108 protein-coding genes and 1 pseudogene (1 of these 109 cut by a window edge) are annotated in these 114505 nt (G+C 63.9%); 61 read left to right on the forward strand and 48 right to left on the reverse strand.

Translation table 11 applies throughout. From position 1 onward, the window contains the following. From MKI88_RS01175 to MKI88_RS01195, 5 genes are all read left to right on the forward strand, one after another. On the forward strand, positions 1-443 hold a 443-nt coding region (locus MKI88_RS01175; protein ID WP_241628658.1), incomplete at its 5' end, for a cytochrome P450. 2 nt (positions 444-445) lie between these two features. Then, the gene (locus tag MKI88_RS01180; RefSeq protein WP_241628662.1) at positions 446-850 is read left to right on the forward strand and encodes a Zn-ribbon domain-containing OB-fold protein; all 405 of its coding nucleotides are present in this window, start codon (positions 446-448) and stop codon (positions 848-850) included. Further along, the gene (locus MKI88_RS01185; protein ID WP_348636229.1) at positions 847-2013 is read left to right on the forward strand and encodes a thiolase family protein; all 1167 of its coding nucleotides are present in this window, start codon (positions 847-849) and stop codon (positions 2011-2013) included. Before MKI88_RS01180 ends, MKI88_RS01185 begins: the two co-directional genes overlap by 4 nt. 4 nt (positions 2014-2017) lie before the next feature. Further along, a complete protein-coding gene (locus MKI88_RS01190; RefSeq protein ID WP_241628666.1) occupies positions 2018-2761 on the forward strand; it encodes a DUF2889 domain-containing protein in 744 nt (247 codons plus the stop codon). A gap of 47 nt (positions 2762-2808) precedes the next feature. Beyond that, positions 2809-4125, forward strand: coding sequence for an amidohydrolase family protein (locus MKI88_RS01195; protein WP_241628668.1), 1317 nt, complete (start codon positions 2809-2811; stop codon positions 4123-4125). Positions 4126-4250: 125 nt separating this feature from the next. Here the strand turns inward: MKI88_RS01195 and MKI88_RS01200 are convergent, their stop codons facing one another. The 4 genes from MKI88_RS01200 to MKI88_RS01215 form a co-directional block, all read right to left on the reverse strand. Next, entirely contained in the window at positions 4251-4877 is a 627-nt protein-coding gene (locus tag MKI88_RS01200) for an MSMEG_1061 family FMN-dependent PPOX-type flavoprotein (RefSeq protein WP_241628670.1), read from the reverse strand. Between the two features lie 33 nt (positions 4878-4910). After that, positions 4911-6179: an amidohydrolase family protein gene (locus MKI88_RS01205; RefSeq protein WP_241628672.1), complete on the reverse strand. Its 1269-nt coding sequence runs from the start codon at positions 6177-6179 to the stop codon at positions 4911-4913. Beyond that, positions 6172-7008, reverse strand: a complete 837-nt coding sequence (locus tag MKI88_RS01210) for a helix-turn-helix domain-containing protein (RefSeq protein ID WP_241628677.1) — start codon at positions 7006-7008, stop codon at positions 6172-6174. Before MKI88_RS01210 ends, MKI88_RS01205 begins: the two co-directional genes overlap by 8 nt. A 103-nt stretch (positions 7009-7111) precedes the next feature. Continuing rightward, the gene (locus tag MKI88_RS01215; protein WP_241628679.1) at positions 7112-8596 is read right to left on the reverse strand and encodes a class I adenylate-forming enzyme family protein; all 1485 of its coding nucleotides are present in this window, start codon (positions 8594-8596) and stop codon (positions 7112-7114) included. 129 nt (positions 8597-8725) lie between these two features. Here MKI88_RS01215 and MKI88_RS01220 point away from each other — a divergent pair, with 129 nt between their 5' ends. Beyond that, positions 8726-9670 carry an enoyl-CoA hydratase/isomerase family protein gene (locus MKI88_RS01220; protein ID WP_241628681.1) on the forward strand — a complete coding sequence of 315 codons (945 nt, stop codon included), beginning with the start codon at positions 8726-8728 and terminating at the stop codon, positions 9668-9670. Here the strand turns inward: MKI88_RS01220 and MKI88_RS01225 are convergent. From MKI88_RS01225 to MKI88_RS01245, 5 genes are read right to left on the reverse strand one after another with little or no spacing between them, the layout of a single operon-like run. Further along, positions 9632-11047: an amidohydrolase family protein gene (locus tag MKI88_RS01225; protein ID WP_348636227.1), complete on the reverse strand. Its 1416-nt coding sequence runs from the start codon at positions 11045-11047 to the stop codon at positions 9632-9634. The two genes, MKI88_RS01220 and MKI88_RS01225, sit on opposite strands and share 39 nt — an antisense overlap. Then, entirely contained in the window at positions 11020-12201 is a 1182-nt protein-coding gene (locus MKI88_RS01230) for a CoA transferase (RefSeq protein ID WP_241628683.1), read from the reverse strand. Before MKI88_RS01230 ends, MKI88_RS01225 begins: the two co-directional genes overlap by 28 nt. 1 nt (position 12202) lies before the next feature. Beyond that, positions 12203-13699 carry a class I adenylate-forming enzyme family protein gene (locus MKI88_RS01235; protein ID WP_241628685.1) on the reverse strand — a complete coding sequence of 499 codons (1497 nt, stop codon included), beginning with the start codon at positions 13697-13699 and terminating at the stop codon, positions 12203-12205. Between the two features lie 10 nt (positions 13700-13709). After that, entirely contained in the window at positions 13710-14000 is a 291-nt protein-coding gene (locus MKI88_RS01240) for a hypothetical protein (RefSeq protein ID WP_241628687.1), read from the reverse strand. A gap of 21 nt (positions 14001-14021) precedes the next feature. Then, positions 14022-15248, reverse strand: coding sequence for a CaiB/BaiF CoA-transferase family protein (locus tag MKI88_RS01245; protein ID WP_241628690.1), 1227 nt, complete (start codon positions 15246-15248; stop codon positions 14022-14024). Positions 15249-15482: 234 nt separating this feature from the next. On the opposite strand from MKI88_RS01245, the gene MKI88_RS01250 reads away from it, so the two are divergent. After that, positions 15483-16274: an SDR family oxidoreductase gene (locus tag MKI88_RS01250; RefSeq protein WP_241628692.1), complete on the forward strand. Its 792-nt coding sequence runs from the start codon at positions 15483-15485 to the stop codon at positions 16272-16274. A gap of 200 nt (positions 16275-16474) precedes the next feature. Beyond that, positions 16475-16777: a hypothetical protein gene (locus MKI88_RS01255; RefSeq protein ID WP_241628694.1), complete on the forward strand. Its 303-nt coding sequence runs from the start codon at positions 16475-16477 to the stop codon at positions 16775-16777. A 99-nt stretch (positions 16778-16876) separates the two neighbouring features. Here MKI88_RS01255 and MKI88_RS01260 read toward each other — a convergent pair whose 3' ends face one another. After that, positions 16877-17341, reverse strand: a complete 465-nt coding sequence (locus tag MKI88_RS01260) for a MarR family winged helix-turn-helix transcriptional regulator (RefSeq protein WP_241628696.1) — start codon at positions 17339-17341, stop codon at positions 16877-16879. A 91-nt stretch (positions 17342-17432) separates the two neighbouring features. Continuing rightward, on the reverse strand, positions 17433-18689 hold the full coding sequence (locus MKI88_RS01265; protein WP_241628698.1) for an acetyl-CoA C-acetyltransferase: 1257 nt from the start codon (positions 18687-18689) through the stop codon (positions 17433-17435). Positions 18690-18958: 269 nt separating this feature from the next. Between MKI88_RS01265 and MKI88_RS01270 the strand changes: the two genes are divergently transcribed. From MKI88_RS01270 to MKI88_RS01285, 4 genes are all read left to right on the forward strand, one after another. Continuing rightward, positions 18959-20629, forward strand: coding sequence for an MFS transporter (locus MKI88_RS01270; RefSeq protein ID WP_241628700.1), 1671 nt, complete (start codon positions 18959-18961; stop codon positions 20627-20629). Positions 20630-20786: 157 nt separating this feature from the next. Continuing rightward, on the forward strand, positions 20787-22976 hold the full coding sequence (locus MKI88_RS01275) for a TonB-dependent receptor (protein WP_241628702.1): 2190 nt from the start codon (positions 20787-20789) through the stop codon (positions 22974-22976). A 44-nt stretch (positions 22977-23020) separates the two neighbouring features. After that, positions 23021-24058 carry a dihydrodipicolinate reductase gene (locus tag MKI88_RS01280; RefSeq protein WP_241628704.1) on the forward strand — a complete coding sequence of 346 codons (1038 nt, stop codon included), beginning with the start codon at positions 23021-23023 and terminating at the stop codon, positions 24056-24058. Between the two features lie 40 nt (positions 24059-24098). Then, a complete protein-coding gene (locus MKI88_RS01285) occupies positions 24099-25040 on the forward strand; it encodes an SDR family NAD(P)-dependent oxidoreductase (RefSeq protein ID WP_241628706.1) in 942 nt (313 codons plus the stop codon). On the opposite strand, the gene MKI88_RS01290 is transcribed toward MKI88_RS01285, so the two are convergent. From MKI88_RS01290 to MKI88_RS01300, 3 genes are read right to left on the reverse strand one after another with little or no spacing between them, the layout of a single operon-like run. Continuing rightward, positions 25034-25903: an SDR family NAD(P)-dependent oxidoreductase gene (locus MKI88_RS01290; protein WP_241628708.1), complete on the reverse strand. Its 870-nt coding sequence runs from the start codon at positions 25901-25903 to the stop codon at positions 25034-25036. The genes MKI88_RS01285 and MKI88_RS01290 overlap by 7 nt on opposite strands. Then, on the reverse strand, positions 25900-27120 hold the full coding sequence (locus tag MKI88_RS01295; protein WP_241628711.1) for an MFS transporter: 1221 nt from the start codon (positions 27118-27120) through the stop codon (positions 25900-25902). Before MKI88_RS01295 ends, MKI88_RS01290 begins: the two co-directional genes overlap by 4 nt. Before the next feature lie 21 nt (positions 27121-27141). After that, entirely contained in the window at positions 27142-27801 is a 660-nt protein-coding gene (locus MKI88_RS01300; protein ID WP_241628713.1) for a TetR/AcrR family transcriptional regulator, read from the reverse strand. Positions 27802-27891: 90 nt separating this feature from the next. Between MKI88_RS01300 and MKI88_RS01305 the strand changes: the two genes are divergently transcribed. From MKI88_RS01305 to MKI88_RS01375, 15 genes are all read left to right on the forward strand, one after another. Then, complete coding sequence (locus tag MKI88_RS01305; RefSeq protein ID WP_241628715.1) at positions 27892-29244, forward strand: hypothetical protein; 1353 nt, start codon at positions 27892-27894, stop codon at positions 29242-29244. Next, the gene (locus tag MKI88_RS01310; RefSeq protein WP_241628716.1) at positions 29241-30665 is read left to right on the forward strand and encodes an acyl-CoA reductase; all 1425 of its coding nucleotides are present in this window, start codon (positions 29241-29243) and stop codon (positions 30663-30665) included. Before MKI88_RS01305 ends, MKI88_RS01310 begins: the two co-directional genes overlap by 4 nt. Before the next feature lie 104 nt (positions 30666-30769). Then, entirely contained in the window at positions 30770-31525 is a 756-nt protein-coding gene (locus MKI88_RS01315; RefSeq protein ID WP_241628718.1) for an SDR family oxidoreductase, read from the forward strand. A 67-nt stretch (positions 31526-31592) separates the two neighbouring features. Next, positions 31593-32981 carry an MFS transporter gene (locus tag MKI88_RS01320; protein ID WP_241628720.1) on the forward strand — a complete coding sequence of 463 codons (1389 nt, stop codon included), beginning with the start codon at positions 31593-31595 and terminating at the stop codon, positions 32979-32981. 29 nt (positions 32982-33010) lie between these two features. Beyond that, positions 33011-33301, forward strand: coding sequence for a DUF1330 domain-containing protein (locus tag MKI88_RS01325; RefSeq protein WP_241628722.1), 291 nt, complete (start codon positions 33011-33013; stop codon positions 33299-33301). Positions 33302-33304: 3 nt separating this feature from the next. Further along, positions 33305-34021, forward strand: coding sequence for an alpha/beta hydrolase (locus MKI88_RS01330; protein ID WP_241628724.1), 717 nt, complete (start codon positions 33305-33307; stop codon positions 34019-34021). A 16-nt stretch (positions 34022-34037) separates the two neighbouring features. Beyond that, a complete protein-coding gene (locus tag MKI88_RS01335) occupies positions 34038-34823 on the forward strand; it encodes a phosphatase PAP2 family protein (RefSeq protein WP_241628726.1) in 786 nt (261 codons plus the stop codon). 32 nt (positions 34824-34855) lie between these two features. Next, complete coding sequence (locus tag MKI88_RS01340; RefSeq protein WP_241628728.1) at positions 34856-35509, forward strand: carboxymuconolactone decarboxylase family protein; 654 nt, start codon at positions 34856-34858, stop codon at positions 35507-35509. 326 nt (positions 35510-35835) lie between these two features. Then, positions 35836-36066, forward strand: a complete 231-nt coding sequence (locus MKI88_RS01345) for a biotin/lipoyl-containing protein (RefSeq protein ID WP_241628731.1) — start codon at positions 35836-35838, stop codon at positions 36064-36066. Positions 36067-36077: 11 nt separating this feature from the next. Continuing rightward, positions 36078-37181, forward strand: coding sequence for a Gfo/Idh/MocA family protein (locus tag MKI88_RS01350; RefSeq protein ID WP_241628733.1), 1104 nt, complete (start codon positions 36078-36080; stop codon positions 37179-37181). A 53-nt stretch (positions 37182-37234) separates the two neighbouring features. Then, positions 37235-37702, forward strand: a complete 468-nt coding sequence (locus MKI88_RS01355; protein WP_241628735.1) for a MarR family winged helix-turn-helix transcriptional regulator — start codon at positions 37235-37237, stop codon at positions 37700-37702. Beyond that, positions 37702-38778: a phosphotransferase family protein gene (locus MKI88_RS01360; RefSeq protein WP_241628737.1), complete on the forward strand. Its 1077-nt coding sequence runs from the start codon at positions 37702-37704 to the stop codon at positions 38776-38778. Before MKI88_RS01355 ends, MKI88_RS01360 begins: the two co-directional genes overlap by 1 nt. Continuing rightward, a complete protein-coding gene (locus MKI88_RS01365; RefSeq protein WP_241628739.1) occupies positions 38775-40070 on the forward strand; it encodes an acyl-CoA dehydrogenase family protein in 1296 nt (431 codons plus the stop codon). Before MKI88_RS01360 ends, MKI88_RS01365 begins: the two co-directional genes overlap by 4 nt. Next, positions 40067-40813, forward strand: a complete 747-nt coding sequence (locus MKI88_RS01370; protein WP_241628741.1) for an SDR family NAD(P)-dependent oxidoreductase — start codon at positions 40067-40069, stop codon at positions 40811-40813. Before MKI88_RS01365 ends, MKI88_RS01370 begins: the two co-directional genes overlap by 4 nt. 12 nt (positions 40814-40825) lie before the next feature. Then, positions 40826-41614, forward strand: coding sequence for an SDR family NAD(P)-dependent oxidoreductase (locus tag MKI88_RS01375; RefSeq protein ID WP_241628743.1), 789 nt, complete (start codon positions 40826-40828; stop codon positions 41612-41614). Positions 41615-41670: 56 nt separating this feature from the next. Here the strand turns inward: MKI88_RS01375 and MKI88_RS01380 are convergent, their stop codons facing one another. After that, on the reverse strand, positions 41671-42723 hold the full coding sequence (locus MKI88_RS01380; protein WP_241628745.1) for an AraC family transcriptional regulator: 1053 nt from the start codon (positions 42721-42723) through the stop codon (positions 41671-41673). Between the two features lie 160 nt (positions 42724-42883). On the opposite strand from MKI88_RS01380, the gene MKI88_RS01385 reads away from it, so the two are divergent. From MKI88_RS01385 to MKI88_RS01400, 4 genes and pseudogenes are all read left to right on the forward strand, one after another. Beyond that, positions 42884-43861, forward strand: coding sequence for an enoyl-CoA hydratase/isomerase family protein (locus MKI88_RS01385; RefSeq protein ID WP_241628748.1), 978 nt, complete (start codon positions 42884-42886; stop codon positions 43859-43861). 160 nt (positions 43862-44021) lie between these two features. Continuing rightward, a complete protein-coding gene (locus MKI88_RS01390) occupies positions 44022-45041 on the forward strand; it encodes an AraC family transcriptional regulator (RefSeq protein ID WP_241628750.1) in 1020 nt (339 codons plus the stop codon). 101 nt (positions 45042-45142) lie between these two features. Continuing rightward, positions 45143-48616, forward strand: a pseudogene (locus tag MKI88_RS01395) (indolepyruvate ferredoxin oxidoreductase family protein); the annotation flags it as partial. 11 nt (positions 48617-48627) lie between these two features. Further along, positions 48628-48963 carry a DUF4286 family protein gene (locus MKI88_RS01400; RefSeq protein WP_241628759.1) on the forward strand — a complete coding sequence of 112 codons (336 nt, stop codon included), beginning with the start codon at positions 48628-48630 and terminating at the stop codon, positions 48961-48963. 180 nt (positions 48964-49143) lie between these two features. Here MKI88_RS01400 and MKI88_RS01405 read toward each other — a convergent pair whose 3' ends face one another. Next, positions 49144-49944, reverse strand: coding sequence for an enoyl-CoA hydratase/isomerase family protein (locus MKI88_RS01405; RefSeq protein ID WP_241628761.1), 801 nt, complete (start codon positions 49942-49944; stop codon positions 49144-49146). 126 nt (positions 49945-50070) lie between these two features. On the opposite strand from MKI88_RS01405, the gene MKI88_RS01410 reads away from it, so the two are divergent. Beyond that, positions 50071-51744, forward strand: a complete 1674-nt coding sequence (locus MKI88_RS01410; RefSeq protein ID WP_241628763.1) for an FAD-dependent oxidoreductase — start codon at positions 50071-50073, stop codon at positions 51742-51744. Here the strand turns inward: MKI88_RS01410 and MKI88_RS01415 are convergent. Then, positions 51741-52976, reverse strand: coding sequence for an MFS transporter (locus MKI88_RS01415; RefSeq protein WP_241628765.1), 1236 nt, complete (start codon positions 52974-52976; stop codon positions 51741-51743). The two genes, MKI88_RS01410 and MKI88_RS01415, sit on opposite strands and share 4 nt — an antisense overlap. Before the next feature lie 70 nt (positions 52977-53046). Then, positions 53047-54054: an NAD(P)-dependent alcohol dehydrogenase gene (locus MKI88_RS01420; protein WP_241628767.1), complete on the reverse strand. Its 1008-nt coding sequence runs from the start codon at positions 54052-54054 to the stop codon at positions 53047-53049. A gap of 188 nt (positions 54055-54242) precedes the next feature. On the opposite strand from MKI88_RS01420, the gene MKI88_RS01425 reads away from it, so the two are divergent. The 6 genes from MKI88_RS01425 to MKI88_RS01450 are packed head-to-tail and all read left to right on the forward strand — an operon-like array spanning position 54243 to position 61194. Then, positions 54243-55580 carry an aromatic ring-hydroxylating dioxygenase subunit alpha gene (locus tag MKI88_RS01425; protein WP_241628769.1) on the forward strand — a complete coding sequence of 446 codons (1338 nt, stop codon included), beginning with the start codon at positions 54243-54245 and terminating at the stop codon, positions 55578-55580. A gap of 11 nt (positions 55581-55591) precedes the next feature. Then, on the forward strand, positions 55592-56773 hold the full coding sequence (locus MKI88_RS01430; protein ID WP_241628770.1) for a MaoC family dehydratase N-terminal domain-containing protein: 1182 nt from the start codon (positions 55592-55594) through the stop codon (positions 56771-56773). Further along, a complete protein-coding gene (locus MKI88_RS01435; RefSeq protein ID WP_241628773.1) occupies positions 56770-58431 on the forward strand; it encodes a class I adenylate-forming enzyme family protein in 1662 nt (553 codons plus the stop codon). Before MKI88_RS01430 ends, MKI88_RS01435 begins: the two co-directional genes overlap by 4 nt. Positions 58432-58474: 43 nt before the next feature. Continuing rightward, positions 58475-59470: a thiamine pyrophosphate-dependent dehydrogenase E1 component subunit alpha gene (locus MKI88_RS01440; RefSeq protein ID WP_241628775.1), complete on the forward strand. Its 996-nt coding sequence runs from the start codon at positions 58475-58477 to the stop codon at positions 59468-59470. Then, entirely contained in the window at positions 59467-60453 is a 987-nt protein-coding gene (locus tag MKI88_RS01445; protein WP_241628777.1) for an alpha-ketoacid dehydrogenase subunit beta, read from the forward strand. The genes MKI88_RS01440 and MKI88_RS01445 overlap by 4 nt, the downstream gene beginning before the upstream one ends. Next, positions 60454-61194, forward strand: a complete 741-nt coding sequence (locus tag MKI88_RS01450; RefSeq protein WP_241628779.1) for an alpha/beta fold hydrolase — start codon at positions 60454-60456, stop codon at positions 61192-61194. Positions 61195-61230: 36 nt separating this feature from the next. Here the strand turns inward: MKI88_RS01450 and MKI88_RS01455 are convergent, their stop codons facing one another. The 4 genes from MKI88_RS01455 to MKI88_RS01470 form a co-directional block, all read right to left on the reverse strand. Then, a complete protein-coding gene (locus MKI88_RS01455) occupies positions 61231-63300 on the reverse strand; it encodes a PKD domain-containing protein (RefSeq protein ID WP_241628782.1) in 2070 nt (689 codons plus the stop codon). Between the two features lie 66 nt (positions 63301-63366). Then, positions 63367-64344 carry an acyl-CoA dehydrogenase family protein gene (locus tag MKI88_RS01460; protein ID WP_241628784.1) on the reverse strand — a complete coding sequence of 326 codons (978 nt, stop codon included), beginning with the start codon at positions 64342-64344 and terminating at the stop codon, positions 63367-63369. Continuing rightward, positions 64341-65549, reverse strand: coding sequence for an acyl-CoA dehydrogenase family protein (locus MKI88_RS01465; RefSeq protein ID WP_348636230.1), 1209 nt, complete (start codon positions 65547-65549; stop codon positions 64341-64343). The genes MKI88_RS01460 and MKI88_RS01465 overlap by 4 nt, the downstream gene beginning before the upstream one ends. Before the next feature lie 93 nt (positions 65550-65642). Further along, positions 65643-65957: a non-heme iron oxygenase ferredoxin subunit gene (locus MKI88_RS01470; RefSeq protein ID WP_241628788.1), complete on the reverse strand. Its 315-nt coding sequence runs from the start codon at positions 65955-65957 to the stop codon at positions 65643-65645. Positions 65958-66133: 176 nt separating this feature from the next. Between MKI88_RS01470 and MKI88_RS01475 the strand changes: the two genes are divergently transcribed. The 5 genes from MKI88_RS01475 (at position 66134) to MKI88_RS01495 (ending at position 71299) form a co-directional block, all read left to right on the forward strand. Beyond that, the gene (locus tag MKI88_RS01475) at positions 66134-66598 is read left to right on the forward strand and encodes a VOC family protein (RefSeq protein ID WP_241628791.1); all 465 of its coding nucleotides are present in this window, start codon (positions 66134-66136) and stop codon (positions 66596-66598) included. A gap of 3 nt (positions 66599-66601) precedes the next feature. After that, positions 66602-68341, forward strand: coding sequence for an FAD-dependent oxidoreductase (locus MKI88_RS01480; protein WP_241628793.1), 1740 nt, complete (start codon positions 66602-66604; stop codon positions 68339-68341). Beyond that, on the forward strand, positions 68338-69105 hold the full coding sequence (locus tag MKI88_RS01485; protein WP_241628795.1) for an SDR family NAD(P)-dependent oxidoreductase: 768 nt from the start codon (positions 68338-68340) through the stop codon (positions 69103-69105). The genes MKI88_RS01480 and MKI88_RS01485 overlap by 4 nt, the downstream gene beginning before the upstream one ends. A 134-nt stretch (positions 69106-69239) precedes the next feature. Beyond that, positions 69240-70385: an acyl-CoA dehydrogenase family protein gene (locus MKI88_RS01490; protein ID WP_241628797.1), complete on the forward strand. Its 1146-nt coding sequence runs from the start codon at positions 69240-69242 to the stop codon at positions 70383-70385. Beyond that, a complete protein-coding gene (locus MKI88_RS01495) occupies positions 70385-71299 on the forward strand; it encodes an acyl-CoA dehydrogenase family protein (RefSeq protein WP_241628799.1) in 915 nt (304 codons plus the stop codon). The genes MKI88_RS01490 and MKI88_RS01495 overlap by 1 nt, the downstream gene beginning before the upstream one ends. Positions 71300-71372: 73 nt before the next feature. On the opposite strand, the gene MKI88_RS01500 is transcribed toward MKI88_RS01495, so the two are convergent. From MKI88_RS01500 to MKI88_RS01545, 10 genes are all read right to left on the reverse strand, one after another. Beyond that, on the reverse strand, positions 71373-72122 hold the full coding sequence (locus tag MKI88_RS01500; RefSeq protein ID WP_241628800.1) for an SDR family NAD(P)-dependent oxidoreductase: 750 nt from the start codon (positions 72120-72122) through the stop codon (positions 71373-71375). 23 nt (positions 72123-72145) lie between these two features. Further along, a complete protein-coding gene (locus MKI88_RS01505) occupies positions 72146-73417 on the reverse strand; it encodes a cytochrome P450 (RefSeq protein WP_241628802.1) in 1272 nt (423 codons plus the stop codon). A 65-nt stretch (positions 73418-73482) separates the two neighbouring features. Further along, positions 73483-74403, reverse strand: a complete 921-nt coding sequence (locus MKI88_RS01510) for a TIGR03619 family F420-dependent LLM class oxidoreductase (RefSeq protein WP_241628804.1) — start codon at positions 74401-74403, stop codon at positions 73483-73485. Between the two features lie 70 nt (positions 74404-74473). After that, positions 74474-75685, reverse strand: a complete 1212-nt coding sequence (locus tag MKI88_RS01515; RefSeq protein ID WP_241628806.1) for a CaiB/BaiF CoA-transferase family protein — start codon at positions 75683-75685, stop codon at positions 74474-74476. Further along, a complete protein-coding gene (locus MKI88_RS01520; protein WP_241628808.1) occupies positions 75682-76371 on the reverse strand; it encodes a CoA transferase in 690 nt (229 codons plus the stop codon). Before MKI88_RS01520 ends, MKI88_RS01515 begins: the two co-directional genes overlap by 4 nt. Then, on the reverse strand, positions 76323-76805 hold the full coding sequence (locus tag MKI88_RS01525) for a CoA transferase (protein ID WP_241628810.1): 483 nt from the start codon (positions 76803-76805) through the stop codon (positions 76323-76325). Before MKI88_RS01525 ends, MKI88_RS01520 begins: the two co-directional genes overlap by 49 nt. Positions 76806-76811: 6 nt before the next feature. Next, positions 76812-78233, reverse strand: a complete 1422-nt coding sequence (locus MKI88_RS01530; protein ID WP_241628812.1) for an SRPBCC family protein — start codon at positions 78231-78233, stop codon at positions 76812-76814. Beyond that, entirely contained in the window at positions 78223-79503 is a 1281-nt protein-coding gene (locus tag MKI88_RS01535) for an amidohydrolase family protein (protein ID WP_241628814.1), read from the reverse strand. The genes MKI88_RS01530 and MKI88_RS01535 overlap by 11 nt, the downstream gene beginning before the upstream one ends. 272 nt (positions 79504-79775) lie before the next feature. Further along, positions 79776-80117, reverse strand: coding sequence for an EthD domain-containing protein (locus MKI88_RS01540; protein ID WP_241628816.1), 342 nt, complete (start codon positions 80115-80117; stop codon positions 79776-79778). A gap of 14 nt (positions 80118-80131) precedes the next feature. Next, positions 80132-81532: an SRPBCC family protein gene (locus tag MKI88_RS01545; protein WP_241628818.1), complete on the reverse strand. Its 1401-nt coding sequence runs from the start codon at positions 81530-81532 to the stop codon at positions 80132-80134. A gap of 165 nt (positions 81533-81697) precedes the next feature. On the opposite strand from MKI88_RS01545, the gene MKI88_RS01550 reads away from it, so the two are divergent. The 4 genes from MKI88_RS01550 (at position 81698) to MKI88_RS01565 (ending at position 84798) form a co-directional block, all read left to right on the forward strand. Beyond that, a complete protein-coding gene (locus MKI88_RS01550) occupies positions 81698-82027 on the forward strand; it encodes a 2Fe-2S iron-sulfur cluster-binding protein (protein ID WP_241628820.1) in 330 nt (109 codons plus the stop codon). A 99-nt stretch (positions 82028-82126) separates the two neighbouring features. Then, the gene (locus MKI88_RS01555; protein ID WP_241628822.1) at positions 82127-83404 is read left to right on the forward strand and encodes a cytochrome P450; all 1278 of its coding nucleotides are present in this window, start codon (positions 82127-82129) and stop codon (positions 83402-83404) included. Positions 83405-83443: 39 nt separating this feature from the next. Next, positions 83444-84283, forward strand: a complete 840-nt coding sequence (locus MKI88_RS01560; RefSeq protein ID WP_241628824.1) for an SDR family NAD(P)-dependent oxidoreductase — start codon at positions 83444-83446, stop codon at positions 84281-84283. 191 nt (positions 84284-84474) lie between these two features. Further along, positions 84475-84798 carry a hypothetical protein gene (locus tag MKI88_RS01565; RefSeq protein WP_241628826.1) on the forward strand — a complete coding sequence of 108 codons (324 nt, stop codon included), beginning with the start codon at positions 84475-84477 and terminating at the stop codon, positions 84796-84798. A gap of 145 nt (positions 84799-84943) precedes the next feature. Here MKI88_RS01565 and MKI88_RS01570 read toward each other — a convergent pair whose 3' ends face one another. Beyond that, entirely contained in the window at positions 84944-85417 is a 474-nt protein-coding gene (locus tag MKI88_RS01570; protein WP_241628828.1) for a hypothetical protein, read from the reverse strand. A 129-nt stretch (positions 85418-85546) separates the two neighbouring features. Continuing rightward, positions 85547-86755, reverse strand: a complete 1209-nt coding sequence (locus MKI88_RS01575; protein ID WP_241628831.1) for a CaiB/BaiF CoA-transferase family protein — start codon at positions 86753-86755, stop codon at positions 85547-85549. 161 nt (positions 86756-86916) lie between these two features. Here MKI88_RS01575 and MKI88_RS01580 point away from each other — a divergent pair, with 161 nt between their 5' ends. From MKI88_RS01580 to MKI88_RS01610, 8 genes are all read left to right on the forward strand, one after another. Next, complete coding sequence (locus MKI88_RS01580; RefSeq protein WP_241628833.1) at positions 86917-88083, forward strand: acyl-CoA dehydrogenase family protein; 1167 nt, start codon at positions 86917-86919, stop codon at positions 88081-88083. A gap of 22 nt (positions 88084-88105) precedes the next feature. Continuing rightward, positions 88106-88993, forward strand: coding sequence for a CoA ester lyase (locus MKI88_RS01585; protein ID WP_241628835.1), 888 nt, complete (start codon positions 88106-88108; stop codon positions 88991-88993). Next, the gene (locus MKI88_RS01590) at positions 88993-90264 is read left to right on the forward strand and encodes an acetyl-CoA hydrolase/transferase family protein (protein WP_241628837.1); all 1272 of its coding nucleotides are present in this window, start codon (positions 88993-88995) and stop codon (positions 90262-90264) included. The genes MKI88_RS01585 and MKI88_RS01590 overlap by 1 nt, the downstream gene beginning before the upstream one ends. Beyond that, positions 90265-91032 (forward strand): enoyl-CoA hydratase/isomerase family protein, encoded by a 768-nt coding sequence (locus tag MKI88_RS01595; RefSeq protein WP_241628839.1) that lies wholly within the window; start codon positions 90265-90267, stop codon positions 91030-91032. Between the two features lie 164 nt (positions 91033-91196). Further along, positions 91197-92558 carry an SRPBCC family protein gene (locus MKI88_RS01600; RefSeq protein ID WP_241628843.1) on the forward strand — a complete coding sequence of 454 codons (1362 nt, stop codon included), beginning with the start codon at positions 91197-91199 and terminating at the stop codon, positions 92556-92558. A gap of 96 nt (positions 92559-92654) precedes the next feature. Beyond that, positions 92655-93281, forward strand: a complete 627-nt coding sequence (locus MKI88_RS01605; RefSeq protein WP_348636228.1) for a glutathione S-transferase — start codon at positions 92655-92657, stop codon at positions 93279-93281. 430 nt (positions 93282-93711) lie between these two features. Continuing rightward, positions 93712-93942 (forward strand): GDCCVxC domain-containing (seleno)protein, encoded by a 231-nt coding sequence (locus MKI88_RS21365; RefSeq protein ID WP_281063696.1) that lies wholly within the window; start codon positions 93712-93714, stop codon positions 93940-93942. A gap of 267 nt (positions 93943-94209) precedes the next feature. Then, positions 94210-94752 carry a hypothetical protein gene (locus tag MKI88_RS01610; RefSeq protein WP_241628845.1) on the forward strand — a complete coding sequence of 181 codons (543 nt, stop codon included), beginning with the start codon at positions 94210-94212 and terminating at the stop codon, positions 94750-94752. A gap of 309 nt (positions 94753-95061) precedes the next feature. On the opposite strand, the gene MKI88_RS01615 is transcribed toward MKI88_RS01610, so the two are convergent. The 8 genes from MKI88_RS01615 to MKI88_RS01650 all read right to left on the reverse strand — a co-directional run bounded on the left by MKI88_RS01615 (position 95062) and on the right by MKI88_RS01650 (position 102229). Then, complete coding sequence (locus MKI88_RS01615) at positions 95062-96072, reverse strand: LLM class flavin-dependent oxidoreductase (RefSeq protein ID WP_241628847.1); 1011 nt, start codon at positions 96070-96072, stop codon at positions 95062-95064. 84 nt (positions 96073-96156) lie between these two features. Further along, positions 96157-97002 (reverse strand): TauD/TfdA family dioxygenase, encoded by an 846-nt coding sequence (locus MKI88_RS01620; protein WP_241628849.1) that lies wholly within the window; start codon positions 97000-97002, stop codon positions 96157-96159. Between the two features lie 38 nt (positions 97003-97040). After that, complete coding sequence (locus MKI88_RS01625; protein ID WP_407073285.1) at positions 97041-97718, reverse strand: TetR/AcrR family transcriptional regulator; 678 nt, start codon at positions 97716-97718, stop codon at positions 97041-97043. Positions 97719-97734: 16 nt separating this feature from the next. Next, positions 97735-98700, reverse strand: a complete 966-nt coding sequence (locus MKI88_RS01630; protein WP_241628851.1) for a LysR family transcriptional regulator — start codon at positions 98698-98700, stop codon at positions 97735-97737. Further along, complete coding sequence (locus MKI88_RS01635; protein ID WP_241628853.1) at positions 98697-99497, reverse strand: SDR family NAD(P)-dependent oxidoreductase; 801 nt, start codon at positions 99495-99497, stop codon at positions 98697-98699. The genes MKI88_RS01630 and MKI88_RS01635 overlap by 4 nt, the downstream gene beginning before the upstream one ends. A 23-nt stretch (positions 99498-99520) precedes the next feature. Continuing rightward, on the reverse strand, positions 99521-100273 hold the full coding sequence (locus MKI88_RS01640; RefSeq protein WP_241628855.1) for an SDR family NAD(P)-dependent oxidoreductase: 753 nt from the start codon (positions 100271-100273) through the stop codon (positions 99521-99523). Between the two features lie 212 nt (positions 100274-100485). Continuing rightward, on the reverse strand, positions 100486-100998 hold the full coding sequence (locus MKI88_RS01645; RefSeq protein WP_241628857.1) for a nuclear transport factor 2 family protein: 513 nt from the start codon (positions 100996-100998) through the stop codon (positions 100486-100488). Positions 100999-101032: 34 nt separating this feature from the next. Then, positions 101033-102229 carry a cytochrome P450 gene (locus MKI88_RS01650; protein WP_241628859.1) on the reverse strand — a complete coding sequence of 399 codons (1197 nt, stop codon included), beginning with the start codon at positions 102227-102229 and terminating at the stop codon, positions 101033-101035. 41 nt (positions 102230-102270) lie between these two features. On the opposite strand from MKI88_RS01650, the gene MKI88_RS01655 reads away from it, so the two are divergent. From MKI88_RS01655 to MKI88_RS01670, 4 genes are all read left to right on the forward strand, one after another. Beyond that, positions 102271-102834, forward strand: coding sequence for a TetR/AcrR family transcriptional regulator (locus tag MKI88_RS01655; RefSeq protein ID WP_241628861.1), 564 nt, complete (start codon positions 102271-102273; stop codon positions 102832-102834). Positions 102835-102961: 127 nt separating this feature from the next. Continuing rightward, positions 102962-104104 carry a sulfotransferase gene (locus tag MKI88_RS01660; RefSeq protein WP_241628863.1) on the forward strand — a complete coding sequence of 381 codons (1143 nt, stop codon included), beginning with the start codon at positions 102962-102964 and terminating at the stop codon, positions 104102-104104. Positions 104105-104115: 11 nt separating this feature from the next. Further along, on the forward strand, positions 104116-105126 hold the full coding sequence (locus MKI88_RS01665) for a hypothetical protein (RefSeq protein WP_241628865.1): 1011 nt from the start codon (positions 104116-104118) through the stop codon (positions 105124-105126). 9 nt (positions 105127-105135) lie between these two features. Beyond that, the gene (locus MKI88_RS01670; protein ID WP_241628867.1) at positions 105136-106602 is read left to right on the forward strand and encodes a carboxylesterase/lipase family protein; all 1467 of its coding nucleotides are present in this window, start codon (positions 105136-105138) and stop codon (positions 106600-106602) included. Here the strand turns inward: MKI88_RS01670 and MKI88_RS01675 are convergent. The 6 genes from MKI88_RS01675 to cofE form a co-directional block, all read right to left on the reverse strand. Further along, a complete protein-coding gene (locus MKI88_RS01675; protein WP_241628868.1) occupies positions 106599-107306 on the reverse strand; it encodes a dienelactone hydrolase family protein in 708 nt (235 codons plus the stop codon). The genes MKI88_RS01670 and MKI88_RS01675 overlap by 4 nt on opposite strands. Then, complete coding sequence (locus tag MKI88_RS01680) at positions 107306-108229, reverse strand: LLM class F420-dependent oxidoreductase (RefSeq protein ID WP_241628870.1); 924 nt, start codon at positions 108227-108229, stop codon at positions 107306-107308. The genes MKI88_RS01675 and MKI88_RS01680 overlap by 1 nt, the downstream gene beginning before the upstream one ends. Before the next feature lie 17 nt (positions 108230-108246). Beyond that, positions 108247-109098, reverse strand: a complete 852-nt coding sequence (locus tag MKI88_RS01685) for an SDR family NAD(P)-dependent oxidoreductase (RefSeq protein WP_241628873.1) — start codon at positions 109096-109098, stop codon at positions 108247-108249. A gap of 76 nt (positions 109099-109174) precedes the next feature. Beyond that, the gene (cofC, locus tag MKI88_RS01690; protein ID WP_241628875.1) at positions 109175-109747 is read right to left on the reverse strand and encodes a 2-phospho-L-lactate guanylyltransferase; all 573 of its coding nucleotides are present in this window, start codon (positions 109745-109747) and stop codon (positions 109175-109177) included. Next, positions 109744-110664 carry a 2-phospho-L-lactate transferase gene (gene cofD / locus MKI88_RS01695; RefSeq protein WP_241628877.1) on the reverse strand — a complete coding sequence of 307 codons (921 nt, stop codon included), beginning with the start codon at positions 110662-110664 and terminating at the stop codon, positions 109744-109746. The genes cofC and cofD overlap by 4 nt, the downstream gene beginning before the upstream one ends. Beyond that, positions 110661-111410, reverse strand: coding sequence for a coenzyme F420-0:L-glutamate ligase (gene cofE / locus MKI88_RS01700; protein ID WP_241628880.1), 750 nt, complete (start codon positions 111408-111410; stop codon positions 110661-110663). Before cofE ends, cofD begins: the two co-directional genes overlap by 4 nt. A gap of 81 nt (positions 111411-111491) precedes the next feature. On the opposite strand from cofE, the gene cofH reads away from it, so the two are divergent. Together cofH and npdG are read left to right on the forward strand one after the other, a co-directional pair. After that, positions 111492-113894, forward strand: a complete 2403-nt coding sequence (gene cofH / locus MKI88_RS01705; RefSeq protein WP_407073286.1) for a 5-amino-6-(D-ribitylamino)uracil--L-tyrosine 4-hydroxyphenyl transferase CofH — start codon at positions 111492-111494, stop codon at positions 113892-113894. Further along, a protein-coding gene (gene npdG / locus MKI88_RS01710) for an NADPH-dependent F420 reductase (protein WP_241628882.1) crosses the window boundary here: on the forward strand, positions 113891-114505 show its 5' portion. 63 nt of this gene lie beyond the right edge of the window; the window shows 615 of its 678 coding nt (coding positions 1-615); its start codon is at positions 113891-113893; its stop codon lies beyond the right edge, outside the window. The genes cofH and npdG overlap by 4 nt, the downstream gene beginning before the upstream one ends.

Genomic DNA, 114505 nt, shown 5'->3' on the forward strand with positions numbered 1-114505 from the left:
GTGGCCTTGCCATGGATCCGGAACTGCAGCGCAAGCTGCGCGCCGATCCGAAGCTGATTGCAGAAGCGTCGGAAGAAATGCTGCGCCGCTACACCTTCACGGTGCCGATGCGCATCGTCCGCAAGGAAGTCGATCTCGCGGGCGCGAAGATGATGCCCGGCGAGAGCGTCAAGCTGTTCCTTCCCGCGGCTGACCTCGACGCCAGCGAGTTCCCGCAGCCTGACACATATGATCTCAACCGCGAGAACAACGTGCATATCGCATTCGGTGTCGGCCCGCACCGTTGCCTCGGCTCGCACCTGGCGCGGGTCGAGATACAGGTGCTCTACGAGGAAATGCTGGCACACCTGCCCGAATTCAGGCTCGATCCCGACAACCCGGCGGTCTTCCACGGCGGTCATGTGATCGGCATCGAGCGGCTCAATCTGGTGTGGGACGTCTGATCATGGCCTGGCAACGCTCGCGTCCCCGGCTGGACAATGAAAACCGCGCCTTCTGGACGGGCGGCGCGGAGGGCAAGCTCAATATCGCCAAGTGCAATGACTGCGGCGGTTTCATCCATCCGCCGCGCGAAATCTGTCGGCATTGCCAGTCGGAAAATGTCGCGCCCCATGCGGTCGCAGGCACGGGCGTGGTCGATACCTATACCGTCAACCACCAGGCCTGGGCGAAGGACATGGAAGTGCCCTTCGTCATCGCGCGCGTGAAGCTCGACGACGCGCCGGGCGTCTACCTGACGACCAACATCGTGAACTGCCCGGTGGATGCGGTCGACATCGACGACCGCGTGCGCGTCGTGTTCGAGGAGCAGGACGGAATCTGGTTTCCCCTGTTCGAAAAGGCGGGCTGAGCGTGGCGCAAGAGGCATATATTACGGGCATTGGCATGTCCGAAGTCGGCGTACGCCTGACGCGCTCGGCGCTCGGCCTGACGCTCGATGCGGTCAGGGAAGCCATTGCCGATGCGGGGCTGACGCTCGACCAGATCGACGGCGTCGCGACCTATCCCGGCAAGATGCAGACCTTCATGGGTTTCTCTCCGGTCAGCTCGGACGACCTGATTGAGGTGCTTGGGCTTAAGACGCGCTGGCATATCGGTGCGGCGGAGGCGACGGCGCAGCTTGGCGCCATCGCCGAGGCCGCCAATGCGGTGAAGGCGGGACTGGCGCGCCACGTCATCTGTTTCCGCACGGTCTATGAGGCCGCGGCACTCGCCCGGCCCGAGGAATTTCCTCCGCTCGAACGCCGCAAGGACGTGTCGGGCAACTCGCAATGGGTTTCGCCCTTTGGTGCCTTTTCGGCGGCCAACTGGACCGCGCAGTTCGCGATGCGGCACATGAAGCGCTATGGCCTGACGCGCGAGCAACTGGCGCAGGTCGCGCTTAACGACCACGCCAATGCCGCGCTCAACCCGCGCGCGATCGTCAAGAAGCCGCTTACGATGGACGAATATATGTCCGCGCGGCTGATCAGCACGCCTTTCTGCCTTTATGACTGCGATCGCTTCACCGACGCGTCAACGGTGGTGATCGTCTCGGCGGGCGATGCGCTGGATGAGGTGAAGGCAACCCCGATCCGCATCGCGGCGAGCGCGGGTTCAGTTGAGCGCTATAGCTGGGATCAGGCCGAATGGGCGGGTGCCTATCCGACTGGCCGCGATCTCTGGAAGAATACCGATTACAAGCCCAAGGACGTGGACACCGTCCAGTTCTATGACGGCTTCGCCTTCCAGCCGATCACCTGGCTCGAAGGCCTTGGTTTCTGCGAAGTGGGCGAGGGCGGGCAGTTCCTTGAAGGGGGCAAGCGCATCGCGCGCGATGGCGAGCTTCCGATGAACACGGGCGGCGGCCAGCTCGGCTGGGGCCGTCTGCACGGCTTCGGTTTCGCCTATGAATCGGTGGTCCAGCTGCGCGGCGACGGCGGCGCGCGGCAGATCGCGGGCGATCCGCGGGTTGCCATTGCGACCTCGGGTGGCGGCCCGATGGCGGCGGCGCTGCTGCTGACCAGGGATTAGGCGCATGACTATCGGCGAAATCGAGGCACTGCCCGGCTTTCGCCGGCGCTTCGCGGTCTCGCCTGTCGCCGGCCGCGTGACCGCCGCAGTCGAGGACGACTATCACTGTATGGCCGTCACACTGCATCATGACGGGGAAAAGGTGACCGGGGTGGGTGCCATCATGGACCGTGCACCCTGGACGACGTGCCCCGGCGCGCCTGCGGTACTCGAAGCGACCTTCACGGGAGTTGCGCTTGCGGATGTCGCAGCGCGCGGCGAGAAACAGGCCAATTGCACGCACCTGTACGACCTCGCCGTGCTGGCTGCAGCGCATGCGGGAGACAGCACGCCCACCCGCTTCGACATACTCGTCTGCGATCCGGTCGATGGTTGTGTTGTCGCCGAGATCCGGCGCGACGGGGCGCTTGTCCACAGGATCGGGCATCGCGATGATATCGTGACCGCGCCCTCCGCGATTGCGGGGACGTCGCTGTTCAAGCTGCGGGGCTGGATCGAGACGCTGATGGAGCCCGAACGCGAGGCCGCGCGCCTGCTGCAATGGGGGGCTATCCTTGCCCATGGCCGCATCATACCGATGGAGCGCCAGTCCGACGCCAGCCGGATGCCGCCCAATTGCTATACCTTCCAACCCGATAACAAGGCCGTGGCCAAAAGGATCGGGAAAATCATCGACTTCGGCGCGGGATCGCCCGAGCCGCTGGACCATTTCGACGGAGCAAGTTTCGGATTCCGCACGCTCCGGTAAGCGGGACCGCTGACAATCATATCTGTACCGGAGCAAGGAGAGATGCGATGGACATGAACGATATGGTGTTGATCAGCGTCGACGATCACATCTGCGAGCCACCTACGCTTTTCGACAATCAGCTTTCAGGGGAACTCCTTGAGAGCGCGCCCAAGTTAAACACCGACAAGCACGGCAAGAATTTCTGGTCCTATCAGGGCAGCATCCGGCCTTCGGTCGGGCTCAATGCGGTCGTGGGCCGTCCGTTCGAAGAATATGGCATGGAGCCGACCTCGCTCGATCAGCTCCGTGCAGGCTGTTACGACGTCCATGCGCGCATCGACGACATGGATGTGAACGGCATCGCGGCCTCGATGTGCTTCGGCAACTCGATCGCATTTGACGGCCAGACCTTCCACAAGGCGCCCGACAAGAAGCTCTCATTGAGGCACATGCAGGCCTATAACGACTGGCATTATGACGAATGGTGCATGGCCTATCCCGGCCGCTTCATCCCGATAGGGATCATGCCGACCTGGGACATGGACGCGACGGTTGCCGAAATCCACCGCATCGCCGCCAAGGGCTTCCGTGCGGTGGTGATGAACGAGAACCCGACGGTGCAGGGCCTGCCCAGTATCCACAATGACTACTGGGATCCGATGTTCAAGGCGATCGCGGATACCGACCTGACGATCGCGCTGCATATCGGCACGGGCAATCCGGCACCGCATGCTTCGATGGAGACGCCGATCGAGGCATGGATATCCACCATGCCGCTCTCCGTGTCGCAAGGGCTGGCCGACTGGCTGCAGCTCGAGGAACTTCATCGCTACCCTGAGTTGCGGATCTCCATTGCGGAGGGCGGCCTTGGATGGGTGCCGTATTTCATGGAGCGCGCGGACTTCTCGAACTGGCGGCACAAGGCGTGGACGCATTCGCGCTTTCAGGACATGAAGCCGAGCGAGATGGTCAAGCGGCACTTCCTGCACTGCTTCTTCGACGACAGATACGGCCTGCAGAACCTCGAAGCCGTCGGCGAGGACAATGCCGCCTATGAATGCGACTATCCGCATTCGGACTCGCTTTGGCCCGAGACGCCCGAGCATCTGTGGGACACGGTCAAGCACCTGACCAACGCGCAGATCGACAAGGTGACGCATGGCAACGCCATCCGCTGGTTCCGCTTCGACGACTTCGCGAAGTACAACAAGCGCGAGGACATGACCGTCGGCGCCTGCCGTGCGCGGGCCAAGGCCAAACATGTCGATACCGCCCCCAAGTCCTCGGGCGGCGCGCGTCCAACCGCCGAGACCCGTCCGGTGACGTCGGGCGATGTCATGGAAATGTTCAAAAAGCACGCGGCCGAACGCGCGGCGGCCTGAAACAGGTGGAGCGCAGCTGACACCTGCGCTCCGCAACCCGATCAATTGTCCGGGTCGTGAAATCCTGAACGGCGAAAGCCAATATCGGGTCGATAGCAGATAGCGCTCTTCATCAGGCCCACAGCTCAGTAAAGCTCGTCCTTGTAGGAATGTTCGAGCGCCGCCTCGGTCCTGCGAACACCCTCCTCGTCGGGGACGCGCGGCGAGGCGAACTGGCGTGCGGCGATCGAACGGGTGTCGCCGTTCCAGGCGTCGGGCTGCCAGAGCTTCGACCGGATCAGCGCCTTGCCGCAATGGAAGAAGCATTCCTTCACGTCGACATAGGTGTAGAGCAGCGCGGGCTTGCCGCCGACCTGCATCCGCTCGAGCACTGCCGGGTCGTTGTGGAGCGTCGCTATGCCCTTCACGCGAAGCGTTTCTCGCTGGTTGGGAACGACGAAGATCAGGCCGATCTCGCCATTGTCGAGAATGTTCCTGAAGCCGAAGGTCAGCCTGTTGCCGAGACGCTCGGGAATGAGGAGATTGCCGTCCTCGTCGACCTCGACAAAGCCTTCGGGATCACCCTTTGGCGAGACGTCGACATGCCCGCTGGCGTCTATCGTGGCGACGAAAAGAAGGGGAGAACGCGCGATAAATGCCTTCATCGCGCCGTTCAATTGGGGACCCACCTTCGCCCTGACAAACTCCATCGGTTCCCCGATGACGCCCTCGAGCGAAGGCAGGTCCCTTATCCCGTAGTCATCCCGTGGCATCCGGCGACCCCACTTCGGATAAGACCCGAGCCCTTAGAAGGGCAGGTTGTAGAGCTTTACCGCGTTGTCCTGGAGGACCTTCTTCTGGATAGTCCGGTCATAGCCGCCGAGCACATCCACCAGATGCTCCTGCACGCCCGGATAGAGCGAGGTTGGGTGCGGGAAGTCCGTCTCGAACATCACCTTGTCGACGCCGATGGTCTCCAGCAGCTGCTTGGGCGCGATCTTCTCGAACCAGAAGGTGACCCAGAAATGGTCCGCGAAATATTCGAACGGCCGTTTGTGGAGCAGACCCTTCTTGATGGGCAGCATCTCGTTGAACTGATGCTCCAGCGCTTCGAGCGCGAAGGGCACCCAGCCAGCACCGCTTTCGATGAGGCCGATCTTGAGCTTGGGATGGCGGTCGAGACGACCCGAGACCATCCAGTTGCCCAGGGTTGCGGCATTGCCGATCGAGAACATCGTCGCGACCACCGACAAGGTCTGTTCGAAGCCGAAGCCTTCCCAAGTCAGTGTGTTGGGATCGATTGCGGCGTTCAGGTGGAAATTGAGCGGTGTGCCTGAGGCCTCGCACATCTCGAGGAACGGCGTCCAGTAATCGTGCATGAAACTCGGCACGCCGACGCGCTCGGGCGTGTCGGGAAGGACGAAGCCCCTGAGGCCCATGTCGATGCAGCGCCGCGCTTCCTTTTCGAGCTCCTTCTGGTCCCAGAAAGGAAGATGCGCCATGTTGAAGATGCGCTGGCCGGACACCTGCTGATATTCGGCCGAGGCATCGTTATACATCTGCACGATAGCGACCGCGAGTTCGGGGTCGCCGAGCGACATCAGCGAGCCGGCCTGGGTGACGCCCGAATTCTGGAAGGCGATCTGGGCGTAAACGCCCATGTCATCCATCGCCTGCAGCCGTTCCTTGATCAGGTGGCCGCCCGGATGCGCCTGCTCGAGCTTGGGGAAGGCGAGGCGACCCAGGAGCTTGTTGTTGTCCTTGCGGATGACGTTGCCGCCCATCGAACCGAAATTGCGGTCGCCGACATACCAGCGCTCCACGCCATCGGCGTCGAGCTTCACGTAAGGCACCTTGTCCTTGAACTTTGCTGGTGCGCGCGACGTGAAGAGGTCTGGCGCCTCGGTGATGTGCGTGTCGGTGTCGACGATCTTGATGCCCTCGAACATCGGGTTCAGACCGCCCGATTGCGAGGCATAGTCAACTTCGCGGATCACGCCGCCTTCGGTATAGCCTTCGGCGGACCAGTATTTGCGCGCGCTGCTGGCCATTTCCTTGGTATCATTATCAGCCATGCTTCTTCTCCAGCTGCGGGGTCCAGGCTGCGTTGAAGAGCGGCTGTACGCTGGCGGGCGCGGGGTTCTGTTCGTCAACGCACCGACCCACTGCGTCGGTCAGGCTTCGCAGCAACGTCGATGGGTCGATCTGGTCGGACGGCTCATAAACGAAACCGATCGCGAGCGGCTGGTTCTCAGGAAGACCAGGAAGCAGGACCGCGGTCACATCCGCGATCGACCCGAACCCTGCAACGCCGCTGGCGTATCCGAGTTCCCGGCATTGCTGCACGTGCGCCGCCATGTCGGGGAACGAGAATTTGCGCTCGGGCGCGGCTTCGGCGTTCAGGCGGCGGATCATGCCGTCGCGCCGAGGCTGGGCAACCGTTGAAAGCAGCAGCCAACCGGCCGCGGAATCGGAAAGATGCTCCTGCTGGCCGCCGCTGAAACCGGCTGGACCCGAGGTGCGTACGGGCCGCTTGCCAGGGCGCCAAGTGTAGATCTGGGCCTTGAGGCCAACCATGCCGAACACGGCGATGCCGAGGCCCGTCTGCGCAGAAAGCCGGTCGATCAGGCCGGTGAGGCGGCCGTCGCGCACCATACCCGGCTGCACGGCACAGCCAAGCATCGCGGCACGCGGGGTCGGCGAATAGGAGCGAGAGCACGGATCCTTGTAGAGCAAGCCAAGGTCCACGAGGCTCGACAGAAGTTCGGACGTGCTCGACTGGGGTCGATCGAAGCGGCGAACGATATCCATGACCGTTGCCTGCGGATGCTCATCGTCGAAGAACTCGAGCACCTCAATGACCCGTTTGGCAATCTTTGCCTTGTTGGACTCGACCAGAGCCATGCTTCCTCTCCTTCTTATATGAACAGGGTTGTTCACTAAGGAGAGGGTCGCTGTCAATAAAAAATGAGGCGCTCTCGGTTTTGTGATCGGCGCTGGCGCATAACTAGGGGTCAGCCTCTAAAAGGCGGCGCAATGCCGGGCGGTCCGCCTTGAGCGACGGAGTTCTTGGTATATCGTTGCAAAACAGCCACTTGACTGGAATGTGCGTGGCCAGAACATGCCGTCGCAAATGCGCTTCGAGCTCGTCGGTTCCAGGAGCCGCGGAACCGGGCTTGAGGCGAATCGCGGCCGCCGGGACCTGCCCGAGCCGGTGGTCGGATATGCCCGTCACGGCAGCCTCCGAGATTGCGGGGTGCAGCATCAGCGCGCGCTCCACCGACTCGGGGAGAATTTTGAACCCCCCGCGCATGATCGCGCCGTCGGCACGGCCGCGATGGAACAGGAAGCCGTCCTCGTCGATCATCGCGATGTCGGACGTGCGTATCCAGTCGGGACCGATTCGCGGGGAAATGACTTCGAGCAGTCCCTCGGCGCCGGGCGGGAGAGCCGCTCCCGTTTCCGGATCGACGACTCGCAATTGTGCGCCCGCCATCGCGCGACCAACGGTGCCGAGCTTCGTCCTTCCCCATTCGGCATGGAGGTCGGGTGTCATCGCGGCAACCGGGCCGGCAAACTCGGTCGCGCCGTAAGACAGCAGGATCGGGATGCCGTAGCGGTCCTCGAACGCCGCCTGCACCGTCGGATCGAGTGGCGCGGCCCCCGTGCCGATTGTCTTGATCGAGGAGAGATCTTCCCTCGGGATATCGGCATCGAGCACCAGTTGCACACATGAAGGGGGTAATCCTGAATGCACCGGGCGATAGCGCACGACATGGTCGCGCCAGCCTGCGACGCTGAAGCGTTCGAGCAGCACGACGCGCTGGCCCCGCATCATCATCGGCAGCGTCGAATAGATGCCCGAGATGTTGCCAAGCGGGAAGAAGAGCAGAAAGGGCGGGGACGCTTCGGGATTGTCGCCCTGCGTTTTCGCCAATGGGCTGGCGAGGAAATGCTGTTCGAGCAGGCGATAGGAGATCGCGAACTGCTTGGGCGGTCCCGTGGTGCCGCTGGTCAGGATCTCGATCTGTGGTTCAGCAGGCGCTGTCGGCTGATTGACAAAGCGCGCCCTTTCGAAGCCGGGAAGCGTCCCCGCCGTCATTCCCTCGAGCGCAACCGCCGGGAGACCTTCATGTGTCAGCGTGTCGCATATCTCGGGCGAAAGATCCTCGCGATCGGCAATGACCGCGGCTGGCTGGAGACGCTCAATGTCCCGCGCAATGCCGACGGGCGACTGGAAGGCGTAGATCATCCGGATGCTGCGCCCTTGCGCGATCAGGCCGAGCAGCGCCGCGATCGACGCCGGTCGATTGCGGGGCACGAACGCCACGGGCGCGTCGGGAGCGATGCCGCTAGCATCCAGCGCGTTCTGCACGGCTTCGGCGACGCGACGGAGATCACCCCAGTCATGCCAGCGATGCTCGAATTCAATCGCCCGAAGCGCGGGATCGCGTTGGAGTGCGGCCGCGCCAAGTTCCTGAAGGCTCGCCACCAGTCCCCCCCCTTTCGGTCGGATAGTGACGCAGCCTGCCGATGATGGCCACAAGGCTTTGCAACGCAGCCACGATGATTTGGCGATGAGGAGTAGGCGCAGCAGACACCGCGCGGTAAGCGGTCCTTCGTGACCACGTCGGACTTCCTGATCGAGCCGCGCACGCTCGTCCTGCCCTGGGCGGACGGGATCAGGCCGCTGGGCGTGATCGACCTCGATGTGGCGGGCGATGACGTCGCTCCGATAGTTCATCCACCATTTCCGCTGATCGGCGTGGGGGATAGCAGTCATCCGCTGGCCGCGCAGCTTGATGCCATTGTCGAGCCGCCGGTTGCGAGCGCCGCGCTGATCGAGAATGTCTGCGGCCAGCCCGAAGCGGCGCTGGTGGTGGTGCAGTTGCTGCGCCTCATCGAGCAGCTCGACCCTGCGCAGGCGCTGGTCGCCGAATCCATGGCCTATGGCCTGTTGCAGAGCGGTCGCGGCCATGCCGGGTGGATGGCTTCATGCTCGGCCGAGCCCATGCCTCCGGGAAAGCTGTTGGTCACGCGCAACGAGGACGTGCTCGACATCGGTATCGAGCGGCCCGATGCGAACAACGCGATCGACTGTGAGCTGCGCGATGCACTGCGCGAGGCGTTCGAGCTGGCCGTGCTCGATCCCGGCATCGGGCGCATCGTGCTGCGCGGAGTCGGCAAGGTCTTTTCGGTCGGCGCGGACCTTGCCGAATTCGGGACCACGCGCGATCCCGTCGCCGCGCATGTCATCCGCACGCACACGCTTCCTGCGCACGCGATTGTTCGATGCGCGGAAAAGCTGGAGGTGCACGTTCAGGGTGGCTGTGTGGGATCGGCGCTGGAAATGGCGGCCTTTGCGCGCAGGATCACCGCAAGCTCGCACGCGTGGTTCCATTTGCCTGAACTTGCGATGGGCGTGCTGCCCGGCGCCGGCGGCTGCGTATCGGTATCGCGGCGCATCGGGCGGCAAAGGGCTGCGCTGATGATCCTGTCGGGCAGACGGATCTCCGCCGACACCGCGCTAGACTGGGGCTTGATCGACGCGATTGTGGGCGATTGATCCGCCGACCAGCGTCAGCCTCACATCGCCTGACTGCAGACGCGTGCGCGCTTCGGACCATGGCCGATCGAGCAGGCAAAGATCGGCGGGCGCTCCGGTTTCGATGCGACGTTCCCTCTCAAGCCTCAACGGGTCAGCGAGAAAAAGCGCCAGCGCACCTTCGGGGGGCAGCGCCTCGTCGGAGCCGATCACAGCGCCGCTGGTCGTTCGGCGCGAAACCGCCGCGCGCATCGCTGCCCAGGGATCGCAGCTGCCGAAGGGCGCATCGCTTCCCGCAGCCAGGACAATGCCGGCCCGTTGGAATGCTGCAAGGCGATAGAGGAACGGCTGATCGCGCGCGTCGACATCGCGCAGATACTGATCGCCGCGCTCGGCGATGAAGTGCGGCTGGCTGACCACATGCAGGCCCATCCGCGCAATTTCCGCGACCAGATGGTCGGGGGCGACGCCCGCATGTTCGATCCGGTCTCCCGCGATCGACCCGGCGCTCTCCAGCGCGGCCAGTGCAAAGACCAGCTCGGTCTCGGTGGTGCAGTGGATGGCAACGGACCTCGCCTGCGCGTGCGCCGCGCGCATGAAGGACACGGTCTCTTCAAGGTCGGGCAGCGCCGCTTCGTGCAGGTGGAGCTTGGCGGGCCCAAGCCAAAGCGCCGCATCGAACCGCGCATCGGCCAGCGCCAAAGACCCAGCCAGCACGACGCACTGGCGGAGTGCACCGCTCACTTGCTCCCCCGCAAAATGGGCGGCCATGTTCACGTCATTTCCGGGCGACATATCGGTAAGCCCGGTGACGCCCATCGCCGCCAGTTCGGCGCTGATCTCCGCGAAAGTTGGCGGGGCGCCGGCGAGCGTGTCGCGCAGCCAGCGGTCCTCGTCGAACAGGCGGCCCGTCCAGCGGCTTCCCTCGCGCTCGAGGCCGGGAGGCGGGGGCGCGCGTTCGAGCAGTTGCGCGAGCGCAATGCTGTTGAAGAACCACATGCGCCCCGAACGGTGCTGGATGCGTACCGGTCGATCGGGCGCAAGCCGGTCGAGCGTGGCTGCATCGAGCATCCCGGCCACGGATTCATGATAGCCGATTCCGCGCAGCCAGTTTTCGCCGGGTAGCGACAGCGCGTATGTCAGGGCGGCGGCATCGTTCACCTCGGGCGGGCCGCAGCGCACCGAGGCGCGCGCGACGGCGAGCGCGGCCAGATGGAGATGATGGTCGTGCAGCCCGGGCAGGAGTGCGCCGCCGCGCGCGTCGATCACATCTTCACCTTCAACGGCCTGCAGTTCACCGATCGCTGCAATGTTTCCGGCCGCGATCCGGACATCCGCACGCCCGTGCTGCCAGATTTCGGCGTTGCGGATCAGCATGTCGGGCACTGAGTGAGCCATGCCGCATTGTCCGCGCCCAGCGCCGCGACGGGCCCTGTCGGGCGCGCGGCAAGGGCGGGGAAGGGCTGGCCGCGCCCGGCCGCCCAGCGCTGCAGCGTCCTGTCCAGCGCATTCGCGTAAGTGTTGCGTTCAACCTTCAGAGCCTCGGCGACCACAGCGCTCATCGACAGGATCAGCCGCGCCCCCGTGCCGCGCTGGCGCTGTTCGAGCGCCGCTCGCGCCGCTAATATGCCGGTAAGTGGGTCGGCGCAGGCGTCGCCTCCGAAGCCGATCGTGCCCGTGGCAGCAAACAGGGCCGCGCTGAGTCCACCGGCGACGCTGCAGTCATCGCCAAATCCGGTCCATTGCGCTGCGTCGCCTGTGATGCCGTGGCCGGTGATCGTTACCCAGACGAGCCCGGGAACTTCGCGCACCAATGCGTCAGCATCGATACCGAGCTGAAGCAGCGCACGCGGACGGGAGGCTTCTATGACAATGTCGGCACGGCGAATGAGCGCGACCAGCGCGTCGCGATCTGGTGGATCCCGCAGATCGAACGCGACGTTGGCCTTGTGCTGGTTGAGCCGCGCGAAGAGCGCTGGATCCCCGGCACGCATCATGTCCGGACGGTTGCGGCTTTCGATCTTGATGACCTCGGCGCCGGCAAGCCCGATCAGATGCGCGGCGAGCGGACCTGCCCAGAGCGATGAAAGATCCACGACCAGCGGCCGGCGGGAGGCAGGAATGGTTGCGATTCCGCGTGCGGTCACAGCAAGCGCCGGGCTCACGGGCTGCTCGTCGAGGCAGGCGATCGCGAGGCCCAGCTCGCGCCCCTTCGCAACGATTTCCTCCGCGCGCTCCTGCCGCAGTCGTGATGCAATCGCCTCGTCGTCATCGCCATCGACCGTGGCATCGCCAAAGAGCGCAGGCAGGAGTTCACGGTCGTCGGGGCGCGCGAGGTTGAGCGCGACATGCCCTTCGCGGGCCTCGAACAGCTGACAGCCTCCACCGGCGGAAACGCGCCCCGGAATCGAAAACCCGTTGAGTGCAGCGCGCTCGCCGAGCAGCGTGGCGCCTGAAAGCGCGGCAATGCCGCGAGAGCCGGTCAACACCGCGAGAGCCGTCAACTGCGCATCCGCCCAGCCGGAAAGCGGGATGGCGGATGGCGCGTTCACGTCACCCCGCAAACAGCTTCTTGACCTCGCGCCGCAGAAGCTTGCCCATTTCGTTATAGGGAAGGGCATCGGCGAACAGAATCTTTTCGGGCACGCGCGAGGATCGCAGGCGAGCGCGAACCAGTTCCTTGAGCTCGTCCTCGTGCGGGGGGAGGTGCCCTTCGCGAACGACGATCGTCAGGCCCACAGCTTCGCCCCATTCGAGTGAGGGAATGGCCACCGCGGCGGCATCGGCAATGGCGGGGTGCGTCAGCAGCACGTCCTCGATCTCTCCGGGGGAGATGTTCTCCCCGCCGCGCACAATAACATCATCGGCGCGCCCCGAGAGGAAAAGATAGCCTTCCTCATCGATCCAGCCCGCATCGCGCGTAGGGAACCAGCCCTGTGCGTCGAGTGCGCTGCGTTCCTTGTATTCGCCCGAAACCTGATCGCCGCGGACATAGATTTCGCCACGCTCGCCGGCGGGCAGTAGCCTGCCGTCCTCGTCGCGGATCTCGATCTCGACGGTGGGCAGCGGCCTGCCGACCGAGGCCAGCCGCGCGCGCGCAACGGGATCGTCGGATGCATGCGCGGCACGGTGTTCGTCGGGCCCGAGCAGGGCGATAGTGGAGCTCGTCTCGGTCAGGCCGTAGGCATTGGTGAAGCCCGTGTCGGGAAACAGATCGAGCGCACGGTGGATCAGTTCGAGCGGCATCTTTCCGCCGCCATAGGCGATCGCGCGCAGCGACGACATGTCGGGCCTGTGCCCCTTGTCCATCGCGTCGATGATGCGCGAGAGCATCGTTGGTACGACGAAGGCATTGCTTGCGCCCTCGGCCGAGGCGAGGTCGAGCCAGGCGGCGGGGTCGAAAGCGGGGAGCATCAGAATGCGGCGTTGCGCGTAGATCGAGCTCAGCAGCGCGGCAATGCCCGCGATATGATAGGGCGGCACGCTGACCAGAGCCGCATCCTCTTCGGGCGCCGAAGCGAACTCGACCGTGCCCAGAATATAGGAGACCAGATTGGCGTGCCGAAGGATGGCGGCCTTTGGTGCGGCGGTGGTGCCGCTGGTGAAGAGCTGGATCGCGATGCCTTCGCCCTCATCGCCCTCGGTCGCGGCATCGGCGCTGCGATCGAGCGCAGCCGTGACGAATTCGGCGCGGGAAAATGCTGTGTTGCTGTCCGAAGGGCACAGTCGTTTCACGCGTGCGGTATCGCCGATGATGACCGCAGGCGTGATCCGGTCGAGCAACGCGGCGAGATCCGCGTCGGCCAGTCGGTAGTTGAGCGGCACATAGGGCACGCCCGCGAGCGCGGCGCCGAACAGCGCCATGGCGGCGGCCTCGCTGCTCTCGTCCAGCAGCGCAACGTGCTCGCAGCCGCTCTTGCGGATCAGTTCTGCAGCACCGCGCGCGCCCGCCAGCAATTCGGCATAGCTCCAGCGTTTGCCATCGCAGACCAGGCCAATGCGGTCGGGGGCGGCATCGGCCGCCATTTCAAGAAACAGGGCGATGTTCATCTGAGCGGCGTCAGTCCGAAGCAGGAAGCGGCTTGGCGTCCTTGATGCCCAGCGCTGTGCCGTTCACCGACAGCGAGCCCTTGCCGGGCTTGACGCACAGCAGCTCGAACTTGCCATCGGCGTCGACATAGCGCTTGCCCATCAGCGTGCCGGCAGAGAAATCCGCATTTGGTACGCCCAATGTTTCGGGGTTCGCATCGCCCATGGGCGCGCCGCCGCATTCGATCGTGCCTTCGCCGCACCGGATGACCATCACCTCGGTGTCGCAGACGGCGCTTTTCAATTTCGATCCGGGTTTCATTCTGCAATTCCTTCCGGCCAATCAGGCGATGGCGCCCTTGGCCTTTAATTCCTCGATACGGTCCCACTCAAGGCCCAGCTCCATCAGCACCAGCTCGGTGTGCTCGGACGCCTGGGGCGATCGCGTGGTCTCCAGCGGCTGGCCGTCAAACTGGACGGGCCCGCGAACAAGGCGGAGCGGCTTGCCGCCGTCAGCGCCTTCAACCTCTACGATCATGTCATTGGCTATCGTCTGCTGGTCGGTCAGCAGGTCCTTGAAGCTCTGGATTGGCGCCCATTGGCCCTTCATTGACTTCAGATGCTCGCGCCAATAGTCAAAGGGCTTGGACGCAAAGGCCTTGACGAGAATGTCGCTCGCGGCGCCTGCATTTTCGATCAGCGAGTGCACGTCCTTGAAGCGCGGGTCATTTGCTGCCTCGGGGACGCCCATATGCTTGAACGTGTCCTCGATCAGCCCTGTCGGGCTGACCATGCACAGGTTGATCGTGCCGCCATCAGACGTGTGAAAGTTGCCCATGAAGGGGTTGCGCAGCGAACCGCCCGATGTGGGCATCCCGTTTCGCGTGAGGATGTCGGTTTCCATCACCTGCGAAATAAGCGCGCCCGACGCCCACCAGGCCGCGCTCAGCAGCGAGACATCCATTTCGACGCCTTCGCCCGTCTTTTCCCGGTGAAGCAGTGCGCCCGAAATGCCGCCCGCGATGAACATGCCGCCGATCGAATCGCCAAAGGCGGGGATGCCCTGGGTGAGCGGTCCGGGCAATTGCTCGGGGGTCATGGCATGGGCGATGCCGCTCCTGGACCAGAAGCAGGTGCCGTCGAAGCCGCCGATCTCGCGCTCGGGCCCCTTGTTTCCCAGCGCGCTGCCGCGCGCATAGATGATGTTCGGGTTCACCGCGCGGATATGCTCGACGTCGAACTTGTTCTTCTGACGCACCTGCGGAAGATAGTTGGTCAGGAAGACATCGGCGGTCTTGGCGAGCTCGTAGAGCACTTCCTGCCCTTCGGGCGTCGACACGTCGATGCCGACGCTGCGCTTGCCACGATTGGGATGTTCGAACAGTGTGTGCCGCAGGGGATCCAGCGTTACGCCGCCCATGTTGAGGAAGCCGCGTTGCGTGTCGCCGCGCACAGGGTGCTCGACCTTGATGACGTCCGCGCCCCAGTCGGCGAGGATCGCGCCGGCAGCGGGCACAAAGGTAAACTGAGCCACTTCCAATACGCGGACGCCCTTCATGACCTGGGTCATAGTATCCCTTCATCCCCCTGGCGCCGCCTGGGCGCGAATAACAGGGGGCAGAAACTAGAAGCTGGCACCGGCGCCGCAACCCCGTAATTGGGCGAAATGCTGGGCTATCGCTAGCACGATACACAATGACGCGCCAACGCCGTGGCGATATCCTGATTGCGTTGTCGACCGCGGGTTGAGAAGCGTCACGTCTCCGCCAATAGCCGCTAGAAATCCAGTCTTGGGAGAAACGCTGTGAAAATCGACTCTTCGCTTTCGGCTGTCGTCACGGGTGGCGCATCAGGACTTGGATTGGCGACCGCCAGGGCGTTGCGCGAAGCGGGCGTGAAGGTCGCGATCTTCGACATCAACGAGGAGAATGGCCAGAAGATCGCGGATGAGATCGGGGCGCTCTTCTGCAAGGTCGACATCATGTCAGAGGAAAGCGCGCTTGCGGGCTTCGAGAAGGCGCGCGCTGTCAATGGCCAGGAGCGCGTCCTTGTTCACTGCGCCGTCGTCTCCAAGGGCGGCAAGACGGTGAGCAAGGACAAGGAAGCGGGCGGCTTCAAGCGCCTGTCCACCCAGGACTACTCCATTTCGGCAGAGGGCGTTCTCGTGGCGAGCTATCGCATGGCGTCGATCGCTGCGCTCGGCATGGCCGGACTCGATCCGCTCGAAGATGGAGAGCGCGGCACTATCGTCCTTACCTCAAGCGCCGCGGCGCAGGACGGCCAGATCGGTCAGGTAGCCTATGGCTCGCTGAAGGCTGGCGTGAATGGTCTCGTCCTGCCGATGGCGCGCGATCTCATGGACCTCGGCATCCGTGTCAATTCGATCATGCCCGGCATTTTCGCGACGCCGCCGATGCTGCGATTCAAGGACATGAACCCCGCAATGTGGGACGGGCTCAATCAGTCGGTTCCTTTCCCCAAGCGTCTTGGCAAGCCCGAGGAGTTTGCCAGCCTTGCGGTGGAACTGGTGCGCAACAGCTACATGAACGCACAGACCATCCGTATTGACGGCGCCATTCGTATGCCGCCTCGCTGAGACCTGCATAATCTGAACGGCGGCCCAGCGAGCACCCGCCCCGGATGCCGGGGCGGGTATTGTGCGCTTGCGAAAAGCGCATTCGCACTTGCAAAAAATAATACTAAGCTAGCTTGACATTTTCATCGTAATAGCTAAACTAGGTTAGTGTTTAAGAGAATGCCCGTTTTGGCAACACGTCTTTCTTCAAGAGGTCGGACATGAAAACGCTTATCAAGATCACCCTTCCGCTTTCGCTCCTTGCCGCTGGCGTACTCCCGCAGGTCGCGGCTGCAAATGACGCGGTTCAGCTTTCGTCGCTCAACGTCGCGGCATTTGAAGGCAAGATGCTCTACGGCCCCAAGGGCGAGCGTCTCGCGGCCGTTTACCGCGTGACCCAGGACGGCGTTGCCCAGATCATCCTCAACGGCAAGATGGTCAGCGTTCCCGCTGCGACCCTCACGGCCGCTGATGGCAAGCTGAGCACGAGCCTCACCAAGCGCGATCTTCTCACCTCGCGCTGAGGTTACGGCACGCGTCGGGCGGGAAACCGCCCGAGCGGACCGAATAGGTCGGAAATACAAGAAGGGCCGCCAGACATCTGGTGGCCCTTTTTTCGTGTTTCAGCTCGAAACCAGCGGCTTGACGCAGGATTTGCCGATATTTTCGGACAGCGCATCAAGAAGCTCGTTCAGGCGCTGAAGGTCGTCCTCGCTGAAACCTGCGAAGGCGGCGTCCTCGTTGACGCGTGCAATGCCGGCCAATTGGGAAGTGATCGCCTGTCCCGCCTCGGTCAGGAAGATGGCATGGGCGCGTCGGTCATCATCCTTGGCGCGACGTTCAAGCACGCCGTCCGCACAAAGACGGTCGATCAATCGGCCTGCGGAGGCTTCCGAAATCTCGAGAGCATTTGCGATGATGCGCTGCGTGACCCCGGGTCTGCGCGCTACCACCGCGATAACGGTCCACTGCGAGCGGGTGACACCGAGCCGAACGACGCTCTGGTCGAAATGCGCGCGCAATTGCCTGGCGATGACGGTCAGCTTGAGCGATGCATTTCGTTTCAGATCGGTCGGTTCTTCGAACATCCCCCCGCTCATCTTTCCTCCCCTGGCGCGGCTATCATAGCGCCGCCGCGAACAAACGGAAGCGTCATCGCCGCGCGACTGGGGCAGCCGATCAGACACGTTCGATGATGATCGCGGGCGCCATGCCACCAGCTGCACACATGGTGATCAGCCCGTAGCGGCCATTGGTGCGCTCAAGCTCGTCGAGCGCGGTCCCGATCAGGATTGCACCGGTCGCCCCAATCGGGTGGCCGAGCGCGATCGCACCGCCATTGGGATTCAGCTTTGCGCGGTCAATGTCCATGTCGCGGATGAATTTCTCGGTCACGGTGGCAAAGGCTTCGTTCACTTCCCAGACGTCGATATCGTCCTTGGTCAGGCCGGCCTTTTCGAGCACCTTTCTGGCCGCGGGGACGGGAGCGTTCAGCATGAGCGTCGGGCAATCGCCGATATTCGCGGTGGCGACTATGCGGGCGCGCGGCTTAAGCCCGGCCTTTTTGACATAGGCTTCCGACGCCAGCAGGATCGCGGCCGCACCATCGACGACGCCTGAAGACGTGCCGGCATGGTGGAGGGGCTCAATCTTCAGGTCCGGATATTTCTGGTTGATGAGCTCGCGGAAGGTTGGGCCATCGGGCCGCGAAGGCATGTCCGCAAACATGGCGAAAGCGGGCTTCAGTTGCGCCAGCTGCTCCGCGGTCGTGTCAGGTCGCGGATACTCCTCATGGTCCAGAATCACATTGCCATCGTCATCGAGAACGGGGACGACGGATTTGGCGAAGCGTCCTTCCTTGAGCGCGATCGCCGCGCGGCGTTGGCTCTCAACACCGAAGGCGTCCAGCTCCTCGCGCGTAATACCCTCCATGGCGGCGATTGCATCTGCGCAGACGCCCTGGTTGGATTGAGGGTGCTTGTCCTGCAGCCGCATATTGCCGGTGCCGAGCCCGCCAGGCGACTTCACGCCTGCCTCGCGCAGCGACTGGCCGTACCAGGTCACATAGGACATCATCTCCGTGCCGCCCGCGATCACGAGATCCTCCATGCCCGACATCACCTGTGCAGCCGCGAGGTTGGTCGCAGTAAGACCGCTGCCGCAGAAGCGGTCAAGCGTGACCCCCGACGCCTTGATGTCATAGCCGGCATCGAGTGCGGCCATGCGCCCCATGTCGCCACCTTGCAGCCCCATCTGGGCGCTGGTGCCCCAGATCACGTCATCGACGTCAGCGGTGTCGAGGTTGTTGCGGTCCTTGATCGCTTTCAGAACGGTCGCCGCTATGTGCTGGGGGTGCATGTGCGATAGTGCGCCCTTGCCCATCTTGCCGATGCTGCGGGGGGTGCGGACGGCGTCAACGATATAGGCCTCGGCCACTTCTCATCTCCTGATCTGACTACGCGCGCGCGCGGTTCTTTAAGGGCTGGCTATTACACGGTGGTAAGGTGCACGCCACTGCTTCGCCAATCGTGTGGGCGATTGATCGCACGATGCCGCCGCGCGAAGGCGTGTGGCAGCGGCGATAACCGCCCGGATCCGGGGGCAAAGCCGGCCCGACGACCTGGAATGGCGGGATGCGCGGCGTGCTTCCCTCCTTCGGAATTGGCGGATAGGAGAGGGGAAAGGGGCAATCGGAGGAGCGTGCAATGGAGGCACCCGGCGGCAGCGAAAGCGCGCGGCGTGGCGGTGCTTTTCAGCCGCTGCGTGAGCCCGTCTTCCGTCGAATCTGGTTTGCGAGCGTTCTGTCCAATTTTGGCCAGCTCATCCTTGGCGTGGGTGCAGCATGGGAAATGACACGCCTGACCACGTCTGCCAGCATGGTCGCGCTGGTCCAGACCGCTATGATGTTGCCGCTCATGCTGGTGGCGGTGCCGGCGGGCGCTGTCGCCGACATGTTCGACCGGCGTCGGATCGCCATGGCGGGACTGGGTTTCTCGATCGCCAGCGCCATCGTGCTGACCGCGCTTGCCTGGTTCGGACTCACGTCCCCATGGGTCTTGCTGGGCTTCTGTGCGCTGATCGGGGCAGGGGTGGCACTCTATTCGCCGGCCTGGCAGGCATCCATCAGCGAGCAGGTGCCAGCCGATGAACTACCCGCCGCGATTGCGCTGGGTTCGATCAGTTATAATGTCGCGCGCAGCTTCGGCCCGGCGGTGGGTGGCCTGATCGTTCTGGCTGCGGGAGCGCAAGCGGCTTTCGCAATAAATGCGGTATGTTATATTCCATTGTTCGCTGCATTCATGATCTGGAACCGCAGGCACGTGCCGTCGCGCCTGCCGCCCGAGCAAATCCATCGCGCGATCGTTTCGGGGGCACGCTACGCCTTTCATGCCGGTCCAATTCGGATCGTGCTTTTGCGAGCGTTCCTGTTCGGACTTGCCGGCGCATCCGCAGCGGCGCTGGCGCCGCTGATCGCCAAGGACCTTCTGGGCGGCAACGCCAGCACCTATGGCATTCTGCTTGGTGCAAGCGGCGTGGGTGCGGTGGCTGGCGCGCTGATGGTGAGCCATCTTCGCACGCATTTCGGAACCCAGCCGACCACGGGATTCATGGCCGTGGTTGGAGGGCTGGCGCTGGTTGTGACTGGCTTCAGCCGTTCGGTCCCGCTCACCTGCCTCGCGCTGTTCGTGGCGGGCGGGGCGAATATCCTCACCATCGCGCTGCTGAACGTATCGGTGCAGCTTGCCGCCCCGCGATGGGTCACTGCGCGCGCGCTCTCGCTGTTCTCCTCCGCTCTGACCGGAGGCATCGCGATTGGCGCTGTGATATGGGGCGCAGTGGCAAACACATGGTCGGTCGATGTGGCGGTTGTGGCATCGGGCGCCGCGTTGTCCGTCATGCCGTTTCTGTCGTTGCTGCTGCCACTACCAGAAGCAAGCCAGGCCGATGTTGAGCCGGTCAAACTGGCGAACGAGCCCGAAGTCGGGCTCGCGCTCACGTCGCGCTCGGGGCCCGTGGTCATCGAGATCGACTATGACGTCGATCCGGCACAGGCACGCGCCTTCTACGATGCGATGCTCGCGGTGCAGCGCACACGCTTGCGCAACGGCGGTTTCAACTGGTCGCTCGCGCGCGATATCGCCAATCCGGCGCTCTGGACCGAACGATACCAATGCCCGACATGGGGCGACTATCTGCGCATGCGTGACCGGATCACGCAGGCGGACATCGATGCGCAAGCGCTGGTCCGCTCGTTTGACCGCAAGGCCGGCGAAACACGCGTCCGGCGCCGGCTCGAACGGCCATTCGGCTCGGTGCGCTGGCAGGCGGACTCGCCGGATCCGCAGCAAGGTACGATCGACTATATCGGCCCCTGACGCTGGTTTGGCAGCCTCAGCCAGTCTGTCGATTGATCGCGATTTTCGATGAATGGCCAAGAAAATCGAAAAAGGACGGATGCGGCGCGCAGTCTAACATGCGCGCCAGCAATGAGAGCGTCCATATGTGGGCGTCCAGCAAAAGGGGAGGCGTAAAATGGCCAGAATGCGGCTGCACACCACAACATCCTTTATCGGCCTCGCCGCTCTGCTGTCCTTGATTCCGCAAGCAGCCCTTGCGCAGTCCGCCGACGCAACGGCTGCGGAGGAGGAAGGCGACATGATCGTCGTCACCGCGCAACGCCGCTCCGAACTTTCGCGCGATGTGCCGATCGCCATCACGACGATCACCGAAGATCAACTCACCAGGTCCGGTGCCACCTCGCTTTCCGACATTTCCAATGTCACGCCGGCACTGCGCTTCGACGCCGCCGCCACGTTCGTGCAGCCGACGATCCGCGGCGTCGGCACCGCCGTCACGAGCTCGGGCGGTGGCGCCAATGTCGGCATCTATGTGGATGGATTCTACTCGCCCAATCCGCTTGCCGCGGATTTCCAGCTCATGAAGCTGCGCAGCGTGCAGGTGCTCAAGGGACCGCAGGGCACGCTCTTTGGCCGCAACACCACGGGCGGCGCGATACTGCTCACGACAGCGGAGCCGTCATCGGATGCCAATGGCGAATTCGAAGTAAGCTACGGCCGCTTCGATACGTTGACGGTGCAGGGCTACGCCACGGGCGGCGTCATCGAGAATGTTGCGATGGATATCGAAGGCCTGTTTCGGCGCGGTGGCGGCTTCGTCCACAATATCACGACCGGCCGCGATGACGACGGCGAGTTCAGCAACTGGTCGGTCCGTACCGGCCTCAAGGTGGACTTCACCGACAGCATGTCGCTGGTGCTGCGTTACCAGCACACCGACAATGATGATCCGACCCTGATGAATACCAACATCTATGTCGGGGATGATATCGGCGGTGCAGGCTCCAATTTTCCCTCGAGCCTCTACGCCACCGATCCGGACGAGGTCGCGACATCGGGACCGAGCGAATTCCGCTTCAACGGCGATGTTCTGCAGGCGACGTTCCGCGCCGACCTCGGCTTCGGCGATCTTACCTCCTACACGCAGTATCGCGACGAGGAGTCGCTGATCGTCGAGGATCTCGACCACACGGCGGCGCCGGTCTTCCTTCTGCACATCCCCGTTCGGAACAAGACATTCTCGCAGGAACTGTTGCTGACCTCAAAGCCGGGTACTCCGCTTCAATGGACCACCGGCCTCTTCTATTTCAGCAACAAGGATATATGGCGCACCCGCTTCGGCACGCCGACACCCGCAAACCCGCTTGCGAGCATCGCGCTCGGCGGGTCCGGTACCACGACCAAAACCTATGCCGCCTTTGCCGATCTCACCTATGAAATCACGCCGCAGCTCTTCGTGACGGCGGGTGCGCGCTACAGCCACGACGTCGTCGATGATCCCTATTACATTGCGCCCTTTTCCGGTGTGCAAACCTTCGTCCCGAACCTGAAAGACGACAAGGTCACGCCGCGTTTCGTGCTGCGCTACAAGCCCAGCGAGGAATCGAGCATCTATGCGTCCTTCACCATGGGCTACAAGGCGGGCATCCTTGATGTAGGCGGTGCGACCGGCAATATCGTGAAGCCGGAAGACATCAAATCCTATGAAGTCGGCTACAAATACGCCGATGGCAATTTGTCGGCCGACGTGTCGGCCTATTATTACGACTATGATAATCTGCAGGTCTCGCTGTTCAGGGGCAATCCGCCGTCAGCGCAGATCGTCAATGCGGCGCGGTCGGAAATCTACGGCCTGGATGGCCAGCTCAGCTACCGCTTCAACGAGCATTTCGACATCAATGTCGGCGCCGCCTACACCCATGGCCGCTACAAGCAGTTCCCCGATGCGCCGATCTACACGCGATGCACTGTGCAGACCTGTGCGGCGCAGGGGATTTCCTTTCTCGTTGTCCCGACCGATCTCGGCGATGTGACAATGCAGCGCACGCCGGAGTTTACCGGCAATCTTGGCATGCGCTACCAGACCGAACTCGCGGGTGGCGAGCTCGTGCTCTCGGGCAATCTCTACTACACCTCGAGCTTCTTTCACGGGCCTTCCGGCATCCAGTTCAAGGAAGATGGCTATGAGGTGCTGGCGCTCCGCGCCCAGTGGACCGATCCGTCGGACAAGTTCACGCTTGCGGTGTACGGCGATAACGTGACCGACAACCGCTACCGGACACAGGTGCAGTACAATAATTTCGGCATCGGCAGTGTCTGGAGCGCGCCCGCGACCTGGGGAATTCAGGCCGGGGTCAAGTTCTGACGCCCCTGCTATTGATGGTCGGTCGAGCGGAGAGGGAAACAGCGATGGATACCAGGACCTGGAAGGTCATCCAATGGGCGACGGGCAATGTCGGTTCTCGGGCGCTACGCACGGTGATCGAGCATCCGCAGCTCGAACTGGTCGGGCTATGGGTGAGCTCGCCCGAAAAGGTAGGCAAGGACGCGGGCGAACTTGCTGGCATCGCGCCCTGCGGCGTCAAGGCAACCAGTTCGGTAGACGATCTCGTGGCGACCAAGGCCGACTGCGTGCTGTATATGCGCCAGGGCACCGATATCGACGAGCTCTGCCGTCTGCTCGCCTCGGGCAAGAATGTCGTCACGACGCGCGGCGACTTCCATCATCCCCGATCGATGGATCCTGATGTTCGCGCGCGGATCGAACAGGCGTGCGAGGCGGGGAACAGTTCGATCTACAGCACGGGGTCGAGCCCCGGCTTTGTGACCGAGGCGCTGGCGATCCCGCTATTGTCGCTGTCCCGGCGGCACGATTGTCTGACGATCGACGAATATGCCGACATGTCGAGCCGCAACTCGCCCGATCTGCTGTTCAACATCATGGGCTATGGCGTCTCGCCGGGCCAGTTCGACCAGCGCAAGGTCGAGTATGTGAAGCACGACTTCGCGGCCTCCATGGCGCAGATTGCGGACGCGATCGGCCTCGAAGCCGACGAATGGGACGCTGTCGGCGAAATGTCGGCGGCCAACAACACCGCGGAGATCGCCGCGGGAACGATCGAAGCCGGTACCGTTGCTGCGCAGCGCATCACGATCACCGGCCTGCGGAATGGCAAGCCCGTGCTGCGCTTCCGCGCCAACTGGTATTGCTCGCGCGACATCGAACATCCCGAATGGGAACTGCGCGAGTCAGGATGGCGCATCCGCGTCGAGGGGGACACGCCGCTCGACGTGGGCATCACCTTCCCGGTCAAGCCGGAGGACTATGCCGCGTTCACACCGGGGCTGACCGCACATCGTGCCGTCAATGCTATTCCTGTCATATGTGAAGCAGCGCCGGGGATCCGAACGACCGTGGACCTGCCGCATGTGATCGCCAAATTCTGAACGGCGCGCGGGATGCCGCCAGCTTCCGGAGACATAAGGCATGAGCACGATCCGCTTTGACGGCCGCACGGTCATCATAACCGGCGCTGGCGGGGGATTGGGACGCGCCTATGCGCTCGAAATCGCAGCGCGGGGCGGGGCGGTCGTGGTCAACGATCTGGGTGGATCGGTCGCTGGCGGCTCTGGCGCGTCTTCCGCAATGGCGGAAGAGGTTGTGGCCGAGATCAGGGCGGCGGGCGGCAAAGCCGTCGCCGATGCCAGCGACGTCGCATCGGCGGAAGGTGGACAGGCAATGGTGCAGGCCGCGCTCGATGCGTTCGGGCGAGTCGATGCCGTCATCGCAAACGCAGGCAATATGCGCTTCGGTCCCTTCGAGGAGCTGACGGCCGAAGACTTGGATTCGCTGCTGGCTGTCCATGTGCGCGGGTCGTTCAACGTCGCGCATGCTTCCTGGTCGCACATGAAGGCGCAGGGCTTTGGCCGGATCGTCTTCACGACCTCTTCGGGCGGAATGCTGGGTTTGCCGCAACTGTCCGCCTATGGTGCGGCCAAGGGCGGGGTCATGGGGTTGATGCACGGCCTTTCCGAGGAAGGGCGGCCGCACGGGATTCTCTGCAATGCGGTCATGCCCAATGCGGCGAGCCGGATGGCGGCAGCCATGGGCCCCGGAACACTCGGTGCAAACCCTTGGGTCGAGACGCTCTATCCCGCCTTTGATCCGCGCTACACGGCTGGGCTCGTGGCATTTCTGGCGCATGAATCCTGCACCTCGACCCATGCGGTCTATTCGGCTGCAGGCGGGCGCATCGCGCGCATGTTCGTCGGCGCGACCAAAGGCTGGAACGGGCCGCTGGAAGCGCCGCCAACGGCCGAAGATGTCGCTGCCCATTTCGACGAGATCGGCGATGACACAAGGGGCTACGCGATTCCCGCAAATGCCTTTGACGAGTTCCGCATCGTCGCTGAGGGGCGGGCTCAGTAGCCCGCCACAAGTTCCTCGCTGACTTCCCACAGCCTGCGCGCGGTGTCGTCATCCTGCGCGGTCTGGGAAGGGGACAATGCCTCGCGCCGGTGGAAATAGAGTCCGCTGCTCTGCCCCGGTTCCTCTGCGCTCGCCAGCCAGACCAGCGTGTCGGCGGCCTCCTCGGGCGTAGAGGCGCGATCCCTGATCGACTCCATATAGGCCTTCATCGGCGCATCGCAGTGGTTCGCGAAATTGCTGTCGACCACGCCCGGATGCATCGCGTGCGAGATGATGCCGTAATCCGCCACGCGCCGCGCGAGTTCGCGTGCGAAGAGCACATTGGCAAGCTTGGCATGGCAATAGGCCGACCCGCCGACAAAGCCTTCGGAAAATGTCAGGTCGTGCCACTTGATCGCAGGGCAATGCTCATGTCCCGTGGACGACACCGCGACCACGCGCACCGCACCCGGCGCTGATTGCGCGGCCGCCGCTTTTAGAAGCGGCATAAGCTTCCTGGTCAGCAGGAAGTGGGCGAGATGGTTGCCCGCGAACGTGGCCTCATGCCCTTCGGGCGTGATCACCCGCTCGGCGCATACACCCCCGGCATTGTTGAGCAGCGCATCGACGCGCGGCGTAGTTCGTGCGATTTCGTTCGCCGCGCGCGCGACATCGGCGAGGAGCGAAAAGTCGGCGCGGATCATGGTGAAATCGGCACCGGACAGCGCCCGCAACTCGGCTTCTGCCTTGGCGCAGCGCTCCGGATCACGTCCCACACCGATCACGCGCCAACCCTTTTCAAGCAGCTGGCGGGCGGCCGCCTTGCCGACGCCGGCGCTTGCGCCTGTGACGACGGCAACGCGTTTTTCGGTGGAAGCGTTCATGCGACGGCTCCCCGCATCATCGGGGGACGACGCCCAAGCGTCAGGAACAGGAGCGCGCCTATCAAGGTGGTACAGGCGCTGAGCATCAGGAACGGTGCGTAGCTGTCCCACTGGCTGAGCGTGTAGCTGAGCGTCAGCGCGCCAATCGCCGAGCCGCCGGCGATGGCGGCACCCACCAACCCCAGCACCAGACTGAACACCCCAAGGCCGAAGCGGCGTGAGACGAGATAGGCGGCGATGTCGCCTTCCGCGCCCTGTGCCATTCCCATCAGCGCGACCGACAGGGCGAGGACCAGCGTCGCATCGAATGGAGAGGCCATGAGCATCATCCCGATCGCGGGCGTGCCTAAAGCCAGCGCGGCGACATGATGCGGCTGCACCCGGTCGAGCGACAGCCCGCAGGCAAAGCGGCCCGCGATCACGCCCATGGCGTAGATCGAAACGAGCCAGGTAGCGGTCTGCGAAGCCGCGCCGCTGTCCATCAGGACCAGCTTCATCTGCGCCGAGGCCAGGCCCTGCGGAATGTTCACCAGCACCATGCCGACGATCAGTACCCAGAAGGCCGGGTTGCCGAGGATCAGCCGGTAGTCGTTGCCGTGGCTTTCCACGGACTCGTGCACGACCTGCCTTTCGCCGACATGGGCAGGCGTCATCGACACCGCCAGCAGACCGAAGGCGAGCGTTGCGGCGCCGAGCACAAGATAGGCGGTCCGCCAGCCTTCCGCGTCTATCAGCCAGTCGAGTGCCGGAGCGAAAATGGCTCCGACGAGCGGTGGGCCAGTCATCACGATCGAGAAGGCAAGACCACGCGCGCGCTCGAAACGTTCCGCGACGATGCGAGTGTAAACGGGCGAGGTGGTGAGCGTTCCGACCACGATCTGAAGCACTGCGATCGCGAAGAACGCGCTGATGTCGCCGGGCTGGAAGGCATAGGCAACATAGGCGATCGGGCCGGTGAGCACACCGACCGCGGAGATCGTACGTACGCCGAACCGGTCGGTCAGGCGCCCGGTGATCGGCTGCATCACGATCATCAGAAGGCCGAAGCTGGCGAGCAGCGCGAACTGCGACCTGGCCCAGCCGAATTCGCCGATCAGCCGGGGCGCAAAGATGCTCGCGGTATAGGCGTTGAGGCCGATGCCGAAGCCGAGGCCCATGGTGGCAGCGAGCAGGGGCCGCCAATGTGTTCGCAACTCACCCCAATAGGCCGAAGCCATCCTCTCCTCCTCTTTTCTTGTTCAGCGTGGCCGGACCCCGTTGAGGAACAGGCGGACGGCAGTTCCAATCCAGTCTTCGATCTCGTCCTGGCGCATGGCTTCACCCGAGGCGAGAAGACGGACGGGGCCGCCGACCACCATGCTCATGAAGACATTGGCTGCCATTTCGGGGCGCTCCACGCAAACCGCCCCGGCGCTATCGTGTCGGCGGAACAGATCGGTGAGGAAGTCGATCACCGGCTTTGCGCCCTGCTCGTAGGACAGCGTGAATATCTCGGGAAAGCGGTATGACTCGGTGTTTATGACGCGCCGCAGCTTCAGCCCCTGGGGTGTCATCAGATCGGCAATGCGCGTCCGGGCAATAGCAGTGAGCGTCCGCTCTAGATCGTCGCTCGCCAGCGCATGCAATGCCGCGGGCGACATCCGGGTACGCTCGATCGCCCGCTCGACCGCTGCCAGGAATAGTGACGCCTTGTCCTCATACCGGGCGTAAATCGTGCGCTTGGTCATGCCGACCGCGGCGGCCACGCCCTCCATCGTCGTCAGCTCGAAACCCTTGTCGAGAAACATGTCGAGAGCGGTGTCGAGCAGTTCGGCGTGGCGCGCCTGCGCCTGTTCGCGGGTCGGGCGACCGGCGCGGCTTCTTGCCTCTGCGGCGATGGTTTCGATGCTTGCGTCCATGTTTGGGCTTGCGCTCTCTGCCGAATCGTGAATAATGAAACGTATCAGGTGCTATTAATGCAATTTCGCAGAAGCGGCAAGGAGCAAGTGATGGGTGAGGCAGCGGATCGGCTTACCGGGCTGGCGAGTTCGGACTACAGGTTCAACATCCCCTATCAGGAACTGCGCGCGCTCCAGGTCGAGGCGCTCAACGAGCGGTTTCAGGAGAACAAGGGCACGATCAAGCTGCTTGCCCACCGCGCCCGTGAGGCAGGTCTTTCGGAGCTGAACTCGGTCGAAGACGCGGTGCAGCTGCTGTTCCCGCATACCGCGTACAAGAGTTACCCGGAGAACTGGCTGCTCGAGGAGCGCTGGGACAAGCTGACCAAATGGCTCAGCACGATTTCCGCGCATCCGATCCGCCCGATCGACATGGAGGACATAAGCGACGTCGATGACTGGATCGACCGGCTTCAGGCGGTTGGCCATTTCATTTCGTGCTCAAGCGGCACCACCGGCAAGTCCGCGATGCTGATCGCCTCGCAAAAGGACATGGACTGGTCGAAGGCCGACACGGTCAACGTCTTTTCGTGGGGATCGGGCGTGCAGCCGAGGCGTGACCGCAAGATCATGGGCCTTGCGCCCGTGGCCAAGGTGCCGAAGAACGAGATCATCGGCGAGGCGCAGCGCCAAGCCTTTGGGGATCCGACGAAGGAAGCCTTCCAATATCCCGTACCCGCGATCACCGTCGGTTCGCTGACGCGCATGGTGGTGCTCCGCAAGGCGATAGCCGACGGCACCGCCCGCCCCGGCGACATTGCCGAGTTCGACGAGACCTCGCGCCAGCGGCAGGAAGCGATGGACCGTGCGGTCGACATCGCCGCTGACGCGATGATCGAGCATCGGCACGACAAGCTCTACATCGCGGGCATGTGGAACGCGCTCTACCAGGTTGCGAGGGCCGTGCGCGAACGCGGCTACAGCGCGAAGGACTTCGACCCCGACAACTGCATCTATATCGGCGGCGGATTGAAACGCGCGCAACTGCCCGAGGACTATCAGCAATTCGTCCACGAGACCTTCAACATTCCCGAGGGTCGTCACTTCCAGAACTACAGCATGCAGGAACTCAATTCGGGCATGCCGAAGTGCCGCGAGGGCAATCGCTACCATGTGCCGCCGTGGATCGTGCCGATGATCCTCAACAAGGACGGCGACGCGCTGCTGCCCCACGATTATGATGGCGAGGTGGAAGGCCGCGCCGCGTTCTTCGACCTTTCGCTCGACGGGCGCTGGGGCGGAGTGATCACGGGGGACAGGATTTCGCTCGATTACGGCCCGTGCAGCTGTGGAAGCGCTGGTCCGTCGATCCGCGACAATATCGCCCGCTACGCCGACCTGGAAGGCGACGACAAGATCGGCTGCGCGGGCACCGTCGATGCTTATGTGAGAGGTGTGGCATGAACGTCCTGGAAAAGAAGCCCGAGGCAGCGCCCCCCGTGGAGCAGCCGATCCCGGTCAACCATTTCGTCCGCGGCAAGCTGGTGTCGGGCAATGCGATCACGCACCGCTCACGCGACCTCGGTGTCGACTTCGTCACGCCCGAGATCGACCTCAACGCGCTCGTTGCTCCGCGTTCGGAACTGCCGCCGTTGCTCGACGTGCCGACCAGCGAGATCATCGACTTTCTCGTCGAGGCCGGCCAGCGGATGGATTTCGAGACCAATCCCTATCTGCAGGAGGCGCTCGAGCATACCGTCAAGGTCAATCCGCTGCCGCGGCGCGTGGTGGAAAACCTGTTCCGCCGCGCCAAGCATTTCCTGACGCCGGAGGGCTTGAGGTGCAGCATCGAATCGAGCTTTCTCAATCCCGCGGCGCTCGATGGCTGGGTCGAACGCACGGACATGCATGGCAACAAGGGCGCGCTGCGCGCCTTTCCGCCGCGCATGGTCCACATGCTCGCGGGCAATTCGCCGACGGGGTGTATCTCGTCGATCGCGCAGGGCGCGCTGGTGAAAGCGATCAACGTCTTCAAGATGCCCTCGAGCGACCCGTTCACCTGCGTCGCGATGCTGCGCACCATGGCCGATGTCGATCCCGATCATCCCGTCGTCCGTTCGATGTCCGCGGTCTATTGGCGCGGCGGTGATGAGCGGATCGAGGGCACGCTCTATCGTCCCCAATATTTTGACAAGATTGTCGCCTGGGGCGGGGGCGACGCGATCCGCAACGTCATCAAGTATATCGGTCCCGGCATCCAGATGGTGTCCTTCGACCCCAAGACCTCGATCTCGATGATCGGACCCGAGGGATTTGAAAACTCCGAAGTGATCGACGAGATCGCCGATGCCGCCGCGACCGACGTTGCGACGATGAATCAGGAGGCGTGCCTCGCCAGTCGCTTCATCTTCGTCGAAGGCGAGCGCGAGGGTGTCGAGGTATTCTGCGCCCGTTTGCAGGAACGGCTCGGCGTCGATCGCGAAACGACCTCGGCATTGGCGCATCCGCTGCCCGTGGAGGTGCGCGACGAGATCGAGATGCTCCAGCTTATGGACGATGAATGCACGGTCTGGGGCAAGCCCGATGGACGCGGCCTCGTGATCCTGACCAGCGAGCCCGTCGATTTCCATCCGAGCAACAAGACCGCGAACGTCGTTCATGTGAGCTCGCTCGATGATGCGATCCGCTATGTAAATGTCGCGACGCAGACGATCGGCATGTATCCGCCTGAACGAAAGCGCGCGATGCGCGACCGGCTGGCCAGTGCGGGCGCCCAGCGTGTGGTCCGGCTCGGCGGGGCAGCGAAGCACGTCATGGGCGGCGCGCATGACGGAATGCTGCCGCTTCAGCGCTTCGTGCACTGGATGAGCGACGAGGACGCCTGAGCGATATCTGGCCACGCCGGCCACGGTTTGGGCCAAAATATTTTACAGCGACACGTCGCCGCGCGATCACTTGCTGAAATATCGGCAAGTGGGAGAAGCGGATCATGACGGTGAGTCTGTCGGGCAAGGTGGCTCTCGTCACCGGAGCATCGTCGGGGATCGGCGAAGCAGCCGCACTCGCGCTCGCGGAAGCGGGTTCAACCGTCGCCGTCTCCGCACGGCGCGCTGACCGGCTCGCGGCTTTGGTTGCGCGGATCGAGGCTGCAGGCGGCAAGGCCCTGGCACTGCCCGGCGACGTCGCGGTGGAGGCCGAAGCGACCAAAACGGTCGAGGATACTGTCGCCCGCTTGGGGCGTATCGATATCCTCGTCAATTCGGCGGGCGTCATACAGTCGGGAGGCGTCGAAAGCCTGCCGCTGGACGAATGGCGGCGCGTCATCGACATCAATCTGCTCGGCACGCTCTACACCTGCAAGGCCGCGATCGGCCCGATGAAGGCGCAGGGGGCCGGGGACATCATCAACATCTCCTCGACCGCGGGCCGTCGCGCCGCCGGACTGTTCGGTCCCTATTCGACGAGCAAGTTCGGGCTGACCGGCTTCACCGAGGGACTGCGGCAGGAGGTCGGCGGCGCCGGCATCCGCGTCGCCATCGTAGAGCCGGGGGCGACCGAGACCGAAGTCGCGGGTGGTATCGGCGATCCCGCCATGCGCGCCGCCATGCAGCAGCATGTCGGCAAGGAGGGGGCGATGAAACCGTCCGACATCGCCGACGCGATTGTTTTCATTGCGTCACTGCCGCCGCGCGCAAATGTCTCCCAAATCCTGATAAGGCCGACCATCGACACGGCGGCCATGTAACGGCTGCGTTCCTGAAGGACCCGAGCCCCGAAAAAGAAGCTCTGGCCTGGCGGGGGAGGAGAGCATCATGGCAGAAACTATCCCCGCAGACGGCGTGGTAGTCACCAGAGCCGAGAGTGAGATCCCGCCAGCGGGCGCAATCGCCTCAGGAACGACGGACAGCCTTCCGGCTTTCCCGTATCGCGCTTACGTTCTGTTTGTATCGGTGCTCGTCGGCGCCTGCAGCACGCTGGATCGACAGATCCTTACCATGCTGGTCGAACCTATCCGCAAGGAGTTCGAGCTAAGCGACCAGCAGGTCGGACTGATTACCGGGCTTGCCTTCGCGCTGGTCTATGTCCTCGCCGCCATTCCCGCCGCGCGTCTGGCCGATCGCTGGTCGCGGCGCGGGGTCGTGGCGCTCGCGGTATCGGCATGGAGCTTCATGACCGTCGTCTGCGGCTTCGCCCAGAGTTTCGTTCAGTTATTTCTCGCGCGCGTAGGAGTCGGACTTGGCGAGGCGGGCGGCAGTGCACCGATTCAGGCGCTTATCAGCGACTATTTCCCGCAAAAGCAGCGTGGAACGGCACTCTCCATCTATCTGCTGGGGTCGCCTATCGGGATGGGCGTCGGGCTTGCCTTTGGTGGCTGGGCGCTCGCCGAATATGGCTGGCGCTGGGCGTTCATCCTTGCGGGCGTTCCCGGCCTCATCATTGGCCCGCTGGTCTATTTCACGATCCGCGAAGTCCGCGCCGGGCTGGCTGATGGCGTCAGGCAGACCTTCGCCCAGCCGCCCTTTGGAGAAACCATCCGCACGCTCTGGAATATCCGGACGCTGCCGCTGATGATGCTGGCGGCCACGATCCAGGCGCTGATCGGCATGGGAATGCACGCCTGGATCCCGGCCTTTGTCGAGCGATCGCATGGTCTGGGTTCGGTCGAGATCGGTGCCAAGCTGGGTCTGTATGTGGCGACGGGCTCGATCCTCGGGCATATCTGCGGCGGACCACTTGCCGACATTCTCGGCCGCCGCGACATACGCTGGCATCTCTGGACCCCCATCATTGCCGGGCTGCTCGCCGTAAGCGCCGCCGCCTTCGCCTTTACCGGGCCCGTCGAATACGCGTTCCCGCTGTTCGGCATACAGGTTTTCCTGACCGGGCTCTTTGCCGCGCCGATGATCTATATCTGCACCACGCTGGCGCCGGTTTGGGCGCGGGCGACTTCGGCCGCCTGCTCGATGTTCATCATCAACCTGATCGGACTTGGACTTGGCCCGGTGGCAATCGGCAAGCTGAGCGACTTGCTGAGGCCGAGCTATGGCGATGAATCACTGCGGATGGCGTTGCTGTGCTCGCTCGTCGTCGTGATCCCGGCGGCAATCTGCTTCCTGCTCGCCAGCCGCACGTACAAGGCCGATTTCGAGGCCGCCCGCATCCGGCTCGGCCAGGCATCGCTGCCGGCAATGGGCCACTGAACGAAGGAAACCGCACCATGCCCGCATACATGATCTTCACGCGCGAAGGCCCGGTTTTCGATCAGGCCGAAATGGACGCCTACAGCGCGAGCAATCGCGCCCAGGCGGGCAATTTCGTGGAGAAATACGGGCTGAAGCCGCTTGCCGTATACGGCGCAATGGAGGCGCTGGAGGGTGAGGCGCCCGACGGTGTCATCATTCTTGAGTTCCCTAGCGCTGACGACGCGCGGGCCTGGTACAATAGTCCGGAATATCAGGCCGCCGCTGAGCATCGGAAAAAGGGTGCGAATTACCGCGCCATACTGGTGGAAGGACTCTGATATATGGCGACATTCGTACTGGTGCATGGTGGGGGACATGGCGGTTGGTGTTACCAGTTCGTCGCGCGGTTGCTCCGGGCCGAAGGCCATGAGGTCTATACGCCGTCGCTGACCGGCCTTGCCGAACGCGAGCATCTGCTTTCACCCGATATCGACCTCGACACGCAGATCACCGATGTCGTGAAGCTGCTTCACTTCGAGGACCTGCGCGACGTCATCCTCGTCGGCCACAGCTATGGCGGCATGGTCATTACCGGCATTGCGGATCGCGCAGCCGACCGGATCGGCCATCTGGTCTATCTCGATGCGGCCAACCCGGTGAACGGCCAGTCTCTTGTCGATGTCGCGGGTCCGTTCATGCTGCTCGCGCGGCAGATGGGGCGCGTGGTCGACGGAGTGGAGCTGGTGCTTTTTCCGGGCAATGATCCGATGAGCTTCTATGGCGTGACCGATCCTGCACTCATCGAGTGGATGAAGCCCAAGCTCACGCCGCACCCATGGAAATGCTTCGAACAGAAGCTGGAGCTCCACAACGAGGATGCGCTCTGGGCGATCCCGCAATCGCACATCATCTGCACATCGACCATCGAGGGACGCGATATCGAAGCACTCAAGGCAAGGAGCGACGGCCGTGTATGGGACATCGATACGGGCCATGACCTGATGATTACCGAGCCGGACGCAGTCACCGGCTATCTGCTCAAAATCGCAGCGCTTTGAACGACGAGGGGAAACAATGAAATATATCGTCGCGCTATCGATTGTTGCCGCTGCCGCAGGGGCTGCAGCAGAACAGCCCGCGCAGCGGCCTGCAGGGTCAATGCTGGGCAAGGGCTATCTCGAATCGGGACCCATGCCGGACAGCACTGTCCTCTCGCCCGCTCCCCCCGTGCCGGGTTCGGCGGCCGAGGCGCGTGACGTTGAGGCAGCCAATGCTGCGCTTCCGCTGAGGGGCAGCACTCGCTGGGCGTTGGCGACTGCTGATGCGGACCTGTTCAGCCCCAAGTCGACAATACCGCTGTCCTGCGCGGCGGGTGTCGAGATCAGCGCCCAAACCACGCCAAAGCTGGAAAAGCTGCTCCGCAAGACGACGGCCGATCTCGGCCTGTCGACGGCGGCGATCAAGAAAGCGCATCAGCGCTCACGCCCCTTCATGGTCAATGGCGAGCCGACCTGCACGCCCGACTGGGAACCGATGCTGCGCAAGGACGGATCCTATCCGTCGGGCCACAGCGCCATTGGTTATGGCTGGAGCCTGATCCTTGCCGAGCTGATGCCCGAACGCGCCGCCCGGATCGTTGCACGCGGACGTGCCTTTGGCGACAGCCGTCGCATCTGCAATGTCCATTGGCTGAGCGATATCGAGGAAGGTCGCGTGGCGGCGGCGGCGACGGTCGCGCGATTGCATTCGAATCCCGTTTTCCAGAAGGACCTGAAGGCCGCGCGCGCGGAACTGAAGAAGGTGAAGGCACAGCCGTCCAATTGCGATGCGGAATCGCAGGCGCTCAACGCAGCGCCGTGATTCACGCCGAAAGATACGAGGGAGTTGAGTAAATGAGCGATATCAAGCCACGCATCCTGCACCTGCCGCGCGCAGAGTGGACGGACGACGCACGTGAAGTCTTTGCCTTCTGGGGCGAGCCCAATGCGTGGGAAGAGGGCTCGAAAACCAACGTCATGATGGTGATGGCCAACCACCCCGATCTGGGCAAGGCCTACAACATCTGGGGCAAGCACCTGCTGATGTCGAACACACTGGGGACGCGCTACCTCGAACTCGTCATCCTGCGCGTCGCCTGGCGCGTGAAGTCCGCCTATGAGTGGCACAATCATGTGGGTTATGGCCTGAATGCGGGCCTGACGCTCGACGAGATCGCGGCGATCCGCGACTATCCGCAGGGCGGTAACTGGAACGAGCAGGATGCAGTCATCCTGCGTTCGGTCGACGAACTGATCGATGACGGCACGCTGAGCGATGTGACATGGGAAACGCTCGGCAAATATTTCGACAAGCGCCAGAAGATGGATCTGGTCTTTTCGATCGGCCACTATGTCATGACCAGCTGGGCATTGTCGGCCTTCGGCGTCGACATCGAGGGTGGCGCCGACCGGATCGGGTTCGATCTCAAGACCGCATCAGGCAAGGTGCCGGGCAAGACCTACAAGCCCGGCGAGACCGAGGACTGGACCGACAGCCGCGGGTACTGAGTTGGTCGCGCAGCACTGCAGTGGCACGCGGTGTCGGAGCGAGGATATCGGCCCTGACCATGCCGACCATTATTCCGACGCCCTTCGATATGAGCGCGGGCTATGGTTGATCGCCCACCGTCGCATTCGGCACGACTGGCAGGCTCCGGACAGCCTGTTTCGCGAGGCAGTTGCGCGGACGCGTCGAGGCGCGGATCATGCCGTGGCCGTATCGTGCCAACGATATCGGGAAGGCGCAATCCGCTTTCCGGATTGCCCGATCGCGTTGGCGCGATAGGCACGGAGGAAGATAACTGCATCGACCTCTACGAAGGGACCAACTGACCATGGCTACCGAGATCCTGCTACCCAAGATCGGCTTTTCGATGACCGAGGGCCAGATTGCCGAATGGCTTGCCAGCGATGGCGCGCAGGTGACGGAGGGTGAGCCGCTGTACCTGCTTGAGGCCGACAAATCGACCAATGAGGTCGAAGCACCTGCGAGCGGCACGCTGCGCATCATCGCGGAAGCGGGCGAAATATACGAGGTTGGCACCGTTCTCGGCACCATCGAATAAGGCGGCGCTTCGTGACGTTGCGTGTCGGGATTGTCAGCGCGGCCTGGGGCGCCTTCGCGCACCTTCCCGCCTGGCGTGCCATTCCGGATGTCGAGGTGACGGCGATCTGCACCTCCCGGCAGGTAACCGCCGAGGCGGCGGCGGGTCGGCTCGGGCTGCCGCGCGCCTTCTGGAACGCCGAGGAGATGTGCGCCGATCCCGATATCGATATCGTCGATCTCGGTACGCGTCCCAGCGTCCGCAAGCCGATGGTGCTGGCGGCGCTGGCGAACGGTAAGCACGTCTATAACGCCAGCCCGCACGCCCCCGACTGGACGGGCGCGAAGGAAATCGACGCCGCGTGGCGCGCGAGCAGCAGCATTGGCGTGGTCGATGCCTTTTCCGAATGGATTCCCGCCAACCGGCAGATGCTGGCGATGGTGGAGGATGGCTATCTGGGCCGGCCACTCGGCGGCACGTGCCACTTCACCATTTCGCTGTTCAATCAGCCAATCAAGCAATTCCCCTATAACTGGTTCGCTCAAGGAGGGCAGGGCGTCTCGGCGGTCCGCAACAACGGCAGCCATGCGCTCTACATGTTGCTCCGGCTGTTTGGTCCCGTCGAGGAACTGGTGGCCGATGACAGCCAGATCCTCAAGCAGTGGGTGTTCCCGGATGGGGATGTTATCACCCCCGAGACGACCGATCTTGCCAATGTCATCCTTCGCTTCGCGGGCGGCCTCGTCATGCAGATGCAGATCAGCTGGAGCATGCCGCTCCATGACGGCTGGCTGATCGACGTGTTCGGCGAAAAGGGTCGTCTCGTTTCTTCATCGCCCACATTCCCGACCGCGCGAGACTGCACCCTTCGCGGCGGGCAACTGGGAGGGGCGCTGGCGGAGATCGAGATCCCTGACCGGTTCAGGACCGTTCAGGGCATCGGGCTCGACTGGCAGAGCGAGCCGCAGCCGAGCTTCCCGATGGCACTGTCGATGCACAATATGGTCGAAGCTATCGAAGGTCGCGCACATGGCGCACCCGATTTCGCGCAGGCGCTCGAGGTGGAGCGCATTCAGGAAGCGATCCGGCTGTCGAGTCTCGAGCGGCGCTGGGTGAGGGTTTCGGACATCGTCTGAAGGCATCACCGAGTCACTTTGACATGATTATGTCAAAGTGACATGATCGTTTCATGCAAAGTCGGTTCGATTCCCTCAATCCGCTTGTCGTGCTGGTCGATGAGACCAGCCGGCTGAGCGGGCGTCTGAAAAGCGTCTTCGCCGATGTCCGGCGGTCGGTCGGGCTCGGGGAGTCCGAAATGATGGTGCTTGCCGCGGTGGTGGAAGCCGAACGGGCGCCCACCGTACCGCAGATCGGGCGATCGCTTGGACATCCGCGGCAATTGATCCAGCGCGCGGCCAATGCGCTGATCGTCGAAGGGCTGATCGACACCGTGGCCAATCCCGACCACAAGCGCGCGACCTTGTTGCGCGCAACCGAGCGTGGCGTGGCTCTGAAGCGCCAGGCCGATGCGCGCGCCGATGCCATCGCACGCTCGCTGTCCACAACTCTGGACCTCGAAAGCGCGCGGGACGTCGCGCACGCGCTGGGCGCCATCCGCCGGCAACTCGAAGCCGAGCTGCGCATCAGGGAGGATTGATGTCGAAGATCGAACATAATCTCGACGCGCTCGCGAACATTCCGCGTCTCACCGAATGGCTCGACGCGCATGTTCCCGAGCTGGGCAAAGGCCCGCTCAGGACCGCGTTGCTCCATGGCGGCCAGTCCAATGTCGTGCTCACGCTCGATCGTGGCGAAGGGTCGATGGTGCTGCGCCGTCCGCCCGCCGTGCCGCCGCCGGGCGCCGAGAACGGCGTGCTGCGCGAGGCACGCATTCTGACGGCGCTCAACCAGACCGAGGTGCCGCATCCCGTGTGTCACGCCTCGTGCGATGACCCGTCGGTGATCGGCGCGCCCTTTTACGTGATGGAGAAGGTCGGCGGCTGGGCGCCGAACCTGCGCGACGGGAAGATCCACAACGCGCCGCCCTTCGATAAGATGCCCTATACCTATGGCATTCCCTTCGCGATCGTCGACGGGCTGGTCGCATTGGCCAACGTCGATTACGAGGCGATCGGGCTTGGCGACTATGGCCGGCCGGGCAATTTCCTCGAACGCCAGGTCGATCGCTGGGTGGGGCAGCTTGCGTCCTACAAGGATCGCTACGGCTATGCGGGTCGCGATCTGCCCGGCTATGCCGAAACCGAGGCATGGTTGCGCGCCAATGTGCTGAAGAAAGAGGTGCGCGGCATCATCCACGGCGATGTCGGCACGCCCAACATGATGTTCCGTCCGGGCCCGCCGGCAAGGCTGGTGGCGATGCTCGACTGGGAGCTGTCGACGATCGGCGATCCGATGCTCGATATCGGCTGGTTCACCGGATCGATGCGCGACGAGCGCGAGCCCGACCGCGTTCAGGGAACGGGCCTCTACGATGCCACGCAGTTTCCGACGCAGCAGGAACTGGCGCGTTATTATTGCGCGGGCACGGGGCGCGACATGGCCGATTTCTACTATTTCTCGGTGCTCGCCAAGTTCAAGTCGGGCTGCCTCATGGAATACAAGGTCGCGCAGGCGGAGGCGGGGCATTTGCCCAAGGAAACCGGCCGCTTTTTCGCAAATATCGTGCTCGCCTGCTTTCGCGACGCCGCAGACATGATCCGGAGGATGCCATGATCGATTTTTCCGTCGAACCCGAATTTCAGGAAAAGCTCGACTGGATGAACCGCTTCGTCCGCGACGAATGCGAGACGATGGACCTGCTCTTTCCCGGCGCGGGCACCATGTATGACATGAGTAACACCAAGGCGCGCGCGCATCTGGAGCCGCTGCGCGACCAGGTGAAGGCAAAAGGCCTCTGGGCCTGCCACCTTGGCCCCCATCTTGGCGGTCCCGGCTATGGCCAGGTGAAGCTGGCGCTGATGAACGAGATTCTCGGGCGTTCGAGCTGGGCGCCGACCGTGTTCGGCACCGCCGCGCCCGATACCGGCAATAGCGAGATCCTCGCCATGTTCGGCACCGAGGAGCAGAAGGCGAAATATCTCCAGCCGCTGCTCGACGGCAAGATCTGCTCGGCCTTCTCCATGACCGAGCCGCAGGGCGGCGCGGATCCCACGCACTTCACCTGTGCCGCGCGGCGCGACGGCGACGAATGGGTCATTTCGGGCGAAAAGTGGTTCATCTCCAACGCGCGCTACGCCGCCTTCCACATCGTCATGGCGGTGACCAATCCCGACAACGCGCCGCACGAGCGGATGAGCATGTTCATCGTCGATGCGCAGACGCCGGGTATCGAGATCATCCGCAATTGCGCGGTGTTCGGCGAGCCGGTCGAGGACGGAAGCCATGCCTATATCCGCTATAACGACGTGCGCGTCCCGCTCGACGCCATGCTAGGCGAGCCGGGCGGAGGCTTCCGGGTGGCGCAGGCGCGTCTTGGAGGTGGTCGCATCCATCATGCGATGCGTACAGTCGGCCGCTGCCAGCGCGCGATTGACATGATGAAGGAGCGCGCGGTCTCGCGCCAGACGCGCGGGAGAAAACTGGGCGATCACCAGTTCGTCCAGGGCGCCATCGCCGACTCGGTGATCCAGCTCGAGCAGTTCCGCCTGCTGGTGCTCAAGGCCGCATGGATGATCGACGAGGTCGAGGCGGGCCGGCTGCCGCATGGCGCGGCGCGCCAGCATATCGCGATGTGCAAGGTCGCGACCGAGGCGGTCATGCACGACATCATCGGGCGCGCGGTGCGCCTCCACGGCAGTCTTGGTCTCACCGAGGAAACATGGCTGGCGCAGTTCTGGGCGGGCGTGCAGAGTCTGGCCTTCGCCGACGGCCCGACAGATACGCACCGTTCGCAGCTTGCGCGTAACCTGCTCCGCGACGTGACACCCGTGGAAGGACATTTTCCCAGCGACCACACGCCCACGCGACTGGCGGAAGCGCTGCGGCGTTATCCAGACGCACGATGACCCCCGACCCGCTCTTCGACTTCGCCGGAAAGGTCGCGCTCGTCACCGGCGGCTCGCGTGGCCTCGGGCTGGCGATGGTGCGCGCCTTTGCCGAGCGCGGGGCCGACGTCATCATCGCCAGCCGCAAGCTGGAGAATTGCGAGGCGGCGGCGCAGGAGATGCGCGCGCTGGGCGTCCGCGCGCTCGCCATTTCCGCGCATGTCGGCAAATGGGCCGAATGCGACCGGCTGATCGAGGAGAGCTATGCCGCCTTCGGCCGCGTCGACATCCTCGTCAACAATGCCGGGATGAGCCCGCGCATGCCCAGCCACGAGGTGACCGAACAGCTCTTCGATTCGGTGCTGGGCCTCAACTTCAAGGGCCCCTTCCGCCTCGCCAGCCGGATCGCGCAGCGCATGGCGGAGGGGGAGGGCGGCTCGATCATCAATATCTCGTCGTCGGGCGCGCTGATGCCCCTGCCCGAGGTCGTCCCCTATGGCGCGGCCAAGGCGGCGCTCAACGCCATGTCGGTCAGCCTCGCGCATGAATACGGCCCCAGGGTGCGCGTCAACACGCTCTCGCCGGGGCCGTTCCTGACCGATCAGGCGAGGGATCGGGGGACGGCGGATGCGGCCATTCCCCGCAATGCCCGCGGCGTGGCGGCGCCCCCGCAGGATATCGTCACCGCCGCACTGTTCCTCGCGAGCCCTGCCTCGGCGAATGTGACCGGAGCGCTGATCCGCTGCGACGGCGGGCAACGTTAGGACGGAGAGACGATGCGCAGTCTGTTCGATCTCACCGGAAAGGTGGTCCTGGCAACCGGAGGCATGAGCGGTATCGGGCTCGGCTTTCTCCAGGGCTGCGCCCGGCAAGGCGCCGCGGTCGTGATCTGGGACCGGCGGACCGAAGACGCGGCGGGGATCGTCGAGCACCTCCGCGGGCTCGGCGCTCCGGCAGTCCATGTCGAAACCGTCGACGTGTCCGGGGAGGGCGCTGTGACCGCCGCCTTCGCTTCGACCGTTGCCGCGATGGGGCGGGTCGACTGCGCGTTCGCGAATGCCGGGATCAGCAGCCGGGCGCCGTCCTTCGCCGAGCTCGGCAGCGAGACCTGGCATCAACTGCTCGACATCAATCTGCACGGCGCCTTCTACACGCTCAGGGCCGCCGTCCGGCACATGAAGGAACGCGCGCAGAACGGCGATCCCGGCGGTTCGCTCGTCGCCTGCGGAAGCCTGTCGATCTTCCACGGGCTGCAGGGCATGGAGCATTATGCCGCCGCCAAGGGCGCGCTGCTCGCGATGATCAAGGGGCTGGCGGTCGAAATGGGCCCGTTCGGCGTGCGCGCGAACATGCTCGTCCCCGGCTTCATCCTGACCGGCCTGACCGACGGCAATCCCGAAACGCAGAAGATCATCGAACGCTTCTCGGCGATCACGCCGCTCGGCCGGCCGGGCGAACTGTCGGACATAGAAGGCCCCGCCGCCTACCTCGCCTCCGACGCCTCGAAGTTCCAGACCGGCCAGGCGCTGGTGATCGACGGCGGGCGGCTGGTGAAGAATATCTGACTTGGGCGATGCGACCTTAAGCCCCTCCCTTGAAAGGGAGGGGCGGAGATTCGCGTTCAGGCACCCGCCCGAAACTTGCGCGGCGTCGTGCCCGTCCAGCGCTTGAAGGCGCGGCCGAAGCTGGTCTGTTCGCCGTAACCAAGCCGCTCGGCCACCTCGTCGAGCGGCATGCGCGTTTGCTTGAGGTAGATCCGGGCAAGATTTTCGCGCTGCGCTTCAACCAGATCGGAAAAGCTGACTTCGTGCACCGCCAGACGCGCCTGCAGCGTGCGCACCGAGAGACCGAGCTTTTCCGCGCAACGTTCGATCGAGCAATTTCCAGCGGGCAGCGCGCCACGCACATAGCTTGCAGTGCGCTCGACGATATTGGCGCGGTTCACGAGCTTGACCCGGGCCAGATAGCCCCCCAGCAGGCGGAAGATTAGCCGGTTGGCGCTGGCAATGGGCTGGTCGAGCGCCTGCACCGGAAAGCCGATCGCATTGCGCTCGGCCCGGTTCAGGACATGGCAGGCGACGAGGCTCTCGATCTCGGGCACGTCGCGCGGGCGCGCATCGACCGCCAGATGGACATAGGCGGGCTTGAAATGGTTTCCGCCAACGGTGCGCAGCAGCTTCAGCATCAGCATCAGCGCCTGGTAATTGGCCTGATCGTTGACGCCCATGTCGGTCTTCACGTTCCAGCGCAGTTCGGCGGTATGGAGTCCCTCGACCAGTTCCAGATCGGCTTCGGGTGAATGGACGATGGGAATATAGTCGACAAGACAGCCAACCGCCGAGCGCAGGTCGGGCGCAGCGCGGCACAATGCGGTGACGCAGCCGAACACGTCGGGATCCTGGAGATGCGCGAGCCTCAGCCCGAAGAGCGGATCGTCGAACAAGGTGCTGCAATATTCAAAGACGTCGACGACCTGCTGGCAGCCGATATGGCTGTCGGGATCGACCAGCGTGCGCGGTTCCAATCCGTGGCGCTCGAGGATGCGATGCGCGTCGCTCCCGCGGATGCGTGCATAGTCCGAAAAGCCCGTCAGATTGGCGGCGCGCATCTGTCCGCTCGCCGGGATCGCGTCCAGCGGTCCTTCAAGCCCGAAGAAATATTCACTCTCGTCCACCGGCGCGCCTCTTTCAGCCTGCGGCAGGATCATCGCCGCGCGCAGCCTAGCGGGCAAGGGCGGTGGCGTCCATTGTCGAGGGGGCTGCGTCAAATGCCAATACGCCGGGGACCCGCTGTGGCAGCGTCGCGCACAAACGGGGATATGTCGGGAGAGTGCCATGGCAGACGCAAATGCGGCCGAGCTGAAGAAGGAAGCGGAGCAGTTCGTCCGCTACGAAAAGGACAAGGCCACCAAGATCGCGACGATCACCTTCGATCGCCCCGGCAAGTCCAACACCACGACGATCGGCATGCGGCTGCTGTTCGGCGAATATGTCCACAAGGCCAATATCGACGATGACGTGAAGGTGCTCGTCATTCGCGGTGAGGGCGAGGATTTCGGCACGGGGGGCGACATTGCCGAACATGGCGACCTCTACCTCAACCCCGACGAGAACTCGAACTTCCTCGCCGACCTCGAGATCGACGATCCGGATGTGAAATACCCGCCGGCGGGAAGCTTCCGCTATCTTCATGGGCTGACCGATCATTATGCCAAGGGCCGCGCGGGCAATCGTCCGCTGCAGGAATTCAAGAAGATCAGCATCGTCGAGGCCAAGGGCTATTGCTATGGCTGGCACTTCTACCAGGCGGCCGACGCCGACCTCGTCGTCTGTTCGGACGACACGCTCTTCGGCCATCCGTCCTTCCGCTATGCCGGCTGGGGACCGCGCCTGTGGACCTGGCTGGAAACGATCGGCGTGCGCAAATTTTCGGAAATGCTGTTCACCGGACGGCCCTTCACCGCGAAGGAAATGGCGGACAGCAATTTCGTGAACAGCGTCGTGCCGCGCGACCAGCTCGAAGCGGAGACCGCGAAATACGCCAAGGCGTGCTCGATCACGCGGCCGCTCGACGTGGTGGTGGTGCAGAAGACCTTCATCGAACTCTACAAGCAGTATCGCGGCGAATATATGGGGAGCCTGCTCACCGGCTTTGTCGAAGGCGTGCTGCCCGCGATGAAGAACGACGTCGAGGACGATGTGAACCTCGGCAACGGCGTGTTCGACAAGGGCATCAACAATGTCGTGAAGGATCGCGACCTCGCCTATCCGGCCGAATGGCGACTGAGCCGGGGCGGGCGCGCCAGGCCCTGAACCGACGACGTGTTGATTAGCTGCGCGAAATGTCGACCAGCCTGCATGATCGGCATGGCAGCGTTTTTCGAGCGGACTAGCATGGGCATCAGATGAAGCCGGCGGCGAACCCGTTGCCCCGCAACAATTTCGGGGCGACGCCGCGGCAGGAGAGGCGAATATGGCCGACACACTTTTCGCGCTCGACAAGCGCAACTATCAGCAATGCCAGACGCTGTTTCGCGGGCAACGCGACCAGGAATATTATGCCGGCGATTACTGGATCGAGGACGCGAGCGTCATCGACGTGCGCGCGGAACGCAAGCCTGTCGGCCCCTCGTCGATCATCCTGCTGCGCTCGGCAACGCGGCTCTTCTTTCGCCGGACGCGCCAGCACATCCGGCAGGACGCAACCGATCTGTCCGTTCTCTGGTTCGTGAAGCGCGGCGGGCTGGCCATTTCGAGCCAGTGCGGCAACCGCACCGCGCATCCGGGCGATTTTGCGATCACCCGCTCGATGTCGCCCTTCTTCATCGAGTGCCAGCCCGACGAAGCGGGTGTGCACGAAGTGCTCCATGTGACCGTGCCGACACACATCCTGCGCGCGCACATCCCGCATGACCTCAGCACCGGTCTGTTCATGCCGATGGATCGGCGCGAACTCGTCATCGCGGAGAACATGCTCACCGATCTTTTCAGGGACGATGGTGATCTTGGAGCGGACACGGCCCGGACGCTTCTCGACGCCGCGCTGACGGTGATCGGCCATGCCGTTCGTGCCGATGAAACGGCCATACCCACACGGCAGACCGTCACTGACCGGCGACTGGAAGAGGTGCTGCGCTTTATCGAGGTGCATCTGGCCGATCCCGAACTTTCCACCGCGATGGTGTCGAAAGGGTGCGGGATTTCGCCGCGCTACCTGTCGTCGCTGCTGCGGCTCAAGGGGACGACCTTTTCCGAACTGGTATGGGAGCAGCGGCTGGAAAAGGCGAAGAGCTGGCTCTCCAGTTCCAATCCGCGCGACATCTCGATCAGCGAGATCGCCTATGGCGTCGGCTTCAAGAGCGCGGCGCACTTCAGCCGCATGTTCAAGCGCGTCTTCGAGATCAACCCGCGCGAATTCCGCGGCGGTCTTGGCGAGGAAATCGTGCACGCCGACTATCAGCGCTACACCGAGAGCGGCGGGCTGCTGCAATAGAGCGCGCCGGGGGGCAAACGTCTCGTCCAGCGCAGGCAACGGCAATTGCCGCAGCGACGCTATAGCGGGCTGATGGCGCATGTGACTGCCCGCAGCGAAAAGGGGACGCCATGACCAAGACGGTCGTGACGCTGGACGACAAATACACACAGATCGAAGGGCAGGTGATGCTGTCGTCGTTGCAGGGTGTCGTTCGCCTGTTGCTCGATCAGGCGCGGCGCGACAGTGCGGCGGGGCTCAGGACCGCCGGCTATGTCAGCGGCTATCGCGGATCGCCGATCACGACGCTCGACGCGCAGCTCTGGGCGGCGGGCAAGATCCTTGAAGAACACGACATCCGCTTCGAACCCGGGCTCAACGAGGAACTTGCGGCGACCTCCTTGCGCGGAACGCAGCAGATCGACTGGTTCGGGCGCCCGCGCGTGCAGGGCGTGTTCTCGCTCTGGTACGCCAAGGGTATCGGCGTCGACCGCGCCTGCGAAGCGCTGAAGCTTGGCAATATGGAAGGCACATCACCGCACGGCGGCGTGCTGGTGCTGGCGGGCGACGACCATGCCGCCAAGTCCTCGGCATCGGCACACCAGAGCGAACACACGCTGATCGCGGGATTCATGCCGGTGCTCTATCCCGCGACGACCGACGAGATCCTGCAATTCGGCCAGCTCGGCTGGGCGATGTCGCGCGCGTCGGGGCTCTATGCGAGCATGAAGACGATCACCGACACGCTCGATCTGACCTCGACGGTTGCCTTGCCGGCGCCGGGCTTTGCGATCGCGCAGCCCGTGCTCGATCCGGCCGTCAATCTTCATGTCAGACAGGGCATGACCGCGCTCCAGATGGAGGCGCTGACGGTCGATCATCGCCTGCCCGCGGCACAGGCCTTTGTGCGTGCCAACAGGCTTGACCGGGTGACGATTGATGCGCCGCAGCGCAACCTTACCATCGTCAGCGCCGGAAAGGCCTGGCTCGATGCATGTCAGGCGTTGCTCGACCTCGGTCTCGATGCCGGGCGCTGCGCGGCGCTTGGAATCCGCGTGGTCAAGATCGGGATGGTCTGGCCGCTCGAACCCGATTTCGCGCGCGAGGCGTGCGCGGGAAGCCGCGAAGTGCTGGTGATCGAAGAGAAGCGGCCGCTGCTCGAAGAGCAATTATCCTCGCTTTTTTACCGCCTTCCCGCCGATCAGCGCCCGGAAATCGTGGGCAAGCGCACGCCGCAAGGCGAGCCGCTGCTGTCGTCGGTGAACGTCCTCGACGCGGGGCAGGTCCGCCGTGCGCTGCTGAACCGTCTCGACGCACTGGGATTGCTTGACGACGCACTCCGCACGCGGGCGAACCGGCTCGAGGCGCTGGAGGAGGCGGGCAGGGGAACTATGCCCGCAGCCATCCGGCCCGCCTTTTTCTGTTCGGGCTGCCCGCACAACAGCTCGACAGTGGTGCCCGAGGGCAGCAGCGCGATGGGCGCGACCGGGTGTCATGGGCTCGCGGCCTTCATGCCCGAACGGCGGACGATGCCAACGGTCGGCATGGGCTCGGAAGGCATGCCCTGGGTGGCGGCGCAGAGCTTTGTCGATACGCCGCACATGTTCCAGAATCTGGGCGACGGCACCTATACGCATTCGGGCCTGCTCACCATCCGCGCCTCGGTGGCAGCGAAGAGCAATGTCACCTTCAAAATCCTCTATAACGACGCGGTCGCCATGACCGGGGGGCAGCCTGCCGAGGGCGCACTGACCCCCGAGCAGATAGTGCGCGAACTCGTCGTCGAGGGCGTCGAGCCGGTTGTGCTGGTGAGCGAGGACCCGTCGCGCTTCAGCGCATCTGACCTGCCGGCTGGGGTACGCGTATCCCATCGCGACTCTCTTGATAAAATCCAGCGTGAACTTCGTGAGTTAAATGGCATATCTGCCATCGTGTATGAGCAGACCTGTGCCAACGAGAAGCGCAGGCGCAGGAAGCGCGGGGAGCATCCCGATCCAGCGACGCGGCTGTTCATCAACACCGCCGTCTGCGAGGGCTGCGGGGACTGTTCGAAACAGTCCAACTGCCTTTCGATCCAGCCGGTCGAAACCGAATTCGGCCGCAAGCGGACCATAGACCAGTCGACCTGCAACAAGGACATGAGCTGCATCAAGGGCTTCTGCCCATCCTTTGTCACGGTCAACGGCGGCAGGCCGGCGAAGCGTGCGCTCGACATGGGCGCGCTCGCGGGAAAGCTCGCCGCGCTGCCCATGCCGGCAATCGCGAACTGCGGCGCGGGCCATGCGATGCTCGTCACCGGCATCGGTGGAACGGGTGTGCTGACAGTCGGCGCAGTGCTCGCGATGGCCGCACATCTGGAGGGCAAGGCCGCCAAGGTGCTCGACATGACGGGCATGGCGCAGAAAGGCGGCGCGGTCACGAGCCATATCCGTATCGCGGGTGACGTCGCCGCCATTCCCTCCGCGCGACTGGGAGCGGGGCAGACCGACCTGATTCTCGCCTGCGACCTGATCGTCGCGACCGCGCCCGACGTGCTGAACACCGTGCATGAAGCGACGCGACTGCTAGGCAACGCCGATGTCGCACCAACGGGCGAATTCCAGACCAATGCGTCGCTGGACCTGACCGCGACCCGCTTTCTGAAGGCGGTGGAGAAGCGCGTTTCCGCCGATCGCATCGAGACGGTGCGCGCTTCGGCTTTGGCGACCCGGTTGTTGGGGGATTCCATCTTCACCAACCTGATGATGCTGGGCTTTGCCGTACAGAAGGGCCTCCTTCCCGTGTCGCTGGCTTCGATCGAGGAGGCCGTCCGGCTCAACGGCGTTGCGGTGAAGGCCAACCTCGACGCGCTCGCGCTGGGTCGGCTCGCGGCACATGATCCCGATGGTCTGTTTGCCTTTGCCGAAACGCCCCGGCATCAAGTCCCAGAACAAGCGACGCTTGGCGCGATCGTCGAAAGCCGGGTTGCGCATCTGACGGCTTATCAGGATGCGGCCTATGCCGTGGAGTACAGGAGCTTCATCGACGCGCTCGCCGGACGGCTCGATCGGGTCGATGGCGAACCCTTCCTGATCGAGGTCGCGCGGCAGCTGGCACGCCTGATGGCGTACAAGGACGAATATGAGGTCGCCCGGCTCTATGCAGACCCGGCTTTCATGGCGGCGGTGCGCGACCAGTTCGAGGGCGACTTCACGCTCTCGGCCAATCTCGCCCCACCGCTCTTCAGCCGCGCCAAGGACGAAAAGACCGGCCGCCCGCGAAAGATTGCGTTCGGCCCTTGGGTTTTCACGTTGTTCGGTGTGCTCGCGCGCTTCAGGCGGCTGCGCGGCACGGTCTTCGATCCCTTCGGCTACACCGCCGAACGCCGGATGGAACGGGCGCTGATCGGCGAGTACCATGCGCTTGTGTGGGATATCGCCGACCGGCTCACCAGTGCCAACATCGCCGTCGCAACCGAAATTGCCGCCGCAGCCAGTCTCATCGCAGGCTATGGCCGGGTAAAGGAGGAGGGTGTCGCGAGATATCGCACGCGCGTTGGCGCGCTCATGGCACGCTTCGATGCGCCTGCTACAGTTACGGAACCCGTTCCCGCCTGAAGGAAGATTGCATGCCGCGCTATCGGATGATCACGCTGACCCGTCCCATCGAAGGCCGCGAGGACGAATATAATCACTGGTATCAGGACGTGCATTTGCCGCAGGTGACGACGATGCCGGGCATGAAAGCGGCGCAGCGCTTCAAGGTCGCGCGTACGCTCTCCGGCGACAGCCATCTTCCCTATGTCGCGGTCTACGAGATCGAGACCGACGATATCGACGGGGTGCTGACCGCGATCAACGAAAGCATGGCCGATGGCCGGTTGACGATGACCGATGCTGTCGACGCGACCGACTCCTTTGCGATCGTCTGCGAGGAGATCGGGAAGCGCGTGACGGCGAAATAGGGAGGGCGCTCAGCGCGCTGAACAACTGGCCTGGATCAACCGGCCCGCTCATCCTGAGGAGGGGCTGAGCCTGGCGAAGACCCGTCTCGAAGGATAGTCGCTGACCATGTCCTTCGAGACACCATTTCGACAAGCTCAATGGTTCCTCAGGATGAGCGGATCAATCTAAGCGCAGCGTGCTCAGCGCCCTGTGAATTTGGGCGTCCGCTTCTCCCTGAGCGCCGCGATGCCTTCGCGGTGGTCTTCGCTGCGGACGCTGACCGACTCATAGGCGATCCCGGCCTCCATCACTGCGCCCGCGATGCGCTTGAGCTCCATGTTGGTCAGCACCTTGGTCCAGCGGATGGCGTTGGGCGCGCCGTCGAGCAGGCGCTGGCAGAACGCATCGACCGCCTGATCGAGCTGATCGGCGGGCACTGCGTGGTTGATGAGCCCGATCTCCGCGGCCCTGGTCGCGGTCAGCAGTTCGCCTGTGAGCAGATATTCCTTGGCGCGCGCAAGGCCGATGCGCTGCGCCCAGACGACGGCGCCGCCATCGCCCGCGACAAGCCCGATGCCGACATGCGGATCGCCGATCTTCGCGGTATCGGCGGCAAAGACCACGTCGCAGAGCAGCGCGATCGACGCGCCGAGCCCGACGGCGTGGCCGTTCATCCGGCACACCACCGGTTTTTCGATGTCGAGCAGCGCGAAGACGATCCGCTTTGCCTGCCGCGCCTCATGGTCGAACAGGTGCGGATTGGCGGCATTGTGCTCCATATGCGCGATGTCACCGCCCGCCGAAAAGGCCTTGCCTGCACCGGTGAGCAGGATGACGTCCGATTCCGCATCCCTGCCCGCAAAGGCCAGTGCCTCGGGCAGCTCGTCGTGGAGATCGAGGTCGACGGCATTGAGCGCATCGGGGCGGTTGAGCGTCATGACGAGCATCCGGCCGCGGCGCTCGAACAGGATGGTGCGGAATTTCGGAACTTCAGCGGTCATCGACAGAATCTCCCCTGGCACTCCCTTATCACGCCGGGGCGATATGCGAATGCCGCCCGGGCGATAAGCACTTGTGCAGCCCCATGCGCGGCGGTCTATTCCGCCGCAAGACAAGGAGAGCGGTGGATGAGCGGGTTTGACGAGACGTTCGATTGGGTGGTCGTGGGCAGCGGCGCCGGATCCATGAGTTCGGCGCTCGTCATGCGAAAAGCGGGCAAGTCCGTCCTGATCCTCGAAAAGTCACCCTGGGTGGGCGGCACCACCGCCAAATCGGGCGGCGTCATCTGGGTTCCCAACAACCGCTTCCTGAAGGAAGCCGGGGAGCAGGACAGCGCTCAGGCGGGCATCGCCTATCTCGACGCGCTGTGCGCCGACATTCCCGGATCGTCGCACGAAAAGCGGCTCACCTATGTCAACGAAGCGTCCAGGATGATCGACTTCCTCGTCGATCAGGGCGTGGAGCTGGAACGTGGCTCCGACTTCTGGCCGGATTATTATGACGAGGCGCCGGGCGGGTGCAAAACCAGCCGCACCGTCGTCGCCAAGCCCTTCAACAAGAAGGAACTTGGGCCATGGGCGAAGAAGCTGCGCAAGGGCTTTCTCGAGGTGCCCGCTCGGCTCGAGGAGGGCATGAAGCTCGGCTATATCCGCCGCGACCCCGCGCTCAAGAAGGTGATGCGCGCACTGATCCTGCGCACGATCGGAACGAGGCTGACGGGCAAGCACTATGTCACCGCCGGGGCTGCGCTGCAGGGACGGATGCTTCAGGCAGCACTCAAGGCGGGCGTCGATATCCGCACGGAGTCTCCGGTCAGCGAATTGATCGTCGAGAATGGCAAGGTCACGGGCGTGGCGACGGTGAAGGACGGCAAGCCCTGGCGTGTGGGCGGCAAGCTGGGCGTGCTCGTCAATGCGGGCGGCTTTGCGCGGAACCAGTCGATGCGCGACAAGTACATGCCCGGAACGCGCGCCGAATGGTCGCAGACCAATGAGAGCGACATGGGCGACATGCATGTCGAGATGGAACGCATCGGCGGCGTGCTCGCGCAGATGGATCAGATGGTCGGCTATCAGAGCACGCTGGCACCCGGCTGGGAGCGCGCCTATGTGACGCCGCCGGCGCAGAGCCTGACGGGCAAGCCGCACGCGATCCTTGTCGACCAGTCGGGCGAGCGCTTCATGAACGAGGGCGGGTCTTACGAGCTCTACTGCGAAACCATGCTCAAGCGGAACAGGACGGTGCCCGCGGTGCCGAGCTGGGCGATCCTCGATCAGCAATATGTCGAGAATTATCAGGTCGCGGGCAAGTGGATCGACAAGAAGGTTCCCAAGGCCTGGCTTGAATCGGGCTATCTGCACAAGGCCGACACGATCGAGGCGCTTGCCGCCAGCATCAAGGCCGAACCGTCAAAACTCTCCGCCACAGTGGCGCGCTGGAACGGTTTTGTCGCACAGGGCAGGGACGACGACTTCCACCGCGGCGAGCGCGCCTATGACCAATGGCTCGGTGATCCCTATCACGGCCCCGTTCGCGCGCTTGGCGATATTGCGAAGGCGCCTTTCTATGCCGTGCCCGTCATTCCGGGCGACGTCTCGACCTATGGCGGCGTCGTGACCGACGTTCATGGGCGGGTCGTCAACGCCGACGGAGCACCGATCGAAGGGCTCTACGCGACGGGCGTCTCCACCGCATCGGTGATGGGCGGCGTCTATCCGGGGGCAGGGGCCAGCATCGGGCCTTCGCTCACCTTTGGCTATATCGCCGCCAGGCATGCCGCCGGGCTGGGCAACGCGCTTTAGGCCGGTTCCGGCTCGCCTGCAGCGTCCTGCTCAGCCTCTGGCGTTGCGTCGCGGGGCAGCAGCAGGAACAGCAGACTGCCAAGAACCACTGCGGCACCGCTGATCATCAGGAACCACTCGAACCCGCCAGTCAGTTTGAGCATGAGGCTGAGAAGTGCCGCGCCGATCGAGGAGGAAATCGCCATCGTCGCGGTCAGCATGCCCATGACCGAGCTGAAAACCCGCACCCCGAAGCTGCGTACGACGAGATAGCCGACAACGTCGCCTTCCGCCCCGAAGGACAGGCCGATGAGCAGCACCGACAGCATCAGGACGGCGGGTGCATCATGGTTCGAAGCGATCAGGAACAACCCGATTGCGGAAAGCGTCATGCCAATGCCCGCGACGAGATATGGCGGAAAGCGGTCGAGCGCGAGGCCGCTGGCGAAGCGGCCCAGAAGCACGCCGCTCGCGAAGGCGGAGATCATTGCCGACACGCCCTTGGCCGACACGCCGTTGTCGAGCAGGACGAGGTTGAGCTGCGTCAGCGCAATGACCTGTGGAAGGTTGCAGAGCAGCATGGCGCCGAGAAGCAGCCAGAAGGCGCGGTTTCGAAAGATCTCGGCATAATCCTCTTTCGCGGTTTTCGCCCTTGGCGGCGCCGCCTCGGCGTTCTTGCGCTCGGGCGGAAGCATCAGCAGCGCCGTCGCACCGGCCACCGCCGAAAATATGACGAGTGCCAGATAGCCCGCACGCCAGCCCTGCGCCTCGACGAAATTGTTGAGGATCGGCCCGCCTATCGCGCCGGTCAGTGCTGGCCCCGACGCAACGATCGCGAGCGCAAGCCCGCGTGCACGGGTGACATACTGGACCACGACGCGGCTGTAGACGGTTGTCGTCGTCGTCACGCAGAGCACCGCCTGGAGCAGGAACAGCGCGATATAGATGCGGATGTCCCCGGTCATCTGGCTCAATCCCAGAAAGGCCAGCGGGGCCACGACGACCCCGATCAGCGCGGTACGGCGCACGCCGATGATGTCGGTCAGTCGTCCGACAAATGGAAAGACGGCAACGGAAACCAGCCCGAGGCTGCCGATCAGCGCGAATTCGGACTTTGACCAGCCAAAATCCCTGAGCAGATGGGGTGCCATGATGCTGGTCACGTAATTAGTCATCGAAAAGCCGGCGCCCAGTCCGATCAATGCAGCGAGCAATGGACGCCATTGAGCGCGAAGCTCTCCCAGATAACTCATATCAGTTCCTCATCCGGCTCCGCGCCCGTTCCGGCGCCAATGTTTCTGTCCACGCTCGTGAGATGGCATTCTAAAGCAGGTTGATGCCGACCTTGCCGAAGAATTGCCCGCTTTCGAGATGCCGATGGGCATCCTGAATGCGGCGCAGATCATAGACGACATCGACGATCGGACGGATCGCGTGTGTCGCGCAAAAGGCGAGCATCGCTTCATGTTCCGCGCGGTTGCCGACGGTGATGCGTGCGACGGGATGCCCGCTCACCTCGGCCTGACTCCAGCTGAATTCGGAGCCGAGCATGCCGATGGCCGAGATCACGCCGCCGGGATTGAGCAGCGATGCCGCGGTCTCGATCTGGCTGGCGCCAACGACATCGACGACGATGTCCACGCCCCTGCCGCCCAGTTCGCTGCGGACCACCGCGGCCCAGTCGGGATGCGTGCGGTAGTTGACGGTGACATCGGCGCCGAGCGCACGGGCGCGGGCAAGCTTGGCGTCTGACGATGAGGTGATGGCGACATGTGCACCCGCCGCTTTGGCGAACTGGAGCGCGGCAAGCGAAACGCCGCCCGTGCCCTGGCACAGAATCCATTCGCCGGGCTTGAGCGGGCGGTGCTGGAACAGCGCGTTCCATGCGGTCAGCCCCGCACAGGTCATCGTCGCGGCCTCGAGATCGCCCATGCTGTCGGGGACGAGGCACAGGCTCTCGGCAGGAAAGGCCGCATATTGGCGCGCCACACCATCGGCACGACCACCGAGCATGTCCATCGTCGGCTGCGGCCCGGTGAGCCAGCCGAGCGCGAAGATCGGATTCACGCGGTCGCCGGGCTTCACGCGCGTAACGCCATCACCCACAGCGATGACCTCACCCGTCGCGCAGGAAAGCGGAACATAGTCGGGATCCTTGGCGAGCCCCGCCATCATGCCCTTGGCGATGATGATGTCGCGGAAATTGAGCGTTGCGGCCTTCAGGCGGACGAGCGCTTCGCAGGGGCCGGCCTCGGGCACGTCCACCTCCTGGACCTTCACGCCAGCGATCCCTGCGCCGCCAACAGCGACCGCAGCCAGCATCTTCGTCATGTGCTGTCTCTCCTTTCGGGCAGCATGTGCCGATCGGCGTGCATTGCAAGCCGGCGCTTGTCTCTATCGGCGCAGCGATGTTGACCGGGGTGCAATCGGCACGGCTGAGCCTTTCCTTGCGCCAAGTCGCTCCATAGGGAGGATATGACGTACAGGGTCGACAGGGCCTGTGGAGAAGGATTGCAGCGATGGACACGATGGCGCCGGCGGAAAGGCCGCTGACCGAACGCCCGGTCATCATTGGCAATGAAGCCTATGTGTCGGAAAGCTATGCGCGCGCCGAGGCCGACAGGCTTTGGGCGAAGGTCTGGCAGGTCGCGTGCCGCGAAGAAGAGATCCCCGATGTTGGTGATTACGTCACCTACGACATCATGGACGATTCGATCATCGTCGTGCGTTCTGCCGAAGATCGGATCTCTGCCTGGTTCAATGTCTGCCCCCACCGCGCGCGCCGGCTGACCGAGGGCTGCGGGCATGCCAGCCGGTTCGTTTGCCCCTTCCATGCCTGGAGCTGGGACAGGGAGGGCAACAATGTCGGCGTTGTCCGCGGTGACGCGTGGGGTGATGCGCTGAAGCCCGAGGACATCCGCCTGAAGCCCGTCAGGGTCGATACATGGGGCGGATGGGTGTTCGTCAACATGGATGCCGATGCGATTCCGCTGCGCGAATATCTGGAGCCCGCCGCGACGATGCTCGATCCGTTCGAGCTGGAGAAGATGCGCTATCGCTGGCGGCAATGGCTGCACTTTCCGTGCAACTGGAAGGTCGCGGTCGAGGCGTTCATCGAAGGCTATCACGTGCCCGGCACGCATCCCCAGCTCACGCGCTATTCGCCCAAGCCGACCTGGAGCGACGCCAAGGGCATCCACGGCGTGTTCGGCTCGGCGGCTGGGCAGGGCACGGGCGGTGCGAGCGCCGGCGCCGCTGGCGCGCCCGACATGCGCGTTGGCCTTGCAGCCTCGCTCAATCAGCTCTGGGAGGAAGTGAACGCGACGACGACCGAGACGATGGTCAGGGTCGCGAACCTGCTCGTCGAGGAACTGCCCGAGGGCACCCAGCCGCTCGATGTGCAGGTGCACCTGATGAAGCGGACGATCGAGGAGGATGCGAAACGCGGCGTGATGTGGCCGAAGATCGACCCCGCGCATTTCGCAGCGTCGGGCAATGTCTGGCACATCTTCCCCAACACCGTCATCATCCACGGGCCGACCTTCGCGCTATGCTACCGCGCGCGGCCCGATGGCGACGATCCCGACAGCTGCATCTTCGAGGTCTATACGCTGGAACGCTTCCCCGATGGACAGGAGCCGAGGCCCCAAAACCTGCACAGGCCCGAACCAAGCATCGAAAACTGGCGCAAGGTGCTGACGCAGGATTTCTCGAACATGGGCGCCGTCCAGCGCGGGCTCAAATCGCGGAGTTTCTCGGGCATGCGACCAAGCCCCGTCGAGGAACGCGCGCTCATCAATTTTCACCGCGTGCTGGCCGATTACATGGGCACCGGCGCGCCGCAACCGCTTGATTGAAGGATAGGATAATGGCCGATCAGGAGCCGGTCGTGATGGATACGAGCGATGTCGACAAATGGGTCGGCAAGCCAGTCATCTTCGCCGAGATGTGGGACCCGTGCAACGCAACCGACATTCGCCGCTGGGTGCAGGCGCTGGACTATCCCAATCCCGTCCACTGGGATGAGGAGTTCGCGCGCAGCTCGAAATTCGGCGGCATCGTTGCGCCGCAGAGCTTCACGGTTGCGATGGACTATGGCCATGGCTGCCACCCCGCCTGTGTCGGCAAGGTTCCGGGCACGCACCTGATCTTCGCGGGCGAGGAATGGTGGTTCTACGGCACGCCCGTCCACCCCGGCGACAAGCTGTTCCAGGATCGTCGCTTCGACGGCTACAGCGTCACCGATACCGCCTTTGCAGGGCCCACGATGTTCGCGCGCGGGGATACCGTTCACCGCAACCAGAACGGCACGCTGATTGCCAAGGAACGCGCGACCGCGATCCGCTATCTTGTCGAGGAAGCCAACAAGCGCGGCGTCTATGGCAAGGACAAGCGCAGTCCCAAAAGATGGACGAAGGAGGAACTGGCCGAGATCCACAAGCTCCGCCACGAATGGATCCTCTCCAACCGCGAGGGCAAGTCGCCCGCCTATGCTGACGTGCGCGTCGGCGATAAGCTGCCGCGGCGTGTGATCGGCCCGCATTCGGTCGTCAGCTTCGCCAATGAATGTCGCGCGCATCGACAGAATATCTGGGGCACCTGGCGCTGGAACGCTCCCGAGGGCGTCCATGATCCGGCGCGGGAGGATGCGGGCTTCGGTGCCGACATGAGCTATGACCATGAGGCGCGCAAGATCGATCCGCGCATGGGCGACGGCCTGTATCATGGTCCGTCTTCGGGCCATATCAACGCCGAAAAGGCCGAGAATGTCGGCATGGGCGGCGCCTATGGCTATGGTGCGTCGATGAACGCCTGGCACCTCGACACCGTCGCTTACTGGGCGGGGCATGACGGATTTATCTGGCACAGCAAGACCCAGTTCCGCTCGCCGGCTTTCGAAGGGGACGTCACCTATGTCGATGCCGAGGTGATCGAGAAGATCGACACATCGCCCTTCGGCATGCCCGTGGTACGCGTGCAGACCGTGATGACCACGCAGGACGGCGAGCAGATTTTGAAGGGCACCGCGCAGGTGGAGCTGCCCTATTGAGCAATCCCGCTGATCCCGCGCTGTCGCTTGTCCACGGCCTCCCGCTGAGCGAGGAGGCGGGGCAGGGTGCGCACACCATTCCCGGCTACCTCGAAGAAGTGAGGGCACGCTACGGCGCCGCCGATGCCGTCATCGTGCGCACCGCGCTCGGGCGGACGTGCTGGAGCTATGACGATCTCCACGCGCGTTCGGTCGGGGTCGCGAAGGCGCTCGTGGCCGCAGGGACGGCGAAGGATGCGCGCGTCGGTGTGCTGATGGCCAACCGCCCGGAATATCTCTCGGCGCTGTTCGGCATCGCGATGGCGGGAGGGGTGACGGTTGCACTGAGTACCTTTTCGACACCCGAAGAGCTCGAGCACCTGATCAATGCATCGGCGATCGAGCTGCTGTTGTTCGATACGCGTGTGCTCAAAAAGGATTTTGCAGAGGTTCTCGCGAGCACAGATCATGGCCCGTTTCTGAAGCGGCTGGTGCAGCTCGACAGCGTGACCGACGGCGAACCCGCCGCATCGGGGTATGAACGCTGGGCGGATTTCCTCGCCGGTGGGGGCGATGTGCCCGACCACGTTATCGAGGCGCGTGCGGCGAGTGTTGCGCCGTCCGACATTGGCGGCATCTTTTTCTCATCGGGGACGACCAGCCTGCCCAAGGGCATCGTCCATTCGCAGCGTGCCTTTGCGATCCAGTGGTGGCGCTGGCCGCGCGTGTTCGCGATGCGCGAACCGGTGCGCAGCTGGACGGGCAACGGCCTGTTCTGGTCGGGCAATGTCAGCCTCGTCATCGGCACATCGCTGTCGACCGGGGGCGCTGCGATCCTCCAGCCCGTCTTTGACGCGGGCGCGGCACTCGACGTGATCGGGAAGGAAAGGGTGAGCTTCCTCACGGGCCGCCCGCACCAATGGGCGCGCGTCCAGGCCGCGGCGAACTGGCAGGGCGCTGATCTTTCCAGCCTCAAATATGTGACCAAGGGCGAGCTGATTAACGAACATCCCACGGTGACCACCGACTGGACGACGCCGATGGCGTTCGGCACGACCGAGACGATGACGATCTGTACCGCCTTCGACGCGGACACATCGGACGAAGACTATGCGGGCAGCTTCGGCAGGCCGCTGCCGGGCAATATATTGAAGATCGTCGATCCGGTGACGCGCGCGATCGTGCCGCGCGGCACGCGCGGCGAGATGTGCATCAAGGGGCCGACGCTCATGTCCGGCTATCTCGGTAAGACCGCCGAGCAGTGCTTCGATGACGAAGGTTTCTACTGCACCGGCGACGGCGGCTATGTGGACGGCGAGGGGCGCTTCTTCTGGGAAGGCCGGCTGACCGACATGATCAAGACCGGCGGCGCCAATGTCGCGCCCGAAGAGGTCGATACGATCATCGCCAATTATCCCGGCGTGAAGCGCAGCCAGACGGTTGGGGTGCCCGACGATCTGCTCGGCGAAATGGTCGTCGCGTGCATCGTGCCGGTGGACGGCGCGCGGATCGACGAGGCCGAACTGACCGCGCACCTCAGGGCGAAACTGGCGAGCTTCAAGGTGCCGCGCAGGATCCTGTTCTTCAGCGAGGAGGAGTTCGCGCTGACGGGCAACGAGAAGGCGCGCGCCTCCGATATCCGAAATATCGCCGGGGCGAGATTGACCTCAAGCGCCTGAAAGCCAATTGAGTGGGGCATTCCAACGGCCATTGAGGAACCCCATGGCAGAGCTGAGCAACGCCCCGGCGCCAAGCCCGGAGACGCTGGTTGATATCTACCGGCGCATGATCCGCATCGAGCGCAATGACGACGCCATCCGCAAGACGATCCGTCTCGGGCGTCTCACCATGCCCTATTATTCGGCGCGCGGTCAGGAAGTGATTCCGTCCACCGTGTCCGCGTTCCTGAACAACGACGACACGATCTGCACAATCTATCGCGGCATCCACGACATGGTCGCCAAGGACATGCCGCTGCGTCCGCTCTGGGCGGAAATCGCGGGGCGCGTCGACGGCACCTGCAAGGGCAAGGGCGGCCCGATGCACCTGACGCACCCCGAAACGGGCGTGATGGTGACGACGGGTATCGTCGGTTCGTCCATGCCGATCGCCAACGGTCTTGCCTGGGCAGCCTTGCTTGACGGCAGCAAGCGCGTGACCGTCGCCTATTTCGGCGACGGCGCGTCCAATATCGGCGCGTTCCATGAATCGCTGAACCTGGCTTCGGTCTGGAAGCTGCCGGTGATTTTCGTCTGCCAGAACAATGGCTTTGCCGAGCACACCCGCTACGAAAACGGCACCGGCGTCGATTTCATCTCCAAGCGTGCGGCGGGCTACGGCATGCCCGGCTATACCGTCGACGGCAATGATCCCTGGGCGATGTACGCCGCGGTGCACGAGGCCGTTGCGCGGGCGCGCGACGGCGAGGGGCCGACGCTGCTCGAATGCAAGACCTTCCGCTTCATGGGCCACGTCTTCGGCGACGACGACAAGTACATGACCAAGGAAGAAAAGGCTGAGGCGATCGCGAAGGATCCGTTGCCCGCATTCCGCGCGCGGCTGATTGCCGAGGGCCATGCCACTGAAGAACAGCTGGCGAAGATGCAAGCCGAGATCGAGGCCGAGGTCGAAGACGCGCAGGAATTCGGCCTGACGAGCGAATTCCCGTCGGTCGACGAGCTCCGCCGCGATGTGTTTGCCGAGGAGATCCCCGCATGAGCGGCAAGAAGATGAATGCGCTCCAGGCCGTCAATGCGGCACTCGCCAAGGCGATGGAGCAGGACGCCAAGGTCATCGTGTTCGGCGAGGATGTCGCCGACCGCGAGGGTGGCGGCGTGACCGGCGCGACCGCGGGCCTTTCGACGCGCTTCGGCGATGATCGCGTGAAATCGACGCCGATTTCCGAACAGGCAATCATCGGTGCGGCCATCGGCGCGGCACTCGGCGGCTACAAGCCCGTCGCCGAGATCATGCTGATGAACTTCACTACTGTCGCCATGGACATGATCTTCAACCATGCCGCGAAGCTGCGCTTCATGTCGGGCGGGCAGAGCCAGGTGCCGATCACCATCCGCACGCTCACCGGCGCCGGCTGGCAGACCGCGGGCCAGCATGCCGACCATCTCGAAGGCTGGTTCGCGCACACCGCGGGCATCAAGGTCGTAGCACCATCCAACCCGGCCGAATATTACGGCCTGCTGCTTTCGTGCATCCAGGATCCCGATCCCTGCATCTTCATCGAGTCCGCGGGCACGCTGTTCATTCCGGGCGAAGTGCCCGACGATCAGGGGCCGATCCCGCTGGGCAAGGCGCGCGTCGTGCAGGAAGGCACCGACGTCACCATCGTGTCCTGGTCCTCGCAGCTCGTGCGCTGCCAGCAGGCGCTGCCCGCGCTGGCGGAGGCCGGGATTTCGGTCGAACTCGTCGACCTGCGCACGGTATCGCCCTGGGACAAGGACACCGTCATCGCCTCCGCCGCCAAGACGGGCCGCGTGCTCGTCGCGCATGAGGCGGTCCGCAGCTTCGGCCCCGGCGCCGAGATCGCCGCGACGGTCAACGAGGAACTCTACGGCAAGCTCAAGGCCCCGGTTCGCCGGCTTGGTGCGCCTTACTCGCCGGTGCCTTTCTCCAAGCCGCTCGAGGACGCCTATATCGTCTCGCCCGAAAAGGTGGTCGAGGCGGTCAAGGGGCTGATGGCCTGAATGACTGGCCAGCCTGCCTTTGCCCTGCTGCATGGCGGCGGGCAGGGCAGTTGGGTGTGGGAGCACACCGCCCGCGCGCTGTTGGGGTTCAGCGCGCGGGTGCTGGTACTGGATGTGCCCGGCTGTGGCACCAAGCGCGAACGCGATACGATCGGACTCGGCGTCGATGATGTCGCGGATGAACTTCTCGACGAGATGACGTCGGCCGGGCTGTCGGACATCGTGCTCGTCGGCCATTCACAGGCCGGAACCATGTTGCCGGTGCTCTGGCAGCGCAACCCTGCGCTGTTCCGAAGACTTGTCTACGTCTCGTGCTGCGCGCCGCTGCCGGGGCAAAGCGTCCTCGACATGATGGGGCGCGGCCGGCATGGCGAAAATCCCGATGAAGTCGGCTGGCCGCTGGACCCCGACAAGCATGGCGGCGACGAGCAGCAGCCGCTGATGTTCTGCAACGACATGGACGAGCGCGAGACCCGTGATTTCCTTGCGCGGCTGGGGAGGGACAACTGGCCGATGCCGGTCACGCTGGCCACGCATTGGGATTATGACCATCTTCGCGGCGTGCCATCAAGCTACGTTCTTTGTGAGCGCGACGGCATATTGCCGCCGGTCTGGCAGGAACGCTTCGCCAAGCGCCTGCAAGTGGACCGGATCGTTCACATCGACGCCGGGCATCAGGCGATGAACACGCAACCCGCGCGGCTTGCAGAAATCCTGCTTACAGAGGCCAGCCTCTCCTGAGCTCGCTGTCCGCGCTGATGACAAGAAAGGCCTGATCTACTCGACGACGACCCGCACGCGCCCTAGATTCTGGATATGTGCGTAAGGCGAGGTGGCATCACCATTGCGTTCGGACGCGACTCTCAGCGCGGGGAAATAGGTGCCAGGCTTTGCGAAGCTGTGGCTCGCCTTGATCGTCATCTTGCTCAGGCCTCCGCCCGAAAGCTGTGCCTTGTCGGGGAATCTCCCGTCGCCCTCGAAGTCCCATTCGGCCGAGACGATCTTGCCTGCGGCCGGCGGCACTTCGATCGTGGCCGTAAAGCTGACGGCCTGTCCCGGCTTCACCACGGCCTTCGCACCGCCATTCGCCTCTACGGCTACGACGGGCTGGATACCCCTGCGCTCGGTCGCCGTGCCCGGGACGATCACCTGTCCGTCCTCGATGCGATAGGCGGTGCTGGCGGGCGGGGCGACACCCTTTTCGACCCATATCGAGAGATCGCGCAGCGCCTGCTGGAGCGAGCCCAGATAGCTGACCGTGCGGGTCGGGTCTTCCTGTCTGGTGCTGTCGCCGTGCAGCGCGTGGTCGGTGAACCACAAGCGGAAGTTGCTGTCTGTCGCGTTGCCGAGATTGGCCGCCACGCGATTGCGGTACCAGTCCGCCTGCCAGGGCATCGCCTCGCGGTCCCAGAGCGATTCCACGACGATCATCTTGCCCTTGAACTTGCCCGTCATTTGCGAGCCCGAGGTCGCCTGAACGAAGAGCGGGCCGATGATCATCGGCCGCTGCGGGTAGAGCGGCTTGCCATCGGGGCCGCGGAACTGGTCCCAGACCTTGAAGTCGGGACCGGGGACCTGATGACGATGATAGGTCTGCGCGGCAAGAAAGTTGGAATTGTCGACCTGCACCTCATCGCCCGCCACAATTTTCGCAGCCGCCGAGGGATCAGCGACGCCGAGGATCACAACATCGCCGACGATGCGGCTGAGCGCCAGCTTCTGACCCGTAGCCGCACCGCTTTGCACGATCAGATCGCCACCGAGAAACTCGACCCGGGGCAGGGGGCTGGAGAGGCGAAAGGCGACAATACGCTGCGCGCCTTCGCCCTGAAGCGCGGCAAAGGCGTTGTCGACGCCGCCGTCCTTCCTGCCGTCGACGACACTCGTGTTCAGACCAAGCTTCGCGGCTTCGGCTGCGGTGATGGGGGCCGCTACCTGCGCCTTGTGCTGCAGGCGCGCGCCGTCGAAGGATTTTGGATTGTCGAAGCCGAGATAGCCGGGCTTCGTCCAGAAATCGGTGAAATAGGTGGGGTCTGCCATCACCACACCCTGATACAGTGCGGCGAAGCCGTGAACGCCCATCGTCTTGTATCCGAACCATGAGGGCGTCGGAAAGCCCATCCTGGTCACTTCGCGCAGTGCGGCGGTCTCGTCGGCGCTGAGCCCGGCATAGGGATCGCCGCTGCCCCCGGGTTCGACTGCGTCGACGATCTGCGGAAACTTGCCGCCGAGGATCCGCATCGCGTGCATCCGCACGCTGAACATGTTGGGGATCGCCATGGTCGACCCGATCACATAGGGCACGACACCATCCCAGACGCCCTCGGTGTTCTCGATAGATCCGATTGTGCGGAACGCCCCGCCGCTGCCGCCATAGGCATAGCCATAAGGGCGGTTTCCACCATACATCTGCTGCGCGACGACGCGCGAATATGCGGCGGCGGCAGCATTGGCGCGATAGGCGCCGATCGTGGGATCGGCACTGCCGAACCCGGCTACGCCCTTTCCGCCGCCATTTGTCTCGACGAAATAGGCGCCCGAGGCGATCGCGAAGCCCATCTTGCTCTCTTCGCCCGCCGCGGGAAGCTGTGCGTTGTTCTCGCTGTCGGGCACGGGCGTGATATGCTGGAAGAAGCGACCTTCATATTGCTGCTTTTCGGGGAAGTAGAACGAGAAGCGCGTCTCGGTGCCCCTGAACCCGCCATGGACATAGCGATGGCGGACGGGCGCATCGCGCCATTCGTCGAGGTCGATATAGGGTTCCTTGAACATCGGGTCCTCGGCGGTGGCTGCGGTGGGGGTGGGGGAAGGCTTGTCGTGCGCACCCAGAGGAGCGCCCAATGTCATGGATAACGCTGTCAGACACGCCGCACTCGATATCCGCTTCATGATCAATCCTCCCCCCTTTCGGACTTACGCGGCCCCTTTTGCCAGAGCCTGCCTGCCGGTTTGTTCTTCCCAATAATCCGCATCGCCGCCCAGCGCGCAGTTGAGCAGCGCGCGCTTGAGGAACAAGTGACAGGGATGCTCCATGGTCAGCCCGATGCCGCCGTGCAGCTGGATCGCTTCCTCGGCGATGGCGCGATAGACGGTCGTGGCGTGCGCCTTGAGCGCGCCCATTTGCACCAGTCCCGCTGTCGGATCGGTCGCATTGGCCCAGAACAGCGCTTCGGCGGCCGACAACCATGTCTTCATGTCCGCCACGCGGTGTTTCAATGCCTGGAACAGCGCCAGCGGTCGGTCGAACTGACGGCGGGTGCCGAGATATTCGATCGTGAGGGCAAGCACCGCGTCTGCGCCGCCGAGCGAGTCGCCCGCCAGTGCGAACAAAAGCTGGGCCTCGATCCGCTGCTTCAGCGCGGCGGCGGCCTGACCTTCCGCGAGTACGAGGCCATCTGCATTGTTACCGAGTGCGACGTCGAACAGCCTGCGGGTCTTGTCCCAGGTGTCGCGTGCAGTGACAGTCGCGCCATCCATCGGGGCGAACAGCGCGCGATCGTCGTTCATCACGAGCACATGGCTCGCGCGGTCCGCATCGGGCACGCAGCTCAGGCCGGCAGCACCCGCCAGTGAGGCGGTCATCACTTCGCCGCCCATTGCGCGGGCGAGAAGATTGTCACGTTCGGCAACGCCCTCGGCCGCGGACAGCGCCTCGATGACGAGCATCTGCGCGATCGCGGGCCCCGGAACCAGTGTCCGGCCAAGCGCACGGTGGATCACACCCGCGGCTTCGGTGCCGAGGCCAAGGCCGCCAAGTTCCTCGGGCACGGCCATCATCAGCCAGCCCATCTCGGCGATCAGCTCCCAGCTTTTCGCCGCATCGGGGGCAAGATCGCCATGGCCGAACGCCTTTTCGGCAGCGTCCTGCAATTCGGCACGACTGACGCTCATGCGGCGCCTCCCGCCAGCGTCCAGCTTTTGGGTTCGCGCGGCATTCCGAGCAGGCGCTCCGATATGATGTTGCGCTGGACCTCGTCGCTGCCGCCGGCGATCGTCCATGCATAGCTGTTCATGAAGTCCGCCATCCAGTTGCCGGTTTCCATGCCCCCGCCAAAGGTGATCGGCGTGTGATACTGGGCGTCGATGCCACCAAGCCTGAGGCCGAGCAGTGTGTATTCGCGCAAGGTACGCGAATAGGAGAGCTTGACGAGCGAGGCGTCGCCGACGCGCTCCTGACCCGCGATGCGATTGGCGAGAAACTGGTCGGCCAGCGCACACGTGGCGTCTACCCTGGTCGCCAGCCGACCGAAATCGCGCAATATGCCGGCGTCATTGTCGCGGCCGGTCTCGCGGATCAGATCGCCGATCCGCCACAGCGCACCGCGCATCCGCGCGCTCAGCTCGAGCAGGGTCAGGCCGCGTTCCGATGAGAGCGTCGATTGCGCGACCGCCCAGCCCTGGCCTTCCTCGCCAAGCCGGTCTTCGACCGGGATCTCGACATTGTCGAGGAACAGTTCGGCGAACTCCTCATCGCCGTGGATCTGGTGGATCGGCCGCGCGGTCACGCCCTTGGATTTGAGATCGAGCAGCAGATAGGTGAGCCCCGCCTGCTTCGCGCCCTCGCTACTGGTGCGCACGAGCAGCAGGCACTTGTCGGCGAACTGGCCCATGGTCGACCAGAGCTTCTGGCCGTTGACGACATAGACGTCGCCCTGACGCTCGGCGCGTGTTCTGACGCCCGCAAGGTCCGATCCCGCATTGGGCTCCGAAAAGCCCTGGCACCAGATCTCACCCTCGAGAATGCGCGGGATATATTGCTTCTGCTGCGCCTCGCTGCCCCATTCGAACAGCGTGCACGCAGCATGATAGGTCGACATGAACGAGAGCAGCAAGCGCGGAGTGTCCGCGCGCGCGAGTTCCTCGTAGATCACCTTCTGTTCGGCGAGCCCCCGGCCGCCGCCGGGCCATTCGGCGGGCCAGTGCGGCACCGCATAGCCCGCCTCGGCCAGCTTCGCGAACCAGCCGCGCTGCATGTCGAGAAAGGCCTCATGGCTGGTGCAGGACACGCGCCAGCCGCCCGGCGCGTTGGCCTCCAGCCAGGTGCGCACCTCATGTCGCAGCGTTTCGAGCGCTTCGGTCAAAAACCCGGCCTCCAGCGATTCCACATCATCGTTCAACGCTAGGCATCAATTCGACGAGTTACCGCAAGGCGTCCCGCCATATATCGGCAAGGCGATGCGGTGCGAGGTTTATACCGCGATTTCTATGGTCTCGCCCGTGATGCGCACCGCAAAGATCGCGATCGGATCCTTGGCGGGCGGGTTCATCGCCTCGCCCGTTTCCAGATCGAAGCGTGCGCCGTGCGCGGGGCAGGCAATCCAGCCGTTCCTGATGCGCCCGCACGCCAGCGGTTCCTCCGCATGTGAACACTGGTTCTCGACCGCGAAAATCCGGTCTTTCGAGTTACACAACAGGATGGAGCGACCACCCACGTCCACCGCCTTCACGGTGCCGGGCGGAACATCCTCGACCCTGGCCACGGCAACAAAATTCTGTTCGCTCATCCTTGCGCCTTACGCTCCTGATTTGCGCTTCCCTTGCGGTGGGATCGCCCGCCACGCAATGCACAGGCATTCCGGTGACGTGCAAGAGCAAGCGACCCTGCCGCACCGGTCATTTCGCTCGGGCGAAGCGCGGCCAATACAGGCAGGCAAGACGCGGAGAGGAGCGCAAGCCGCCGATGAGCGACAATTATTACCAGTACGCCTATGTGACGACCGACTGGAAGCGCGCGATGGAAGACATCGCCAGGACGCACGACATCGGCGGCTTCATGGAAATGCCGGACGCCGAGTTCGACACGGGCGAGGGGCGCACGGCCGTCTGCCACTTCGCGCTGGCGTACAAGAACGACCTGCAGTTCGAGATCATCCAGCCGCTTTCGGGCGATGCCGACGTCTATCGCTGGGGCCTTCCCGATGCGGGCTATGCCACCCGCTTCCACCATCTCGGTCGCCATTTCGAGGATCGCGCGGAGTTCGAGAGCCATTTGGCCGCCGCCAGGACGCGCTGGGAACTGCCGATCGCGGCCGATACCCAGGGCGGCACCTATGCCTATTTCGACGCACGCGCCGATTTCGGCCATTTCATCGAGTATTTCTGCTTCCCCAAGGGCTCGCACCTCGACGCAGTGCCGAGGTACTAGGCGATGGCGGACACATTTGACGTCGTCGTGATCGGATCGGGCGCTGCTGGAGCCGCGGCAGCGCTGCGTGCTGCCGAACTGGGGCTTTCCGTCGTCATCGTGGAAAAGGCGCACAAATTCGGCGGCACCTCGGCCACCTCGGGTGGGGTGATGTGGATCCCCAATCACGGGCTCGACGGCGACAAGGGCGACAGCCGCGAAGCCGCGCTCGAATATCTCGGGAACGTCATCCAGTCCCCGGTCAATGCCGAGCGGCTCGAAGCCTATGTCGACAATGCGCCCGAAATGCTGCGCTTCCTGAAAAAGGCGGGGGTGCCGGTGATCGCGGCAGCGTGGCCCGACTATTTTCCCGACCGGCCGGGCGCGCGATCCGACCGCTCGGTCATTTCTCCGACCTTTGACGGGCGCGAGCTGGGCGATGGGCGTTACCCGCTGATGCGCGAGCAATATAACCGGTTCAAACTGTTCCATCGCTACGCCATGGACCTGACCGAGACCTTCGCGCTCATGATGCGGCAGCGCGGCTGGCCGCTCACGGTTGCGAAGATGATCCTGCGCTACTGGACCGATTTCTCGACGCGGCGCGTATCGCATCGCGACCGTCGCTTCACGCAGGGCGCGGCGCTGATGGGCGCGGTCTACAAGCAGATCTTTGCGCGCGGCGTCGAGCTTCGGATGGAAACCAAGCTGGAAGAGGTCGATGTCGACACGTCCGGCACGGTGACGGGCGTGACGGTCAGCAACCATGGCCGCCGCTATCAGGTAAACGCGCGGCGCGGTGTCGTGCTGGCAGCGGGCGGGTTCGAGTGGAACCAGGAACTTCGCGACCGTTTCTATCCCGTCCCCGGCCTTTCGCGCGACAGCTCGACGCCTGAGGATGCCAATCGCGGCGAGGCGCTGATCGCGGCCGAAAAGATCGGTGCCTCGGTCGAGCATACTGAGCAGGGCTGGTGGATCCCCACCATGACGCTCCCCATGCCGAGGGCGTCCAATTTCCACGAAATCCATCAGGCCGCGTTCGATGTCGGCCGACCCTACAGCGTCTGCGTGAACCGCAACGGCGTGCGCTTCGTCGACGAGGCAACAGGCTATGACAGCTTCGGTCAGGCGATGGTCGACGATCATCTCAAGACCGGCGCCAACATGCCTTGCTGGCTGATCTTCGACGCGAAGTTCCGCAACAAGTTCAGCGCGGGTGGGCTGATGCCCTCGGTCCACACGCCCGACTGGCGCGTGCCCGGCGACTGGTGGGATCATTATATCTTCCGCGCCGATACGATCGAGGAACTCGCGGCCAGGATCAGCGTGCCCGTCGGGCCGCTCGCCGAAACCGTGCGCAAGATGAACGACTATGCGCGCACGGGCGTCGATTCCGAATTCGGCCGCGGTGGTAATATCTACGACCAATTCTTCGGCGATCCGACCTGCACGCCCAACCCCAATCTTGGCCCCATCGAAAAGGCACCTTTTTACGCCGTGCCGATCAACAATGGCGATCTGGGTACGAAGGGCGGGCTGCGCTGTGACGCGCGGGCGCGGGTGCTGGATGGCAAGGGCAACCCGATCCCCAATCTCTATGCGGCGGGCAACTGCTCGGCGAGCCCCTTTGGCGACTGCTATCCGGGCGCAGGCGGCACGATCGGCCCCGCCATGACCTTCGGCTTCGTCGCCGCCAACGACATCGCCGAGCGCACGGGAAATCAGCGCAGTCGGGCGAAAAAACCTCTGGAGGAAAATGCGTGAGTGAAGGGCAGGTTGCGATCGTCACGGGGGCGGCAGGCGGTATCGGCGAAGCGATTGTACGAAAACTCGGTGAGCACGGCGTCGCGGTCGTCGGCACCGGCCGCAACGAGGCGAAGCTCAAGGCGCTCGGGGACGCGCTCGGGACGACGATGCGGTTCAGCTACGTTCTCGCCGATGTGATCGACGAAGATGCGCCCAGACGGATCGTCGATCATGCGATCGGCGCCTTTGGAGGCGTGACCTGTCTCGTCAACAATGCGGGCGCGGGGGTCTGGGCGCCCGTGCACCAGACCACCGACGCGATGCTCGACGAGGTGATCGGCATCTCGCTGCGCGCGCCCTTCCGCCTGTGTCGCGAAGTCATTCCGCATATGTGCAAGGGTTCGGCGATCGTCAGCATCGGTTCGACCTTCGGGCTGATGGGCGGGCTCGATGGCGGCATCTATTGCGCGGTGAAGGCGGGGCTCACGGGGCTTACCCAGACGATGGCGGCGCAATATGGCGAGCAGGGCATCCGCTCCAACATCGTTGCTCCTACCGTGGTGAAGACCCCGATGACCGAGGCCGCCTGGGACTATCCTGCCTTCCAGCGGATCAATCAGGGGCTGACACCTTTCTACCGCGACTGCGTACCCGACGATGTCGCCAATGCGGTGGCCTTTCTCTGCTCGGACAAGGCGGAGTTCATCAACGGTCAGGTGATTGCGGTGGACGGCGGCTGGTCGACGACGCGGATGATCAATTCGCGCTTTTTGCCGCAGTAGCAGCCGATCATATCACCGGGGCGGTGTCTCGCACCGATGCTGCCCCGCGCCCCTGTTCGTGCGCGAATGAGTCCATTAACGGTGCAGCAATTGTGCTGGCCGGAAGGCGCTCCTTTGCGGGAACGGACTGCCCCATGAATTTTGAATGGACCGAAGAAGAAAGCGCGTTCCGTAAACGGCTGCAGGATTTCCTCGCGGCAACGCTGCCCGACGACTGGGAGCGCTTTTCGCAGCACGGCCCGGCTTCGCCCGCGCTCACCGAATATGCACGCACCTTTTGCGGCAAGCTCGCCGATGACGGCCTGCTGACGCCGCACTGGTCGAAGGAGATCGGCGGACAGGGGCTCGATCCCTGGCACCAGACGATCCTCGCCGAGGAAATGTGGATCGCGGGCGAGCCCCGCGGCGGCCAGTATATGAACGTCAACTGGGTCGGCCCGACGCTGATCAAATATGGAACGCCCGAGCAGCAGGCGCGCTTCCTTCCGCCGATCACCGAAGGCAAGGCCTTGTGGTGCCAGGGCTTTTCCGAGCCCGGATCGGGATCGGACCTTGCCTCGCTGCGCACCCGCGCGGTGCTGGATGGCGATAACTACCGCGTCTCGGGCCAGAAGATCTGGACGAGTTATGCGGGGCTCGCCGACACCTGTTTCCTGCTTTGCCGCACCAGCGACGACCGCAAGAAGGGCATATCCATTTTGCTCGTGCCGATGGACACGCCAGGCATCACGGTGCGCCAGATCCCCTCGCTCATCGGCGAGGGCGATATCCACGAAGTCTTTTTCGACGATTGCGTCATCCCCGCGAGTGCGCGGCTCGGCGAAGAGGGACAGGCGTGGGAGATCATCGGCTTTTCGCTCACCAACGAACGGCTCGGCATACCGCGCTATTCGCTGGCGCGTGCCGTGCTTGATCGCGCGGTCAGCATTCTCAAGGAGCAGGGCGAGTTCGCAAGCGAGGCCGTGCGGCTCGAGGCTGCACACGCGGCCGCATCGTGCGAGGCCGCGCGCATGGCGAGCTATGCGATCGTAGACCGGCGCTGCCGGGGTGAGGCGATTGGCGCGGAGTCCAGTTCGGCGCGCTTCGCGACGGTGATGGCGGAACGCAAGGTCGCCGAGTTCATCGTCGAATATCTGCCCGAAGCGCTCGCCGACGCGCATCCCTATCTGAAGATGCATCACCAGCGCGGGATCGTTGCGGGCATCGCGGCGGGGGCCGCGGAGATCCAGCTCAACATCATCGCGACCGACGTCCTCAAGCTGCCGAGGGAGCCGCGCTGATGGATCTCGCGCTTTCATCCGACCAGATCGCCATTCTCGACGCGATCGATTCACTGGCCAAACCCTACGTAGGCGCGCCGATCCATGACGCCGGCTTCGCGCTGGTCAGCGATGACCTCGACCGTGAACTGGCCGAGGGCGGCTTTCTCGACGTGGCGTTCGATCCCGATCTCGGCGCCGTATCTGCTGCGCTGATAGTCGAGCGGCTCGCGCGCCTGCCTTATGCGGTCGAGGCCGCCGCCAGCGCGCTCGTGCGGCCGCTGCTGGGCGACGCATTGCCTCGGCCGTTGTGTCTTGTCGAAGAGGGCAGGACGCGTCGGCCCGTGCGCTTCCTCAAACCGGGCGCAACCGTCGTCATTATCGGCAAGGATAGGGTCTCGAGCTTCACCGCGACTGAAGCGCATGTTCGTGCCGAGCCGGAATCGCTCTACGGCTATCCGATGGGCACCCTGCTGGACGTGCCGTCGGACCTGACCGTGCATGAGGTGTCGGCTGACGACCTGCGCACGCGCTGGCGCGTGGCGCTCGCCGCCGAGGCCGCGGGGCTGCTCGCCGCCGCGCTCGACAGCACCGCGACTTATGTCACCGATCGCCATCAGTTCGGCCGGCCGCTCGCGACATTCCAGGCGCTGCGTCACCGTCTTGCCGAAGCGCAGGTGCGCGCAAATGGCGTTTATTGGCTGGCGATGAAGGCGGCGGGCACGCTCGACGCGGGCGATGCCGCGCTGGCGGCACTTCACGCGCAGGAATCGGCGCGCGCGACGGTGTATGATTTCCACCAGTTCCTCGGCGCAATGGGCATGACGCTCGAGCACCCGCTGCACCTGTGGACTTATCGTCTCAAGGCGCTGATCGGCGAGCTTGGCGGCCGAGGTGCACAGGGCCTTGCCGCCGCCGATGCTGTGTGGGGATAACCGGGGCGAGATACCGCATGCACCCTGTCGACAGGCGCGAGATCGCCTGACACCCAGCCCCACCCGACAGCGTTCACATATACATGCCGCCATTCACGTTGATCTGCTGCCCGGTGATGTAGCTGGCGCCGTCCGAACAGAGGAATTCGCAGGCGGCCGCGATGTCGTCGGGCGTTCCCGGGCGCGAAATCGGGATCATCTGCGAGATCACGTCCAGCGGCGGCACTTCGCCAGTGGCCTCGCCCCGGCGCGCGAGAGGCGTGTCGACCAGTGACGGCGGGATCGTGTTGACCGTGATGCCATGGCGCGCCAGTTCGCGCGCCAGCCCCTTGGTCAGCCCGATCACGCCGCCCTTTGCCGCCGAATAATGCGCGCGGTCCGAAGCGCCGATCTGCGCGGCATTGGAGGAGATGGTGACGATCCTGCCCCATTTCTGCTCGACCATGTCGGGGACCGCGGGCTGAATCGTATGAAAGACGCCGGTCAGGTTCACATCGATCATCCGCTGCCAGGTCTCGACCGACATGGTGAGGAAGTCCTGCGCCGCCGAAATGCCCGCATTCGCGATCACGATGCTGATCGGGCCAAGTGTTTTTCGGATCCCGGCATAGGCGGCATCGACCTGCGCGCGATCGGCGACATCGACCTTCAGCGCGAGGATGTTCGCGCCCGCATCCTTCAACGCCGCGCTTTCGCGCGCCAGCGCACCTTCCTGCATGTCGAGCATCGCGACCGGATGCCCGGCTGCGGCGAAACGCTGGGCGATTCCCAGGCCCATTCCGGACGCAGCTCCGGTCACGATAACAACGCGCTCTTTGGCCATTATATTCCCCATGGTTGCTTCGGTCAGGCGGCGCGCAGCCGCAGATACAGCTCGTTCAAACCGCGGATGATGTAGCTCGGTTCATAATCGAAACGCCGATCACCGGCCGGGCCGTGCTGGTCGTCGTCGATTTCGATGGCCGATGTCTGCTCCAGCAATTGTTCGAGCATGATGCGCACCTCGACACGCGCGAGCGGCGCGCCGATGCAGGTATGGGCTCCCCGGCCGAATGCCACATGCTCCATCGCCTTGGGGCGTCCGATCTGGAAGGCGGCGGGATCCGCCCAACGGCTGCCGTCGCGGTTTGCAGCGCCGAGCAGGAGCACCACCTTTTTGCCCGCCGGGATTTCGGTGTCGCCGACCCGCACCGTGTGCCTGGCGAGGCGAAATGTGGCCTTGGTCGAGCCCTCGAGGCGCAGCATTTCCTCCACGAAGGGGGCGATCATGCTGCGGTCGCTGCGCAGCCTTGCCTGCAGTTCGGGCGTCTCGGCGATCGTGCGCAGTGAATTGCCCAATAGCTTGGCGCTGGTGTCCTGACCGGCGGCGAACAGAAAGACGGCCAGCTTCACCACCTCTGTCAGATCGGGCGTCGACCCGTCGGGAAACGTCGCGGTTGCCAGCTCGGACATCACATCGTCGCGCGGATTTGTGCGGCGTTCGCTCAGATACTGGAAGAAATACTGCCCCATGAAGATCAGCGAACTGATGTCCTGACCCTGATCTCCCGCCTGGATGTCGCCCGCGGTCGGCCCCTTGGCGAGGACATCCATGAACAGATTGCGGTCATCGGCGGGGACGCCGAGCAGATCCGCAATGACGAGCGTGACATAAGGCGCGCCAACTTCGCGGATGGCTTCGCACTGGCCCTTGGCGACCAGCTCGCCAACCATCCGCTTCCCCAGTTGCTGCATATATTCTTCATTGGCCTTGAGCCGCGAAGGAACGAACAGCCGGTTGAGCAGCGCGCGTGAATTGGAGTGCCGCGCGCCGTCATAGGAAACGATCAGGTCGGGGCCGGCCAGTGCCGCCCAATGTGCTTCGATCTGCGCGCTGACATCGTCGCCTTCGGGTTCGAAAGGGATGGGAACGAGCGGGCCGTTGACGGTGATGACCGACGAAAAATCATTGGAATTACGAAGGATCTCTACTGATTCCGCATGACCCGTCACAAAGAACAGGTCGCGTGTTTCGTCGTAATGGACGGGCCCCTTTGGGCGGATATCCTCGAAATAGGCATAGGGATCGAGGAGGACCGACCGGTCGGTGAAATAGTCGCGCGTTGCCTGGGAGGCCATCCCGATTCTCCAGTTTATGATCTATTGTGTATCATAAATTGAGGCCCCTGCTTGTCAATCTGGGTTCACGCCAATCTGGGTTTGATCTCCTCGATCACCCATTGCGCGTAATCCTCATATTCGGCGATGTCGCGGACCGCGGGGATGGGGACCGAACTCATCGTCACGCCCAGTTCGCTGAACCAGCCGAGCCGGTCGACGATCTCGGGCGCGGTCATGCCGGGCCGCGCCTTGGGATCGTCGATAACCTTGTGCCCTTCGCCGACGCGGCTCGTGGCAAAGCCGTACATCACGTCGAACGGACGGCCGTCATAGCCGGGTTGCGACTTGATGAAATCGATCCGTGCCGGGATGTCCTCGGGCCTGGTGAGATAGGGCCACCAGCCGCTGGCGAAGCGCGCGGCGCGCCTGAGCACCGCATCGGCTTCACCACCCATCCAGATCGGCAGATGCGGCTTCTGCACAGGCCTCGGTGCGAAGGCGACGTCGCGGAAGGATACGAATTCGCCTTCGAACACCGGATCGTCGGTGGTCCAGAGCTCGACGATCGCCGCCAGATATTCGTCGCACAGCCGGCCGCGCTGGTGGAAGGGGACGTCCAGCAGGTCGAATTCCTCCTCCAGCCAGCCGGCTCCGAAGGTCACCATCGCGCGGCCGCTCGACATCCAGTCGAGTGTCGAAAGTGCCTTGGCGGTGATTACGGGATGCTGGAGCGGCAGGATCGCGATCGACGAATTGATGCGGATGGGCTCGGTCGCGCCGGCATAATAGCCCATCGCGGCATAGGCGTGGAAATGATGCGGCCCCGAAAGGTCGACATGCGATTTGGGGATCAGGAAATGTTCGGGCACGCTGATCATGTCATAGTCAAGCCGGTCGGCGAGCTTTGCCAGCCGCGTCTGGTCCGCGCCGGTCATCGCGAGCTCCCAGGGCTGCATCGTGGCCTTGAGCTCTATGAGGCGCGGCATGCCGAAAGCGAACTTCATGGGACCTCCCAGGGCTTTTGACGCAGCCTAACCCAAGGCGGGCGTACGGAGTTCTGTTTGTTGCCGGGTTTCAGTCGACTATCGCGCGGGCGATCAGCTCGTCGAGCCTGTCCTGCGAAAGTCCCAGGATTTCGCGATAGACATGATCGTTATGCTCGCCGAGCAGCGGTGCGCCACGTTCGATCGTCGCCTCGTCGGGGGACATGCGCCAGCCGGGACCGATGACGGGGCGGGTCTCGCCGCGCGCGTCGGTCACCATGCGATAAGCACCGCTGGCCCAGAGAAAATCGTCGCTCACCAGATCAAGCGACGACATGCTCCTGAAGGCGGGGACGCCCGCTGCACGCAGCGTTTCGGCGAGCCCGGACGCCTCGTGGCCGGCCGTGAGTTCCGCCAGCGCGGTGTCGAGCGCAGCGCGATTGGCCAGCCGCGCCGACAGTTCCGCAAAGCGTGTATCGCCGACCAGCGCCCCGGCGCCCAGCACGCGGCCTAGCGCCTGCCACTCATCTTCGCTCGCCACCGCAATGCTCAGCCATTCGCCGCCAGCGCAGGGATAGCAGCCATGCGGTGCCATGTCTGGATGCGCGTTGCCGTCAGCCTGCGGCGCCACGCCCGTCATGGCATGCGCGAACAGGCTGTCGCCGACCATCGAGGAAAGCGTTTCCACCGCGGACACGTCGACGAACTGGCCTTCTCCAGTACTGGCGCGGTGATGAAGCGCGGCGATCGCGGCGAAGGCGGCGGACGCCCCCACGGTCGAGTCACCGTAGCGGATATTCATGCCGCGGGGCGTCTCGCCTTCATGGCCGACCAGATAGCTGAGGCCGCCCAGCGCCGCGAAACACGGGGCATAGCCCGTCTGATAGCCGAGCGGCCCGTCGGTCCCGTACATCTTGACCGAGACCTGAATGATGTCGGGCCTGATCGCCCTTACATCCTCATAGCCAAGCCCGAGCCGCTCCATCGCGCCGGGGCGCAGATTGTCGATCACGATGTCCGACTTTGCGATCATGTCCCTGAGCAGCGCCATGCCTTCGTCGGACTTCATATTGACCTGGACGCTCTGCACCTCCTGATTGATGCTGAGGAAATAGGGTGCGCTGTTGATGTCGACGCCGCCATAGGCGCGCATCTCGTCCAGGTTGGACCTGCTTTCGACCTTGATCACCTCGGCGCCGAGAAAGGCGAGCAGCTTGCCAGCATAGGGGCCCGCCCAGACCTTTGTGATCTCGAGCACGCGCACGCCCGCGAGCGGCCCGCCGCGTTGGGGAAGGAGCGTCATGCCAACTCCTTCTGATCGCCGCCGAGCGCGGGGGCGGGGGAGGCGAGCCGGACGGGCGAGGCGCTCATGCGATAGGGCACGGTCGGATAGGCGACGCCATCCAGAGTCTGGAAATAGCCGCGATGTTGATATTGCGGATTGTCGGGCAGGTCGGCTGCCGTATTCACCTGCACCAGCGCCACGCCGAGCTTCTGAGCCGCTTCGGCCACGGCGTTCTTCTCCTGAGCCGCTATCCAGCCGGTAAAGCCGGCGCGGAACTCGGAGACGCGGTCGCCGGTGCAGTGGAATTCCAGCCAGTCTTCGGGAAAGGCGGTCGTCCACTCGGGCTCGCCCATCAAACGGCACAGGCCTTTCCAGTGCGCGCGCGTCGTCATGACGAGGAACACGTGCCCGTCAGCGCACGCGAAGGTCGCGCCCGGACCACCCATGTCATAGCGTGTCCGCTCGGGGCCGGCATCGGCTTCCCCCGCGAGGATGCGGCCGAGCACGCAGTCGGTGCGCGACAACTGGACCGCGATTTCGCTGATGTCGATGAACTGGCCCAGGCCCGTTTGCCGCTTGCGCCAGAGCGAGGCGGAAACGCACAGCGCCGCCTCGAGCCCCGCCTCATAATCGCTCATGAAGCGCCCCGCGCCCTTCAGCGGCGGCTTGTCGGGGGTGTCTCGCTCGGCGTATGATAGCCCCATCCACCCGCGTTCATCACATTGAGTGGCCGCGCGATCTGCCACTCGACAGGCGCGTCCTGGCCAAAGGGCGTGATCGCGCAGTGGACAAGGTGGGGATGATCTGCGGCGATCCGCTGACGGTCCAGCCCGTGCGCCTCAGCCCGGACCGGCGTGTGATCGTCGATCAGCGCATCAGCCTTTACTAACAGCCGGTCGAGCACCGCGCGGTCGGCCGCCCGCTCAAGGTCGAGCACCACCGACTTCTTGTTGGTGTTGAGATACTGGAACAGCGTGCTTTCGCCATCTACAAACGGTCCCATGGCGCGCGTCGGCGCACCTCCCGGGCGTTCGACCTTGATCACTTCCGCGCCGAAGTCGGCGAGAAGTTTTGACGCATATTCGCCCGCGACCCGCTCGGCGATTTCGATGATCTTGAATCCGGCAAGTGCGGTCATCGTGGTTCAGCGCGCCACCGCCGAGCCAGGTTTCAACGGCTCCATCGCCATATATTTGTCCACCGCGCGCTCGAAATGGCGGATGCGGATTTCCTGATAATTGCCAAGCGTCAGTCCACGCTTGGCGCTGGCCTCGATGCCTTCCTGCTGCAGGAAGAGGTTGTCGGTGTCCTGATCGAGGATCTTGCCAAAGCCCGGGTCCATGCCCTCGGCTTCGGTGAAGGACTGCTCGTCGCTCAGGATCACCACTTCCGCGGGATCGGGGCGCCTTCCATCTTTCGGCACGGGGCGCATGAACATCACCTCGTAGATGCAGCGCCTGTGGTTCCTCGGGTCGGGACGGAAGCGATAGACCATCGGCAGCGAAATGCCCGGGAACAGATAGCAGCTCGGGAAGATCGTGTAGGAGAAGCAGTCGAGCATTTCGGAGTCGGACACCGACGAGAGGTCGCTCCCCGTCGCCTGTTCGAACATGCCGCGGAACATGTCCGCCATGGCCTGCCGCGCGGTGCCATCGCCGACAGAGGGGCGATCGTCCGACAGCATCGTACCGTCGCCGACGGTGAACTGGTCGAGAATATCCTGCTCGCTGTACTTGCCCTCCAGATGCGGACTGGCGACGCCCAGCGGCGAGATGAAGCGGTTCACATGCTCGCCATAGACATCGTACTGCGAGTTGGCGTCGGCATTGGACGGCGCCACCTGCGGATGCGTCACGATCACGTGATAGGCCTCCATGAAGGCCTCGACCGTCAGTTTCCAGTTGGCGGGAAAGCTCTTCTGGACATGGACGTGGACATAGCGATCCTCGAGCCTCCATTCCCTGATATGCGCGAGTGCCTGCGGGCCGATATAGTCTTCAAGCGAAGGCGCGTCGGGGTCCATGTTGATCCAGACGAACCCGCCAAGCAGTGCGACGCGCGCCTCGGGCAGGCTGAACTTTTCCTTGTCGACATGCGGGAAGTCCCAGGGGCAGGTCATCTGCTTCAGCGTGCCGTCGACATTCCAGCTCCAGCCATGGAAGCTGCACTTGAATTCGCTCGCGCCGCCTTCACTTCCCGAAGCACGCAGCTTGGTGCCGCGGTGAAGGCAGGCGTTGTAATAGGCGCGGATGTCGTTTTCCGCGACGCGCGTGATGATGAAGCTGTACTGGCCGATGTCATAGACGTGATAGTCGCCGACTTCGGGGATATGCTCCTCGCGGCACGCGAACTGCCAGGTCCGCGTCCAGAGCCGTTCGAACTCCGCTTTCGCGAATTCGGGCGAGACGTAGCGATCGGTCGAAACGTCCTCGCTACCCAGAAACTCGTAGGATTCCGAACGCACCCAGCCGGGCGCGGCCACCTTGTCGCGCTCGATGATGTCCTGCGTGCTGATCGCCGGGCACCGCGCCTCTCCGGGCTGGAGCTTGCCGGTATCAATGTTCATGAATGGTCTCCGCAAGTGTGAGAGCGGGCGAGATGCTGTGAATCGCGCCGTCCTTCATGACCATCGCGAGCCGGGCCCTGTCGGTCATGATCGTGATATCTTCGAGCGGATCGCCGTCGATGAGCAGTATGTCCGCAAGCATTCCGGGCTGAAGCGTGCCGAGATCGCCTTCGTCGCGCATCGCGAGCCCGCCGTTGCGTGTCGCGCAGATCAGCGCCTCCGCTGGCGAATAGCCGTAATAGTCGACGAAGAATTTGAGATCGCGCGCATTGGTGCCCTGTCGGCTCCACGCAAAGCCGTAATCGCCGCCGATCAGGTGCCGGATGCCGCGCTTCCTGAGTTCGGTATGCGTCTTCACCGATTCATCGAGCAGACCCGGAATCCCCATATAGCCGCCGATTTCGGGCGTCAGGCCGTTGGCGGACGCTTCCCCGCTGACGATGGTGTGGAACAGGCTGACCGTGGGCACGACGAACATGTGGTCCTTCGCTGCTTCCATCATGTCGAGCAGTTCCTCATCGGCATATTCGACATGGAACAGCCCGTCGACGCCCGCCTCAAGGCACGCCTTGGAACCGCCGATCGAGCGCGTATGCGCGTTGACCTTGCGCCCATACGCATGTGCGGTCTCGACCGCCATGCGGATTTCCGCGAGACTCATCGGCGTGGTGTGCGCGGGGGTGCTCGGGTAGAAAGGGTCTCCCGAGACGTCGAGCTTGATATTGTCGCAACCCTCGCGGCAGGCAAAGCGCACCGCCTTTCGCATTTCCTCGGGGCCGTCGACGATCACCGATGGGCCTATACGCGGATTATGCTCCCGGCTTTCGTCGCCCATCGCACCCGTCACGCTGATCTCGAGCGAGCCTGCGCGGATGCGCGGGCCGGGTAGACGCCCGGCATTGACCTCGTTGCGCACCGCAACGCCCAGTCGCAGCTTGGCTTCCGACGCGCCATAGGCACTGGTGAAGCCCGCATCGATCAGCGCCTTCGCCCCGCGCGCCGCCGCGAAAACTTGCTCTTCGGGAGAGGGCGTGATCAGGTCTTCGGTGGCTGTGACCGCCTCGAACGAAAGATGCGTGTGGCCCTCGGTCATTCCCGGCATCAGGAATTTGCCGTCAGCCTCGATCACGACATCGGCGGCTGCGCGTTCGCCCGCACCCGTCGGCGTGACCGAAGCGATGCGGTGGCCATCGACCAGAAGGTCGCCCGCAAAAGGCGCGGCGCCCGTCGCGTCCCATATCGTCGCATTGCAGATTAAAGTCGTCGCCACCGCGCAGCCTCTCACGCCTTTGTTGGCGCAAGACTAGGCTGGCCGGCCGGTTAGCCAAATGACTGGCACGGAATGGGGGGTTAGCTGTAGCGGCTAGCCTGCGGGCGGTTATGACGCCGTCGATCCAGTATGAATCGAAGTTCGTTTCGTCATCGTCTCCCCGGGCTTGTCCCGGGGTCCCGCTTCCTTTCACGTACGGACTGAAGAAAAGTGGGATCCCGGGTCAAGCCCGGGATGACGAAATCAATGTGGCGAACTTCGGATTCAGGTGACTAGGCGATTTCGGTCTCGCACTCCGTGACCGCACAGAAGCGCGACCTGGCGCGGTCAAAGACATTTTCCTCGTCCGCGATCACGTCGGCAGGCATCGCATCCCTCGAAAGCGTGTCGATCACGATGTCGAGCGTGGCGCGGTCCCTGAACCACAGCTCGGTGATCACGTCGAAGTCCAGCTCGGGCAGTCCAGGTCTGTGCTCGACATAGCGGCGGACATAGCGCTCCACGCCGGCCATGTACTTCATGCACAGCGGCACATGCTGCTCCTCATAATAGGCGCGGAACGCGTCCGCGCTCATACCCGGCTTGCGCTTGAGGAAGAGGAGCAGCCTGTGCATGTCCGCGCTGCGCCTCAGAAGCCGAGGTCGAGGATCTTGCCGTCGAAATTGCCGCCGAGCTTCTGGTTGGCGGCCGCCAGCTTGTCCTGCGGCACACCCTTCAGATAGCCGTCGATGATCCGCTGATAATTGCTGATCAGCCCCTCGATGTCCTTCGACAGACGCATGAACTCGAAACCTTCGGCGTGCATCCCCTTCTGCTGGATCGGGATGTTCGAATAGTCCTGACGCGGGATCTGCGGGAACTGGTCGCTGTCATAGGGCAGGATCACCGGCTCCATCACCGGATCGGGCTCCTCGCCCTCAGGGTACATCGTCAGCGACCACAGCTCGAACAGGCAGCTTTCGGGCCCGAGCGGACGGATGCGATAGGAGGACATGCTCGAGAAGAACGGCAGCAGGAAGAAGTGCGGGAAGATGAACTCGACCGCGTTGATCGGGTCGGACACCGCGACCGCGTTCAGGTCGGGAACGGGTTCGCCCTTCGCCTGCAGCTGCTTGGTGATCTGGTCCTGCACGATGCCATACCACATCGGCACAGCCTGAGCCGGGTCTTCGGGTAGCTCGACGTCGAGCAGCTGGCCCGCGATTTCCACTTCCTTGGGGTGCACCATGCCTGCCATGCCGTCGCTGAGCAGCCCGAGGTGCTTGTACTGCGCCTTGATATTGTCGCGCACGCTGAGATTGGGGTTGATCGGGATGCCGATGCCGCCCGTGTCCATGCCGTACATCATGTTGTAGAGCATCGGCGCCGCCTGTTGCAGCTGCGGGTGCGTCCGCATGACGTGATAGCCTTCCATGAAGGCTTCCATGCCGACCTTCCAGTTGGCCGGCAGCACCGTGGCATACCACCATTCGGCGCGCAGGTTGCCCATGCCATGCGCCTCCAGGCGATCGGCCACGGGGCCGATGGACTCGCGCAGCGACGGTGCGTTGTCGTCCAGATTGATGAACGCGCAGCCGCCCCAGGTCTCGACACGGCATGCGCGGAGCGCCAGATCGGCTTCGTCCAGCTGTCCCTCGCTGAACATGTGGCGGCCATAGACGAAGGTGTTCTTGCCATCCATGTTCCAGCGCCAGCCGTGGAACGGGCAGATGAAGCCCTTGGTCTTGCAGTTGCCGTGGCCGCCTTCGGTCAGCGGCACGCCGCGGTGACGGCAGGCATTGTGAAACGCCTTCACCCCCTCGGATGTGCGCACGACGATGACCGACTTGCCGAGATTGTTGTACTCGATCCAGTCGCCGACATTGGGGATCGTCTCCAGGCGGCACGCCATCTGCCAGGTGTGCGGCCACAGGCGCTCGACCTCGAGGCGGTAGAATTCCTCATCATAATAGCGCTTCGAGGGGATCCGCTCGGGATCCGTGATTTCAAAGGGAACCCGTCCGCGTCCAGCGATCGTGCCGTCTGCCATAGCATGCCTCATTCGGTTTTCTTGCTTGGCCGAGAGTCGTAAAGGCTGGGGGGTGGGGTGCAAGCGAGATCGCGCGCGCGGCTGCATCCATCGCTGCCTCGATAGTCAAGTCAGATCGCCCGTCTGAGCCTTCCGTCCAGGCGAGCGCTCGTACATTCCTGAAGCATGGTGAAAGTTATTTTTGTCGAACCGAACGGAACCGAGCGGCACGTCCCCGATGCGGCGGAGGGCCAGTCGCTCATGGAAGTGGGCAAGGCCAATGGCATCGAAGGCATTTTGGCCGATTGCGGCGGCGCCTGTTCGTGCGCGACCTGCCATGTTTTCGTCGATCCCGAGTGGTGGGAGAGGGTGGGACCGCCCGATGACATCGAGTTCGCCATGCTGGACATGGTCGCGGACGTCGCGCAGGAGCTGAGCCGCCTGTCCTGTCAGGTGAAGATCAACGCACAGCTGGACGGATTGCGCGTGACCGTCGCGCCCGCGTCCGCATTCTAGGCGAAACGCCCCGGATATGGGCGAAACGTCCCGGTCCGTGTTAGTGGGAGGAATAATCCGATGACGTCCTGTCCGATGTCGCAAGAGGCGAAGTGTCCGATGTCGCAAGAGGATCAGGCCCTGCTCGAGACCGGGTCGATGACCGATCCGATCATCTCCGCGCGGCCGCGTCCCTATTATGCGGCGATGCGCGAGCATGATCCCGTCCACTGGGACGAGAAGCTCGGGATGTACCTGATCTCGCGCTATCAGGATATCCAGACGATCCAGCAGGATCCGATCACATTCTCGGTCAACAAGGGCTATCACACGCAACAGGCCAAGGGTTTTCAGGAGGAATTCCAGGAAATCCTGAAGCGCGATGGCGGCGGCTATTTTCCCGATGCGATCATGTCGGACCCGCCCTACCACACGCGCATCCGCAAGCTCATGGAAAACGCGTTCACCGCGCACCGCGTAAAGGAGCTTGAGCCGCGCATCACAAAGGTCGTCGCGGATCTCATCGACAGTATCGCCGACAAGGGCGCAGCGGATGCGATCCACGACTTCTCGGTGCCGCTGACCATCCGCATCATCTGCGAACAGCTCGGCCTCGACTGGGATATCAAGGACCGCATCCAGCGCTGGTCGATCGCCGTCACCGCGCAGATCGGGCGGATGCAGGACCGCGAACAGATGATCGGCCATGCCCGGGAGATCTGCGACCTGCAGCAATATCTCATCGCCAGGATGAAGGAGCGGCAGGCGGATCCGCGCGAAGACATGATCTCGGATCTGGTCCATGCGAAAATCCAGACCGATGATGGCACGGTGGAGACGCTCACCTTCGAGGAAGCCGTGTCGCTTGTCCGCGCGCTCCTGATCGCGGGCAATGAGACCACCGCGACCGCGCTGGGCAACCTCTTCTACATCCTCGCGACGCAGCCCGAGATCGCGCAACTGCTCAAGGATTCGGTCGATGACGACCGCCTGCTCAACCGCTTCGTCGAGGAACTGCTCCGCATCGAACCGCCCGTCCGCGGGCTGTCGCGCATGACGACAAGGGAGGTCGAGCTTGGCGGCAAGGCGCTGCCCGCGGGCGCGCATCTCCTGCTGATGTACGCCTCGGCCAATGACGAGGCCGATATATTTCCCGAACCGCGCAGCTTCGACATCAACCGGCCCAATATCGGGCGGCACCTGTCGTTCGGCGGTGGTGTCCATCGCTGCGTGGGGCTGGCGCTCGCGCGGATGGAGATCAAGGTGGCCGCGCGTGAGATCGTCCGGCGGATGGACAATATCAGCCTCGCCATCCCGGTCGAAGAGATCACCTATCTGCCGACCGTTGCCACCCAGTCGATCGAACGGTTGCCCATCACTTTCACGCGGCGCGCGTAACCGGCATGAGCCAGTGAATACAAGCCTCTGGAGGCGCGGTTGAGACAAGAACTCGAAGGCAAGGTCGCCGTCGTCACGGGGGGCGCCGGCGGAATCGGCAGGGCGACCGCCGAATTGTTTGTGGCGGAGGGCGCGAAGGTCGTCATCGCCGATCTGGACAAGGATGCGGGTGAGGCCCTTGCGGCGTCGCTGGGCGAGGCGGCGGCCTTCCAGCGCACCGATGTTGCCGACGAAGCGCAGGTTCAGGCGCTGGTGGACAAGGCTGTCGCGCAATTCGGCGGCCTCGACATCATGTTCAACAATGCGGGCATGTCGTGCGCGCCGTTTCCGCGCTTCCTCGACGACACGCTCGCCGATTTTCACCGCGTCATGGGGGTCAACCTCTACGGGCCTATGGTCGGGACGCAGCGCGCGGCCCGGTACATGAAGGATCATGGCGGCGGCGTGATCCTGAACAACGCGTCGATCGCGGGCGTGCTCGCGGGGCAGGCGATGATGACCTATCGCGCGTCCAAGGCGGGGCTCATCCAGTTCAGCAAATCAGTGGCGATCGACCTTGCGCAGTACGGCATTCGCGTGAACTGCCTCGTTCCCGGCCATATTCGCACTGAATTGTCTTCATTCAGGCAGGCCGACGCCGAGGACGAGGTGGCGGCGCGCGTCGAGGCAGCGGTGACCGATGTCTATCTCTCGAACCAGCCGCTCAAGCGCCGCGGATTGCCGCAGGACGTCGCCGAGGCCGCGCTGTTTCTGGCAAGCGACCGTGCGCGCCAGATCACCGGCGTCACGCTGCCCGTCGAAGGCGGCGTCACCGCGGGCGATCCGGTCAACCATCTGCAGGATATTCTGGACGCTCGCGCCCGGGCGCTGGCGGGCTGAGGCGGGCTCACGCTAACGTCTGGTTTAAGACACCGCGCCGGGGGCTGTGAGCGGCCAATTTGTGGCGGTTCGCGACCGTTGCAACGAACGGCCACAGCGGCCATGTTGATGCAGGTAGCGGCCCGCTTCCGGTTTGGCCTTCCCTAGGCCAGCCGTTGGCTGCCACGCTAATCTTAGGCGCGGTGAATGACATGACTGACGGAAGCAGGCAAAAACTGGCCGAATCCCCTTCTCCGACCGTAGCTGATGTTTCGGTTGGCGATGTGGACACCGTGAAGCGCAAGGTTGTCACCACCGGCGCATCAGCCACAGGGGTGTCTGCCACCGGTTCGATCAGTGTGGGCACGCTCGTATTGGCGGCGGCAAGTCTTGGCGCCTTGGCTGTTGGCGCGATTGCGGTTGGTGCCCTGGCTATCGGACGGCTTAGAATTGGAAACGCGCGAATTCGCAAGTTGCGCATCGACAAGCTGGAAGTCGGTGACCTGGTCCGGGTCAACGATCGAAGCAAAGACTAAGCGAACGGTGGCTTCCAACAATTCAAAAGCAGACCGACGTGTGTGGACTGGCGGGCTGAGGGAGGTGGCCCGGGAGTGTGAATCGCACACCAGCGTCCGGTTTCAGGCGTTACGCTAAGCGGTCATCGCGGCCAATTTGTCGGGGTTAGCGGACGGTCACATTCCGGCCTGTGAGGATGGCCACGCCGACCTTCTCTCGCATCATGCGGTCGATTTCATGCTGAAATTGGAGCAATGAAGGGTAGTTTGTCTGGAAGCGAGCTTGGCAGCGGTCCTCCGGTTTATCATAGTTTGCGAGAAGAACGCTGGCGGCCAATCCGCCCGTCGAGCCCTCAGGACTCACCTTTAACTTCGTCACTGCCGTGTATTTCCCGTTTTCGCTAAATCCCCATTCGCAAGCGATCGGTTTTTCGGCTTCGATTGGATAGCGAGCGAGAGAAGCGCTGAAATCCACAAGGGCTTCCCATTGCACCCACATTCCATTGCGTCTGCTAAAATTTGGGGCTTGCACATGGGCCATGAGCCAGCCGAAATCGTCACCGTCGCGACTGAATTCATACTCGAAGGCAAAAGTGCAGTTCATATCTGCAGAAATGACACGCAGCCTGAACGTCCGCAATGCCGGCGTGTCCGGACGGTCCGCTTTTCGCTAATGGCGCTTGCCACCGGTCATTCAGGGGGCACCGATGCCGGAGCGCGAATTGGTCCGCGCGGCCGCAATCGCTGCGAGCGCTTCCTCCCAAACGATCTACGGCGCCTCGCCCCGCCACTTGCCCTCACCCTGATGGGGCTCTGCCAGATGCGGGCGGTGGAACTCGTCCAGTATCGCCTCACTATGCTCGCCGAGCGTCGGGGCAGGGCCGGCAACCTTGCCCGGCGTCTTCGAGAACCATGTGGGGATGCCCGGAAAGCGCACCTTACCCTGCGGCGAGTCCACCGTTTCAAAGAAGCCCACCGCATTCAAATGCGGATTGTCGAACAACTCCTGAGGCGTCCGCAGCGGCGCTGCCGGAATGCCGAGCGTCCGCAGAAGATCTAGCCATTCCTGCGTCGTGCGTTCGAGGAAGGTTTCCGCGAGAAGGCCGTAGACACGGTCGATCTGGCGCGCGCGCTGCTCGAGCGTCGCCAGTTCGTCACTCGCCCAGGCGGGCTTCACCGCATCCACGAACAGCGACCAGTGCTTGTCGTTGTAGATCAGCGCGGAGACATGGCTGTCCTTCGTGCGATAGGGCTTGCGGTTGGGGGCGACCACGCGCGGGTAGGCCGCCGTGCCAAGCGGAGGGTCGAACATCGCGCCATTGGCGTGCTCGACGAGCATGAAGGACGCCATCGTCTCGAACATGCCGACTTCGACCTCCTGCCCCTCGCCGGTGCGTTCGCGGTGGAACAGCGCCATCATCGTCGCATAGAGCACGGTCAGGCCGGCCACCTTGTCCGCCACGATCGTGCCGACGAAATTGGCTTCGCCCGTCAGCATCTGCTGGACCGCCGGAAGCCCGCACTCGGCCTGGATGGTGTCGTCATAGGCGGGCTGGTCCCTGTCGGGGCCACGACGGCCATAGCCATAGCAATTGGTGTAGACGATCGAGGGGTTGATCGCGGCGACCGCATCATAGTCGAAGCCGAGTTTCGCAATCGCCTTGGCGCGCATCGAATGGATGAAGACGTCCGCATCTGCGATCAGCGCCCGCAGCGCGGCCTTGCCCTCGTCGCTCTGCAGGTCGAGCACGATGCTGCGCTTGCCGCGGTTCACATTGACGAACACGCCTGCCATGCCCGGCTCGGGCGCAACCGAGATGAAGCGCGTATTGTCCCCCGCGGGCGGTTCGACCTTGATGACGTCCGCGCCCATGTCCGCCATGATCTGCGTCGCATAGGGGCCCATCACCATGCTGGTGAGGTCGATGACGCGGACGCCGGCCATCGGGCCCTTGCCGCCGCGGGTGTCGTTACCCATCCATTCCTCCAAACTGATCAGAAGCGGCTAGGGCAAGGCGATATGGAAATCCATTCGCGTCCACTTCGCCCCGCCGATATGTGTATGGGCTCTGGTTGTGTATCCTTGTGCGTGACTGCTACCCGCCGAGCATCCGATATGCGCAAACAGGGCAGATAACCGTGGATTTTTCGTTCACCGAAGACCAGCAGAACATCCGGGACGCGATCCTGAAGCACTGCACGCAATATCCTGACGAGTACTGGCTTGAGCGTGACAGGGAAGAAACCTTCCCCGAGGACTTCTACCGATCGCTCGCCGATGCGGGCTGGCTGGGGGTCGCGATGCCCGAGGCATTTGGCGGGTCGGGCCTCGGCATCACCGAAGCCGCGATCATGATGCAGGCGATCGCGGAATCGGGCGCGGGGATGAGTGGCGCCTCGGCCGTCCACATCAACATCTTCGGGCTCCAGCCGATCATCCTGTTCGGGAGCGAGGAGCAGAAGCAACGCTCCATTCCCGGCATCATCAGCGGCGCCGACAAGGCGTGCTTCGCGGTGACCGAACCCAATGCGGGCCTCAACACCACGCAGCTCAAGACCCGCGCCGAGCGCAAGGAGGGCGGCTATCTCGTCAATGGCGAGAAGATCTGGATCTCGACCGCGCAGGTCGCGAACAAGATGCTGCTGCTGGCGCGCACGACGCCGCTCGATCAGGTGAAAAAGAAGACCGAGGGACTCTCGCTATTCTATACCGACCTCGACCGGTCGAAGATCGATGTGCGGCTGATCCACAAGATGGGGCGTCACGCGATCGACTCGAACATGCTCTTCATCCAGGACCTGTGGATCCCCGAGGAGGACCGGATCGGGCCCGAGGGCGAGGGCTTCAAAATTATCCTGCACGGCCTCAATCCCGAACGCGTGCTGCTCGCGGCGGAAGCCGTTGGGCTCGGTCGCGCCGCGATCAGGCGCGCAGCGCGCTATGCCCGCGAACGCATCGTGTTCGACCGGCCGATCGGTCAGAACCAGGGTATCCAGCATCCGCTCGCCAAATGCTGGGCGCAGCTCGAGGCCGCCAACCTGATGGTGATGAAGGCCGCATATCTGTTCGACAAGGGCGAGGATTGCGGGGTCGAGGCAAACGCCGCCAAATATCTCGCGGGCGAGTTCGCGTTCGAGGCGTGCCACACCGCGATGCTGACGCTCGGCGGCATGGGCTATGCGCAGGAATATCATGTCGAGCGCTATGTCCGCGAAAGCCTGATCCCGCGCACGGCCCCCGTGAGCCCGCATATGATCCTCAATTTCCTCGCCGAAAAGGTGCTGGAACTGCCCAAATCCTACTGATCTATCGGGGAATGTAATGACGATGTCCGAAGTCCTTCCGCTCAGGATGCGGTCCTGGCTGTTCGCGCCGGGCGACAGCGAGAAGAAGATGCAGAAGGCCGCGGCGAGCGCCGCCGATATCGCGATCTTCGATCTTGAGGATGCGGTCTCGCCCGAGGAAAAGCCCAGGGCGCGCGTGATGGTGCGCGAGTTCCTCCAGAGCCAGCCGGCCGAGGCGCTTCACCGCCTCTGGGTGCGCGTCAACCCGCTCGACGGGCCGCACACGCTGGCCGATCTCGCCGCGGTCATGCCCGCGCGGCCCGGCGGCATCATGCTGCCCAAGGTTTACGGCCGCCCCGATGTCGAGCGGCTTGACCATTATCTCTCGGCGCTCGAGGCGGCGCATGGCATCGAGCAGGGCGCGACGCGCGTTATCGTGCTCGTCACCGAAACGGCCGCGGCGATGTTTACCACGGGCGACTATGCGGGAGCGCCGCGCGTCGTCGCGCTCACCTGGGGTGCGGAGGATCTGGCGGACTCGATCGGCGCGAGCAACAATCGCAATCCCGATGGGAGCTATGGCTTCACCTATGAACTTGCGCGCAGCCTCTGCCTGCTCGGTGCGGCAACCGCCGGTGTCGCTGCGGTCGAGACGATTCAGGGCGATTTCCGCGATCTGGAGGGGCTGAAGGCGCGCGCCGAAAAGGTCCGCCGCGACGGCTATCGCGGCATGCTTGCAATCCATCCGGCGCAGGTCGACGTCATCAATGCCGCCTTCTCGCCCAATGAGGAGGAGATCGCCGAAGCGCAGGAGATCGTCGATATTTTTGCCGCCAACCCCGGCGTCGGCGCGATTGGCTATAAGGGCGGGATGCTCGACCGGCCCTATCTTGCGCGCGCGGAGGCGCTGCTGCGCCTGGCGGGACGCTGATGGCGGTTGTCACCGAAGCTGACGGGCTTGATCTCAGCCAGTACCTCAAGGCTGGCGACCGGATCGTCATGGGGCAGGCCTGTGGCGAGCCCATAACACTGGTTGAGGCGCTGATCGCGCAAGGCCGCGATATCGGCGGCCTGAGCGCCTTTATCGCCACCAGCTTTTCGGGCCTGTTCACCCCCGACACTGCCGACAGCTTCGCCCTTTCCAGCATGGGCGCGATCGGCGCGCTCAGAAGCATGACCAAAGCGGGCAAGCTCGCGGTCATCCCCGTCCATGTCAGCCAGGTCGCGCCGTTGATCAGCGCGGGCATCATCGGCTGCGATGTCGCGTTCATTCAGGTCAGCCCGGCCGATGCCGACGGCAACCATAGCTGCGGCCTGATCAGCGACTATGTCCGCGCCGCGGTGGACAAGGCGCGCATCGTCATTGCCGAGGTCAACGATCAGATCCCTTATACGCCGGGCGAACTCATCGCGGGATCGCAGATCGACGTCGCGGTGCACGTCTCGCGCGCGCCCGTGGAAGTACTACCTGCGAAAATCACCGCGATCGACGAGGCGATCGCGCGCCACTGCGCCGCCTTTATCGGTGACGGATCGGTGATCCAGACCGGCGTCGGCGCGGTGCCCGACGCGATCCTGCGCCTACTCCTCGACCGCAAGGATCTGGGCGTCCATTCGGGAATGCTTGGCGACGGTCTTGTCGAGCTCGTCGAGGCGGGCGTCGTCACCAATGCACGCAAGGAAATCGACGCGGGCGTTTCGATCAATGGCGCGCTGATCGGCACCGAACGGCTCTATAAATGGGCGCATAACAACCCGCAGATCCGCATGTGCGCGACCAGCTACACGCACGATGCCGCGGTGCTGGGGCAGCTTTCGCGCCTCGTCACGATCAATTCGGCACTTGAGGTCGACCTGACCGGGCAGGTGAATGCCGAGCAGAGCGGGGCGGCCTATCTTGGCGGCACGGGCGGTCAGCTCGATTTCGTCCGCGCGGGCGCCCGTTCGCCCGGGGGGCACGCGATCATCGCGCTTTCGGCGACCGCGAAGGGCGGTGCGCTGAGCAAGATCGTGCCGACGCTGTCGGGGCCGGTGACGACCGCGCGCACCGAAGTCGACCTGATCGTCACCGAATTCGGCGCGGCGGAACTCAAGGGTCAGAGCCTTGCCGAACGCACCCGCCGCCTGATCGCTATCGCGCATCCCGATTTCCGCGAGGAGTTCGATCGGGCAGCACATGTCATCCAGCAAAGGGGCTTCTAGATGAGCGACGCGGTTCTGTTCGATGCGCGCGAGGACGGCATCGCGATCATCACCATCAACCGGCCCGACCAGCGCAACTGCCTCTCGCGCGAGGTCCGCGAAGGCTTGCGTGGCGCGTGGGAGCGGTTCGAGCGGGATCCCGCGCTACGTGTGGCCATCCTGACGGGCGCGGGCGAAAAGGCATTCTGCGCGGGCGGCGACCTCAAGGAAATGGTCGAGACGGGCATGACGGTGCCGCCGCTGGACATGTACGCGCTGCCCTATGACACGATCGAGCTCAGCAAGCCGACCATCGCTGCGGTCAACGGCATAGCCTTCGCGGGGGGCTGGATGATCGCGCAGGCCTGCGACCTGTGCGTTGCGAGCACGAGCGCAAAATTCGCGATCACCGAGGTCAAGGTCGGGCGGGGATCGCCCTGGGCCGCACCGCTCATCCACATGATCCCGCAGCGCATCATGATGGAGATCATCCTGACCGGAAAGCCGATCACCGCGCAGCGCGCCTATGAAATCGGTCTGGTCAATCGCCTTGCCGAACCAGAGGCGCTGATGGAGTGCGCGCTCGAACTCGCAGGCGAAATCCTCGACGGCGCGCCATTGTCGGTGAAGGCGGGGCGCGAAACGGTAATGCTGGCAACCGAAATGGGTCGTGCGGCGGCGCTTCAGGCCGCCCGATCCGCGCACGAACATTGCTACAACAGCGAAGACGCGCAGGAAGGCCCGCGCGCTTTTGCCGACAAACGCCGCCCGGAATGGAAGGGCCGCTGATCGCCACGGCGCTTTTTGGTCGCCCCGATCAAGCCGGGCGGGATATTCTGTGCGAGATTGGGCAGGATAGGGCCTGCCATACGGGCAGGTCGCGCCGGAGCAATCGGGGTGCAGGACCATTGTGCGTCACACCCGCGGCGCGGATATGATGAAATGAGGATGCGATGAACGAGATCAGCAAGGTCGCCACCCCTGGCGAGGAATTGATCGAACCGATCACCGTCCCGGCAGAAGCGTATATTTCGGCGGACTATGCGCGCGCCGAAGCCGATCGGCTGTGGCACAAGGTCTGGCTGCAGGCGGGCCGCATCGAGGAAATTCCCGAAACCGGCAATTTCATCACCTATGACATCATGGACACCTCGGTCATCATCGTGCGGACCGCGCCCGACGCGATCAGGGCCTATCACAATGTCTGCCCGCATCGCGGCCGCCGGCTGATCGACACTCCGCCGGGCGCGCGCAATGCCCGCGGCAAGAAGACGAACTTCGTCTGCGGCTTTCATGGCTGGACGTTTGACAGGGAAGGGCAGTGCACCTTCGTCAATCATCAGGACGACTGGAAGGGGGCACTCACGCCTGAACGGACGAGCCTCGGCAAGGTCAACGTCGACACATGGGGCGGCTGGATCTGGATCAACCTCGATCCCGATTGCGGGCCGCTGGCCGACTATCTCGGGCCCGTGCCCGAAATGCTCGACCCGTTCGAGCTCCAGAACATGCGCTTCCGCTGGCGCAAGTGGATCGTGTTCGAGTGCAACTGGAAGGTCGCGCTCGAGGCGTTCAGCGAAACCTATCACGTCCAGACGACGCATCCCGAATTCAACGCATTCGGCGAGTTTCGCGGCTGGGCGCGCAAGCACGGCCTGCACACCAATATCGGCTATGAAGCCCCCAAGAATATGGACGAGAACCAGGCCAAGCTGCGCATCGGTTCGGGCGAGGATCCACGTCTCTCGACCGCGGAAATGCAGGTGTACACCTGGGAAAACGCCAACACCAACACGACGATGACGCTGGTCAACGCCGCCAAGCGCCTGAAGGACGAGCTTCCCGAAGGGACGCCCGCGATGGAAGTGCTCCAGCACTGGCTCAAGTCGGCGCGCGCGGATGACGAAAAGCGCGGCGTCTTCTGGCCCGTCGTCGAGCCCGCGCATACCGCGAAGAGCGGCACCGCATGGCAGATCTTCCCCAACTTCCAGATCGGCCATGCCGTCAACAACATGCTCTGCTATTCGGCGCGGCCCTATGGCGGCGATCCCGACAAGTGCATCTTCGAAGCCGCGGTCTACGAGCTGTTCCCCAAGGGCGAAGAGCCCGAGACCGAATGGGAATATACCGAGCCTCAGAACTGGCCGCCCGTTCTCCAGCAGGATTTCGCCAATATGGCGGCAGTCCAGCAGGGCATGAAGAATGTCGGCTTCCGCGGCACCCAGCCCAATCCCTATATGGAGCGCGCGGTCGCCAGCCTGCATCATAATCTTGCGCGCTATATGGGCACGGGGGCGCCACAGCCGCTCAAATAGGGCGATCGGGCCAGAGCGCAGTTTTGCGTGCCGCGATGCCGGCAAGGGCTGGCTCACGGGCCGGCCTGACCCTAAACCATGCGGATGATACCGCCTTTGCCCCGCCTCTATTCCTTCCGCCGCTGCCCCTATGCGATGCGCGCGCGAATGGCGCTGCTGGCGAGCGGCGTGCCCTTCGGTCTGACCGAGGTTTCGCTCAAGGCCAAGCCGCCTGCCATGCTCGCGGCCAGCCCCAAGGGGACAGTGCCCGTTCTCGTTCTTCAGGACGGACGGGTGCTGGACGAGAGCCTCGACATCATGCGCTGGGCGCTGGCGCAGCACGATCCCGAGCACTGGCTCGTCGATGACCGCGAGGGCAGCGAAACCCGCGCGCTGATCGCGCGCAATGACGGCCCCTTCAAGCACCATCTCGATCGCTACAAATATGCGAACCGATACTCGGCCTCCGCCGATGCGATGTCGGCCGAGGATCGCCGCGCCGCCGCCATGGCAATCCTCACCGACCTCGATACCCGCCTGACGGGCCGGGGCAACCTCGTCAGCAAGCATCCGACCCTCGCCGATATCGCGATCTTCCCGTTCATTCGGCAATTTTCCCGCCATGATGCCGACTGGTGGGCGAGCCAGCCCGTCCCGCGGCTTCAGCAATGGCTCGATCGGAACCTGTCATCGCCACTCTTTAAGATGGCCATGCGCAAGGACGCGTTTGTCGACGATTCATAACGGCCTTTCGCGCGGGCATGGCCGGGATGTCCTGGAATGCGGACAATCCAACTAGCCAATCTTGCCGTATTGGCGCGCGGCTAGTAGCGTCGGAACTATTAAGGAGTTCCCGATGAAAAAGCTTCTGATTGCCGTAGCCTTGACAGCGCTTGCGCCTACCGCTGCGCTCGCAATGGATTGCTGCAAGGATTGCGCTTGCTGCAAAGACAAAATGGACGCTCACGGCGACCATCAGCCCGAACCAGCCCCGGCCCCTCAGCCCAAGTAAATGAGCGACTGCGGTTGCGAGCCAACCACCGCTGACGCGGCGTAACAACGCCGCGTCCCGGGCGCTGCGAGCCGGGTTCTCTCGGCGCTGGTCCGACATTCCGCGGGTCCGTCAACAGCCTTGCCGTCGTCGGGCTAATTCTGCTCGCTCTGTCGAAAACTTATGGCTGAACTGCAGAGCACCATCACCTGCCCCCAATGCGGTGGCACGACGACGGAAACGATGCCGACTGACGCTTGCCAGTTCTTCTACGCCTGCAAGCATTGTCAGGCTGTGCTCCGTCCGCTGGCCGGCGACTGCTGCGTGTTTTGCTCCTACGCCGACATTCCATGCCCGCCCATTCAAGAGGCCAGAAACGGCGACAGCGCCGATGGTTGCTGCTCGCCGAGCTAATGTCCGAAAATGGGTCCGGACGGTCCGGTTTTGTCGAGGGCATGCGATGTCGCCAGCGTCCGAAATGTCGTGGAATGCGGACAAGCGGCTCTTAGGCGCGACAGACGGAAAGCTGACATCCGATTATGATCTGCCTTTGTAGTGAAGCGACCCGTTGCGGTCGCTGGTGAGCTGGCTATTCTCCTTCCGGGAAGGGGAGTTTCAAGTGAAGCGAGTGTTTCTTGCGGCGGCTATCGGCGTCGTGTTCTGGGTGCGCGAGCTGTGAGGGTGCTGCGCAGGGTCATCGAGCTGGTCGACAAAGACGTCGCGGCAAACTCCAAGCCTATCTCATTGATCGGCATGATAATCCCCTTTGTGCCATTTATGATCTTTGTCGACAGCGCACCGGCGGACAGCTACCCGGTCCTAGGCGGAGTCGCCTTAGCAGCTAGCATCGGTTGGGGATTATTTGTCATGTGGCGTTTGCTGCGCCAGTTGAAGACAGAGTTTTTAGGATACCGAAAGACTCTCGGTGCAATGCGGTTATGGGCGCTGGGTGTCGGCACCGTCTTATTTATCCTGCTTTTGGCCGCAGCCGACATTTGGCTGTCGAACAAGATCGGCTGGCCAGAGGCTTACGGATTCGACTGTCGGGGGCGCGGCTGCTATTTCCAGGACCTAGCTCATAGCCCGAAGTTGTTACACGGTGGCAGCGTATATGAGCTGGGGCTGTTCTGCTTGTTGTGGTTGCTCCCCGCCTGCGTTGTCGTCGGCGTTATCTTCGCCCTTTTTAGACGAAGGCGTCGCAACGCCATTGAGCCAATGGATTGAATCTACGCGTTCCCCGAGGTCTCGGCTACCGCCTCTCCAGCGGGAAAGCGATAAACTGACTGTCGGGATTTGGGATGGTAGTTTGGCAGCGGCCATGACCAAAAAGTCGTCGCCAGCAGCCAATAAACCGCTGTCCTACACGTCCCCGTTCTGTCACGGTTCGGTCGGCAATTGGCTATTTGAACCGTGCAGATGCGAAGCAAGGCGTTGATCGAAAAACCCGATCAACGCGGGCGCATTGATTGAGGGGGTTTTTCCCGCAGGGCTGACCATCCTGAACTTTGAAGGCTGGCGCACAACCGGGATGTCTCAACGAAAGGCGGGAATCACCTCGTTCGCGAAGAGTTCGGCATAGGGCATGAATCTCGCGGGTGGCAGGCCGGGCGGAAGCATCATCATGAAGTGCTCCACGGGGATCCGTGCCTGCATCGCCCTGAAATGGTCGATCGCCTGTTCGGGCGTCAGGATCTTCAGGATTCCGCTCGTCTTGAAGGCTTCGAGCGACATGGGCTTCAGCGCCACGTCGTCGATCCCCGAGGCCTTGTCCTCGTTGAGCCACTGCCCATAGGTGTTGTTGACGTGGTGGAAATAGGGCGCGAGCTCGTCCATCGCGGTTTGGGGATCGCGCGCGACGGTCAGGAACAATCCCTGGATGCGGATGCGCGCCTCGGCCGGGTCCTTGCCTTCCTCGCGCAGCTTGTCGGCATAGAGGCCGCACACATCCTCGTTGCCGAAATAGCCGTCGGCATATTTGGCCACGCGCGCCAGCGCCTTTTCGGCAAAGCCGCCGATATAGAGCGGGATCTGGCCGCGCGGGGATTGCGGCATGATCGCTGCATTGTTGACGGTGTAATGCCTGCCTTCGAAGCTGACCGTCGCGCCCGCCCATAGCTTGCGCACGATCTCAAGAAATTCATCGAACTGGCTGCCACGCTTTGAGAAATCTACGCCGTAAGCTTCGGTCTCGCGGCGGCGATAGCCGATGGCCAGCGCCATTTCGAGGCGGCCGTTGGAGAGGATGTCGAGCACCGCGCATTCCTCGGCGAAGCGCACGGGATGGTAGAGTGGGGCAAGCGCGATCGCCGATCCGATCCGGATCCGCTTTGTGCGCGCCGCGATCGCCGCGAGCGCGACGAGCGGGGAGGGCATATAGCCGTCCTCGGCGCCGTGGTGCTCGGGCACCCAGGCGCCCTCGAACCCGACCGTCTCGCTCCAGCTGATGAAGTCGAGTATCTCGGCATAGAGGTTGGCGGATGGCCGGTGCCACTGTGGCGGATTCCGGAAATCGCAGAGATAGCCGAAGGTCAGTTTGGGGGGCATTGAGCGTCCTTCGATGATGGCAAGAAAATGCCCCCGCCGTCACGCACTGGACGACGGGGGCGCCTTTTTGTCACGCCGACCGGCTCATTCGAAGGGCTCTTCGCCCTGCAGCTTGGTGCGGTGCATCATGCGGTTGCAGTCGGGATCATATTTCTCGGCGCGGTGCATCGTGCCGGTGTTGTCCCAGATGACCAGGTCGCCCACGCTCCATTCATGGCTGTAGCTGAATTCCTCGCGGGTCGCCCATTCGCGCAGACCGACAAGGATCTCGGCGCTCTTCATCGGCGTGACATTGGTGACGCGGTGCGCGGTGCAGCCGAGGACCAGCGATTTGCGGCCCGATTTGTGGTTCCACACCAGCGGCAGTTCGTTCTCGCCGATCGCCTGCATGCCTTTGATTTTCGCCAGGCTCGGCTCGGGCTCGTAATAGAACACCGTCGCCCAGACCGAATGGACGACGCGCAGCTTTTCATATTCGGCCTTCTGCTCGTCGGTCAGTGCTTCATAGGCGGCATAGGTGTTGCAGAAGCCGGTGTTGCCGCCCCATGTGGCAGGCACCTTGCACGACAGGAGCGATGCAAGGATCGGCACCTCGTTCATCGTGCCGTCGATATGCCAGTAGAGCGAGCCCTTGAGATATTCGGCGCTCTGCGGATTTTCTTTCACGTCGAGCGTGATCTTGTGGATCTTCTCGTCGCCGCCGTCGCGAATCTCGGGTGCGAAGGTGCCGAGCGTCTTCGTGAAGGCGATCTGCTCCTCGTCGGTGAAATTGATCTTGGGGAAGACGAGCACGCCGCGCTGTTCGAGGAGTTCGCGAATCTGCGGGCCGAGGTCGCCAGCGAGCAGCTCTTCCTTGGTGTTCAATATGCGGCTGCCGATGCTCGGCTTGATCTCTTCATGTGCAAAACGCGTCATTTCAGCGACGGTCATGATCGACTCTCCTATCGACTAGAATGTTGAACACATGTTCAGCATGAGTGACATTCCGAGTCAAGATTCCTGGTCGCTTCGGCTTGTGGCGGCAGCAAACGGTCGAGCCATTCGTCGACAAAGGCGCGCGCTTCGGCGTGCCCGGCATTCACGCCCAGTCCGCCTTCCATCACCAGCGCGCGGCCGATCCCGGCGAGCAACAGGCTGAGCCCCGCGGGGCCGCAGCCCTCCGCGCCTGCCAGCCTGTCGCCGAGCAGCCCTTCGAACAGCTCGGCCTGACGGGCGCGCATCGCCTCGCTGTGCCTGGCGATCTCCGCACGGATCGCCTTGCGGTGATTGGCCAGCGCCATGAATTCGAGCGCGAGCGCGGTGCGGCTCGTATCGGCGAAGAAGCGCCACAGCGCCCGCACCGGATCGTCGCTGGCCAGCGCCTGCTCGATCATCGCGTCGCTCTGCTCGGCGCCGCGCCTGAACACCGCCAGCAGCAGGTCGTCGGTGGTCGGGAAATAATAATGGACGAGCGAGGGCTTCAGACCCGCATGGATGGCGACGCGTCGCGTGCTGGCGGCAGCATAGCCTTCGTCGCGGATCACCTGCTCTGCGGCTTCCACGATCCGCGCGCGGGTTTCTGAGCTTTCTGCACCAATACGTCGTTTCTGGACCATGGGGCCAGCATAGGTGCGCGACCTGTCGGCGCAAGCTGGTTGAAGGGACATGCGCGCCTCCCTTCGCTCAACCGTTCTTCACGATCAGCGCCAGGTCACGGCGCCGCGTCCGGTCCTGCGCGGTGCTCTCCGCATCGAGGGCGGGTGCGACGAGCAGCCGCTGGAGCATGCTGACAAGCCGCGTCGCGACGGGCGAGAGCAACTGCCCGCGCATCGTCACGATGCCGATTTCGCGCGATAGCGGGGGATCGACGATGGGCAGCGCGACAAGCCGGGGATCGGCAGTTGCCGGGAGCGCGATACGCGGAACGATCGCCGCGCCAAGGCCTGCGGCCGCCATCGCGATCTGCGTCTGCACCTGGCGTACTTCATATTTGATGTTCAGCGTCACCCCGGCGATGTTCTGCGCGTCGTCGAGCACCGACTGGATGGCCGAGGAGTTGGTGACGACGAGCAGCGGCAGCTGCGCCAGCTCGGCAAAGGCGATGCTCCTCGCATCGGCAAAGCCGAAATGCATGGGAATCAGCGCGCAGATCTCGTCCACCATGATCGGATGGAAATGAAACTCCGGGGCATTGGGCACGCGGGGACCGATGCCGAAATCCACATCCTGCTCACGGATCGCGTCCAGCATCTCGTTGGACGCCAGCTCGCGTATATGTGCGGTCACATTCGGAAAGGATTTCTGGAATGTGTTGAGGATGGCGGGCAGTCGCGTGGCGGCAATGGTCGGCGCACAGGCAAGCGACAGGTGATCGCGCTGGAGGTCGACCACGTCCTTGATCTTCCTCAGCCCCGTCTCCAGCTCGCCCACCGCCTTGCGCGCGGATTCGAGCAGGATTTCGCCTTCGCGCGTCAGTTGCACCGTGCGTGTCGTCCGCTGGAACAGCGAAACCCCCAGTTGCAGCTCGAGCTGGCGCACCTGCATGCTCACCGCGGACTGCGAGCGGTTGGATTCCTCGGCCGCGCGCCTGAAGCTGCAATGTTCCGCCACCAGAAGGAAGGTGTGGAGCAGCTTCAGGTTGACGTTCATTTGGCGAACGCCTGCACCGAAATGCCGCTCATCGCGGTCCAGCCCGCATCGTTGTTGAACGATGCGCCGGTCGCGAAGCTGGATTCATCGCTGGCGAGGAAGAGCGCCATCATCGCCATTTCCTCAGGCTGCGCCATGCGGCCGAGCACGCCCATCCGGTTGATGATCTCGTTCGAGGTGGGCAGCCCGCGGCGCTCCATCTCCTCGCGCTGGTGGCGCGCCATCGGGGTCTCGGTCGCGCCGGGGCAAAGCGCATTGACGCGGATTTTGTGTTCGCCCAGTTCGACCGCGGCGACCTTGCTCAGCATGACCACGCCCGCCTTTGACGCGCAATAGCCCGCCGAGCTGCACACCGTGAATGCGCCGATCGATGCGGTGTTGATGATCGATCCGCCGCCCGCCTCGATCATGCGCGGAGCGATGTGCTTGATCATCAGCCAGACGCCCTTGAGGTTAACCTCGACGCAGCGGTCGAATGCCTCCTCGGAGATCGTCAGGATCGACTGTTTGTTCTCGGTGTCGACGCCTGCATTGTTGAACAGCACATTTGGCAGCCCCAGTTCGGCTACCGTGCGCTCTGCGATACGTTCGACATCGGCGGTGCGGCTGATATCCGCGCCGATCGCGATCGCCGTGCCGCCCGCCGCGCGAATGGCATCCACGACGGGCGCCACGCGCGCCTCGTCAAGATCGACGGCGGCGACTTTCGCGCCCTCGCGTGCAAAGAGCAGCGCGGACGCTTCGCCCATGCCGCCCGCGGCGCCCGTGATGATGGCGATCTTTCCCGCGAGCCGCATCGATCCGTTCCTCCTCTGCCGGCTCAGTGCGAACCCATATAGCGGCCGCCATTGGTGCTGATCGTCTGGCCCGTGATGTAGCTGGCCTCTTCGGAGGCGAGGTAGGCGCAGGCGGCGGCGATATCCTCGGGCTTGCCGACGCGCTTCATCGGCAGCGTCTGCGCGAAGGCCTCGACGTCGATCGGCGCCGCACGGAGCATCGGCGTATCGATGAAGCCCGGGGGAACCATGTTGAACGTGACGCCACTCGGCGCGAATTCCAGCGCGAGCGCCTTGGTCATGCCCATCAGTCCGCCTTTCGAGGACACATAATGCCCCTGCGCGAAGGAACCGGACTGAACCGAGGATGAGGTGATGTTGATGACCCGTCCCCAGCCGGCGGCCAGCATGTCGGGCAGCACTTCCTTGACGACCAGATAGGGGCCGCGCAGGTTGATGCGGATGACCTTGTCGAACAGGTCGTCGTCGATGTCCATGAAGGGCGTGAAGGGCGCGATGCCCGCATTGTTCACGAGGATTGCGATCGGCCCCAGCTTGACACGGGTTTCCTCGGCCGCCGCATGGATCGCGGCCTTGTCCGAACAGTCTGCATCGATCGCGATGGCGGTGCCACCGGCATCCTCGATCATCTTCGCGGTTTCGGCGGCGCCGGCGGCGTTGATGTCCCAGATGGCGACCTTGGCGGTATCCTCGGCAAGACGGATCGCGATCGCGCGGCCGATGCCGGATCCCGCGCCGGTGACCACGGCTGTCCTGCCATTCAGAGACCTTGTCATCGCAAATCCTTCCCATGCATGTCTGGTGGCAGGCGCCAGGCGGCATCGGATTCCGACGCAGGCGAAGCCATTATTTTGTCGCTGCAGGCGCAGCCGCTGTTTTGTGGATGAACAGCATTGTTGATTAGAGTGTCAAGCAAGGGCGCTGCTACATCGCCTCAGCGAAGCTTGGGGACAAAACGCTCTCACGCTTTCGCGGGAGGGGTTTACATCTAACCCCGCGCACCACGCGCAAAGAGGCGCGAGATGAGCTCGCCATAGCTCGGGTCCTTTTCGGGATCGGGCTTTTCGCCATGATCCGCTGCTGGCTGGACGAGCTTCATGTCAAAACTCACCACGCGCCTGGCAAAACGCCACTGGCCATTTTCGCGGCGATAGCTGTCGACATAGCGCACGCCCTGAATGTCGTGGAGCAAACCGCCCTTGCCATCGGGGATCAGGTGCCAGGCAATGGCATAGACCTCGCCTTCGCCGGTATCGCCGTCAACGCTCACCAGATGATTGCATATGAAATGCCCGCCGACATGCATGTGCGGCAGCGATCGCTCGAGGAAGCCGATATATTCGTCAGCCGGTCCGTCGAAATGGTGGCCATGACGATCGACACCGTCCGCAGTGTAGAGCGTCTTCAGCAGGCCGATATCCTTGCGATCGACCCCGCGTGAATAGAGCTGCGCCAGTTCGCGGATTTCTTCCTTGGCGACCAGCGTTGCGAGCGCGTCCATGAATTCCCTCCTTTTATGTGAGGGGTAACTAGCCTCAGCCGCGCTCGCAGGTCACCACCGCATTGCGCAGTTCATAGCTCTGGAGCATGTCGGACCAGCCGATATCGGGGGCGCGATCAAGACGGATGCCAGGCACGCGGAACAAGGCGTCCAGAAACAGACGCGTCTCATGCAGCGCCACCTGCGAGCCGGGGCAGAAATGCGCGCCGTCGCCAAAGCTCAGGAACGAGCCATTGGCCTTCACCCTAGCCGCACGGTCGGGATCGAGCGCATGGGGGCAGGCGCCAACCGCGGCTTCGTCCATATTGGCGTCGCGCAGGCACAACGCATAGAAGCTTTCGCCTTCGGACTGGTCGGCAACGCCCGGGTCGGCCTCCGCGCGGCGATAGAGAAACGCCGCAATCGGCTCCAGCCGCAGGATCTCCTGCAGGATCGCGAACTGATCGTCCTCGCCGCCATTCAGAAAACGCTCGCGTAGCGCATCATTGTCGAACAGGTGCCACGCCGCCATGACGATGAACTCGCGCGTCGTCACCATTCCCGCGGCGGCATAGGTCATGCACTCGATCAGGATAGACTTGTCCGAATAGCCCTCCTTTACGAGGTGCGAGAGCACGTCGTCCTGCGGATTGGCCCTGCGGTCGCGGATGGCGGGCTTCACGTCGTTGTAGAAGAAGTCGATCGAGTTGAAGAACTTTGTGATCACCGCATAGAGGCGGCCAAGATAGTTGCGCTGGTGGTAGAAGGCGGCGGACAGCGACACCGCGAGCCTGCGCGCCATCTTCTTCCGGTCGGTGACGGTCAGCCCGACGATGTCGGCTGCGACCGCCACCGCGAGGTCGAAGCTCATCAGGTCGAGTCGTCCCGTGCCCGTGCGGCGCAGCTCGCCGAGCTGTTCGGCGGTCACCTGCTCCATGATGATGTGGTAGCGATTGGCGATCGCCTTGGGGGTGAAGTAGCGTGCAATGGTTGCGCGCTTCTTCCTGTGCGCGGCGCCGTCGAGGAAGAAGACCGGCGCGTGATCGGGATTGCTCGTGTCGAAATGCTCCGCACCGCCGCCGCCCTGCTTCATCGAGGTGCTGCGCAGGATCTGCCGCGCTTCGGCAAAGCTGGTGACCGGTGTGGAGCCTTTCTCGCGCTTCGCGCGCGCTGCCATGATGCCCGCGGTCTTGCGATCGTCGCGATTTGCGTCAAAGGTCGAGGAATGCGCTTGCCTGATCGTCGCTGTCATAGACCCTTACCTTCTTATGATACACTGTGTATCATAAAGAAATGAGCATCACCGCGTCAACCCTGACCGACGCCCGACAGGTGCGTACGCGCGGCAACCTGTTCGAGGCGCTGCTTCGCCTGATCGAAACGCGTCCGTTCGAGCAGGTGACGATCCGTGAGATCGCGCGCGAGGCGGGCATCGGCTATGCCACGTTCTTTCGCCATTATGCCTCGAAAGAGGCGCTGCTTCACGATCTTGCCGCCAATCAGATCGCCGAACTGCTCAACCAGGCGCTCCCGGTGCTATTTTCGGTGGACAGCCGCCAATCCTGTATCGCGCTGTTCGACTATGTCGCCGAACGCCGCGTCCTGTGGTCGGCACTTCTGACGGGCGGCGCGGCCACGATGCTCAAGCAGGAGTTCACCGCGCAGGCAAAGCGGATTGCGGATGCCCAGGGCCCGGTCGATGGATGGTTGCCCGACGATCTTCGCGTCACCTTCGCGGTCAGCGCCACGGTAGAGATCATTGCCTGGTGGCTGCAGCAGGAACCCGGCTTTCCCGTCGAGCGCATCGCCGAAATCCTCGACCGTCTGGTGGTCATGCCCGCGATGACGACTGACTGACACAGGCGCAAAACCGCTCCTTGCCATAGGCTTGCATCGCCCTGCCGATGCATCGCGCCAAGGGGCGGTTGGCGCTGTGTGCCGCACGATCTTTCAAATAGCGTGCGGGCCGAAAGGCAGTGCAGGCATGAAGCGTGTTGCTCAACTCATCGACAAGGCAAAGGCCGCGACCGGTTTTGACGACTTCGGTGACGAGTCTTTCCGCGAAGGCTTGCAGATATTGACAGAGTCTGCGGATCGCGAAGCGCGCTTCACCGAAATGGGGGCGGCTGCCTTCGACATGCAGATCGTCGATCTTCTCGCCTGCCGGCTGCAGGTCGAGGACTGGTATCGCCGCCATCCCGAGATCGAGGAAGAGGAGATCACCGCACCGCTGGTCGGGCTTGGTCTGCCGCGCACGGGATCGACCGCGCTTTCGCATATGCTCGGCGAGGATCCCGCCGCACGTTCGATCCGCGGCTGGGAGGCGATGGCGCCTTGCCCGCCGCCCGAACTGACCACGCAGGAGAGCGACCCGCGCATCGCCAGGGCCGAGGCATCGATGGAGCGCCGCAACCGGCTGTTCCCGCGCATGAAGCAGATGGTGCCCAGCACCGCGACTTCCCCAACCGAGTGTCAGACCTTCATGGGCTATGACTTCAAGTCGCAGCTCTTTCAGGCCTTCGCGCATGTCCCGAACTATGTCGAATGGCTCAATCACAAGGCCGATCTCGTTCCGACCTATGGCTATGTGAAGCGCGTGCTCAAGCTGCTCCAGTGGCGCTGCCCGCCGACGCGCTGGCGGCTCAAGAACCCGTCGCATATCCTCTTCATCGACGCGCTGGCGCAAGTCTTTCCCGACGCGCGGTTCTGGATGACGCACCGCGATGTCGCGAACGTCATCCCATCGGTTGCCGATCTCTATTGCGAACTCTCCAGCGCCTATTCGGATCGGGTCGACAAGGCGTGGCTTGGTGCCGTGACCACCGATTTCTGCGAGCTTGGAATGCGCCGGATGATCGCGTTCCGCGATGCCGGCCATGACGACAGCTTTTTCGACATCCAGTTCGCGCCTTTCATGAAAGACCCGATCCCGGTGATCGGGCAGCTTTATGACTGGATGGGCGAGGATTTCACCGAAGAAGCGCGCGCGCGGATGCTCGCCTGGCGCGCGAACACGCCAAAGGACAAGCACGGCAGTCACACATATGACCCCGCCGAATTCGGCATCGACATCGCCGCGCTGCGCACGCGTTTCGCATTCTATTCGGGCCGGTACGGCGTCAATTAGGAGAGGCAGGAATGGAAGCTGGCCTGTGGACCGCGGGGCTGGAGCCCGAAAAGGACCTCGTCTTCCCGGCCTGTCCCGACAATCCGGACATGCGCGAAAGCGTCTCGCTCTGGTTCTTTGAGGACAATGGCCGCTTCGCCGCCCCGCGCATGGGCATAGAGGCCGAAGCGTCGTGCTGGGACGACCGGCTCTATCAGGGCAACTTCGCGGCCGAAGGCGGGCGCGTGCTGATCGGTCCGGGCAAGGGGGCGGCACCCTCGGCCATAGATGCCAACGGGCAGCCGACGATCATCGGTGCGGGGCCCGTGACCTTCCAGTGCATCGAGCCCTTCAGGCGCTGGACCGCGCGTTTCGACGGCACCGCCGCCGACGGCCATGTCTCCGAGCAGATAGCGCGCACGCTCGACCCGCAGAAGCGCTCGCCGCTGATATTCGAGATCGATATGGAAATGGCGGTGCCGCCCTGGGGCCAGATCGTGTCGGGCGACGATGCCGAGGCGGGCTTCATGGGCGTGGGCTACCGCTTCGAGCAATTATTCCGCGCGCGCGGCACCGTCGAACTTGACGGAGAGCGCCGCGAGATCAGCGGCACCGGCCTGCGCATCCACCGCCAGAGCGTCCGCCAGCTCGAAGGCTTTACGGGCCATTGCTGGCAATCCGCGCTTTTTCCCGACGGTCGCGCATTCGGCTATATCGCCTATCCGCCGCGCGACGACGGCACGCCGAGTTACAATGAGGGCTATATCTGGGATGGTAAGCGGATGGTCGCCGCGCGCGTTGCCGACGCGCCGTGGCTTCGCCGCATCGCGCCCGAGGGGCTCGACGTGTCGCTCGTCCTCGAATCCGAGCTTGGACTGACGCGCATCAAGGGCACCACCACCTTGTCGACCTTCCGTGTCGGCAATCCCGACATTGGCGGCCTCAACCTTCAGCAGAGCGGTGTGCTTTACGAGTGGGACGGGCAGCAGGCCTACGGCATGATAGAACGGTCGGCACATGAGAGCCTGACGACCATCGGGTAAGGGGGACAGATGGAAGACCTGACAGTCACTACGACCGCGGGGGCGATCCGGGGCGAAAAACATGATGGCGTGCGCTGCTGGATGGGCGTGCCCTATGCGCGTGTCGAGCGCTTTGCGGCGCCCAAAGCTGTCGAGCCGTGGGACGGCGTGCGCGATGCCGTGAAGGCAGGTTCGCAGTGCCCGCAAATGTACGGGAACAACGCCAGACGCGCGATGCTCGCAGCGCCCGAATTCGCCGAGGACTGCCTCTCGCTCAACGTCTATGTGCCCGAAGGCGGCGCGGATCAGGGCAGGAAACCCGTCTATGTCTGGATCCATGGCGGCGCCTTCGTCGTCGGCTGCGGCAGCGCCTATGACGGGACCGAAATGGCGCGGAACGGCGACATCGTCGTCGTCACGATCAACTACCGCGTCGGGGTCCTCGGCTTCGTGAACTTCGGCGAGGTGCTGGGGCTGCCCGACATCCCTTCCAATCTCGGCCTGCGCGACCAGATCGCAGCGCTCGAATGGGTGCGCGACAATATCGCGGCCTTTGGCGGCGATCCCGACCGGGTCACGATCGGCGGCCAGTCCGCGGGCTCGATGTCGGTATCGCTGCTCCTCCACGCCCAAAGCGCATGGCCGCTCTTTCGCGGCGCGATCATGCAGAGCGGCGCGATCAGCCTGATCCACAGCCGCGAGATGAGCCGCAGGATCGCGCGCCGGTTTGCAGAGATACTGGGTCTCGATCAGGGAAGCCTCGCGGCGCTCAAGGCGATGGACCTCAAGCGCCTGTTCGAGGCGCAGGGGCAGGTGGGTGCCGAACATCCGGGGACGATCCCGGCGGCGCCGTGGTTCGATGGCGACCTGCTGCCCGCGTCGCTGGAGGAAGCGCATGCGACGCCCGCCGCACCGGTTCCGCTCATCGCGGGCGCAGCGCGCGACGAAATCCGCCTGTTCGAGCTGATGCCCGGGGATATCCTGCCGACAAAATGGCCCGAACTCGAGGCGCTGCTCCAGAAACAACTCGGTGCCGAACACGCCGCGCGCGTCCTCGCCGCCTATCCGCGCACCAAGGCGGGCCGGCGCGCGCTCGCGACCGACCTGACTTTCCTGATGCCCACGCGCAATTTCGCCGAGCGCCATGCGCGGGACAATCCGACCTGGTTCTATCGCTTCGACTACAGCCACCCCATTGCCGGCGCGACCCACGGCCTTGATCTCACTGTCACCTGGCCGATGAAGACCTTCCGCGCGACGCTCGCGCGCGGCGGCCCGATGCGCGGCAAACGCGCCGAACTGGGCGGCCGCATGACCGGCCATTATGCGCATTTCGTCCGGCATGGCGCGCCGGGGGCTGGCTGGCCCGCTTACGCGCCCGAGCGGCGCCCTGTCATGATCTTCAACTTCGAGGACAGGATCGAAGCCGATCCCGAAGCCGCGCGCTTCGCCGCCTGGGGCGGCCGCGATGCAGGGCCGGGCATTATCGAAGGCTAGGGTTGCAGGACGGAGTCCAGCATAGCCAGCGTACCCGCCCACGATACCCGGTCGGCCAGCGCGTCATAGGCGACGCCTGGCCGCCCGAGCGCAGCGGCGTCGCGATCGGTGAAGCCATGCGCGGCGTTTGCGAACACCGTGATCTGCGATGACGCGTCCGCCGTCGCCATTTCGGCGCGGAACGCCTCGATATGGTCGGACGGTACATAGGGATCCTGCCCACCACACCACGCAGCGACTTCGCCCCTGATCGCACCGGGCGTGGCGGGGAGCGAGGTGGTCAGCAGCCCATGAAAGCTGACGATGGCCTTCACCGCCGCGCTGCTGCGCGCGAGTTCGAGGACGCAAAACCCGCCAAAGCAATAGCCGATCGCGGCCGTCCGCCCGGCATCGACATCGTCCAGCGCGGCGAGCCTGTCATGCCACGCAACGACGCGTGACCGCAGCAGATCGGGCTGCGCCTGCAACGCGGCGAAATAGGCGCCCGCTTTTGCCGGATCGCCATCAAGCTTGGCCCCGAACATGTCGGTGGCGAGCGCTGCAAAACCGCGTTCGGCCAGTTCCGCTGCGACTTCGCGCACCTGCACGCCCAGCCCCAGGGCATTGTGCATTACGAGCACGCCGGGATGCGTGCCGCTTCCCTTGGGAAGGAAGAGTTCGCCGTTGAGGAGGGTTCCCCCGTGCTCCAGCTTTACCGGCTGCATCAGGCTGTCCCGAGCTTCGCGATCACGTCCTGCCCGAAACGCTCGACATTGTCGCACCATTCGGCGCGCGTACGTCCTTCGATGTTCATGCCCGCCGCGACCAGGCCCATTTCGGTGAATTGTCCGGCGCGATCGACGACCATTTGCGGCTCCCAGCTTTCACCGGGCTTCACGATGCTGCCGACCGCGACGACGGGCGGCGTCTCGCGCCCTACGGTCTCGCAATGCGCGCGCATATAGGCGAGCGCCTCGGCAAGATCTGCCTCATTGGTGATATCGGCCGTCCGCGTCGTTGTGGTGGAGACGCCGCCCACGGTGAAAAAGGGATACCAGCCATCGCCCAGCTCGACCGCGCGGCGGATCGCGCGCCGCGCATTGCCGCCGACATAGAGCGGCGGGTGCGGCGTCTGCACCGGGCCGGGCTGGATGCGGTTGCCGAACGCCTGATAGCCCGTGCCCTCGAATTCGAATTCCTCGCCCGAAAGCGCGAGCTTCAGCGCCTTCAGATATTCGTCCATCAACTCGTTGCGCTGTTCGAAATCGACGCCCAGCGCGCGATATTCGCCCTTCAGATACCCCGCGCCCATGCCGATGGTCACACGCCCGTTCGAGAAGCGGTCGAGCGACGCGATCGAGCGCGCGACGATGAAGGGATTGCGATAGGGGAGGACAAGAATGCCCGTCTGCAGCCGGACGCGCGTCGTCACCGCCGCGACCAGCGACAGCATGACGAAGGGATCCTGCGCATGGTGCCCCCCCGCATCGAGCCAGCGTCCCGTGGGGCAGGGGTGATCGGTGACGAGGCACGCCGAAAAGCCCGCGCGCTCGATCGCCGCGCCAACGTCGCGCACCGCTTCCATCGTCAGGAATTCCTCGCCGGCTGCCAGATGGTCGAAGGGAAGGGGGATGTTGAACTGGAGCATCGGATTCTTCCCTGTTCTCAGACTTCGCCCAGGACCCATTTGCCCTGGCGATCGCGGACCCAGCCGCTCGAGGCCCAGCTGCCGCCGTCGACGGGCAGGACGATGCCCGTGACATAGCTGCTTGCGGGAGAGGCGAGGAACAGCGCGGCCCGCCCGCATTCCTCCGCCAGTCCCGGCCGCCCCAGCGGGATCCGCCGGGCGATGGCATTTTCCTGCTCGGGGGTGGGCTGGATCCACTTGCGCTCGTCGACGGGTCCGGTGACGTTGCCGCGCAGGCCGGGAGTGGTGGTGAAGTCGGGCGCGATCGCGTTCACGCGGATGCCGTCATCGGCGAGTTCCAGCGCCATGGTGCGCGTGAAATTGTTCATCCCCGCCTTGCATGCCGCATAGACCGCATAGCCCGGCGCGGCGCGCGCGGCCTCGATGCTCGTCACGTTGATGATCGCGCCGCCGCGCCCGCCCCGCACCATGATCGGGATGGCGGCCGATGTCGCCGCGAGCATGCTCACCAGATTGAGGTCGATATGCTTGCGCCAGGACCGCTCCGACTGTTCTGAAAATGTGCGGCGAGACACGCCGCCGGCATTGTTGACGAGAATGTCGAGCCGCCCGAACGCAACATCCGCGGCCTCGATCGCGGCGCGAATCTGGTCTGTGTCGGTCACGTCGGTGGGGCAGGCCAGCGCCCGACGGCCGAGTTCGCGCACGCGCGCTGCGGTTTCCTCGCAGCGTTCGGGTACGATATCGGCGATCACGATGTCTGCGCCAGCTCCGGCAAACGCCAAAGCAATGGCGCGCCCGATGCCGCCGCCGCCGCCGGTGATCAGCGCGGCCTGTCCGGCCAGTGGCTGGGTCGGGTCTGGCGTCATTTGCGCTTTGCTCCTCTCAGCACGAAACTGAGGGTGAGGCTCTGGCCAAGTCAAATCGCGGGTGTCAGCGGACGTGTCATATCGGGCAGGCGATGGACGTCGCACCCGATTTCAGGGCGAGCTCAAGATCTTCGGGCTTATCGACGTCGATCTGGAGGCCGGGGCGCACGACGATCGCGGCGTCGGGCAACAGCGTCCGGTGTCGCGCGAAACTGCCTTCTCCGAACGCGGGGATGAACGCCCCGGGATCACGAAGCGCCAGCGCATTGGTGCCCGTTGTCGCCCGGTCAGGGGCGATCGCCGCGCCGACCTTGTCCGCTTCGCGCAGCAGCGCCTCCACCTCGTTTGCATCGAGCAAGGGCAGATCGGCGTGGATCACGAGCATGCGTTCGCCGCCCAGCACATGCGCAAGCTCCTGATTGAGTCCGCACCGCGTGTCCTTCAGCCATTGCGTGCCGGGAAAGCCCGGCTCAGCCGGTGACAGGACATATATCTCGGCAACGCTCCCGGCGGAACGGAGCTGGTCGATGACATGCAGCGCCATTGCTTCGACAAGGCGTTCGCGCTCGCTGGGAGACAGGCGACCGGCAAGCCGCGTCTTGCGTTCCCTGCCCAGATTGAGCGGGATGATCGCCCGCCAGCCCGTCATGCCTTCAATGCCTCTGCAAAGACGATAGCTGCCCTGGCGACGCGGACCTTGTCGTCGAGGCTGGTCATCAGTGTGGCGGTCGAACGCGCGGGCGTGGAGAGCGGGGGAGCGTCGGCGCTGTCGTGCAGCAGGCCGCTGATGAGACCCGCATAGTGGCCGGCAATAGCCTCATTGTCCGCATTGATGCCAAGCTCGGCCATCAATTTGGTTGTCGGGCCCTTGACCGCCTTGCCGCCGACCAGCGGCGAAATCGCGATGACGGGGGCGGATGTCTCGCGCAAGGCGTCGGCAATACCGGGCACGGCAAGCACGGGATCGACCGAGAGCCATGGATTGGAAGGCGCGATGAAAACGGCGTCCGCATCGGCCAGCGATTGCAACACGCCGGGCGCGGGGCGCGCGTCTACGGCGCCCTCAAAGCGGATCGCGCTTGTAATCGGGCGGCACTGACGCTCGACGAAATAGCTCTGGAAGGGCAGCGCGCCTTCGTCGGTCTCGAGCCAGGTTGCGACCGTGTCGTCACTCATCGGCAGCACCGATGCGCCGATCCCCCATGCTTTGGCGAGATCGGCGGTAACGACGGAGAGCGAATGGCCCTGCTCAATGCGCTGCGTCCGCAGCACATGAAGAGCAAGATCTCCATCGCCAAGGTTGAACCAGTCCGGGCCGCCAAGCGCCTTTAGCGCGGCCATGAAGTTCCAGCTCTCGCCTTCGCGGCCCCAACCCTGCGTGGCGTTGGCCTGGCCCGAGAGCGTGTACAGCAGTGTGTCGATATCGGGCGAGATGTGCATGCCCAGATGCCGGAAATCGTCGCCGGTGTTCACGATCGCGGTGAGCTGATCGACCTCCTCGCAGTGCTGGAGCCCGAGCACGAATTTGGCGCCGCCGACGCCACCGGACAGGACTGTCACCTTCATCGGAACAGGTCCTCCTCGACCGCGCGGACGAGCGCGGAGGCGGGTTGCACGGTTCCGGGGAGCACAAGGCCGCTGATCAGCACCGCAGGCACGCCTTCGTCAGCTTCGCCCATGGCCAGTCCCGCAGCCGAGGCGATCAGGTCGCCATAGGCGATGAGCGTTGCCTGCAGGGTCCTTCCGTCGCGATCAGTCTCGCCGCGCTTGTCATGGAGCGACGGGACGCCCGAACAGCCCACCGCGACGTTGACCACGCCGTTGCGCCAGGGGCGTCCGAAACTGTCAGAGATGACGACGCCGGGTCGGACGCCGCACCGCGCTTCGATCGCATCGGCAATCCGCCCGGCCGAGGCATCGGGATCGCGCGGCAACAGCAGCGCGCGCTCGCCCGATCCCGGGCCCACATTGGAACAGTCGATTCCGGAATTGGCCATCACCAGCCCCAGCCGGTGACGCGTGATGATCACCCCGCGCTCCGCCCGCAGCACTTCGACGGCCTCCGCCAGGACCAGTTCGACAAGACGCGGGTCCTTGCCGATCGCTCCGGCGATTTCGGTCGCGCGCGGACCTGGAATGACGTCTTCCAGCGCCACCATTTGCCCTTCGGCCTTGGAAACGACCTTCTGCGTGACGACGAGGAAATCGCCGCTTTCCGGGGCCATGGAGGCAAGCGCGTCGCCCAGAATACGGCCCAGATCTTCGCCATTTTCGATTTCACCGATGCCCGGAACCGGGCGAATCTCGATCATTGTTTTGAACTCCTGAACTTGCTTAGTGTGTAGCAACTTGTCGCGCGAATGAAGGCGCGAGGGAGAAGGATCCGATCGCGCGTGACCTGTATCGCCAGACATCATGAGGAACAGGACGTGCTTCTGCGCGCGCGGCTGCTCGGCGACGCGCCCGATCGGCTCATGGCAGAAGCGTGCGCGCTGCGTGATGCGGGTCACGGCCTGATCCAGTCCTTCTCGCCCAAGGTCTTCATTCCGTTGACCCGGCTGTGCCGCGACTATTGCCATTATTGCACCTTCTCTCGCCCGCTTGAGCGCGGCGAGACGCCATATCTGACCGCGGAAGAGGTGTTGGCGATCGCACGCGAAGGCGCGGCGCAGGGCTGCACCGAGGCGCTGTTCACCTTGGGGGACAAGCCCGAACTGCGCCACGCCGCGGCGCGTGAGGCGCTGGAGGCGACGGGGTATGCGTCGACCATCGCCTACCTCGTCGACATGTGCGCGCTGGTGCTCAAGGAAACGGGTCTCTTGCCGCATGTGAATGCGGGCGTGATGGGGCGCGAAGACCTGCTCGCGCTGCGCCGGGTTTCCGCCTCGCAGGGACTCATGCTGGAAACTGTGGCGGACCGGCTCGGCGAAAAGGGCGGCGCGCATTATCGCTCGCCCGACAAGGTCCCTGCGGCGCGGCTTGAAACGATCCGGCTCGCGGGTGAGCTCGCCATTCCGTTCACCAGCGGCATCCTGATCGGCATTGGCGAGACGCGTGAGGAGCGGCTGGACGCGTTGTTTGCGATCCGCGACCTTCACCGCGCGCATGGCCATATCCAGGAAGTGATCGTCCAGAATTTCCGCGCAAAGCTGCGCACGCCGATGGCCGACGCGCAAGAACCCGATATCGCCGACCTGCTCTGGACCATCGCTGCGGCTCGTCTGATTTTGGGGCCGGCGATGAACATCCAGGCGCCGCCCAACCTGTCCGCCGACGATTTTCCGCGACTGATGGACGCGGGCATCAACGACTGGGGTGGCGTTTCTCCCGTAACACCCGATCATGTGAACCCCGAGGCGCCATGGCCCGAACTCGCGCGGCTCGAGACGGGCACCGCGGAGCGCGGCCGGATGCTCGTCCGCCGGCTTCCAGTATATCCACCATGGCTCGCGAAGCGCTGGATTGCGCCCGAGGTCTTGCCTGCCGTGCTGCGCCACAGCGATGCGCATGGCTGGGGTCGTGACGATCGTTGGCACAGTGGCGACAGCGCGGTGGCGCCACCACAGCCGGGCGCGGTTTGCGGGCCGGGCGATCCCGCTATCGGGCAGGCCCTGGCCGCGCTGGAAGCCGGGAACGAGCCCGATGCCGGTCTGGTCGAACTGCTCTTTTCGGCGCGCGGCGGCGATGTGGAGCGCGTCAGTGCGGCGGCCGATGATCTGCGCCAGCGCGTGAACGGCGATGCGGTCGGCTATGTCGTCAACCGCAACATCAACTATACCAATATCTGCGCCTATGCCTGCGGCTTCTGCGCCTTTTCAAAGGGGCGAACGCATGAGGATCTGCGCGGGCGTCCCTATGACCTCGATCATGACGAGATCGCGCGGCGGGTCCGCGAAGCGGCAGCGCGCGGCGCGAGCGAGGTCTGCCTTCAGGGCGGCATTCACCCGGCCTATACCGGGCAGACCTATCTCGAAATCCTCCGCACAGCCAGACAGGCGGTGCCGGGTATCCACGTCCACGCCTTTTCCCCGCTGGAAGTCGCGCACGGGGCGCAAACTCTTGGCCTGAACATCCGCGAATTTCTCGAACGGCTGAAAGCCGAAGGGCTGGGCTCGCTACCGGGAACCGCCGCCGAAATCCTCGACGACGAAGTCCGCGCGATCATCTGCCCCGACAAGCTCACCGCCGCTGAGTGGCTCGACGTGATCGGAACCGCGCATGAAGTCGGGCTCAGGACGACCGCCACCATCATGTTCGGGCATGTCGAAACCCCAGCGCATTGGGCGAAGCATCTGCTCGCCATCCGTGCGCTCCAGATGCGCACGGGCGGCATCACCGAGTTCGTTCCCTTGCCCTTCGTCCACATGGAAGCGCCGCTCGCCCGCAAGGGGCAAACCCGCGCCGGACCGACCTTTCGCGAGGTACGGCTGATGCACGCGATCGCACGGCTCGTCCTCCATCCGCACATCACCAATATCCAGACAAGCTGGACCAAGCTCGGCCAGCAGGGCGCCACACAGTGCCTTCAGGGCGGGGCCAATGATATTGGCGGCTCGCTGATGAACGAAAGCATCTCGCGTGCCGCCGGAAGCGCGCACGGGCAGGAGTTTCCGCCGCTCGAGATGGACGCATTCATCGGCTCGATCGGCCGCGTTCCGCTTCCCCGAACCACGCTCTACGCCGATGCCGATCCTAGCTCGATCGAGCGTGCGCGCATCGCGGCTCCGCTGGAGCCTGTTATCCAGACCCCACCACGCAAGCGGCTCGCAGACCCCGCATTGGAGCTTCACGCATGACCGTTGACATCCCGAGCATGACGATCGCGGTCCTTGGCGGTGCGGGGAAGGAGGGCAGCGGTCTCGCGTTGCGCTGGGCGGATGCCGGACACAGCGTCATCATCGGCAGCCGCGATCCAGCGCGCGCGCAGGAAGCCGCGACCGAGATCAATGATACGCTCGGACGCGAGGTCGCCAGCGGTGCAGACAATGCTTCCGCCGCCGCCGAGGCCGAGCTGGTCGTCCTGGCGGTGCCCTATGCCGCGCAGCGGGCGACGGTGGAGGCGTTGCGCGAGCATCTTGCGGGCAAGATCCTGATCGACGTCACCGTTCCGCTGGTGCCGCCCAAGGTCGCCCGCGTGCAATTGCCCGAAGGTGGTTCGGCGGTCGAGGCGATCCAGCACCTGCTGGGCGAGGAGGTACGGGTAGTCTCCGCCTTCCAGAACATCTCAGCGCATCACCTCAAGCATCTTGGCGAGGAGATCGATTGCGACGTCCTTGTCTGCGCCGATGACACTGAAGCGGGCGAACTCGTCGTCGGGCTCGCACGGCAGATCGGCCTTGGCGCATTCTACGGCGGGGTTCTGGCCAATTCGGTGGTGGCGGAGGCGCTGACCAGCGTCCTCATAGCT

Origin of the sequence: Sphingomonas sp. LaA6.9 (genome assembly GCF_022601895.1) — a bacterium.
Taxonomy (GTDB): domain Bacteria; phylum Pseudomonadota; class Alphaproteobacteria; order Sphingomonadales; family Sphingomonadaceae; genus Sphingobium_A.

Bases quoted from the DNA above. Each gene is read 5' to 3' on its own strand.
- MKI88_RS01620 (WP_241628849.1), bottom strand. From the start codon at position 97,002: ATGACCGTCGCTGAAATGACGCGTTTTGCACATGAAGAGATCAAGCCG.
- MKI88_RS01525 (WP_241628810.1), bottom strand. From the start codon at position 76,805: ATGACCGCACTTGCCGGATTCAAGATCATCGAAATCGCCGAGCGGGTC.
- MKI88_RS01665 (WP_241628865.1), top strand. From the start codon at position 104,116: ATGGAAGCTGGCCTGTGGACCGCGGGGCTGGAGCCCGAAAAGGACCTC.
- MKI88_RS01385 (WP_241628748.1), top strand. From the start codon at position 42,884: ATGGCAGACGCAAATGCGGCCGAGCTGAAGAAGGAAGCGGAGCAGTTC.
- MKI88_RS01340 (WP_241628728.1), top strand. From the start codon at position 34,856: ATGAGCGATATCAAGCCACGCATCCTGCACCTGCCGCGCGCAGAGTGG.
- MKI88_RS01680 (WP_241628870.1), bottom strand. From the start codon at position 108,229: ATGCTCCAGTTCAACATCCCCCTTCCCTTCGACCATCTGGCAGCCGGC.
- MKI88_RS01555 (WP_241628822.1), top strand. From the start codon at position 82,127: ATGTCGCAAGAGGATCAGGCCCTGCTCGAGACCGGGTCGATGACCGAT.
- MKI88_RS01505 (WP_241628802.1), bottom strand. From the start codon at position 73,417: ATGGCCTCCCAGGCAACGCGCGACTATTTCACCGACCGGTCGGTCCTC.
- MKI88_RS01375 (WP_241628743.1), top strand. From the start codon at position 40,826: ATGCGCAGTCTGTTCGATCTCACCGGAAAGGTGGTCCTGGCAACCGGA.
- MKI88_RS01410 (WP_241628763.1), top strand. From the start codon at position 50,071: ATGAGCGGGTTTGACGAGACGTTCGATTGGGTGGTCGTGGGCAGCGGC.
- MKI88_RS01550 (WP_241628820.1), top strand. From the start codon at position 81,698: ATGGTGAAAGTTATTTTTGTCGAACCGAACGGAACCGAGCGGCACGTC.
- MKI88_RS01280 (WP_241628704.1), top strand. From the start codon at position 23,021: ATGGATACCAGGACCTGGAAGGTCATCCAATGGGCGACGGGCAATGTC.
- MKI88_RS01210 (WP_241628677.1), bottom strand. From the start codon at position 7,008: ATGGCTCTGGTCGAGTCCAACAAGGCAAAGATTGCCAAACGGGTCATT.
- MKI88_RS01235 (WP_241628685.1), bottom strand. From the start codon at position 13,699: ATGAACATCGCCCTGTTTCTTGAAATGGCGGCCGATGCCGCCCCCGAC.
- MKI88_RS01565 (WP_241628826.1), top strand. From the start codon at position 84,475: ATGACTGACGGAAGCAGGCAAAAACTGGCCGAATCCCCTTCTCCGACC.
- MKI88_RS01445 (WP_241628777.1), top strand. From the start codon at position 59,467: ATGAGCGGCAAGAAGATGAATGCGCTCCAGGCCGTCAATGCGGCACTC.
- MKI88_RS01330 (WP_241628724.1), top strand. From the start codon at position 33,305: ATGGCGACATTCGTACTGGTGCATGGTGGGGGACATGGCGGTTGGTGT.
- MKI88_RS01615 (WP_241628847.1), bottom strand. From the start codon at position 96,072: ATGCCCCCCAAACTGACCTTCGGCTATCTCTGCGATTTCCGGAATCCG.
- MKI88_RS01225 (WP_348636227.1), bottom strand. From the start codon at position 11,047: ATGGCTCACTCAGTGCCCGACATGCTGATCCGCAACGCCGAAATCTGG.
- MKI88_RS01390 (WP_241628750.1), top strand. From the start codon at position 44,022: ATGGCCGACACACTTTTCGCGCTCGACAAGCGCAACTATCAGCAATGC.
- MKI88_RS01440 (WP_241628775.1), top strand. From the start codon at position 58,475: ATGGCAGAGCTGAGCAACGCCCCGGCGCCAAGCCCGGAGACGCTGGTT.
- MKI88_RS01415 (WP_241628765.1), bottom strand. From the start codon at position 52,976: ATGAGTTATCTGGGAGAGCTTCGCGCTCAATGGCGTCCATTGCTCGCT.
- MKI88_RS01205 (WP_241628672.1), bottom strand. From the start codon at position 6,179: ATGGCTGATAATGATACCAAGGAAATGGCCAGCAGCGCGCGCAAATAC.
- MKI88_RS01500 (WP_241628800.1), bottom strand. From the start codon at position 72,122: ATGGCCAAAGAGCGCGTTGTTATCGTGACCGGAGCTGCGTCCGGAATG.
- MKI88_RS01530 (WP_241628812.1), bottom strand. From the start codon at position 78,233: ATGAACATTGATACCGGCAAGCTCCAGCCCGGAGAGGCGCGGTGCCCG.
- MKI88_RS01645 (WP_241628857.1), bottom strand. From the start codon at position 100,998: ATGGACGCGCTCGCAACGCTGGTCGCCAAGGAAGAAATCCGCGAACTG.
- MKI88_RS01200 (WP_241628670.1), bottom strand. From the start codon at position 4,877: ATGCCACGGGATGACTACGGGATAAGGGACCTGCCTTCGCTCGAGGGC.
- MKI88_RS01310 (WP_241628716.1), top strand. From the start codon at position 29,241: ATGAACGTCCTGGAAAAGAAGCCCGAGGCAGCGCCCCCCGTGGAGCAG.
- cofC (WP_241628875.1), bottom strand. From the start codon at position 109,747: ATGACGGGCTGGCGGGCGATCATCCCGCTCAATCTGGGCAGGGAACGC.
- MKI88_RS01195 (WP_241628668.1), top strand. From the start codon at position 2,809: ATGGACATGAACGATATGGTGTTGATCAGCGTCGACGATCACATCTGC.
- MKI88_RS01420 (WP_241628767.1), bottom strand. From the start codon at position 54,054: ATGACGAAGATGCTGGCTGCGGTCGCTGTTGGCGGCGCAGGGATCGCT.
- MKI88_RS01305 (WP_241628715.1), top strand. From the start codon at position 27,892: ATGGGTGAGGCAGCGGATCGGCTTACCGGGCTGGCGAGTTCGGACTAC.
- MKI88_RS01295 (WP_241628711.1), bottom strand. From the start codon at position 27,120: ATGGCTTCGGCCTATTGGGGTGAGTTGCGAACACATTGGCGGCCCCTG.
- MKI88_RS01625 (WP_407073285.1), bottom strand. From the start codon at position 97,718: ATGTCCCTTCAACCAGCTTGCGCCGACAGGTCGCGCACCTATGCTGGC.
- MKI88_RS01490 (WP_241628797.1), top strand. From the start codon at position 69,240: ATGAATTTTGAATGGACCGAAGAAGAAAGCGCGTTCCGTAAACGGCTG.
- MKI88_RS01495 (WP_241628799.1), top strand. From the start codon at position 70,385: ATGGATCTCGCGCTTTCATCCGACCAGATCGCCATTCTCGACGCGATC.
- MKI88_RS01640 (WP_241628855.1), bottom strand. From the start codon at position 100,273: ATGACAAGGTCTCTGAATGGCAGGACAGCCGTGGTCACCGGCGCGGGA.
- MKI88_RS01355 (WP_241628735.1), top strand. From the start codon at position 37,235: ATGCAAAGTCGGTTCGATTCCCTCAATCCGCTTGTCGTGCTGGTCGAT.
- MKI88_RS01600 (WP_241628843.1), top strand. From the start codon at position 91,197: ATGAACGAGATCAGCAAGGTCGCCACCCCTGGCGAGGAATTGATCGAA.
- MKI88_RS01675 (WP_241628868.1), bottom strand. From the start codon at position 107,306: ATGCAGCCGGTAAAGCTGGAGCACGGGGGAACCCTCCTCAACGGCGAA.
- MKI88_RS01400 (WP_241628759.1), top strand. From the start codon at position 48,628: ATGCCGCGCTATCGGATGATCACGCTGACCCGTCCCATCGAAGGCCGC.
- cofD (WP_241628877.1), bottom strand. From the start codon at position 110,664: ATGAAGGTGACAGTCCTGTCCGGTGGCGTCGGCGGCGCCAAATTCGTG.
- MKI88_RS01425 (WP_241628769.1), top strand. From the start codon at position 54,243: ATGGACACGATGGCGCCGGCGGAAAGGCCGCTGACCGAACGCCCGGTC.
- MKI88_RS01180 (WP_241628662.1), top strand. From the start codon at position 446: ATGGCCTGGCAACGCTCGCGTCCCCGGCTGGACAATGAAAACCGCGCC.
- MKI88_RS01320 (WP_241628720.1), top strand. From the start codon at position 31,593: ATGGCAGAAACTATCCCCGCAGACGGCGTGGTAGTCACCAGAGCCGAG.
- MKI88_RS01545 (WP_241628818.1), bottom strand. From the start codon at position 81,532: ATGGCAGACGGCACGATCGCTGGACGCGGACGGGTTCCCTTTGAAATC.
- cofE (WP_241628880.1), bottom strand. From the start codon at position 111,410: ATGATCGAGATTCGCCCGGTTCCGGGCATCGGTGAAATCGAAAATGGC.
- MKI88_RS01405 (WP_241628761.1), bottom strand. From the start codon at position 49,944: ATGACCGCTGAAGTTCCGAAATTCCGCACCATCCTGTTCGAGCGCCGC.
- MKI88_RS01475 (WP_241628791.1), top strand. From the start codon at position 66,134: ATGAGCGACAATTATTACCAGTACGCCTATGTGACGACCGACTGGAAG.
- MKI88_RS01245 (WP_241628690.1), bottom strand. From the start codon at position 15,248: ATGACCCAGGTCATGAAGGGCGTCCGCGTATTGGAAGTGGCTCAGTTT.
- MKI88_RS01430 (WP_241628770.1), top strand. From the start codon at position 55,592: ATGGCCGATCAGGAGCCGGTCGTGATGGATACGAGCGATGTCGACAAA.
- MKI88_RS01300 (WP_241628713.1), bottom strand. From the start codon at position 27,801: ATGGACGCAAGCATCGAAACCATCGCCGCAGAGGCAAGAAGCCGCGCC.
- MKI88_RS01515 (WP_241628806.1), bottom strand. From the start codon at position 75,685: ATGACGCTCCTTCCCCAACGCGGCGGGCCGCTCGCGGGCGTGCGCGTG.
- MKI88_RS01650 (WP_241628859.1), bottom strand. From the start codon at position 102,229: ATGACAGCGACGATCAGGCAAGCGCATTCCTCGACCTTTGACGCAAAT.
- MKI88_RS01510 (WP_241628804.1), bottom strand. From the start codon at position 74,403: ATGAAGTTCGCTTTCGGCATGCCGCGCCTCATAGAGCTCAAGGCCACG.
- MKI88_RS01685 (WP_241628873.1), bottom strand. From the start codon at position 109,098: ATGACGCCAGACCCGACCCAGCCACTGGCCGGACAGGCCGCGCTGATC.
- MKI88_RS01655 (WP_241628861.1), top strand. From the start codon at position 102,271: ATGAGCATCACCGCGTCAACCCTGACCGACGCCCGACAGGTGCGTACG.
- MKI88_RS01345 (WP_241628731.1), top strand. From the start codon at position 35,836: ATGGCTACCGAGATCCTGCTACCCAAGATCGGCTTTTCGATGACCGAG.
- MKI88_RS01480 (WP_241628793.1), top strand. From the start codon at position 66,602: ATGGCGGACACATTTGACGTCGTCGTGATCGGATCGGGCGCTGCTGGA.
- MKI88_RS01460 (WP_241628784.1), bottom strand. From the start codon at position 64,344: ATGAGCGTCAGTCGTGCCGAATTGCAGGACGCTGCCGAAAAGGCGTTC.
- MKI88_RS01635 (WP_241628853.1), bottom strand. From the start codon at position 99,497: ATGCGGCTCGCGGGAAAGATCGCCATCATCACGGGCGCCGCGGGCGGC.
- MKI88_RS01670 (WP_241628867.1), top strand. From the start codon at position 105,136: ATGGAAGACCTGACAGTCACTACGACCGCGGGGGCGATCCGGGGCGAA.
- MKI88_RS01275 (WP_241628702.1), top strand. From the start codon at position 20,787: ATGGCCAGAATGCGGCTGCACACCACAACATCCTTTATCGGCCTCGCC.
- MKI88_RS01335 (WP_241628726.1), top strand. From the start codon at position 34,038: ATGAAATATATCGTCGCGCTATCGATTGTTGCCGCTGCCGCAGGGGCT.
- MKI88_RS01315 (WP_241628718.1), top strand. From the start codon at position 30,770: ATGACGGTGAGTCTGTCGGGCAAGGTGGCTCTCGTCACCGGAGCATCG.
- MKI88_RS01255 (WP_241628694.1), top strand. From the start codon at position 16,475: ATGAAAACGCTTATCAAGATCACCCTTCCGCTTTCGCTCCTTGCCGCT.
- MKI88_RS01365 (WP_241628739.1), top strand. From the start codon at position 38,775: ATGATCGATTTTTCCGTCGAACCCGAATTTCAGGAAAAGCTCGACTGG.
- MKI88_RS01325 (WP_241628722.1), top strand. From the start codon at position 33,011: ATGATCTTCACGCGCGAAGGCCCGGTTTTCGATCAGGCCGAAATGGAC.
- MKI88_RS01190 (WP_241628666.1), top strand. From the start codon at position 2,018: ATGACTATCGGCGAAATCGAGGCACTGCCCGGCTTTCGCCGGCGCTTC.
- MKI88_RS01575 (WP_241628831.1), bottom strand. From the start codon at position 86,755: ATGGGTAACGACACCCGCGGCGGCAAGGGCCCGATGGCCGGCGTCCGC.
- MKI88_RS01290 (WP_241628708.1), bottom strand. From the start codon at position 25,903: ATGAACGCTTCCACCGAAAAACGCGTTGCCGTCGTCACAGGCGCAAGC.
- MKI88_RS01660 (WP_241628863.1), top strand. From the start codon at position 102,962: ATGAAGCGTGTTGCTCAACTCATCGACAAGGCAAAGGCCGCGACCGGT.
- MKI88_RS01520 (WP_241628808.1), bottom strand. From the start codon at position 76,371: ATGGGGCTATCATACGCCGAGCGAGACACCCCCGACAAGCCGCCGCTG.
- MKI88_RS01470 (WP_241628788.1), bottom strand. From the start codon at position 65,957: ATGAGCGAACAGAATTTTGTTGCCGTGGCCAGGGTCGAGGATGTTCCG.
- MKI88_RS01595 (WP_241628839.1), top strand. From the start codon at position 90,265: ATGAGCGACGCGGTTCTGTTCGATGCGCGCGAGGACGGCATCGCGATC.
- MKI88_RS01285 (WP_241628706.1), top strand. From the start codon at position 24,099: ATGAGCACGATCCGCTTTGACGGCCGCACGGTCATCATAACCGGCGCT.
- MKI88_RS01590 (WP_241628837.1), top strand. From the start codon at position 88,993: ATGGCGGTTGTCACCGAAGCTGACGGGCTTGATCTCAGCCAGTACCTC.
- MKI88_RS01370 (WP_241628741.1), top strand. From the start codon at position 40,067: ATGACCCCCGACCCGCTCTTCGACTTCGCCGGAAAGGTCGCGCTCGTC.
- MKI88_RS01455 (WP_241628782.1), bottom strand. From the start codon at position 63,300: ATGACATTGGGCGCTCCTCTGGGTGCGCACGACAAGCCTTCCCCCACC.
- MKI88_RS01360 (WP_241628737.1), top strand. From the start codon at position 37,702: ATGTCGAAGATCGAACATAATCTCGACGCGCTCGCGAACATTCCGCGT.
- MKI88_RS01240 (WP_241628687.1), bottom strand. From the start codon at position 14,000: ATGAAACCCGGATCGAAATTGAAAAGCGCCGTCTGCGACACCGAGGTG.
- MKI88_RS01450 (WP_241628779.1), top strand. From the start codon at position 60,454: ATGACTGGCCAGCCTGCCTTTGCCCTGCTGCATGGCGGCGGGCAGGGC.
- MKI88_RS01585 (WP_241628835.1), top strand. From the start codon at position 88,106: ATGTCCGAAGTCCTTCCGCTCAGGATGCGGTCCTGGCTGTTCGCGCCG.
- MKI88_RS01260 (WP_241628696.1), bottom strand. From the start codon at position 17,341: ATGTTCGAAGAACCGACCGATCTGAAACGAAATGCATCGCTCAAGCTG.
- MKI88_RS01630 (WP_241628851.1), bottom strand. From the start codon at position 98,700: ATGAACGTCAACCTGAAGCTGCTCCACACCTTCCTTCTGGTGGCGGAA.
- MKI88_RS21365 (WP_281063696.1), top strand. From the start codon at position 93,712: ATGGCTGAACTGCAGAGCACCATCACCTGCCCCCAATGCGGTGGCACG.
- MKI88_RS01540 (WP_241628816.1), bottom strand. From the start codon at position 80,117: ATGCACAGGCTGCTCCTCTTCCTCAAGCGCAAGCCGGGTATGAGCGCG.
- MKI88_RS01270 (WP_241628700.1), top strand. From the start codon at position 18,959: ATGGAGGCACCCGGCGGCAGCGAAAGCGCGCGGCGTGGCGGTGCTTTT.